This is a genomic window from Myxococcus sp. CA056 (genome assembly GCF_013336715.1).
GTDB lineage: Bacteria > Myxococcota > Myxococcia > Myxococcales > Myxococcaceae > Myxococcus > Myxococcus llanfairpwllgwyngyllgogerychwyrndrobwllllantysiliogogogochensis.
On sequence record NZ_JABUMT010000004.1, the window covers coordinates 57,161 to 172,503 of the forward strand.

Annotated in this window: 79 protein-coding genes (2 of these 79 running past the window's edge); 34 read left to right on the forward strand and 45 right to left on the reverse strand. The window is 68.9% G+C overall.

Features of this window, described 5'->3' with window-relative positions:
• From HUA76_RS18850 to HUA76_RS18865, 4 genes are all read right to left on the reverse strand, one after another.
• Nucleotides 1-985: the 5' portion of an inorganic phosphate transporter gene (locus HUA76_RS18850; protein ID WP_141643834.1), read on the reverse strand. The gene continues 41 nt to the left of window position 1, outside the view; 985 of the gene's 1,026 nt are visible here — the first part of the coding sequence; the start codon lies at nt 983-985; its stop codon lies beyond the left edge, outside the window.
• 1 nt (nt 986) lies between these two features.
• A complete protein-coding gene (locus HUA76_RS18855) occupies nt 987-1,613 on the reverse strand; it encodes a DUF47 domain-containing protein (RefSeq protein WP_174458456.1) in 627 nt (208 codons plus the stop codon).
• A gap of 236 nt (nt 1,614-1,849) precedes the next feature.
• Entirely contained in the window at nt 1,850-2,176 is a 327-nt protein-coding gene (gene trxA / locus HUA76_RS18860; protein WP_141643836.1) for a thioredoxin, read from the reverse strand.
• 123 nt (nt 2,177-2,299) lie between these two features.
• A complete protein-coding gene (locus tag HUA76_RS18865; RefSeq protein WP_174461677.1) occupies nt 2,300-3,202 on the reverse strand; it encodes a LysR family transcriptional regulator in 903 nt (300 codons plus the stop codon).
• A gap of 133 nt (nt 3,203-3,335) precedes the next feature.
• On the opposite strand from HUA76_RS18865, the gene dusA reads away from it, so the two are divergent.
• The gene (dusA, locus tag HUA76_RS18870) at nt 3,336-4,331 is read left to right on the forward strand and encodes a tRNA dihydrouridine(20/20a) synthase DusA (protein WP_141646607.1); all 996 of its coding nucleotides are present in this window, start codon (nt 3,336-3,338) and stop codon (nt 4,329-4,331) included.
• 32 nt (nt 4,332-4,363) lie between these two features.
• On the opposite strand, the gene HUA76_RS18875 is transcribed toward dusA, so the two are convergent.
• The 8 genes from HUA76_RS18875 to HUA76_RS18910 form a co-directional block, all read right to left on the reverse strand.
• Entirely contained in the window at nt 4,364-5,269 is a 906-nt protein-coding gene (locus tag HUA76_RS18875) for a Virginiamycin B lyase (RefSeq protein ID WP_174458454.1), read from the reverse strand.
• 162 nt (nt 5,270-5,431) lie between these two features.
• Nucleotides 5,432-7,384: a hypothetical protein gene (locus HUA76_RS18880; RefSeq protein ID WP_174458453.1), complete on the reverse strand. Its 1,953-nt coding sequence runs from the start codon at nt 7,382-7,384 to the stop codon at nt 5,432-5,434.
• Nucleotides 7,385-7,580: 196 nt separating this feature from the next.
• Nucleotides 7,581-8,135 carry a CGNR zinc finger domain-containing protein gene (locus HUA76_RS18885; RefSeq protein WP_174461678.1) on the reverse strand — a complete coding sequence of 185 codons (555 nt, stop codon included), beginning with the start codon at nt 8,133-8,135 and terminating at the stop codon, nt 7,581-7,583.
• Between the two features lie 9 nt (nt 8,136-8,144).
• Nucleotides 8,145-9,074: an arginase family protein gene (locus HUA76_RS18890; RefSeq protein WP_174461679.1), complete on the reverse strand. Its 930-nt coding sequence runs from the start codon at nt 9,072-9,074 to the stop codon at nt 8,145-8,147.
• 285 nt (nt 9,075-9,359) lie between these two features.
• Nucleotides 9,360-11,975 carry a hypothetical protein gene (locus HUA76_RS18895; RefSeq protein WP_174461680.1) on the reverse strand — a complete coding sequence of 872 codons (2,616 nt, stop codon included), beginning with the start codon at nt 11,973-11,975 and terminating at the stop codon, nt 9,360-9,362.
• Between the two features lie 297 nt (nt 11,976-12,272).
• Complete coding sequence (locus HUA76_RS18900; RefSeq protein WP_174461681.1) at nt 12,273-13,754, reverse strand: sensor histidine kinase KdpD; 1,482 nt, start codon at nt 13,752-13,754, stop codon at nt 12,273-12,275.
• Nucleotides 13,754-15,919, reverse strand: a complete 2,166-nt coding sequence (locus tag HUA76_RS18905) for an ATPase domain-containing protein (protein ID WP_141646602.1) — start codon at nt 15,917-15,919, stop codon at nt 13,754-13,756. Before HUA76_RS18905 ends, HUA76_RS18900 begins: the two co-directional genes overlap by 1 nt.
• Nucleotides 15,916-16,365 (reverse strand): hypothetical protein, encoded by a 450-nt coding sequence (locus tag HUA76_RS18910; RefSeq protein WP_141646601.1) that lies wholly within the window; start codon nt 16,363-16,365, stop codon nt 15,916-15,918. The genes HUA76_RS18905 and HUA76_RS18910 overlap by 4 nt, the downstream gene beginning before the upstream one ends.
• Nucleotides 16,366-16,936: 571 nt before the next feature.
• Here HUA76_RS18910 and HUA76_RS18915 point away from each other — a divergent pair.
• The 6 genes from HUA76_RS18915 (at nt 16,937) to HUA76_RS18940 (ending at nt 29,008) form a co-directional block, all read left to right on the forward strand.
• Nucleotides 16,937-17,236 carry a hypothetical protein gene (locus HUA76_RS18915; RefSeq protein WP_254614336.1) on the forward strand — a complete coding sequence of 100 codons (300 nt, stop codon included), beginning with the start codon at nt 16,937-16,939 and terminating at the stop codon, nt 17,234-17,236.
• A gap of 89 nt (nt 17,237-17,325) precedes the next feature.
• Nucleotides 17,326-21,426, forward strand: a complete 4,101-nt coding sequence (locus HUA76_RS18920) for an IPT/TIG domain-containing protein (RefSeq protein ID WP_174461682.1) — start codon at nt 17,326-17,328, stop codon at nt 21,424-21,426.
• A gap of 29 nt (nt 21,427-21,455) precedes the next feature.
• Nucleotides 21,456-22,142 (forward strand): response regulator transcription factor, encoded by a 687-nt coding sequence (locus HUA76_RS18925; RefSeq protein WP_174461683.1) that lies wholly within the window; start codon nt 21,456-21,458, stop codon nt 22,140-22,142.
• Nucleotides 22,143-22,144: 2 nt separating this feature from the next.
• On the forward strand, nt 22,145-23,542 hold the full coding sequence (locus HUA76_RS18930) for a cell wall metabolism sensor histidine kinase WalK (protein ID WP_217439918.1): 1,398 nt from the start codon (nt 22,145-22,147) through the stop codon (nt 23,540-23,542).
• 306 nt (nt 23,543-23,848) lie between these two features.
• On the forward strand, nt 23,849-25,477 hold the full coding sequence (locus tag HUA76_RS18935; RefSeq protein ID WP_174461685.1) for a hypothetical protein: 1,629 nt from the start codon (nt 23,849-23,851) through the stop codon (nt 25,475-25,477).
• Nucleotides 25,478-25,573: 96 nt separating this feature from the next.
• Nucleotides 25,574-29,008 (forward strand): HYR domain-containing protein, encoded by a 3,435-nt coding sequence (locus HUA76_RS18940; protein WP_174461686.1) that lies wholly within the window; start codon nt 25,574-25,576, stop codon nt 29,006-29,008.
• An 18-nt stretch (nt 29,009-29,026) separates the two neighbouring features.
• On the opposite strand, the gene HUA76_RS18945 is transcribed toward HUA76_RS18940, so the two are convergent.
• Complete coding sequence (locus tag HUA76_RS18945) at nt 29,027-30,793, reverse strand: NBR1-Ig-like domain-containing protein (RefSeq protein ID WP_174461687.1); 1,767 nt, start codon at nt 30,791-30,793, stop codon at nt 29,027-29,029.
• A 114-nt stretch (nt 30,794-30,907) separates the two neighbouring features.
• Nucleotides 30,908-31,882 (reverse strand): hypothetical protein, encoded by a 975-nt coding sequence (locus tag HUA76_RS18950; RefSeq protein ID WP_174461688.1) that lies wholly within the window; start codon nt 31,880-31,882, stop codon nt 30,908-30,910.
• Nucleotides 31,883-32,275: 393 nt separating this feature from the next.
• Here HUA76_RS18950 and HUA76_RS18955 point away from each other — a divergent pair, with 393 nt between their 5' ends.
• Together HUA76_RS18955 and HUA76_RS18960 are read left to right on the forward strand one after the other, a co-directional pair.
• On the forward strand, nt 32,276-32,509 hold the full coding sequence (locus HUA76_RS18955) for a hypothetical protein (protein WP_174461689.1): 234 nt from the start codon (nt 32,276-32,278) through the stop codon (nt 32,507-32,509).
• Nucleotides 32,510-32,519: 10 nt separating this feature from the next.
• A complete protein-coding gene (locus HUA76_RS18960) occupies nt 32,520-33,617 on the forward strand; it encodes a hypothetical protein (RefSeq protein ID WP_174461690.1) in 1,098 nt (365 codons plus the stop codon).
• Between the two features lie 94 nt (nt 33,618-33,711).
• Here HUA76_RS18960 and HUA76_RS18965 read toward each other — a convergent pair whose 3' ends face one another.
• From HUA76_RS18965 to HUA76_RS18985, 5 genes are all read right to left on the reverse strand, one after another.
• The gene (locus HUA76_RS18965; protein WP_174461691.1) at nt 33,712-33,981 is read right to left on the reverse strand and encodes a hypothetical protein; all 270 of its coding nucleotides are present in this window, start codon (nt 33,979-33,981) and stop codon (nt 33,712-33,714) included.
• A gap of 154 nt (nt 33,982-34,135) precedes the next feature.
• Nucleotides 34,136-34,621, reverse strand: a complete 486-nt coding sequence (locus HUA76_RS18970) for a hypothetical protein (protein ID WP_174461692.1) — start codon at nt 34,619-34,621, stop codon at nt 34,136-34,138.
• 19 nt (nt 34,622-34,640) lie between these two features.
• The gene (locus HUA76_RS18975; RefSeq protein WP_254614337.1) at nt 34,641-35,567 is read right to left on the reverse strand and encodes a tetratricopeptide repeat protein; all 927 of its coding nucleotides are present in this window, start codon (nt 35,565-35,567) and stop codon (nt 34,641-34,643) included.
• Nucleotides 35,564-37,102, reverse strand: a complete 1,539-nt coding sequence (locus tag HUA76_RS18980) for an acetyl-CoA hydrolase/transferase C-terminal domain-containing protein (RefSeq protein ID WP_174461693.1) — start codon at nt 37,100-37,102, stop codon at nt 35,564-35,566. The genes HUA76_RS18975 and HUA76_RS18980 overlap by 4 nt, the downstream gene beginning before the upstream one ends.
• Before the next feature lie 38 nt (nt 37,103-37,140).
• A complete protein-coding gene (locus HUA76_RS18985) occupies nt 37,141-38,220 on the reverse strand; it encodes a hypothetical protein (RefSeq protein ID WP_174458437.1) in 1,080 nt (359 codons plus the stop codon).
• 195 nt (nt 38,221-38,415) lie between these two features.
• On the opposite strand from HUA76_RS18985, the gene HUA76_RS18990 reads away from it, so the two are divergent.
• The gene (locus HUA76_RS18990; protein WP_174458436.1) at nt 38,416-40,620 is read left to right on the forward strand and encodes a M3 family metallopeptidase; all 2,205 of its coding nucleotides are present in this window, start codon (nt 38,416-38,418) and stop codon (nt 40,618-40,620) included.
• Nucleotides 40,621-40,703: 83 nt separating this feature from the next.
• Here the strand turns inward: HUA76_RS18990 and HUA76_RS18995 are convergent, their stop codons facing one another.
• Nucleotides 40,704-42,464, reverse strand: a complete 1,761-nt coding sequence (locus tag HUA76_RS18995) for a glycosyl hydrolase family 18 protein (protein WP_174461694.1) — start codon at nt 42,462-42,464, stop codon at nt 40,704-40,706.
• A 182-nt stretch (nt 42,465-42,646) separates the two neighbouring features.
• Between HUA76_RS18995 and HUA76_RS19000 the strand changes: the two genes are divergently transcribed.
• The 3 genes from HUA76_RS19000 (at nt 42,647) to HUA76_RS19010 (ending at nt 47,827) form a co-directional block, all read left to right on the forward strand.
• Nucleotides 42,647-44,122 (forward strand): M20 family peptidase, encoded by a 1,476-nt coding sequence (locus tag HUA76_RS19000; RefSeq protein ID WP_371823496.1) that lies wholly within the window; start codon nt 42,647-42,649, stop codon nt 44,120-44,122.
• A gap of 222 nt (nt 44,123-44,344) precedes the next feature.
• Nucleotides 44,345-46,114 carry a DUF4215 domain-containing protein gene (locus HUA76_RS19005; RefSeq protein ID WP_174458434.1) on the forward strand — a complete coding sequence of 590 codons (1,770 nt, stop codon included), beginning with the start codon at nt 44,345-44,347 and terminating at the stop codon, nt 46,112-46,114.
• Nucleotides 46,115-46,309: 195 nt separating this feature from the next.
• Nucleotides 46,310-47,827 carry a hypothetical protein gene (locus HUA76_RS19010; RefSeq protein ID WP_254614339.1) on the forward strand — a complete coding sequence of 506 codons (1,518 nt, stop codon included), beginning with the start codon at nt 46,310-46,312 and terminating at the stop codon, nt 47,825-47,827.
• Between the two features lie 24 nt (nt 47,828-47,851).
• Here the strand turns inward: HUA76_RS19010 and HUA76_RS19015 are convergent, their stop codons facing one another.
• The 3 genes from HUA76_RS19015 to HUA76_RS19025 all read right to left on the reverse strand — a co-directional run bounded on the left by HUA76_RS19015 (nt 47,852) and on the right by HUA76_RS19025 (nt 50,729).
• Nucleotides 47,852-48,568: a hypothetical protein gene (locus HUA76_RS19015; protein ID WP_174461695.1), complete on the reverse strand. Its 717-nt coding sequence runs from the start codon at nt 48,566-48,568 to the stop codon at nt 47,852-47,854.
• Nucleotides 48,569-48,760: 192 nt separating this feature from the next.
• Nucleotides 48,761-49,570 (reverse strand): SAM-dependent methyltransferase, encoded by an 810-nt coding sequence (locus tag HUA76_RS19020; protein WP_174461696.1) that lies wholly within the window; start codon nt 49,568-49,570, stop codon nt 48,761-48,763.
• Nucleotides 49,571-49,619: 49 nt separating this feature from the next.
• The gene (locus tag HUA76_RS19025; protein WP_174461697.1) at nt 49,620-50,729 is read right to left on the reverse strand and encodes a kelch repeat-containing protein; all 1,110 of its coding nucleotides are present in this window, start codon (nt 50,727-50,729) and stop codon (nt 49,620-49,622) included.
• Nucleotides 50,730-50,969: 240 nt separating this feature from the next.
• Between HUA76_RS19025 and HUA76_RS19030 the strand changes: the two genes are divergently transcribed.
• The 4 genes from HUA76_RS19030 to HUA76_RS19045 all read left to right on the forward strand — a co-directional run bounded on the left by HUA76_RS19030 (nt 50,970) and on the right by HUA76_RS19045 (nt 60,531).
• Complete coding sequence (locus tag HUA76_RS19030; RefSeq protein ID WP_254614340.1) at nt 50,970-53,207, forward strand: RCC1 repeat-containing protein; 2,238 nt, start codon at nt 50,970-50,972, stop codon at nt 53,205-53,207.
• Nucleotides 53,208-53,311: 104 nt separating this feature from the next.
• Nucleotides 53,312-53,728, forward strand: a complete 417-nt coding sequence (locus tag HUA76_RS19035; RefSeq protein ID WP_371823497.1) for a hypothetical protein — start codon at nt 53,312-53,314, stop codon at nt 53,726-53,728.
• A 129-nt stretch (nt 53,729-53,857) separates the two neighbouring features.
• Complete coding sequence (locus HUA76_RS19040; protein ID WP_174461699.1) at nt 53,858-57,148, forward strand: RCC1 repeat-containing protein; 3,291 nt, start codon at nt 53,858-53,860, stop codon at nt 57,146-57,148.
• A gap of 242 nt (nt 57,149-57,390) precedes the next feature.
• Nucleotides 57,391-60,531 (forward strand): RCC1 repeat-containing protein, encoded by a 3,141-nt coding sequence (locus tag HUA76_RS19045; protein WP_256434481.1) that lies wholly within the window; start codon nt 57,391-57,393, stop codon nt 60,529-60,531.
• 251 nt (nt 60,532-60,782) lie between these two features.
• Here HUA76_RS19045 and HUA76_RS19050 read toward each other — a convergent pair whose 3' ends face one another.
• The 3 genes from HUA76_RS19050 to HUA76_RS19060 form a co-directional block, all read right to left on the reverse strand.
• Nucleotides 60,783-62,624 carry a putative Ig domain-containing protein gene (locus tag HUA76_RS19050; protein WP_174461701.1) on the reverse strand — a complete coding sequence of 614 codons (1,842 nt, stop codon included), beginning with the start codon at nt 62,622-62,624 and terminating at the stop codon, nt 60,783-60,785.
• Nucleotides 62,625-62,632: 8 nt separating this feature from the next.
• The gene (locus tag HUA76_RS19055) at nt 62,633-63,562 is read right to left on the reverse strand and encodes a right-handed parallel beta-helix repeat-containing protein (RefSeq protein ID WP_174461702.1); all 930 of its coding nucleotides are present in this window, start codon (nt 63,560-63,562) and stop codon (nt 62,633-62,635) included.
• A gap of 252 nt (nt 63,563-63,814) precedes the next feature.
• Nucleotides 63,815-64,843 carry a kinetoplast-associated protein gene (locus HUA76_RS19060; protein WP_174461703.1) on the reverse strand — a complete coding sequence of 343 codons (1,029 nt, stop codon included), beginning with the start codon at nt 64,841-64,843 and terminating at the stop codon, nt 63,815-63,817.
• Nucleotides 64,844-65,103: 260 nt separating this feature from the next.
• Here HUA76_RS19060 and asnS point away from each other — a divergent pair, with 260 nt between their 5' ends.
• A complete protein-coding gene (asnS, locus tag HUA76_RS19065; RefSeq protein ID WP_174458424.1) occupies nt 65,104-66,504 on the forward strand; it encodes an asparagine--tRNA ligase in 1,401 nt (466 codons plus the stop codon).
• 28 nt (nt 66,505-66,532) lie between these two features.
• Here the strand turns inward: asnS and HUA76_RS19070 are convergent, their stop codons facing one another.
• Nucleotides 66,533-68,290, reverse strand: a complete 1,758-nt coding sequence (locus HUA76_RS19070; protein WP_174461704.1) for a CotH kinase family protein — start codon at nt 68,288-68,290, stop codon at nt 66,533-66,535.
• A gap of 85 nt (nt 68,291-68,375) precedes the next feature.
• The gene (locus HUA76_RS19075; RefSeq protein WP_254614341.1) at nt 68,376-69,047 is read right to left on the reverse strand and encodes an abortive infection system antitoxin AbiGi family protein; all 672 of its coding nucleotides are present in this window, start codon (nt 69,045-69,047) and stop codon (nt 68,376-68,378) included.
• A gap of 310 nt (nt 69,048-69,357) precedes the next feature.
• Here HUA76_RS19075 and HUA76_RS19080 point away from each other — a divergent pair, with 310 nt between their 5' ends.
• From HUA76_RS19080 to HUA76_RS19105, 6 genes are all read left to right on the forward strand, one after another.
• Complete coding sequence (locus HUA76_RS19080) at nt 69,358-70,239, forward strand: hypothetical protein (protein ID WP_174458423.1); 882 nt, start codon at nt 69,358-69,360, stop codon at nt 70,237-70,239.
• A 120-nt stretch (nt 70,240-70,359) separates the two neighbouring features.
• Complete coding sequence (locus tag HUA76_RS19085) at nt 70,360-73,668, forward strand: carboxypeptidase regulatory-like domain-containing protein (protein WP_174461706.1); 3,309 nt, start codon at nt 70,360-70,362, stop codon at nt 73,666-73,668.
• A 51-nt stretch (nt 73,669-73,719) separates the two neighbouring features.
• Nucleotides 73,720-74,124 carry a TonB family protein gene (locus tag HUA76_RS19090; RefSeq protein ID WP_141644162.1) on the forward strand — a complete coding sequence of 135 codons (405 nt, stop codon included), beginning with the start codon at nt 73,720-73,722 and terminating at the stop codon, nt 74,122-74,124.
• A gap of 35 nt (nt 74,125-74,159) precedes the next feature.
• Nucleotides 74,160-78,083 carry a hypothetical protein gene (locus tag HUA76_RS19095; RefSeq protein ID WP_174461707.1) on the forward strand — a complete coding sequence of 1,308 codons (3,924 nt, stop codon included), beginning with the start codon at nt 74,160-74,162 and terminating at the stop codon, nt 78,081-78,083.
• Nucleotides 78,084-78,120: 37 nt separating this feature from the next.
• Complete coding sequence (gene deoD, locus HUA76_RS19100) at nt 78,121-78,846, forward strand: purine-nucleoside phosphorylase (RefSeq protein ID WP_174461708.1); 726 nt, start codon at nt 78,121-78,123, stop codon at nt 78,844-78,846.
• Nucleotides 78,847-79,062: 216 nt separating this feature from the next.
• Complete coding sequence (locus HUA76_RS19105; RefSeq protein WP_371823498.1) at nt 79,063-80,601, forward strand: penicillin-insensitive murein endopeptidase; 1,539 nt, start codon at nt 79,063-79,065, stop codon at nt 80,599-80,601.
• 15 nt (nt 80,602-80,616) lie between these two features.
• Here HUA76_RS19105 and HUA76_RS19110 read toward each other — a convergent pair whose 3' ends face one another.
• Genes HUA76_RS19110 through HUA76_RS19120 form a run of 3 tightly spaced genes read right to left on the reverse strand, consistent with a single transcriptional unit; the run spans nt 80,617 to nt 83,683 of the window.
• The gene (locus HUA76_RS19110) at nt 80,617-82,446 is read right to left on the reverse strand and encodes a caspase family protein (protein WP_254614369.1); all 1,830 of its coding nucleotides are present in this window, start codon (nt 82,444-82,446) and stop codon (nt 80,617-80,619) included.
• Nucleotides 82,446-83,201 carry a DUF4384 domain-containing protein gene (locus tag HUA76_RS19115; protein ID WP_141644167.1) on the reverse strand — a complete coding sequence of 252 codons (756 nt, stop codon included), beginning with the start codon at nt 83,199-83,201 and terminating at the stop codon, nt 82,446-82,448. The genes HUA76_RS19110 and HUA76_RS19115 overlap by 1 nt, the downstream gene beginning before the upstream one ends.
• A complete protein-coding gene (locus HUA76_RS19120; protein ID WP_141644168.1) occupies nt 83,198-83,683 on the reverse strand; it encodes an RNA polymerase sigma factor in 486 nt (161 codons plus the stop codon). Before HUA76_RS19120 ends, HUA76_RS19115 begins: the two co-directional genes overlap by 4 nt.
• 98 nt (nt 83,684-83,781) lie before the next feature.
• On the opposite strand from HUA76_RS19120, the gene HUA76_RS19125 reads away from it, so the two are divergent.
• Nucleotides 83,782-84,660, forward strand: coding sequence for an alpha-ketoglutarate-dependent dioxygenase AlkB (locus tag HUA76_RS19125; protein WP_174461710.1), 879 nt, complete (start codon nt 83,782-83,784; stop codon nt 84,658-84,660).
• 49 nt (nt 84,661-84,709) lie between these two features.
• Here the strand turns inward: HUA76_RS19125 and HUA76_RS19130 are convergent, their stop codons facing one another.
• The 5 genes from HUA76_RS19130 to HUA76_RS19150 form a co-directional block, all read right to left on the reverse strand.
• Nucleotides 84,710-85,960, reverse strand: a complete 1,251-nt coding sequence (locus tag HUA76_RS19130) for a DEAD/DEAH box helicase (protein WP_141644170.1) — start codon at nt 85,958-85,960, stop codon at nt 84,710-84,712.
• Between the two features lie 57 nt (nt 85,961-86,017).
• Nucleotides 86,018-86,923: a VWA domain-containing protein gene (locus HUA76_RS19135; RefSeq protein WP_174461711.1), complete on the reverse strand. Its 906-nt coding sequence runs from the start codon at nt 86,921-86,923 to the stop codon at nt 86,018-86,020.
• 81 nt (nt 86,924-87,004) lie between these two features.
• On the reverse strand, nt 87,005-88,384 hold the full coding sequence (locus HUA76_RS19140) for an adenylosuccinate synthetase (RefSeq protein ID WP_174461712.1): 1,380 nt from the start codon (nt 88,382-88,384) through the stop codon (nt 87,005-87,007).
• Complete coding sequence (locus tag HUA76_RS45400; RefSeq protein WP_246137306.1) at nt 88,381-89,304, reverse strand: VWA domain-containing protein; 924 nt, start codon at nt 89,302-89,304, stop codon at nt 88,381-88,383. The genes HUA76_RS19140 and HUA76_RS45400 overlap by 4 nt, the downstream gene beginning before the upstream one ends.
• Before the next feature lie 102 nt (nt 89,305-89,406).
• Complete coding sequence (locus tag HUA76_RS19150; protein WP_174458414.1) at nt 89,407-90,426, reverse strand: hypothetical protein; 1,020 nt, start codon at nt 90,424-90,426, stop codon at nt 89,407-89,409.
• A 51-nt stretch (nt 90,427-90,477) separates the two neighbouring features.
• On the opposite strand from HUA76_RS19150, the gene HUA76_RS19155 reads away from it, so the two are divergent.
• Complete coding sequence (locus tag HUA76_RS19155; RefSeq protein ID WP_141644174.1) at nt 90,478-90,951, forward strand: putative toxin-antitoxin system toxin component, PIN family; 474 nt, start codon at nt 90,478-90,480, stop codon at nt 90,949-90,951.
• On the opposite strand, the gene HUA76_RS19160 is transcribed toward HUA76_RS19155, so the two are convergent.
• A complete protein-coding gene (locus HUA76_RS19160) occupies nt 90,927-92,471 on the reverse strand; it encodes a hypothetical protein (protein WP_141644175.1) in 1,545 nt (514 codons plus the stop codon). The two genes, HUA76_RS19155 and HUA76_RS19160, sit on opposite strands and share 25 nt — an antisense overlap.
• Nucleotides 92,468-93,460 (reverse strand): multiheme c-type cytochrome, encoded by a 993-nt coding sequence (locus HUA76_RS19165; RefSeq protein WP_371817369.1) that lies wholly within the window; start codon nt 93,458-93,460, stop codon nt 92,468-92,470. The genes HUA76_RS19160 and HUA76_RS19165 overlap by 4 nt, the downstream gene beginning before the upstream one ends.
• A gap of 80 nt (nt 93,461-93,540) precedes the next feature.
• On the opposite strand from HUA76_RS19165, the gene HUA76_RS19170 reads away from it, so the two are divergent.
• The gene (locus HUA76_RS19170; protein WP_174461713.1) at nt 93,541-94,554 is read left to right on the forward strand and encodes an NAD(P)-dependent alcohol dehydrogenase; all 1,014 of its coding nucleotides are present in this window, start codon (nt 93,541-93,543) and stop codon (nt 94,552-94,554) included.
• Nucleotides 94,555-94,635: 81 nt separating this feature from the next.
• Here the strand turns inward: HUA76_RS19170 and HUA76_RS19175 are convergent, their stop codons facing one another.
• Entirely contained in the window at nt 94,636-97,296 is a 2,661-nt protein-coding gene (locus HUA76_RS19175; RefSeq protein ID WP_174461714.1) for an RIO1 family regulatory kinase/ATPase, read from the reverse strand.
• Nucleotides 97,297-97,781: 485 nt separating this feature from the next.
• Between HUA76_RS19175 and HUA76_RS19180 the strand changes: the two genes are divergently transcribed.
• From HUA76_RS19180 to HUA76_RS19195, 4 genes are all read left to right on the forward strand, one after another.
• Nucleotides 97,782-98,504 (forward strand): EF-hand domain-containing protein, encoded by a 723-nt coding sequence (locus HUA76_RS19180; protein WP_174461715.1) that lies wholly within the window; start codon nt 97,782-97,784, stop codon nt 98,502-98,504.
• 225 nt (nt 98,505-98,729) lie between these two features.
• Nucleotides 98,730-101,507 carry a response regulator gene (locus tag HUA76_RS19185; RefSeq protein ID WP_174461716.1) on the forward strand — a complete coding sequence of 926 codons (2,778 nt, stop codon included), beginning with the start codon at nt 98,730-98,732 and terminating at the stop codon, nt 101,505-101,507.
• Nucleotides 101,508-101,580: 73 nt separating this feature from the next.
• A complete protein-coding gene (locus tag HUA76_RS19190; protein WP_174461717.1) occupies nt 101,581-102,876 on the forward strand; it encodes a DNA polymerase beta superfamily protein in 1,296 nt (431 codons plus the stop codon).
• Nucleotides 102,873-103,667 carry a DNA polymerase beta superfamily protein gene (locus HUA76_RS19195; RefSeq protein ID WP_174461718.1) on the forward strand — a complete coding sequence of 265 codons (795 nt, stop codon included), beginning with the start codon at nt 102,873-102,875 and terminating at the stop codon, nt 103,665-103,667. The genes HUA76_RS19190 and HUA76_RS19195 overlap by 4 nt, the downstream gene beginning before the upstream one ends.
• 29 nt (nt 103,668-103,696) lie before the next feature.
• Here the strand turns inward: HUA76_RS19195 and HUA76_RS19200 are convergent, their stop codons facing one another.
• From HUA76_RS19200 to HUA76_RS19215, 4 genes are all read right to left on the reverse strand, one after another.
• Nucleotides 103,697-104,566: a hypothetical protein gene (locus HUA76_RS19200; protein ID WP_371823499.1), complete on the reverse strand. Its 870-nt coding sequence runs from the start codon at nt 104,564-104,566 to the stop codon at nt 103,697-103,699.
• A 160-nt stretch (nt 104,567-104,726) separates the two neighbouring features.
• Complete coding sequence (locus HUA76_RS19205) at nt 104,727-105,182, reverse strand: hypothetical protein (RefSeq protein WP_174458407.1); 456 nt, start codon at nt 105,180-105,182, stop codon at nt 104,727-104,729.
• 100 nt (nt 105,183-105,282) lie between these two features.
• Nucleotides 105,283-108,402 (reverse strand): poly(A) polymerase, encoded by a 3,120-nt coding sequence (locus HUA76_RS19210; protein WP_174461720.1) that lies wholly within the window; start codon nt 108,400-108,402, stop codon nt 105,283-105,285.
• Between the two features lie 116 nt (nt 108,403-108,518).
• Nucleotides 108,519-109,883 (reverse strand): BamA/TamA family outer membrane protein, encoded by a 1,365-nt coding sequence (locus HUA76_RS19215; protein ID WP_141644614.1) that lies wholly within the window; start codon nt 109,881-109,883, stop codon nt 108,519-108,521.
• 171 nt (nt 109,884-110,054) lie between these two features.
• Here HUA76_RS19215 and HUA76_RS19220 point away from each other — a divergent pair, with 171 nt between their 5' ends.
• The gene (locus HUA76_RS19220; RefSeq protein ID WP_141644615.1) at nt 110,055-110,786 is read left to right on the forward strand and encodes a M90 family metallopeptidase; all 732 of its coding nucleotides are present in this window, start codon (nt 110,055-110,057) and stop codon (nt 110,784-110,786) included.
• A gap of 64 nt (nt 110,787-110,850) precedes the next feature.
• Complete coding sequence (coaA, locus tag HUA76_RS19225; protein ID WP_141644616.1) at nt 110,851-111,801, forward strand: type I pantothenate kinase; 951 nt, start codon at nt 110,851-110,853, stop codon at nt 111,799-111,801.
• Nucleotides 111,802-112,177: 376 nt separating this feature from the next.
• Here the strand turns inward: coaA and HUA76_RS19230 are convergent, their stop codons facing one another.
• Nucleotides 112,178-112,645, reverse strand: a complete 468-nt coding sequence (locus HUA76_RS19230; RefSeq protein ID WP_174461998.1) for a GNAT family N-acetyltransferase — start codon at nt 112,643-112,645, stop codon at nt 112,178-112,180.
• A 41-nt stretch (nt 112,646-112,686) separates the two neighbouring features.
• Nucleotides 112,687-114,948, reverse strand: coding sequence for a tetratricopeptide repeat protein (locus HUA76_RS19235; RefSeq protein WP_174461722.1), 2,262 nt, complete (start codon nt 114,946-114,948; stop codon nt 112,687-112,689).
• Between the two features lie 153 nt (nt 114,949-115,101).
• Here HUA76_RS19235 and HUA76_RS19240 point away from each other — a divergent pair, with 153 nt between their 5' ends.
• On the forward strand, nt 115,102-115,343 hold the start of the coding sequence (locus HUA76_RS19240) for an NAD-dependent protein deacetylase (RefSeq protein WP_141644618.1). 622 nt of this gene lie beyond the right edge of the window; the window shows 242 of its 864 coding nt (coding positions 1-242); the start codon lies at nt 115,102-115,104; its stop codon lies off the right edge, out of view.

The following is a 115,343-nucleotide window of genomic DNA, read 5'->3' on the forward strand; positions in this document are numbered from 1 at the left end:
CGAGCAGCGCCATGAGCGCGGCGGCGGGGATGGTGAACACCCAGGCCCAGATGATGCGGCCGGCCACGCCCCACTTCACCGCGCGCCAGCCGCGCGTGGAACCCACGCCGACGATGGCACCGGTGATGGTGTGGGTGGTGGACACGGGGATGCCCAGCTCCGCCAGCGCGATGATGGTGACGCCGCCACCCGTCTCCGCGCTGAAGCCGCCGATGGGCGCCAGCTTCGTGAGGCTGTGGCCCATGGTGCGGATGATGCGCCAGCCGCCGAAGAACGTGCCCAGGGCGATGGCCGCGTGACAGGAGATGATCATCCACCAGTCAATGTGGAACGGGCGGTCCTTCCAGATGGTGCCGAAGAGGACCACCGCGATGATGCCCATCACCTTCTGCGCGTCGTTGGTGCCGTGGCTGTACGAGAAGATGGCGGAGGACACGAGCTGGAGGCGGCGGAACCACCGGTCCACGTAGGTGGGCGTCTGCTTGTGCACCACCCAGGTGCTGATGAGCATCAGCGTCATGCCCAGGAACGTGCCGATGAGGGGGGAGAGCACGATGAAGGCGGCGATCTTCGCGATGCCCGCGCCCATCAGTCCCTTGAAGCCCAGCACCGGCACCGTCGCGCCAATCATTCCTCCGGCGAGCGCGTGTGACGAGGAGGAGGGCAGGCCCCACCACCACGTCAGGAGGTTCCAGGCGATGGCGCCCATCAGCGCGGCGAAGATGACCGACAGCACGGCCGAGGGGCCCGCGCCGCGCAGCATGTCGAAGTTGATGATGCCCTTGCCCATGGTGTTGGCGACATGGACACCCCCGCTGAAGGCGGCGATGAAGTTGAAGAAGGCGGCCCACGCCACGGCCAGGTTCGGTGACAACACCCGGGTGGACACCACGGTGGCGATGGAGTTCGCCGCGTCGTGGAAGCCGTTGATGAAGTCGAAGATGAGGGCGACTCCGACGATCAGGATGACGGCGGCGAGTAGCATCTCAGGAGTGCTCCAGCACCACACCCTCGATGACGTTCGCCACACCCTGACACTTGTCCGTGGCGGTCTCGATGAGGTCGTAGATCTCCTTCCACTTGATGATGGTCAGAGTGTCGACCCCGCTCTTGAAGAGCCGGCCCAGCCCGGAGCGCAGCACCTCGTCCGCCTGCGTCTCCAGCCGCTTGATTTCCTTGCAGCCGGCCAGAATCTGCTCGGGCTTCTTGATGAGCCGCAGCGCCGCCACCACCTCCTGCACCTTCTCCGAGGACAGGACCAGCAGGCGCGCCAGCTCCGTCGCATCCGGCAGGCTGCTCTGGATTTCGTAGTAGTGCAGCCGGGACGCGGCCGCGTTCGCCAGGTCCAGCACGTCGTCGATGCGCGACAGCAGCGAGTGAATCTGCGTCCGGTCGAACGGGGTGATGAACTGTTTGTGCAGGCGATTGAAGGCGGTGTGGGTGACTTCGTCGCCGTGGTGCTCCACGTCCTTGAGCGCGCGGACCCGTGCGGGCACATCGCGATAGTCGCTCAACAGTTCGTACAGCATCTTCGCGCCCTGGACTGTCGCGGCGCACTGCTTGTCGAAGTCGTCGAAGAACTCGTCCGACTTGGGCATCAGCCTTTCGAGCATGGCTACCTCCCGGTTGGGCATGCCCGGGGTGTCACCTGGTCGTGACGCTCCCGTGGCGCGCCCGTGACTACCTCACCTGGGGATAATCGCCAGCCTTCCTTTTTGACTTGCAACTGAAAGCCAGTCACCACAGAGGGCGGCCGTACTCCCGGCCGGTGCTACAGGCCGGGCGCGCCAGGGGTGGGCTGCTGTCGTCCTGGCGCCCCTCTGTCTCCAGCCATTAGCCGGGGCCTGTCTCAGAGCCAGGCGAGCAGCTCCTGCTCCAGCCGCGCCCGGGGCATCGCGCCCACGAGCTGGCGGACCACCTTGCCCTCCTTGAACACGAGCAGGCAGGGCAAGGCGCGGATGCCGTAGCGCTGCGCCGCCTCCTGGTGGGCGTCCACGTCGATTTTCGTCACCTTGAGCCGGCCCCGGTACTCGACCGCCAGCGCATCGAGGATGGGGGAGATGAACCTGCACGGGGGACACCACGCGGCGGTGAAGTCCACCAGCACGGGCCCCTTTGCTTCCAGTACTTCCCGGTCGAACTCCGCGTCTCCCAGCTCGATGACGTCCGCCGCCATGTCCTGTCCTCCTCGTGGGGCACGGCCCGCGGGGCCGCGCCTTGCGTGTGGAGGGAAGGTGTAGTGGCCCCAGGGCCCCGGAACGAGAGCCCCTGGCGGAACGCTTCGTTGCGGGAAGTGCTCCTAACGGGCGCGGCCCGGCGCGGTGGCCTCTTCCCAGGGAAGCGCGGCGCCGCGCTCACCCAGGAGCGTCAGGAAGGCGCGCACCTTGGGGGGAAGCTGCCGGCTGCTGGGGTAGACGGCGAAGATGGGGATGCCCGGTGGCGTCTCTGTCTCCAGCACGGGGACGAGCAGCCCGTTCCTCACGTCGTCGACGACGAGCGACGCGGGCAGCCGCACCACGCCCAGCCCCGCGCGAGCCGCCGCCTGTCCCGCGCGCACACTGGGCACCCGCAGCCTTCCGGTGACGGGGACACTCCTCGCGGTGCGGCCCTCTCCGAAGAACCAGACCTCGTCGGTGCCGGGCTCGGCCAGCACGACGCAGGCGTGGCCCTGGAGCTCCGCCGGGGTCTTCGGGGTGCCCTGACGGGAGAGGTAGGCGGCGCTGGCGTAGTAGCCGGTGCGCAGGCGCCCCAGCTTGCGCGCCACCAGCGACGAGTCCGCCAGCGGGCCCGTGCGCAGCGCCAGGTCGTACTCCTCCGCGATGAGGTCCACGTGGGCCTCGGCGAGGGAGACCTCCACGCGCAGGAGCGGGTGGCGCAGGAGCAGCTCGGCGATGACGGGCGTGAGCAGCTCGCCCAGCAGGGAGAGGGTGGCGATGCGCAGGGTGCCCTGGGGCGTGGTGCGGGACTCACCCAGCGCGCGGTTCACCTCGCGGGCCTCGGCGACCAGCCGCGCGCAGTGGGCGTGGTAGTCGCGCCCGGCCTCGGTGAGCCTCAAGTGGCGGGCGTTGCGCTCCAGGAGGCGCACCCCCAGGCGCTCCTCCAGGGCGGAGAGCCGGCGGCTGACGGTGGACTTGCGCAGGCCCAGTCGCGTGGAGGCGGCGGTGATGCCGCCCGCGGTCACCACCTCCGAGAAGAGGAGCATGTCATCCAGAAGGGGCGGGCTCGGCGGCACGCGGACAGCCTAACCGGGACGGTTGTCCGGCTCCTCTCCCTTCGGGCCCCCGGGCGTCACTGGGGGGTGGGCAGGGGAGGGAAAGCCGGGTAGAGGAGGTCCGATGCCTTCCCGACCCATGCCGTTGTGTGTCGCGCCGATGATGGACTGGACGGACCGCAACTGCCGGTACTTCCACCGTCAAATCAGCCAGCACACGCTGCTGTACACGGAGATGCTGACCACGGGCGCCGTGCTCCATGGCGACCGCGAGCGGCTGCTGGGCTACGAAGCGGCCGAGCATCCGGTGGCCATCCAGCTCGGTGGCTCGGAGCCGGAGGCCCTGGCCGAGTCCGCGCGCATCGCCGAGTCGTGGGGCTACGCCGAGGTGAACCTCAACGTGGGCTGCCCCAGCGACAGGGTGCAGTCCGGCCGGTTCGGCGCGTGTCTCATGGCGGAGCCGGAGCTGGTGGCGCGGCTGGTGGGCGCCATGCGCGCGGCGGTGAAAATCCCGGTGACGGTGAAGTCGCGCATCGCCATCGACGAGATGGAGGAGTGGTCCACGTTGGAGCGCTTCGTGCGCCTGGTGGCCGCCGAGGGCTGCACGCGGTTCATCGTCCATGCGCGCAAGGCGTGGCTCCAGGGCTTGAGTCCCAAGGAGAACCGGGACGTGCCGCCCTTGCGCTACGACCTGGTCCACCGGCTCAAGCAGGAGCTGCCCCACCTGGACATCAGCATCAACGGCGGCATCAAGACGCTGGATGCCGCCGCCGAGCACCTCGCGCACGTGGACGGGGTGATGATTGGCCGCGCCGTCTACGAAAACCCCTACCTGCTCGCGGACGCGGACCGTCGCTTCTTCGGCGGGCAGGAGGCTCCGCGCGAGCGGCACGAAGTCGTGGAGGCCATGCTCCCGTACATCGAGCGCAGCCGTCAGCGGGGCGCGCCGCTCAGCGCCGTCACTCGGCACATGCTCGGCTTGTTCCAGGGGCTGCCGGGGGCGCGCGCGTGGCGCAGGCACCTGAGCGAGAACGCGCACAAGCCGGGCGCGGGTCCGGAGGTCGTCGTGGCGGCGCTCGCGAAGGTGCGTCGCGAGCCGGAAGCGGTCGTCGCGGCCTGAGCGTCGCGCTGTCGGAGCGGGCGTAGCGGCCCTCAAGGGAGCGAGAAGCGCCCGATGCGTCCTGCTTCCTCGGCGAACCACAGGGCTCCATCCGGGCCGACGGTGATTCCGTGTGGCTCCGCCTTCCGCGTGGGGATGGCGTACTCCGTGACGACCCCGGAGGTCGTCATCCGCCCGAGGTGATTGCTGCCCCACTGCGTGAACCACAGGGCCCCGTCGGCCCCCGTGACGATGGCGTGGGGACGTGCTCCCGAGCGGAGCAACGGGTACTCGGTGATGTTCCCCGCCGTCGTGATTCGTCCGAGCTGGTCCGCGAGAATCTCGACGAACCAGAGCGCGCCGTCGGGGCCCCACGTGATTCCCACGGGCCCCGCCTTGGCCGTGGGCAGGTCGTAGCCGGTGACCTGTCCATCCACGGTGATGCGCCCGATGCGGTTGCCCTGATTCTCCGTGAACCAGAGCGCGCCATCCGGCCCGGCGGTGATGAACGAGGGATAACAACCGGCCTGGAGCGGGAACTCCGTGACGCCGCCGTCCGGTGTGAGCCGCCCAATCCGATGCACGGACATCTCCGTGAACCAGAGCGCACCGTCAGGTCCGGCGCAGATGCCGAACGGACCGGCTTGCGGCGTCGGCAACGTGAACTCGGTCACCTCTCCGCTCATCGTCACGCGGCCCACGCGGTTCGCCTTCTGCTCGGTGAACCAGAGCGCGCCGTCGGGCCCGGCGGTGATGATGGACGGCCCGGCTTCAGGTGTCGGCAGCGGGAAGCTCGTCACCTGGCCCTGGACGTCGACGCGTCCGACTCGGCCCGAGTGAACCTCGGTGAACCACAGCGCCCCGTCCGCTCCCTTGACGATTCCATAGGGGCCCGTGGACGCGGACGCCAGGGGGTACTCGACGAACTGACCGTGCTCGGAACCAGGGGCCTGCGCCATCGGGTGTCTCCAGGAGGAACATGAAGTGCCCGTCGGACCCTCTCCCGTGAGGTCACCCACGTCCAGTGCGCGGAGCGCCCTGTCGCGCGCGTGTTCCGCTCAAGACACAACAAAGCCCGGGCCTCCTCTCGGGGACCCGGGCCTTGGGCGAAGCGGTCAGGCTCAGCCGATGACCAGCTCGCCGGGCAGCGGCTTCTTGCCACCGTCCTGGAACAGCCCGAAGTAGCTCTCCGCCAGCTTGTACTCGTTGTACGCCGGCGAGCAGGCCATGTTGCGCACCGCCATCAGCGGGTCGTTCGGCTTGCCGTCGTAGTCGGTGAGCAGGACGTTGATGCCCATGTGCCCGCCGTTCTCCGCCTGGATGCCGGAGCGCCGCTGCATCTCCTGGATGTCGCTGGCGGTGAGGTTGAGCGTGATGGGCTTGTCGTTCTCACGGGCCGCCTTCGCCTTCGCCGAGTCACCCGTGTACGAGTACACGAGCAGCTCGCGCGCGTTGTCGTCCTTGGTGTCGAACTTCATCGCGAACTTCTCGGAGCCGGGGATGAGCTTGCCGTCCGTGCCGTACTTCTGCTCGATGGTGACGTCCGGGTGGTCGCCACCGTAGGTGATGTCGGACGTCATCGACTTCGTCCCATCCGGGTGGTGGGTGATGAGGTACTCGCCCGTGTTCGTCGTGCCGTCCGACTCGATGCTGAAGGGACCCACGTCGATGCCGACCTTGCCGCCCGTCGACTCGTAGTTGATCTTGTCGAAGCGCAGCGTGTTGGCCACGCCCGGGCCTTCCTTCTCCGGCATCCGGCCGTCCTTCGCGAAGGCGTCGTACGCCTTCTTCCCGTCCGGGTTGGACAGGTCGAACTCGGCGGTGCGCAGCTTGTACTCCTTCAGCGTGTCGGAGCGGCCCATGCTCACCGACACCGGGCCCACGCCCAGGCTCACCTTGCCGTTGTTCTCGATGAACTCCGTGGGGCCCGCCGTCATCGACAGCTTGTCGCCATCGCGGCTCACTTCGATGGACATGCCCTTGCCGGACTTCACGTCGCCGGAGATGCCCAGCTCGGCCGCGTGGTAGGACAGGCCCACGTCCAGGCCGTAGCCGGCGAACTGGCCCTGCTCCATCTTCACGGAGGTGCCGTCCGGAATCGTCTCGGCGTTGAGCGGATGCGGAGGCGCGATTTCGCCACGCTTCAGCTTCTCGTAGTCGGCCTCCTTCATCTTCACTTCGTACGTCATCGTCTTGCCGGCCTCGACGCTCCCCTCCACGGAGGCGCCCACGCCGACCTTGGCCTTGGTGAACTCCACCGTCCCGGACGCGGACACGGACGTCTCGGCGTTGATGGAGACGGTGACGTACCCGTCCTCCTTCTTCACGTCCTTCTCGAGCGTGTCGCTGAACTCGACGGACACCGGACCCGCCTGGCCCGGAATCTTCGTCTCGTACGGCTCGGTGGTGACGGGGTTGGGCGCGCCGCCGATGTCCGCCGGGTAGTCGGCGACCATCATCTTCTGCAGCTCGGGCGACACGTTCGCGTCGGCCAGGGCCTGGGTGCGCTCGAGCGAGCCCGCCTCGGTGGAGAAGATCTTCGCGGCGGACGTGCCGGGGATGGTGCCCGCCTCGCTGTAGTGAGGCTGCTCCTTCAGGTACGCCGGCATGTCCTCGTAGCTCTTGCCGTTGCTCGGGTCCAACACGCGCTCGCCCTGGCGGACGACGACGTGGCCCGACTGGCCCTCGGCACCCGGGCGCGAGTCCTTGAGGAACACCAGGTCCGAGCGGCCCTGCAGCTCCGGAGAGGACTTGCTGACGAAGTCCGCGGCCTTGTCGAGGCAGTTGACCTTGCCGTCCTTGCTGTTCTCCGAGAACAGCGACGTGGAGGGCGCGCTCTTGCCGTCCAGGTTCAGCTTGTTCTTCGCGCCAGCGGGCTCGAAGGTCGACTTGTTCTTCTGCGCCTCCGCCACCTTGCGAGCGGCCTCGGCGGCCTGCTTCGCGGCGGCCTCCGCCGCCTTACGAGCGGCTTCCGCTGCCCGACGCGCCGCCTCTTCCGCGGCCCTGCGAGCCGCTTCCGCCGCACGTCGTGCCGCCTCTGCTGCCCCACCGTCACCAATGCGCTCGGTACCCATGGTGTCTCTCCTCGAAGTCGTACGAATTTCCCAATTCTCGGGAGAAGGAGCGAGAGGTTGCGTACGGGCTGGAAGTTCGTGGGGTTTTGCGGGCCGAGCCCTGTCACGGAGTGAGAATTCGGGGCGGAACCCATACGTGGAGCGAAGCCGGGCACCGGATGTGTGCCTGGTGCTCACGCCGTGTCGTGGCGGTGGATCAGCGCTTGGGGGGGCTGGCGCGGAAGCGCTGGAGCTTGGTGCGGTTGCCGCAGACGGCCATGGAGCACCAGCGTCCGGAGCGGTTCTTGGACGTGTCGTAGAAGGCTTCCTGGCAGGCGCCCGCCGCGCAGACCTTCATCCGGGGCCAGTGGCCGTCGCGTTGGGTGGAGACGACGGCGGCGAACAGTCCGCCCAGGGCCTTCCATCCGCCCGTGCCGGCGGGACGCAGCCGTACGCCGTCGGGGCCGAAGCCGACGGTGAGCGGACTGGAGGCGGCCACGCGGTCCAACACGCGCGGCTCGGAGGCGGGCAGGGGCTCTCCGGTATGGGAGAGCAGCACGGCGCGCAGGGCCTCACGGGCCTCGATGGCGGCCTTGAAGGACTCGGGGGAGAAGGTCTCCGCTGAAGACAGGAGGCCGCGCGCGCGGCACCAGGTGGTGAGTGCGTCCGAGGTGGGCACCGCGTCGACGAGCTTCTCCACGTCCAGCGTGTTGACGAAGTCGAGCAGCAGCACGACATCCGTCGCAAGCCCGGGGCTGTGCGCATCGGCCATGGCCGGGGCCTATCGCGTCCTGGGCGTGGGCACCAGGGCCCCCAGCCCCGTGGCCAGGCTGTCCACCAGCGCGCGGGCCGCGTGGCGCTCGGGGTCCAGGCTCGGGTCGTAGATGGTGACGTCCATTCCCACCGCGAGCCCGGAGGCGACGAGGTGGGCCACCAGCTCGCCCAGCTCCTCCACGCTCAGTCCGTCGGGTTGGCGGGAGTCGACGGCGGGCATGACGTCGTCATCCATGACGTCCGCGTCCAGGTGCATCCAGAAGCCGCTCACGCCGGACGCGCGGAACCTCGCGAGGGCCTGCTCCACGCTGGCGGCGATGCCGTCCTGGCGCAACGTGTTCAGGTCCATCCAGCCCATGGCGGTGTCGCGCACATGTTCGGCGGAGACCTGCGCGCCCCAGTGCTCCAAATCCCTGACGCCGAGCACCGCCACGTCCGCGTCCCGCACCAGGGGCCCGCGTCCCTCCAGGTTGGACAGCACCGCGGGGCCACGCCCGGAGGAGAACCAGAGGTCCATGCCGGCCGCGCCGCCCAGCTCGGAGGCTTCGGGGGGCCAGAAGTCGGTGTGCCCGTCCATGAAGGCGAGGCCGTGGTGGGCGCCCGTGCGCTTCAGGCCGAGGAGGCAGCCGAGCAGGATGCTGCAATCGCCTCCGAGCACCAGCGGGAAGCGCCTGTCGCGTACGACTCCTTCCACCACGTCGGCGAGCCTCGAGCTGAACTCCGCGATTCCGCGTGGGTTGATGACCCGGGTCTCCTTGTCGCGCTGGGGCTCATAGGGACCGGGCTTCACGGTGTGCTCGACCTGGGCCTTGAGCCGGTGTCCCAGGCCCGCTTCCAGCAGGGCCTCCGGAAGCAGGTCCACCCGAGGCGTCCGCCTGTCGGGGCGACTCAGTCCAAGGCCAGAGGGCGCGGCGATGAGGGCGATGGGCGGTGGCATGGGCACTCCGCAGACGGACGTGTAACCGTCGTACCGGTTTAAGTGGTTTACATGAAGGTAGCCCCGGTGCTGGGCGGATGCAACCATCCAAATTGAATGGGTGGTTACGCGGGGCACCCGAAGAGGAAGGTGGTCACCGAGCCTCAAGCGCAAGACGTGCCGCGAGCTGCTGGAGCATCTCCGTGGAGCCACCCCGACGATGAAGTGGTGAATCAAGGGCCCCGGAGCGCCTGAGTGCGCCCGGGGCCCTCGTATTCATGGCGAAGGGGTCAGCCCGCTGGTCCGCTACGGGAGGCGAACGAAGCGCAGGCCGTACCAGGAGCCGCCGATGCGGGTGCGACCGTAGAAGCTACCGGCCTTCATCGAGTACTTGTAGTTGACCTGGGTCGGCGGGGTGCCCGGCGGCCCGGCGACGCCGCCATTCTGGACGTAGCGGATGCCCGCGTTCGCGTCGAACCACCAGGTGTTCTGGTGGCTGTAGCACTGGGGCTTCTCACCCTGGCCGGAGACCCACCGGAGCTTGTGTGCCTCGTTGATGTCGCTCACCATCTTGGTGTGCGCCGCGTACCGCGTGTTGTAGGTCCAGTCGATGGCATCCATGACGTTCCGCTCGATGGCCTTCCAGACGTTGGTGTAGACGCTTCCGATGAGCGTGTTGATGGCCCCGCTGATCCAGTCCGCGACGTTCTGGGTGGTGATGGGGCCCCCAGGGCCGGGAGGATTGAAGTTCACGGCGATGTTGGCCGCCTTCACCACCCAGTTGCCAATCTTGTAGTCAGCCAGGCTGCTGAGCTTCGGCTTGACGAGGGTGTTGAAGTACTGGGGATAGGGAACGATGTAGCTGGTATCGAGCTTCATGTTGTCCATGCCGACGACAATCTCATCGCCGTAGGACGGTCCCCAGTAGCCGATGCCCAGGAAGCGCTTCTTGCGCTGCAGCTTGGCCTTGATGTCGATTTTGTGGAACCCGACCTCGACGCCGAAGAGCTTGAACTGGAAGCCGGGTGACTGGGCCTTGAAGACGAAGCGCCTGTTGCCGGGCATGCCGACCGACTCGGAGCGACTGAAGTTCGAGCCAACCGTATAGGCGGGCATGTTGAACGCGGGCGGCGTCAGGTTGCAGCTGGGCGGAGGCGTGGAGGCGCCATCGCAGATCCACTCCTGGAGGCCGTTGCCGGAGTACGTCTGACCGCAGCCCGCGACGTTCCACAGGTTGGGGGGCTTGGCGGTGACGGACACCGCGGTGACCGAGCTCGTCCCCGGGAAGAACTTCCGACAGTACGTCAGCGGCGCGATGCTGGCGCCCGAGGTGCAATCGGAGTCCTTGAGCCAGGCTCCGCCCGCGGCCTTGTGCGCGTTGACCTTGCCGGACCAGTACGAGATTCGACCGAGTTCCGTGCCGCCCAGCGCCCGGACCCGCGAGTCATCCTCTGCCTGGGGCGCGCCCCGCTGCCGGCCGAGGAAGTCCGCGACCTGTGTGGCCCCACTCGCGGCGGAGGGCTCGTCGGCGAAGTCCGCCATGGCCAGCGTGGTGCCTCCGCCGCCGCCACCCTCGGCGTCGAAGCCGAGCAGCTTCACCGACGGCGTGCCGAAGTTTCCAACCTTGCGGATGACGCCCGGCAGGACCTGATACGCGCCGTTGGGGAGGGCGACCTCTCCCGGAATCGACTGGAAATTGGGGTCGGTGTTCATCGCATAGGCATGGGTGTTGAGCCAGGCGCGATAGGCGGGGATGGACGCCGCGTCGACCTGGAACACGCCCAGGTTGGTGAGCTGGTAGAGCTGGCCTTCGACCATCACCTGGAGCTCCTGGTCGACGAGGCGGCGCAGGGTGTCATCCTCGGCGAGGAAGGCCCTGAGGTCGTCGACGAACTCGGCGTAGTCGACGTCGACGATGGCGTCACTCGGCTGCTCTCCCGGGCGGGCATTGTCCAGATACGTCTTCGCGCTCACGAACCCGGCGGGCAGCATCTGGTCCTGACTGGGAGCCGCGGTGATGTTGTAGACCACCGTTCCCTGGCAGGTGCCCGTCGAGAAGCAGCCGAGCCGCACCTCGAACGTACCCGTGCGGTCCGCGGTGTAGGCGATGCGACTGCCGTGGTCGCTGCAGGCGTCGTCACTGCCGAAGATGTCGACATTGCCGTCGGCGTCGATGAGCTTCAGGTACGTATCACCCACCAGACCGGAGCCCGCGAGGCCGCAGGTGCCAACGTCGAGCACCTGCCCCTGCGTCAGGTGGAGGACCAGGGTGGAGTAGTTGGTGCTGGCGTTGTTCGTGTTCGAGCCCGTGAAGGTCCGTGCGCCGATGAGCGCCCCGTTCGCGTCGGGCGACAGGACCGAGTAGCTGACGGTGCCGCTGCAGGCGCCGTCCGAATAGCAGCCCATCCGGACTTCGTAGACCCCGTCGCTGGGGGCCGTGTAGGAGATGCGGCTGCCCGTGCCGCCACACGCGTCGTCGCCGGACGCGACCTCGGCGCCCCCGACGAGTGCCAGGCGCAGGAGGGTGTCTCCGGTGAAGGAGGCGCCGTCCAGGTCGCAGGTGCCGACCTCGAGCATCTGTCCGGCGTACAGTCGCACCTGGAAGCTCGGGGAGTTGGTGGTGGTGCTCGTCGTGGCGGAGGCGCTGAAGGGAGTGAGGCCGCTGCTGCCGGTGCTCCCGCCGGTGACTGAGTCCATCGCGGCATAGAAGGCGATGAAGTTGCTGGCCGTCCCGAAGTTCAGGACGCCATTCGGGAAGTTGCTGTCCACGAGCAGCGCTGGCGCCGTCCACGGGCGCGGTGGATAGACGCCATCCAGGTCGATGGAGCCGCTGGCGGCCTGGAGTTGGGAGGACGGCTCCTGTGGAACAACCGCCTCTTCGCCGCCACAGGCCAGAAGCCCGAGCGTACATGCTGCAATCAATAACGTTCTCATCCGAGTTGTCTCCGCTGGAAACCGGCGCGAACCACGGTACGGTCGTAACTGATGCAACCGTGGAACCGCTGGTTGAGCGCCAATACCCTGTTTCAGGAGACACGCCAGGGTGTCACAGGGGACGTCGCGACGGGCATGCCAGGTGTGGTGACTGTTTTGACATTCCGAATCGCCCGATATAGCGCGCGAGCCCGCGAGGCCCCGGGAATGACACTGTTTTCGCGAGACATGGCTCAGTCGATGCGCTTCGCCAGGACTGCCCCCAGGGAGTCCCTGGGCGTGACGTCACGGCGTGGCGGCCACGCCGACGTCCTCGGCGAAAGGCACCGTGAAGCGGAACGTCGCGCCGTGTCCCCACTCACTCTCCACCCAGATGCGGCCACCGTGTGCTTCGACGATTCCACTCGCGATGGCGAGCCCCAGGCCCGTCCCCTCGTACCGGGTCTCGCCGCTGCGCCAGTACCGGTCGAACAGGTGCTTGAGGTCCTCCCTCCGAATCCCCGGACCATCGTCCGCGACCGCGAACACGCACTCGTGCAGACGCGCCGCGACCCTGAGGGTGATGCTCCCGCCCTCCGCGGTGACCTTGGTGGCATTGCCGACCAGGTTGGACAGAACCTGGAGGATGCGAACGCTGTCGCAAAGAATGGGTGGGAGGCGCGGCTCGACCTCCGCGGTCATCGTCAGCCGATGTTCCTGCGCGACGCGCTCGAAGCTCGCCAGCGTCTCGTTGACCATCGCGCCCGCGTCATTCGGCTGACGCTTGATGGAGAGGTGCCCGCGCTCGATGTTCACGAAGTCGAGCAGGTCGTCGATGAGCCGCATCATGCGCTCGGCCGCGCGTTGGATCCGCTCGACCCCCAGGGGAACAGGAAGCTCGGTCCGCCGCCTCGCGGTGGCTCCCTGCTGTGTGAGCGCGCCGGCGGTCATGATGATGGTCGAGAGGGGGTTCTTCAGGTCGTGAGACACCACCCCGAGGATCTGCTCACGCTCTCTCACCGCGACCTGCGCCTGTTTGTAGAGTTGGGCATTCTCCCTGGCGAGCGCCTCGTATTTGTCACTCGAACTCTCGGCGACGAGGCGGTCTCGGTCGGCCGCGGCGCCTCGCGTCTCCGCCTGGGAACGCTCCTCCTCGGCGTTCTCGCGTCGGGTGATGTCGCGCCGCCACGCGCGGTCGCGCTCGAGCGCGATCGCGAGCTGATTGGCGATGGCATTGACGAAGATCAGGTCCTTCTTGTCGAGGGACATGGCCCCTTCGAGCTGAAGGGCACCGAAGAGTGAGTGCTGGGCCACCACGAGCGGGATGACGATGAACCGCTTCTCTTCGTTCCCTTCAAGCTTCTCCTGCCAGGGCAGCAGGGTCTCACCCGGCTGCTCACTCAGTCCGAGGGACTCGGTCGACTTCGCGCCGACGAGGTAGGCGTAGGCTGCCTCCGCGTGTTCCTTGACCGCTCGCAGCCGTTCGGAATCCTGAAGTTCGGACGGCCAGACGATCATCTTCGACCGGCCGTTCTCTGTCTCGATGAGGACCGCGCTGCGCAGGGGCAGCGACTTCGCGAGGATGCCAAGCGCCGGGTCGAAGGACTTCGCGACGCTCTCGAAGCTCGCGAAGAGCTTGCTGATTTCATACAAGTGCTCGAGCCGCCGATAGGCCTGCTCCAGGCTCGCGAACGAAGGGTCGGCGGGGGGCGGGTCCCGCGTGCGCTGCCCGCCTGTCTCTTCTCGCGAATCAGGGTGAGGCCCCTTGTTTCGCCGACCAGAGCTCATCAGCGCCTCGTGTCTTCGGGGGCGGACCAGGAAGGCGTCGGGAGCTCACTCACGGACGAACCGATTCGCAGCCCCCCCCGCGAGACCGTCATGAAATACGTGCGTCGATCATGCTCACTGCCGCGAGTCTTCACGACCGTCAGCGTAGGCGCCAGGCGGCCCGCTGCTTCCTCGTAGCGCAGCATGAGCAGGTTGTCGGCGATGGGGGAGAGCCCCTGGTCGGTGACTCGCTCCATGGAGAAGAGCGAGGCCGACTCGAGCGTGAGGACGCTGGTGATTCCGAGGGTCTTGAAGCGGACCACCAGCTTGTAGAGCACGTGACGGAACTCGTCGATGGGCGTGTGTGCGGTCAGCAGCTGCGTCGCGGCGTCGAGCACGACGCGTGAGGCCTTCAGCGCCATGATCCGGTCCGACAGCACGGTCAGGAACTGCCCCGCGCGCAGGTGCTCCCGGGAGACGTAGAGCACCTGGATGAGGCCCGCGTCGAGCTGTGCGCGCAGCGGCAATCCCAGGGCCTCGGCGCTGGCGAGCAGTTGCTCGGGCCCCTCCTCCATCGAGACATAGAGGCCCGGCTCCCCAGCCCTGGCGCCCTCCAGGAGGAACTGGATTCCGAAGGTGCTCTTGCCGACGCCCGCGCTGCCAGAGACGAGGGTGGCGCTTCGCCTGAGCAACCCGCCGCCCATCAGCCCGTCGAGCCCGGGAGTGCCAGAGCGCAGCCGGGAGGACGCCTCCAGCGCGGGGGGAGGAGCCTCCACGCGGAGCTCTTCTCCGTAACGAGGGAAGATGGAGACCCCCCCGGCGCCAATGGCCATGGCGTGTCGGCCCTTGAGGTGAGCGGTGTTGCGAAGCTTGTACACCTCGACGTAGCGCTCGCGCTCCAGGCCCTCCTCCGTGGAGCTGAGGATGATGACGCCGTCCACCACGGTCTCCTCGACGCCCCTTCGGCTGACCTGATGGGAGCCGTAGGGGATGTCGGTGGGAAAGAAGCCGACGGCCTGGGCGTTCTGGACGATGCTGCAGAGGTGGAAGACCTTCTCGCGGCTGAGCTGCGGGTCCGTCACCTTGTCCAGGAACACCGAGACGGAGTCGATGACCACGCGCCGGGCCTTCAGGGCCTTGATGCGCTCGCGAATCATCAAGAGGTGGGCCTCCACCATGATGTCGGGCTGGGGGATGAAGACGATCTCCACCATGCCGCGCTCAATCTCCCTGTCGAGCTCCCAGCCGAGGCCCTTCGCGGCGGCGCGGAGGCGCTCCTCGCTCTCCTCGAAAGAGAAGAGGATGCCTTTCTCGCCCGCGAGCGCGCCCCGGTAGATGAACTCGAGAGAGAGGACGGTCTTTCCAGTGCCCGCGACGCCGCTGAGGAGGAGGCTGGACCCCCAGGGGATGCCGGGCCCGAGAATCTCGTCGAGCTTGGTGATGTGAGTCCTGCAGCGCTCCTGCGAGTTCTCCGGAATCGACTCGCGTTTGATGGCCTCGCGGGGAGCGAACATCTCCAGTCCGCTGGAGGTGATGAGGAAGGGATGCTCGTCCCGGCTGTGGTCCGTCCCCCGCATCTTGACGATCCTGAAGAAGCGCTGCTGCTCGCCCTGGGACACGCGCTGGGAGAGGACGAGGAGGCCGTCGACGATGGAGAAGAGGGGATTGCTCTCGTAGTCGGCGGGCCCGTATTCGCCGAGGAGCAGCGCGGTGGTCTCCCAAGCCATCAGGTTCACGGCGATTTCATAGCCGAACATCCGGAGCTCCTCCTTGGAGGTCGCCAGGTCGTCAAAGGCCTTGAAGCTGTCGATGACGACGATGTCTGGCTTGACCTGCTTGAGGTTGTCCATGATGAGCGCGAGCGCCGCATCAAAGCTCCTCAGCCGCAGCATGGCGCCGAGGTCCACGAACTGAACGCCCTCCTCGAACTTCTTCGGGTCGAAGAACGAGAACTGCTGGAGGTGCCGCAGCGTCTTCGCGGTCGGCTCGGAGAGGGTGTTGAAGGCGAGGACGCGGTGGGCGGCCGAGGCGTTGTGGAAGCAGATCTGCTGGGTGAGGGTCGTCTTGCCAGACCCGGGCGGGCCGCACACGGCGGTGACGGAGCCCTTGGGCAGGCCGCCCTTGAAGAGTTCATCGAGGTTGGGGACGCCCGTCTGAAGGCGCGGGATTTCGAATCTCTTCGTCATGACGTTGTGTCCTCGCCCGCGGCGACGCGTGGGCGAACCGCCTCCGGAAGTGCGACTTTGGAGAGCTCCGCATGCAGCTCCGGCGTTAAGATTTCAGCGGTCAGGTTGCCGAGCACGGTGAGGAACTCCACGAGCACGAATCGACTGCCCTCCCTCAAACCGGAGTCGCGCCCGGCGCGGACCTGTGCCCGGAGCTCTTCGAACTGGAGCCCCCTCTGCCGTTCGACCTTGAGGGACGAGAAGAGCGGGAACTGCTCGGAGGCATTGTGCAGAACGCGTCCAGCGATGGCGCTCAGAGTCACTTCTCCCAGCGTGGTCAACGTCTGTTTCCACAGCACGGTGAGGGCCGCTTCGAAGAGCTGGAGAAAGGCCTCCGTCGACAGATTCCTGTCGGCTCGGTCGAGCCAGGCGTCGACGCAGGTCGCGTGTCGACCTTCGTCAAGCACGGTTGCCCTCACCCGCCTGAGCGCCCCGTATCTCTGCTGGAAGGGCGTCGTCCCCGTGCTGAAGGAGCAACGTGCTCAGCGTGGCGGTGGAGCGGCCCACGTGCTCACCGGTGCCAAGCGGAAGCCGGGACGCCAGGGCTGACGTGGCTTGGGTGATGCACGCCCGAAGTGCTCTGACTGCCCATCGCATTCTTTCCCGCTCTCGTCGTTTTGGACGCCCCGTCACGATGGACGGGGCCGTACGGGCTGCACACAGGCGGACGAACAGATGCGTCAGACCGACTCAGTCGCAGGGCTGGTACTTCGAGGAAATATAGGGTCGATTGTTCAATCGAGGAGCGGCTGACAGGCGGGATGTGCGCCAGTTCGTACGCCAGTCAATACCACAAGGTGGCTCGCAAGGGCTCCGCCACCCCACCTTCAGGAATATTCCGCTGCTGAGCGCCGCCGGGTCGGCACGACGGCTGGGAGCACGGGAGCGGTCCGCCGCGACACCTTCAATTACCGAGCCTCGCGGCGACAAACTCGCTGGGAGATTCGTCGACCCCATGACGCGCCCGACCGCGATGGCATGTCGCAGCGTATCCCTGCGAGCGCCGCCTCGCCGCCAGGGCGCGGGGACTCCCGGCGCATTTCGCGAGCGCTCATCTACGTCGGCTACAGGTTGAAGGCGGGCGGCATGCAACTCGTCCGCCGGGACGCGAGGACCGGGGTCGCCACCTGGGATGTCCCCATTCCCCGCTCCAAGGACGGCTCGCTCCCCTCCAGCATCCGGAAACAGGGCGACCGGCTCTATGTGCCACACTGGATGTGGCTGGATGTCTTTGACGCGAAGACAGGCAACCTGCTGGGCACCCTCGGCACCGGGTAGTCCCGGCCCTCCACACTTCCTCCATACCCTCCACGCATCCTCCTCCCACCTTGCCTGGCGCTTGGGGCGCCACAGAGGGGGAGACAGTCATGACGGATGTGAATCAAGGGTGGGATGCGGCGGTCAACCTGGACGCGTCGCTGCTGACGACGATGGCGAAGAACTTCAGCGCGGGGGCGGAGGACCCGACCATTCCCCTGAAGAATGGCTCGGTGACGCTGGGGTTGACGGAGCTGGCGCTGACGTTGGACCCGAAGGCGGGCGAGGTCGTCTTCAGTGCCCCCTGCACGGGGACGGTGGCGCGCCAGGACGTCGACGGGACGCTGAGCATCGGCATCAAGCTGGCGAGCCTCGCCATGGGCTGCGTCTATCCGGCGTCGTACCTCGCCACGAACGGCGCGGCCGACTGCCGTGCGCTCGCGGGCGGGACGTGGACCCTGGACAGTCAGGCGCTCACGCTCGAGGCCTGGGTGCGCGGCCTCTCCACCGCGCCATGGACGCTGGTATCGCTGCCCGCGGAGGGCTTCGTGCTGAGCGTGGAGGACGGCCTGCCCGTGGTGACGTGGGGCGGGCAGCGCTATCCGGCTCCGGGGACGGCGGCGGTGCTGGATGACGGCCTCTGGCACTTCGTGGCGGTGTCGGTTGCCGCGCAGGTCATCACCTTCTACGTGGACGGCCAGTCCAAGGGCACCGCGACGCTGTCCTCGCGGCAGAAGACCTCCGGCAAGGACCTGAGCTTCGGCCAGGGCTCTCAAGGAGACCTGACCCAGGTGCGGCTGTGGAACGTCGCGCGCACCGCCGCGCAGCTCCAGCAGGCCATGAACGTCACGCTGCCCTTGCCCCAGCCAGGTCTCCTGGGCGTGTGGACGTTCGAGTCGAGCCAGGTGGTCAACGCCGTCAACAAGACGCAGGGCTCGCTCCAGGGAGGTGCCATGTCCGTCACCGCCTCGAAGTCGACGTCCGAGGACGACGCGAACGCCCACAACTTCCTCTGGTTCCTCGACCCGGAGAACACCTTCACCGTCACGATGAGCCCCCCGTCGAGCGTCTCGTCCCTCATCGAGTCGGCGACGCTCTCGCTCCTCCAGTCGTCCGTCACCCAGGGCAAGTCCCTCTCCGTCACGGCGGCGCCGCCGCGCCTGCCCACCACCGCGGTGTTCTCCGTGACGGACAGCAACGACCCGGACTGCATCCTCCTCCTGATGAATGGCCACGCGCCGCCGCCGAGCTGGCCCGCGCCGGTGCCTTTCCCCACCGCGCCCGCGTTCACCACCTCCGCGCAGCAGAACGCCGCCATCCTCATCGATGACGCCTATCTCCTGGAGCAGATGCTGCCGAACATCGCCGACAAGATGGACATCCCCGAGTCGGACCTGCACGTCACGGGGAGCCCACCGGTGCTCTCGCTCATCAAGCCCACTGACGCCAGCCTCAACGGCTCCACGTTGCACCTGACCTCGCTCACGTTCAGCGTCACGAACCGCGGCATCGCCATGTCGATGAAGGGCACCGCGCATCACATGAAGGTCTCGGTGTCCGGCACCCTCACCCTCACCGTCAAGGCGAACAAGGAGGGCGTGCAGGAGCCGTACTACGACATCGCCAACCCGAAGGTGAGCATCACCCCGGACACGAGCGACCCGGTGGTGCAGACGTTCGAGGCACTGATGGGCAGCGGCCTGCCCATCATCGCGATGCTCGCGGGCGTCATCGCGGGCATCTACATGGCCGTGATGTATTTCATCCAGAACAAGGCGCAGTCGACGCTCGCCGACCTGCAGGACTTCATCGACCTGAAGGGCACGGGGCAGACGTTCGCGCTCCAGAAAATCCTGTTCGACAGCGGCGTGTACTTCTACGGGCAGCTCACGCCCGGCGGCTCCGGCGCCCAGCGTGGTGCGTCCAGTTCGGTGAAGAGGGCCGCCGCCCCCGTGGTGACGGACTTCAACCCCAAGGGGGGCGCGCCCGGCACCATGGTCACCATCACCGGTTCGGGGCTGGCGGGCGCGAGTTCGGTGAGCTTCAACCAGACGCCCGCCGACTACTTCCGCACCTGGAGCGACAAGCAGCTCGTCGCCCGCGTCGCGGAAGGAACCACCAGCGGCCCCATCCAGGTGTCCACGGCCGCGGGCAGCGCGGTGAGCACCCAGCCCTTCTCCGTGGCCCAGGCTCCGAACCTCACCGACGTCTACCCGCCCAGCGCCCAGCTCGGTGAGGACGTGAAGCTGTCGGGCACGGGGTTGCTCTCCACGCAGGCGGTCTACTTCAGCGAGGACATCCTCGCGTCGTTCTCCCCCGTGTCGGACGTGCTGCTCATCGTCACCGTGCCCGGCGGCGCCATCTCCGGCCCCATCACCGTGGTGACTCCGAGCGGCACGGCCACCCAGGAGGGCTTCACCGTGCAGGGCAGTCAGGTGCCCTCCATCTCCGCCTTCAAGCCCACCTCCGGCGCGGAGGGGACGGAAGTCACCGTGACGGGCTCGGGCTTCACCGGCGCCACGGCGGTGACATTCGGCGGGGTGCCCGCCTCCGGCTTCAACGTGCTGGATGACGGGCAGCTCACCGCGGAACTCGGACTGAGGACCCCCTCCGGCCCCGTGCGCGTCACCAACAGCCGGGGCACCGGCATCTCGAACGCGGCCTTCAACGTGCTCCCCGCGCCGCGCATCGACGGCGTCTCGCCTTCCCACGGAAAGCCGGGCACGGAGGTGACCATCACCGGCTCGGGGCTGTCGGGCACCACGGTGGTGCTCATCGGCACTCCCTCGGTGGAGGTGCCCTTCACCGTCGTGGGCGACACGAAGCTCACCGCCACATCACCCTCGGGGACCACCAGTGGCCCCGTGTCCGTGCAGTCGCCCTCCGGCATGGCCCACTCCTCCGAGGACTTCACGGTGCTGAGCGTCACCGCGCCCGCCGTCACCGACGTGTCGCCCCTCACCGGAGGGCGGGGCACCGCCGTCACCCTCACGGGCACGGGCTTCACCGGGACGACGGGCGTCAAGTTCGGCGGAGTGTCCGCGGGCGTCTTCGAGGTGACGAGCGACACGCAGCTCCTCGCCTACGTGCCCAACAGCGCCAGGAGTGGCACCGTCAGCGTCACCAACACGGTGGACACCCGCGACTCGCCGCAGACCTTCACCTGCGTGGCGGCGCCCACGGTGACGCAGCTGTCGCCCACGTCGGGCAAGGCGGGCACGCAAGTCACGCTGTCGGGGACGAACCTCACCGGCGCCACGAGCGTGCGCTTCGGCACCCACTCCACCGCGGAGGCCCCCATCACCCTCCAGGGCAGCACCCGGCTCACCACCACCGTGCCGCCCGGTGCGGTCAGCGGCAACATCCTCGTCACCACCCCCGGGGGCACCACGGCCAGCCGCTCGGCCTTCACGGTGCGCACGAGCACGAAGCCCACCGTCGCCAGCTTCTCTCCGGACTCCGGTGGAGCGGGCACGCAGGTGACGGTGACGGGCAAGGGTTTCACCGGGACGACGGGGGTGAACTTCGGCGCCACGCCGGCGCGGACCTACGAGGTGCACAGCGACACGGAGCTGGTGGCGGTGGTGGACACCGGCACGAAGACGGGGCCGCTGTCCGTCACCAACGACGCGGGCCCGGGCTCGTCCTCGATGGCCTTCACCGTCCCGCACGCGGTGTGGATCGACAGCTTCTCGCCCGCGCGCGGCGGGGTGGGCACGCAGGTGTGCATCCGGGGTGGCGGCTTCACGGACGCGCAGCGCGTCAGCTTCGGCGACTCGGCCATGCCCGCGAGCTACACGGTGCAGAGCGACACGCAGCTCACGGCGGAGGTGCCCTCGGGCGCCATCCAGGGTCCCCTCCAGGTCGTCACCGCGCAGGGAGGCGCGCGGTCGACGCAGCGCTTCTCGGTGGACTCCAGTGTGCAGCCCACCGTCACGCGCATCACCCCGATGTCCGGCCCCACCGGCACGCAGGTCACGGTGGAGGGCTCGGGCTTCACCGGGACGACGGGCGTATTCATGGACGGAGGCACTCCGGTCGACCGCTACCAGGTGGTGAGCGACACGCAGCTTGGCTTCCACGTCCCTCAGGACGCGCAGTCGGGGCCCATCACCGTCGCGAACAGCCTGGGGACGACTCCCCCCGACCCGAACTCCACGTTCGAGGTGACGCCCGCCGCGAACTCCACGCCCCAGGCCGTCGCCAGCTAGGCTGAACCCCACATCGGAGGTCGTCCGCCATGGACTCGCAAGGCACCATCCTGGTCGTGGAGGACGACGCTCCCATCGCCGCGGGCATCGTCCGCGGGCTCAAGCTCGCGGGCTTCCAGGTGTCGCTCGCCACCGACGGGCACCTGGCGCTGGAGGCCGCCCAGAAGGAGCCTCCCGCGCTGGTGGTGCTGGACCTGAACCTGCCGGGCCCGGACGGCTTCGCGCTGCTCGAGGCCTGGCACCACCGGCTCCATGTCCCCATCATCGTCCTCACCGCGAGGCAGGAGCTGGAGGCGCGGCTGCGCTCCTTCGGGCTGGGCGCGGCGGACTACCTGGCCAAGCCCTTCTGGATGGAGGAACTCATCGCCCGTATCCGCGCCAGGCTCCGCCTGCCGGACACGCCCGCCCGCCGGGTGCTGCGCTGGGCGGACGTGAGCATCGACCTGGATGCGCGCACCGTCACTCGCGAGGAGCAGGGCCTCGTGTCCTTCACCCGCACCGAGCTGGACGTGCTGCTGTACCTCGCCGAGCGCCCTGGCCGCGCCCTCACGCGAGAGCAGATCGCGGACCAGGTCCTGCCGACCAACGAGGAGCGGGACGCGCGGACGGTGGACTCCCACGTGGCCCGCATCCGCAAGAAGCTGGGCTCCGCGGGCGCGCACGTGCGCACGGCCTGGGGCATCGGCTACCGCTTCGACCTGGAGGGTGGCGCGTGAGGATGTGGCATGGACTGGTGTGGCGCACCGCCATCGCCTCGTTGCTCCTGGGGCTGCTGGCCACGATGTCGGCCGCGTATGTCGCGTTCCACAAGGCCGCGGAGCTGTCCGCGCGGAGCAGCGCGCGCCTGTTCACCGAGGCGATGCTGGAGACCCACGGCGACGCCTGCCGCGCCGCGCCCGAGGGCTGGAGCCACACCTCGCCCCAGGGCCTCCAGGTCCGCGCCTTCGACGTGGCCCGCGTCCTCTCTCGTGCTCCGCTCCCTTCGGGCGAAGGGCCGGACCCCGCGTTGGTGGAGCAGCTCGCCGCGGGTGACGCGCAGCCCATGTCGATTCACTTCCCGCGCTTCGACGGGAGCGCGTGGGGTGGAAGCCTCCTGATGCGCGTGGCCGAAGCGGGGCCGTGCAGCCTGCTGGAGTACCGGTGGCCTCCCCTGGTCAGCCGCATGAGCGAGGCACGCTGGCTCATGCTCGCGGCCTTCACCTTCACCGCCTTCCTGGCGGCGGCGTCCACCATCTCCGTCATCACCCCGCTGCTCAAGCGCTTGAGGCGGCTGCACGGCGCGGCCAGCGGCCTGGGCAGCGCGGCCTATGTCTCCACGCGCGACGCGGCGCACGACGAGCTGGCGGACCTGTCGCGCGTCCTGGATGCCGCCCAGGCGAGAGTCCAGTCGGATGCCGCGCGCATCCTCGCCCAACAGCAGGCCCTGGAGCGCTTCCTGTCCAACGTGGCGCATGACCTCAAGACGCCCATCGCCTCGCTCCAGCTCTCCCTGGAGCTCGCCACGTCCGCCCCCGCCGAGGAGCTCTCCGAGCTGCTGGTGCGCGGCATCGAGGACACCGTCTACCTCACCGCCCTGGTGGACAACCTTCGCCTGGCCTGCCAGCTGGGAGAGGGCGTGGACCCTCTGGACGGCGAGCCGCGAGCCGCGCTGGGGATGCTGGTGGAGCGCGTGGTGCGCCGGCTGTCATTGCTGGCGCGTCGCAAGCAACTCACGCTGGACGTGGCCCGCCCGGACCTCGAGCTGTGGACGCGGTGCAATCCGACGATGCTGGAGCAGGCGGTGGGCAACCTCATCCACAACGCCATCACCCATGGAACCCCGGGCGGCAACGTGGTGGCCGTGCTCGAGGAGGCGGGCCCCGAACGCTTCCGGCTCACCGTCCTGGATGACGGCCCCGGCGTGCCCGCCGAGGACCTGGGACGGCTCGGCGAGCGTCTGTTCCGCGCCAGCGGCGCCCGGGAGAGAGACCCGCGAGGCAGTGGCCTTGGGGTCGCCATCGCCCGCGAGCTGTGTCAGCGCGCCCACCTGTCATTGACCTTCACCCGCAACGAGCCGCGCGGCCTGAAGGTCGTCCTCGAAGGCGCCCGCGCCCGAGCCCGGTCCACTCCCGACTGAGCCTCGTCGACAGGGACAGGACGGAGGTGTGCGTCCTGATGGAACGCCCCAGTCACGCACTGCGTCCTCCTCATACGCGGCCTCGAACTCCCGCCCGCGCGACGCATGACTGAAGGTCGCGTGGTGCATCGCTTGCAGTGGGCCTCGGCTCCCCCCGAGAAGGCTCTGACTGGCTGATGCTCCTGAGACACCGCGACGACGGCCCCATCCGCCACACAAGGCTCGCCCGAGCAGGGGCCTGCCTCGCGCGGTCGCAGCGATTCCACGGCGTCAGGGGAACTCATCTATCAAGGAACGAGGTCTATCGTGGCTGAGTTGTGGGATCCGTCAAAGCTTGACGCGAAGATCGAGGAGAACCCGACGCTTTGGTCTTCCCTCGATGAGGAGTGGCGGGAGTTGGTTGCCCGCGCCGTGCTGTCCGACAAGGGCATGCGCAAGCTGAACCGCATCAGCGGTCGCCTCAAGCGTGGCGCGGTGGGCCAGTTCCAGAACGCCACCGCCACCGCCGCGTCGCTCGATCAAACGATTCTGGGTTGCTATTCGCTGTTGAAGTATTGGTGCGCCGAGCGCAAGCCCAACGAACAACAATTCTATCTCAATAATCAGATTTCCACCGCGCTGAGCGCTGTTTGCCCGGGAACTGAAATCACCCGGAGGCTCGCTGAACGTCTCGACGCGCAGTGGAAGGAGCGCAACATGCGCTCCAAGGTCGTCGTCATCGCGCATCGCGGGGACGGGGCCACCTTCGAGAAGGTCCGCAAGGTGTATGAGCGACAGGTGTTCGACAGTCTCTTCACCTATACGCACGAACATGAAAACAGCGAAGGCGCCGTGATCAAGGCGCTCGAAGCCTGGAGGAAGAAGAAGCTGAGCGGCGTCGAATGCGATGTCTGGTTCAGCCAGGACGCGGTCCCGATTGTCACCCACACGCAGCATATCGAGGCCCTGTTCAATCAAGAGAACAACAGGGGGCTCGTGCCTCCGCTGACGGGCGCGAAGGTCAAGGACGTGCCCTCGGGCAACCTGCCACCCAGATTCCTGACCCTCGACCGCTGGCTCCAGATCATCGAGGCCTACCTCCAAGAACATTCGATGGACCTCGACGGAAACCGACAGGTCCGCCTGGAGATCGAGATGAAGGACACGAACCTCGCCTTCGGTCCCAACACCGTCCAGAACGAAAAGGAGCAGGTGCTGGCCCGATGGCGGTCCGTCGAGCGGATCGTCAGCCGGTTCCTGAAGTCGTGCAACAGGCCCAGCATCTACCAGATTGCCCTCTTCAATGGCTCGGCGGCCCCCAAGGGGGCGTACGACAAGTCCTCGAACGAGCACAAGACCCTGCTTTCGAGCGTCGTTTATGGAGGGAGTCCCGACTCCCCCGGCACCTCCGAACTGCAGGAGGTCAGGTATGGCCTGCACTCCTCGGGGCTCCTGGAGCTGATGTACAGCGGGCAGTTCGCGGGGAAGATCCTGACGCTCGCGCCGGGTGTCGAGGCCGTCCCCCTGGATCAACCCGTCCAGCTTGATACGCTCGGAGAATGGATTGAGAACAAGCAGTCCTTGACGGTCGAGCAAGCCATCCAGTGCGCGAGGCTGCGCAAGATCCTGTGGATGTTTGATGAGATGACTGCCGGCAGATTGCCCAGGGAGCGCAAGCCGCTCCGCATCCAGGTGCTGACCGATTTTTGCGAAATCGGCGCGAAATTCATCGTCAAGAACAAGGCCACACCCATTGGGCCGCGCGGCCTGTTCGATCAGGCTTTCGATGAACAAATCCTGAGGTGTGTCTGGCGGAAGTACAACCTCGAGGGGGCGCCTCAAGAGACGAAAAGGCAGGTCTGCCAGGTCTTGAATTCGTGCGGCAACGACCAGAACAAGCTGATTGAATTCGGGATGGAATTCCTCAGGTCGACGGGCGACTGGTACCAGGCATGAATGGGTTGAGCCAGGGCCGCCACGAAACACGTATTCGTTGGAGGGCAGGGTGGGCTAAAGCGGGAGGTCGCTGCTCCACACCCCTAGGGATACTCCATGTTGAACGGTGGTTTGCTGGCGCTGTGTCTCCTGGCCGCGTCGCCGCGTCTGCTCGCGGACCTCAACCCCCAGGCGCGTGAGGACTTCTCCGGTGCATCCGTCCTCGCTTCGGTCGGAGACACCGTCTTCTTCACCCTGAACACGCAGGCGGGCCTGGAGCTATGGGCCGCCAACGCGGCTGAAGGCCGTGTGTGGCTGGTGAAGGACATTCATCCAGGGTCGAGCGGCTCCCATCCCTTCTTCCTCGCCGTGCTGGGAGAGAGGGTCGTCTTCCGAGCGGATGACGGTGTCCATGGCCTGGAACTCTGGACGTCGGACGGGACACCCGCGGGCACCCGGCTCTTGAGGGACAGCCTGCCCGGTGCCGGGGGCCTGTTGGCATTGAATGGCGCGAAGGTCTGGGGACAATCCCTCTACTTCCTGGCCAACGATGGTGTGCATGGACTCGAGCCGTGGGTGACGGACGGAACCCCGGAGGGCACCCGCCTCGTCGCCGACACGAGGGCCGGCTCGGAGGGCATCACCGACACGACCTATCACCTCGTCGAGTTTGACGGCGCGCTCTATCTGGGCGCCTACAACCAGCTCTGGCGGACCGATGGCACCGCCGCCGGCACGCGGCTCATCCATGCGGTCGACCCGTCAGTGGGCTCTCGCGTCGTCCAGCCCTTCGTCAGGGGTGGGCAGCTCTGGTTCTCCTCGGGATTCTCTGGCGGGACGACCTCGCACTTTCACGTGACGGATGGAACCCCCGAGGGCACCCGGCTCGTTGTGACCATGACCTCCAAGATGAGCCTGGACCTGGACCTGGGGAGTCGCGTGGTGTTCGGGAGCTGGACGGCGGGCAGCACGTCCTACACCCACTGGTTGAAGGTGTCGGACGGCACCTCCGAGGGGACCCTGCCCCTCGCGACCATCACGTCCTCCAGCACCCTGGTGTGGGAACACGCCTTGAATCCAAGCGGAACGGTGAGGTCCATCGTCGTCCCTGTCGACGCGGGCTATCAGCTCTGGCGCACGGATGGCACCCCAGAGGGAACGCGCCTCGCGCAGTCGCTCACCCGGAAGGGAGGGGGCGTTGGACTGCTGGGCGACGAGTCCATCTATGTCGGCGCCGATGACCTGGGGCCCGCCCTGTTCGCCTGGGATGGGACGGCCGCGCCGCGCGTGGTGCGCCGCTTCGCCGCGCTTCCCTCGACCATCCTGAGCGCACAGGTCGGCTCGCTGTTCTATTTCACGGCGAGCGACGCGCTGACGGGCGAGGAACTCTGGGTCTCGGATGGCACGGAGCAGGGCACCGTGATGGTCTCGGACCTCAGCGCGGGAGCCGACGGAACGGCGTTCGCCGCCCTTCATCCCGGAGCGGGGCAGTTGTTGTTCACCGCGACGCCGAAGGGTGGGGCGCTCTCGTTGTGGCGGACGGATGGCAGCGCGATGGGCGTGTCCCGGGTCGCCACCGGAATCACGAGCAGCGTGGTGATGACGACGGCGGGGATGGCGGCCTTCACCCTCGACGATGCAGCGGTGTGGCTCCATGTCCTCCCCGAGGGCGTGCCGGAGCGGCCGGTGACGCGGGTCTGGATGCCCCCGAACCAGGACTCATCACCCGAGAACTGGACGGTGGACGGTTCCTTCGCGTACTTCGGCACGCGGCCGGCGTACAACCGCATCGAGTTGCTGCGCACCGATGGCGTGGGCACGCAGGTGCTGCGCGGCGAGTCCTTTTCGGGAGGGAGCCCCTACGGGCGTCGAGCCCTCCTGGGGGGCACGCTCGTCTTCCTCGAGGGCCGCGCGGTCCGTGCCACCCAGGGCGCACCGGATGATGCCGTGTTCCTCTCCAGCGCCCTCGACATGGTGCAGGTGGGGGCCAGGGTGTTGATTGCCCGGGAGAGGGGCTCGTCGGGCTATGAGCTGGCCCGGAGCGATGGCACGAGCGCGGGGACCCAGGCGTTGCAGCCGCTCGTGGGGTACCCGCAGGGGCTCGTCGCGGCGGGAGCTCGCGCCTATTTCCGCCAGCCTGATTCCACCTCGGGGACCCAGCAGTTGTACCGAGCAACGGGGACGCTCGAAGCAGGAGCCCTGGTGCGGCTGGCGACCTTCGAGGCCGGTCTTCCCGTGGCCTATGGCGACAGGGTGGCCTTCGTCGCGAACGCGACCTCCCTCGCGTCGAGTGATGGAACACCGGCGGGGACAAGGCTCGTGCCTGGAACGGAGAACACGTCGCCCCGTGACCTTCAGGGTCTGGGGTCGTGGGTGTTCTTCACCGCCGTGGACGGGGCACGCGGGCGCGAGGTCTGGGTTCTGGACGGAGCCGGGGCGCGCGGCCTGGGAGACTTCGAGCCTGGGGCCGGGGACACGAAGCTGTTGGATGCCACCCTGCAAGCCGGGGAGGCCGTCCTGCTCATCCAGACGAATGCGGGCCGCTCGCTGGTGCGGACGAACGGCACTCCCTCGGGAACGCGGGTGCTGGGGTCCGTTCATGGCACGACCTGGTTGGAGACGCTCCACGGCACGGTGTACCTGGACTGTGATCCGGACGGGCAGGTGGGCGTGGAGCTCTGCTCCCTGGCCGTGAACGCGAATCAGCCCACGCTGGTCGCGGACTACGCGCCGGGCATCATGCCCTCGTCGCCATCGGCCCCCGTTTTCTTCGGCGGCGCGTTGTTCGTCGCGGCGACACACCCCGTCGTCGGGCGGGAGGCCTTCGCGCTGGACATGGACACGACGCCGCCGCACATCGCGCCGACGGTGACGGGAACCCTGGGGCAGAACGGCTTCTACGTGGGCGACGTCTCGCTCACCTGGTCCGTAGGGGACCTGGAATCCTCCGTCACCGACACGAACGGCTGCGGCAGCGCGGCGGTGACCGTGGACACGCTGGAGCGGGTGTTCACCTGCTCCGCCACCTCCGTGGGCGGAACGGCCGTCAACCGTGTGTCCATCCGACGCGACACTTCGCCGCCCCAGCTCACGTGCCCGACCCAGGTGACGGGCAAGAGCGGCATCCCCGTGGCGTTCTCCGTCACGGCTGTCGATGCGCTGGACCCGGCTCCCGTGGTGGTCAGCACGCCTCCTTCAGGGACGGTCTTCCCCGAGGGGCTCACCTCGGTCGAGGCATCGGCGACGGACCACGCGGGCCACCGTGCCTCCTGCCAGTTCTCCGTGCTCGTGTCGCCAGCGCCGGATGCGGGTCCCGTGGACGCTGGGGCGGGTGACGCCGGCTCCGGCGACGGTGGGCCGCTGGACGCGGGGCAGGGTGACGCGGGGATGGTGGACGCGGGGACCGGCGACGGTGGGCCTGGAGATGCGGGTGGGAATCCTCCGGCGGAATCGGAGTCCTGCGGTTGCGCGGGTGGGGGCGAGCAGCTCCTCTTCGGACTCGCCCTGTTGATGCTCCCCGCGCTCTCGCGCAAGAGACGTCGAGGGGTTTAGGCGCGGCCGTCGCCGTGCTCAGCGCGGTGCGGGCTGGACTTCGACGGTGAGGGACACCTCGGGGCCGAACGCCAGACCGTTGCGATGCAATCTCCAGCGATAGGTCGTCTGCCCGAGGCTCGTCGGCGCGGTGTGCGTGAAGTCGAATGTCTTCCGCTGCCCGAAGTGGATGACCTCACCTGGGGCCAGTGTGAGGTCCGCTGCTCCATCGAGCGAGGTGGCCCGGACGCCCTGGGCCGCGCTCCACGCGGTGGTGCCCGTGTTCGCTACCTGCACCGTGCCCCGGAAGGGCTGGCCCGCCTGGACGTGAAGGACTTGCGTGTCGGGAGCGGAGACCGTGGCATCCAGGACGGGCGTGTCCAGGAAGGCGCCGAGGAGCTGCTGGCGGAAGGGGAGGAAGGCGGTCGTGAGGGACGTGGACAAGGCGTAACGGGAATCCGGCCCGGGGGGTGGAAGGGGCGAGAGGAGGTCGTCGACCTGCACGAAACGTTTGAAGTCGATCGGCACGAGGCCAGGGGTTCCTCCCAGGTCGGTTCCCCGGCTGAGGTCATGGCACCCGCCGCAGGACAGCAGTTGCGCGCGCGCCACGACTTGATGCGGAGTCAGCGTGCTGCCGATTCGCTGGAGCTCCGCTTGAAGGGCGTCTGAGAAGGCGTTGGGCGTGGTGGCCTTGTTGAACTCGACGAGGAAGTTGTCCACGCTGCCGAACGACGGCATGGAGCTGCTCTGCGCGGCGTTGAAGACGTCCGGGACGGCGTAGTTGAAGCGGTTGAAGTCATCCACCGCGAGGCTCGCGACCTGCGTGATGAAGTGGTCGCGAAAGCCCACCGCGAGGGGGCTGGTGTTCAGGGGGTTGAAGAAGTCTCCCCGGGGCGTCGACTTCACGGTGACGGGGATGAAGCGCGGCGTGCAGCCCGTGGCATCACATTGATGCTTCAGCTTGAACTCGCGCAGCATCCACGGGTTGGGGGCGCCCACGCCTTGCTGCATGAATATGTTGGTGCGGACCTGTCCGGCGCCGCTGGGGTTGTCACCGTAGTGGCTGATGTGGATGACGGGAGGGATGCCCGGGGCCAGGCCCTCGAAGAAGAGCGCGTTCAGCAGGGCCTGTCGCTGGGTGAGGTCCTCGAGGGTGGAGAGCCGGGCCCACGCCTGGGCCACCGGACGGCAGCCCTCCAGCCCGAGCTCGGGGGCGGGGTTGGGGAGTACGCCTTCGAGGATGAAGCGGTTGCGTGAGCGCACCTGCGGCGCCGCGACGAACCGGGCGAAGGACATGCGGTACTCGCCGCAGTGAGCGCCGTCCACGGGGGCCAGGTCGAAGCGATTGAAGAGGCCCACGAGGATGTATCTGTCGAGCGGGACTGACTGGGCGCTCGCATCGGCTCCCTCCAGAGGTCTGCAGACATATGGGGCCCCGTTGAGGGTGTTGCCGTTGTCGCTGCAGTGGGGGCCGCCGGGCAGGTCGGGTTGCCCTGGCGCGGGGTTCTGCGTGTCCCAGAGCTGGCGGAAGAGCTGGTCCGATGTGAGGCCCGTATCGCCGGCCTGGCGGATGAGCTGGTCGAACACCCTGCGCGCGGTGATGGTGGAGACGGTGGCGTGGTCGGAGATGGCCAGCGAGCGCAGCGGGTCCAGCGTCGTCGAGGTGAGGGAAGGGCGATGGACGAGGTCGGTGGACTGGAGCCCTCCACGTTCGGAGTGCAGCGATTGCGCGAGGCCGGGAGCCGCCGGCAGCAGGAGGAGGCTCGCGGACAGGGTGCGCAGCCAGGGGATTCGTCGGGTCTGCATGGGAGGCGCTCCAGGGGTGTCTGCCCAATCAGGCGGGAAAGGGCAGACAGTAGAGCAGCACTCGAGCCGCGATGGGCCTCGCCGCGTCAGAAATACAGCGGTGAGAGAGGTTCCTCAGTAGTCTGTTGAACGGGTCCTGTTGTCGGGCAGCAGGAACTGGTTCGCGGAGGGGCCGTCCGCCCAGCGGTTGTTCGACCAGGCGTTCCCACCGGTCTTGTAGTTCGCCACGCCGGAGCCTCTGTAGACGGCCGGCGTGTAGTTCGGGTCGCCGAAATCAGGACTCCACGCCCAGCGATTTCCGGTCACGACCATGTTCGTGACCGCCACCCCCATGGGGGCGTGCAAGGCGATTCCGCCGCCCAGGCCCACCACGAAGTAGTTGTCTTGCAGGGTGATCTGGTCGTAGCCGCTGAACCCGCTCTGCGAACCGTCGGAGTACATCGCGATCAGCCCGGACTGAGTGTTGTTCCAGGCGCCGTTCCACTGCAGGCGATTGCGAGAGAAGTTCAAGTACGACTGCCCGCCCCAGGTCTGGATGCCATCCGCGTGAGCGCCAGCGCTGCCAGGGTCCACGGCAATCCACGACTCAGTGATGGTGACGTTGTTCGAGTAGACATTCTCAAACCCGCTGTGCGGGAAATAGCAGCGGTGGCAGATTGACCTCGCGGGCTGCCTGCCGTCCTTGGCTCCCACTGAATTGAAGGCGCTCAGTTCGCTGTACAGCGCCGCGCCACCGCCTCCATTTCCCGCCGGATGGTTGAGGAGGAGGCTGCCCTTGCATCCGCGCAGCACCAGCCACCCGGAGTTGACGGTGATTTGCGACGTGAGGTTCGCGCCCTCGAGGACGATGGTGCCCTGCGGGAAGGAGAAGCCGTCGATGGTCTCGCCCCCGACGCCAACGGTGCGAGAGAGCGCGCCCCAGCTTCCCAGCGCTGTCCCGGTGAAGGTCCCTCCAGGGACGTTCGTGAAGGAGGAGATGCCAATCCCCGCGGGCCCCACGTCCGATACGGTGAGCTGCGAACCATGGGTGATGACGAGTGGGATGACGTCCTCGTCTCCGGAGCCCTCACCCGGGGAGCAGGCGCGCACCCCTTTGCACTGGGGGGCATCCGGGTCGACATCGGAGGAGGCGCAGGCCGACCCGGCCACTGTTCCCGCGAGGAGCAAAAGGCGCAGACGAGGCGCCCATCGGGAGGCACACGAGCTGAACATGGGGTGTTTCACTTTCTGGTAGGGGAGTCCCGGGACTGAGTGGTCCAGCCTAGGCCGTGATTCACCCAGAAAGAGGGACCGTTTCAGTGCCCATCTCTGGGCTTCGCGCTCGTGCCGGACAGAATGGGCGCTTTATTCCGGTCGCCCTACAACTCACCGCCAACGCGGACCGTGGAGTTGCTCCCGTCAAAGCGGACACAGTCAATGGGGTGATACGGCACGTCGGTACTGGATAGGGGACCGCATCTTCAGGCCCTTGTGAGGATGCACGTGGTTGTAGTCATCGAACCGCGCGGGCAGCTGTCGGAGGACTGCCTCCTCGGTGTCCGCTACTCGCACGAGGAGGTTGCGGTGTCGCCGGCCTTCGACTCGCGCGACGAGCTCGCCTTCGCGCTCTTGCGAATCGAGGCCGCTGCGAAGAAGCTGATTCCCAAGCCGAAGCTCGCCACGCTGTTCAAGAACCTGCGCTTCGAGACGGCCGGTAGACTCCTGAGGGAATACTGAGCGCGCTCCCATGCCCAAGCCCCGTCCGTCCAAAGTCGACTCGCTGTCCGCTCGCGCCGACACGCCGGTTCCCAAGAAGCAGGCCGCGCCGGACGTGTATTCCACGGCCCAGGTGTTCGCCGATGTGCATGTCACCCCGGAAGGCACGGTGGTGGTGCTCGCGGGCACGCCCCATCCGGACTCCGACCACGGCTACGTCGCCGGCGACGACCTGTGGGACTTCGACCAAGACATCAAGTGGAACCAGCCGTGGAACGACGTCGTGTGGCTGGGCCAGATAGACGTGGACGTGGACGTGGACGAGTTGGAGGCGAACGGGCTCTCCTATGACGTCGACTTCAACCGCCTGCTCATCCACGACGGCAAGACGTGGACCCGGAGGAAGCTGCCCAAGGCGCTGCCCTATGGTTACGTGGCGCCCGTCCTGCGTGATTTGGGAGCGCCGTGGGGCCTGTCCGCCTTCGGTGTGTCCGCGCTCGCATTCAAAGGCACCGGCAAGAGCTGGAAGCTCAAGGAGGTCAGCGGCCCCGGGGGCCTGGACCTGGTGGACGGCGTGGTGCACGACGGCGTCCTCTTCGGACTCTGCTCCGAGAACGGCCTGGGGCGCCTGGTGCGCGAGGGCAAGGGGCTGCGCCTTGAACTCGTCGGAGGAGAAGAGCAATCCGGCCTGCGCGGCCTCTTCGTCCACGAGGGCACGCTCTTCGCCTTCGGCAACGACGGCGTGTGGGTGCTCAAGGACGGAGCCCTGGTTCGGCGTCATGCCACGCGCGCTCCGGTGCGGAGCCTGTGCGCCGCCCCCGAGTACGGCGTCTACCTGCACACGGACGAGCACGCCTGGTATCTGCCCCAGAAGGGCAAGGCGCAGAAGCTCGTGCTCCCCAAGGACGGCATCCACTCGCTGGCCTTCTTCAAGAACCGACTGTTCGTCAGTGTGGGCGACCAGGTGCTCCGGATGGAGAAGGACCGCGGCGTCGCCCCGAAGCTGCCCTTCCTCTCCCCCGGCGCCGCCCGCCTCGTCGTCGCTGGCGACCGGCTGTGGACGGTGTTCCCCCACCAGCTGGCGTCCTCGCGCGACGGGAAGCACTTCGAGCCCATTGCGTTTCGCTGAAACAGCAACTCCCGCGTGGCGGGGAAGTATACTTGCGCTGCTTGACGGCAGCGCAAGTGGTTGCTGTCTGGCTTTACGGGGTGGCTGCCGCGCGTCAGAGGCACTCTTCGTAATAGTTTTCGACCGCAAAGTCGGTCTGAACGCCAGTGCGCGTGGGTGTTCTGTTGCAAGTACACCGCTCGCTGCCGACCGCCGTGGTGTAGGTGGCGTCACTGTAATAAGTGATATAGTAATCGGCGATGCAGCGAACCAGTGAGTCTTCGCGTGATGTCAAATCGGACTGCATTCCTGGGTCGGCTTCGCCTGCTCCGCAGCCGAACTGAAATCCGAGGACGGTGAGACCCATCATCAACAATGAACGCATTGCTCCTCCAGAGGGATGAGGCGCTCCATGGGGTTGCGTGAGGAGCATGCCACAGTTCCTGTCTGCGGGTGCAGGCGGGGGATTCCGGTCCAGAGTCTGTGAAAGACTTTGGTTTCCCTGGAGTCGGAGCTGTGGATGGGGGTCGGCAGGCACCCTATGACGTCTGCATGAAGAGGGTGGCGTAGCTGCCGTTGCAATCCAGCGCATACAGTTGTTCGTTGCCGGTCGCGAGGATTCTGCAAGCCTTGGTCGGACTTCCCAGGCGCTTCCGCCCCGAGAAGATGTTTTTCTCGGTCACTCCCTTGGCGAAGCCCCCGAAGAGCGTCTTCCAGCCTTTCTCGGGCACGAATTGTTCCAGCTCGACTTCGTGGAGTGATTGAACTCCACGGGTCGCATGGACAATCACCGTGGCCACGAAATGCGCGAAGCTCGGAAAGTTCCCCACGTAGGCGTCGATGGAAAACGAAGCATCGCCATACATGGTGATTCCCGCCTGCCTGGCCTCCGTGAGGGTCATGTGGCTGATGTTCTGTTTTTCGGGACCCGGAAAGGCTTTGTCGATTCCAGCACCACCAGGGCTGGTGACGTCCATGTGGAGCGAGAGGAGTCTGAGCACTTCATTCCGAAGACTGTTGTCCATGGCGCCCCTCTTCTTCCATTCAGGTCGCGGCGAGCGCGTGGAGTGCCGAACGCAGCGCATCTGGCAGCGTGCTCGGGTCTCCCCGGCGAAGGGCGTCCAGTCCCGCCTGGAAGTCCGCGCGCGCGCCGTCGACCTCGCCGAGCCGGGCGCGTAGCAGGCCCCGCTCGTGAAGCAGCTCGGGGTCGATGCCCTCTCCCTGTTGCAGGGCGAGCGCGGCCGTGAGGTCCTGGATGGCCTCGGCGCTCCTTCCCAGTCTTGCGCGGACGGCGGCCCGCTGCTGGAGCAGCCAGGGGTTGTCCGCGTCCTCCGCGAGCGCGAGCGTCCAGTCCTGCTCGGCCTCGGCGTCTCGGCCAAGCGCCTCCAGGGACTCGGCGCGCTTCATGTGCAGCACGAGCGCCTTGCGGTAGCCGCCGTCCACCAGCGCATCGAAGTCCGCGACGGCCTCGACATGGCGACCCAGGCGGGCGAGGCACAGCGCTCGGTGCAGGCGTGTCGTGCGATGTCCGGGCGCCAGCTCCAGGACGCGCTCGAACCAGGGGAGGGCCTCGGCGGGAGCGCTCCCCCAGATGCCGAGCGTCATCGCAAGCTCCAGCAGGACGCGCCCCAGCTTCGGATGCGCCTCCGCGAGCGAGCGGGCCAGCGCGAGCGCCGTCGTGTACCGGCCACTCCTGCGCAGCCGGTCCAACTCGCGGAGCTTCTGTGCGACCTCGGGAGGACACGGCTCGCGTCCATTGCGCTCCCCCGCACCGGGCACGTCGGGTGCGTCGGACTCGCCCACCTCGCGCCGGTTGCGTCGCTGCTTCGCGGACTTCCCCGATGCGGCTGCGTCGCGAGTCGCACCTTCATCCTCGCGCTGCCCATGAGACGGCGTCGTCGAGCCCTCCCCGGAGGTCTTTCCAGGGAGCGGCTCCGGGGGCTGTGTCTCCTGGTCGTCCTGCTTCGTCATTCCGCCTCGGACTCCCCCGGGAAATCACGGCAGAGCGCGTCGTAGTCGCGCCACCACGCATCGAGCACCTTCATGTCGGAGGCGCGAGGCTCGTCGCCCGGTCCCGCCATGTCCAGGTACGCGTGCAACAGCGGCCTGAAGTGCGGGTGCGCGCACTGGTCGATGATGTCCGTGGCACGCCGCTTCGGCGAGCGGATGTCCATGTTGAGCGCGTAGCCGTGCTCGGTCACGACGCACTTGATGTCGTGCTCCGTGTGGTCGATGTGGCGCACGTACGGCATCACACAGCTCACCGTCCGGCCATCCTTCAGCTTCCGCACCGAAGGCGTGTGCACGATGCTGAGGTATGCATTGCGGAAGAAGTCCCCGGAGCCGCCCAGCCCGTTGACGATGCGCGAGCCGTCGATGTGCGTCGAATTCACATGCCCGTAGATGTCCACCTCGATGGGCGTGTTCATCGCGATGACGAAGAGGCGGGAGATGATTTCCGGACTGTTCGACAGCCACATCGGCCGCAGCACCAGCCGCTCCCGGCACCGCTCGAACATCTGCTGGAACCGCGCGCGCCCCTCGGCCGAGAAGGACACCGCCGTGGCGGACGCGTACTCGAACTTCGCGTCGTCCTCCACGTAGCGCAGCATTCCGTCCTGGAACACCTCGGTCCAGAATCGAATCTTCTGGAACGGTGACGCGTACAGCTCGCCGATGATGGCGTTGGCCACGTTGCCCACGCCGGACTGGATGGGCGGCAGGCGCTTGCCCCATTGGAACTGCTCGCGGCAGCGCATGAGGAACGCCACCACGTTCTGGGCAATCCGCTTGTCCGTCGCGTTCGCGGCCTTGAAGGGCACCGGGTGGTCCGGCGTCCGCGACTCCACCACCGCCACCACCTTGCTCGCGTCGATCTCCACGTAGGGATTGCCAATGCGGTCCCTCACGTTGAGCAGCGGCAGCGGCCAGCCCACGTGCGGGTGCACCGTGGGCAGGACGATGTCGTGGAACCCCGTGTAGTCCGGCACGGAGGTGTTCACCTCGAGGATGATCTTCTTCGCCTTCGCGAGCGCCTCGGCGCTGACACCCACCGACGAGGTGAGGATGACGCTGCCGTTGGGGCGGATGCGCGACACCTCCACCACCGCCACGTCGATGTCGCCGTAGAAGCCGTACATCATGTTGCGCGCGAAGGCGGACAGGTGGACGTCCGTGAAGTCCATCTCCCCCGCGTGGATGCGCCGGCGCGACGCCGACGAGGACATGTACGGCCCGCGCTTGCCGATGAAGGGCGCCATGGGGCCCTCCACGTCCTCGGAGAGCGAGGCGCCCGACAGCAGGGTGATGCGCGTCTGGGGCGCGGTCTTCGCCAGATGTGAGGCCAGCGCGGGGAAGAACGTCTTGGGCTCCCCCGACTTGGTGAAGCCGCTGATGGCCACCGTGTTCCCGTCGGTGACGTGCTTCACCGCCTCCTCGACGGGGACGACCTTGGCCAGCAGGCCGGCGTTCTGGATGCGTTCCTGCAACGTGCTCGGAGCGTTCATGGGCGGCGGGAGGATGACACACCCCCGGGCCTCGGTCCTCAGCGGAAGCCCGGAGGCCGCCGCTTGTCCGCGTCCGTCTCGGCGTCCTCGGCCTTCAGTCGGGCTCCCGGAGACAGCTCGAACACCAGGCCGAACTGCCAGAAGTTCGCGCGCTCCAGGAAGAGGATGTTGTACGAGTCCTGGCCGTACACGTAGCGCGCGAAGAGGCCGAAGCCCGCTCCCCAGTACGGCAGCGCGGCGACCTCCGCGCTCACCGTGGCGCGCCGATGCGGCGTCTCCCCGAAGGGCGCTGACAGGGCGCACTCCAGTCGGAACCGGTGCTGCTTCCAGATGCGTTCACCCAGGAGGCTCACGCCCCAGTTCCCATCGCCGTAGACGCGCCGCTGCTCCTCGGTGATGCCGCCAGGGCCAATGGTCGTGTTCAGCTCCAGGAACGAGCCGCCGCCCACGAGCCACGCGCTGTCCAGGCTCGGCTCCACCGCGAAGGCGGTGCGCGCGTGCAGCTCTCCGCGCAGGAAGTTGGTGGAGAAGCTGCCGGTCAGCTCGTTGAGCGGGAGCTCTCCTTGTGCCGGCGTGCAGTCGGGGTCCGTACCCTCCTGGTTCGCGAAGAAGCACCCCTCCTGGCCATTCGAGTAGTGGCCCACGGTGAGGTTGGCCGCGAGCGCCAGGCCCCGCCCCGGACCGTCCTTGCCTCGCGAGCCCGGGAGCACGCGCAGGTGCGCCACCTGGAGCGTGATTTTGGGGACGTAGGACGGAGGGATGACGGGATTGCTGTCCGTGTTCAGCATCCGCAGCCGGATGTACGGCGTGAGCACCGCGGTGAGGAACCACTCGCCTCCCTTGCTCCGGAAGTGCCCGTTGTGGAGCTGGGGAAAGAAGAGATTGGGGGCAATCTGCGCCTCGAACAGCAGCGGGGCGGGCGAGTCCGGGTCCCCCTGTCGGCGGATGCGGTTGGGCGAGCCGAAGACGTAGCTGCGGTCCAGGAAGAGCGGGGCAGGGGAGCTGTACTCCCACCGCCAGTCCGCCCCGGCCTCCGTCGCCACGACGAGCAGCAACGCCACCAGCGCCGGCAGCGGCGCTCGGGTCCTGGACGGGCGGGTGCCCGGTGCGTTCCCCATGAGGAGGCTCCTGCCGACGTGCGCGAGCCGGGACACCCCGGCATGGCTCCTTCCCTCTAGCCCGCTTCGAGCGGCCCCTCACCCGGCCGTCGGGGCGTCTGTCCTCGGTCGGGAAGAGGCGGCCCTCGGAACGTGTTGGGCGCCGCGATTCCGTGCTTTGGTGCACACCCCTTTTCGTCGGGAGAACCACTTTTCATGCGTAACCTCTTCTTCGCCAGTGCGGGTGTGGCCGCGCTCGTCTCCTCCGGCTGTGCGACGACGTCCCCGGAGCCCCGCCCGGAAGTCGCCGCGCCGGCCCCTTCGAGCGAGGTCGCCGCGCCGGTGGCCCCCTCGATTCCCCTGCTGGCGAAGTGGTCCGGCCCGCACGGCGGCGTGCCTCCCTTCGCCCAGGTGAAGGTGGAGGACTTCAAGCCCGCCATCGAAGCCGCCATGGACGAGTACCGCCGGGAGCTGGCCGCCATCGCGGGCAACCCCGCCGCGCCCGACTTCGAGAACACGCTGGCCGCGCTGGAGAACGCGGGCCGGACGTACGCCAACGTGGAGACGCTGTACGGCATCTGGGGCTCGTCCCTGAGCAGCCCGGAGTTCCAGGCCGTGGAGCGGGAGATGGCGCCCCGGTTCGCCGCCTTCGAGGACGAAATCACCCAGAACGAGGGCCTCTTCCGTCGCATCGAAGCCGTCTACCAGTCCCCCGACAAGGCGAAGCTGACGCCCGAGCAGCAGCGGTTGGCGTGGCTGCACCACACGCGCTTCGTGCGCTCCGGCGCGAAGCTGGACGGGGCGGCCAAGGCGCGCATGGGCGCCATCAACCAGCGCCTCGCGTCGCTCTACACGTCCTTCAGCCAGCACGTGCTCGGTGACGAGGAGGGCTACACCGTCGTCCTGGAGTCGGAGAAGGACCTGGCGGGCCTGCCGGACTCCGTGCGCGCGGGCGCCGCCGCCGCGGCCGAGGCGCGGGGCCAGAAGGGCAAGTGGATCATCACCAACACGCGCTCCTCCATGGAGCCGTTCCTGACGTACTCGTCGCGCCGCGACTTGCGCGAGAAGGTCTGGCGCAACTACGTCAACCGGGGCGACAACGGGGACGCGCGCGACAACAACGCCATCATCTCGGAGGTCCTCAAGCTGCGCGCCGAGCGCGCGAAGCTCCTGGGCTACGCCACGCACGCGCACTGGCGCCTGGAGAACGCCATGGCCCGGACGCCCGAGCGCGCCATGGAGCTGATGGAGGCGGTGTGGAAGCCCGCCGTGGCCCGCGTCCGCGAAGAGGTCGCGGACATGCAGAAGGTGGCCGACAAGGAGCGCGCGAAGCTGAAAATCGAGCCGTGGGACTACCGCTTCTACGCGGAGAAGGTCCGCAAGGCGAAGTACGACCTGGACCAGAACGAGGTGAAGCCCTACCTCCAGTTGGAGAAGCTGCGTGAGGGCATGTTCTGGGTGGCCGGCGAGCTGTTCGGCTTCGCCTTCACCCCGGTGACGGACGTGCAGGTCTACCACCCGGATGTCCGCGTCTGGGAGGTGAAGGACCAGGCGACGGGTCGCCACGTGGGCCTGTGGTACTTCGACCCGTACGCGCGGCCGGGCAAGCGCTCCGGCGCGTGGATGAACGCGTACCGCAACCAGGAGCGGTTCCGGGGCGACGTGACGACCATCGTCTCCAACAACTCCAACTTCGTGAAGGGCGCGCCCGGCGAGGCGGTGCTCATCTCCTGGGAGGACGCGAGCACGCTGTTCCACGAGTTCGGCCACGCGCTGCACGGCCTGAGCTCGTCGGTGTCCTATCCGTCGCTGTCCGGCACCAGCGTGGCGCGCGACTACGTGGAGTTCCCCTCGCAGCTCCTGGAGCACTGGCTGGCCACGCCCGAGGTGCTCAACACCTTCGCGCTGCACTACCAGACGGGCAAGCCCATCCCCCAGGCGCTGGTGTCTCGCATCGAGAAGGCCGCGACGTTCAACCAGGGCTTCGGCACGGTGGAGTACCTGTCCTCCGCGCTGGTGGACATGAAGCTGCACCTGGCTGGCGACGTGAGCATCGACGCGGATGCCTTCGAGCGCGACACGCTCAAGGCGCTGGGCATGCCCAAGGAAATCGTCATGCGCCACCGTACGCCGCAGTTCGGCCACGTCTTCGCGGGCGACGGCTACTCGGCGGGCTACTACAGCTACCTGTGGTCCGACACGCTGACGGCGGACGCGTTCGAGGGCTTCACCGAGGGCAAGGGCGCCTACGACAAGACGGTGGCGGAGAAGCTGCGCAAGAGCATCTTCTCCGTGGGCAACACCGTGGATCCGGCGGAGGGCTACCGCGCGTTCCGCGGCCGCGACGCCGGCATCAACGCGCTGATGCGCAAGCGGGGCTTCCCGGCGCCCGCCGCCGCGCAGACCAAGGCGCAGCCCTGAGCCACGTCGTCGTCACCGACGTCGGGTGACGCTCCTGGGGGCGCGAAGCACGGCCAGCCGTCGCTTCGTGCCCCCGGGCCTTTTCACGGGTCCAGGAACGCGCGCTTCACGTCCATGAGCAGCTCGTCCTGCTTGCCCGCGGGCTGCCCCCGCCGGTGTCCCTGGTTGATGGTCCAGATGATGGTGCCGCCCAGCCCCTGCGCGCGCGCCCACTGACCCTTGGCGAAGACGGACTGGCCATCCTCGTAGGAGATGTAGTTGCAGTGGCCCGGGCCATTCACGGACGGGTACGAGAGGTACGGGGACGCGGCCTTCTCGTCCCAGTGCCGCGCCTCCGCGCTGTAGTACGACGTCATGATGTTGTCGTAGCTCATCGCGTTGTCGCTCTGGCCCTCGTTGACGTCGGGCCGTCCGTCCAGCGGCGTGCGGGGCTCCGTCACGCCCTGCCAGCAGGTGCCGAAGAACCCGATGCCCACGCCCAGCCGGCCGCGCGGCACGCCCGCTTTCAGATATCCCTCCACGGAGTAGGCGACGGAGGTGGGGCGGTTCTGGGCTTCGTCCCGGAGGGGACTGGAGTGCCAGCTCTCCCAGCCGCCCCAGTGTCCGCTCATCTTGTAGGACATGATGTTGAGCTGATCCACGCGCTCGGCGAGCCGGGCCATGAACTTCTCCTCCACCTCGGGCATCCCGAAGTTGGAGTTCAGCCAGTTCACCGGCACGGTGATGATGATGTCCGGGCGGGCCGCGCGCAGCTCGTCAATCAGGGCCAGCAGCAACTCGCCATCATTGCCCGCGGGCGGCAGGTTGATGGGCTCCCAGTCCAGGTCCAGGCCGTCGTAGCCCAGCTCCTCCATCGCCTTGATGAGCTCCTTCACGAAGACGATGCGGCTCTCCCCCGTGGACGCCTGCACGAAGCCATCGTGCTCGCCGAAGCCGCCCACCATCAGCAGGGACTTCTTCCCCGCCAGCCGCGCCCCCGCCGACAGCGCCTTCGCCATGAGGGGCCCTTCGTAGACGGTGACGTCGAAGTCCGTGTGCAGCGTCCCGTCGTAGCGGGGACGCACGCGGCCCACCATGATGTGCGTCAGGCCGGAGAAGTCCACCTCCTCCGGCGGCAGCTGCGCGCGCTGATAGCCCACGTAGTAGCCCGACACCCAGCTCGACGGCGCACCGCCGGGCCTGGGCGTCACCGGGCCCACGAGCGCCGTGGGACCCTCGCCCACCTCGTTGACTGCCCGCACCGTGAAGACGTGGGGCCTGTCATTCGTGAGGTCCGGGATGCTCACACTCGCCGCGGGCGCGTCCACCGTGACGGACCGGCCCCCGGGCTCGGCGGTGACGACGTACTTCGTGAGCGCGCGGCCCCCGTAGCTCGCCGGCTGCAGCCAGCTGACGTAGGCCTGCCCGTTGCCCGCGGTCGCCCGCACCGAGCGCGGCTGGCCGGGCACCGTGGGGTTGCTGATGGCCATGCCCGGCATCGGCATCACCGGCACGGAGGGGATGGAGGAGGTGCCCTCGCCCCGGGCGTTCACCGCGGAGACCTTGAACAGATAGGCGAAGCCGTTGTTGAGGCCCATCACCGTGGCCTGGCGCTCGCCCGCGCTGACGATGGCGCCGCCGCACGCGGGCTGGCACCGCACCACGTAGTACAGGAGAGGGTGCCCACCGTCGCTCGTCGGAGGTGTCCACGTCACCAGCGCCTGGGCATCCGCGGCCTGCGCCTCCACCGCGGACGGCTCCGCCGGAAGCCCCGGGCCCTCGTCACTCTTGCCGCATCCCCCCAGCAGCGTCCCCACTCCCAACGCCAGGACGAGCTGCCACCGCGCTGCGTGTCGAGTCTTCACCTGCGCACCTCATGGACCAGTCTCCCGACTATACGGGGAAGCCTGACATTTCTTGTGCTGGAATTATCTAGCAGTACTGCATGTGATTCCCCCAGGACAAGGGCGAGGGGTTCTCTCATATTTCGAGAGGCCGGTTCGGCCGTCCTGGAGGTTCCCCATCCCGGGGTGGCGCCTTTGGTAGCGTGGCGCACCTGCCAATGAAACGACTTCTCCTGTCCATGGCCCTTGGGGTCGGTGTCCTCGCCGTCGTGCTCGTCGCCCGGACGCTCACGTTCAAGTCCCGGCAGGTGGTGCCGGAGGAGGCGACCGCGCTGACGGTGGACGCTCAGGCCCTGGCGTCGCGCCTGTCGGGGGCACTGCGGTTGAAGACGGTGGCCGCCTCCGAGGGCGTGCCCGCGGACGCCGAGGCCTTCGCGGCCCTGCATGCCTACCTGGCGGAGCACTTCCCGCGCGTCCACGCCGAGCTGAAGCGCGAGGTGGTGGGGGCGCACTCGCTGCTCTACACGTGGCAGGGCACGGACGCCTCGCTGCGGCCGATGATGCTCCTGGGGCACCTGGACGTGGTGCCGGTGACGCCCGGCACCGAGGTCGCGTGGGCCCATCCTCCGTTCGACGGGGTGGTGGCGGACGGGTTCGTCTGGGGGCGCGGCTCGCTGGACGACAAGGGGAGTGTGCTGGCGCAACTGGAGGCGGTGGAGGCGCTGCTGGCGGCGGGGGAGAAGCCCCGGCGCACGGTGCTGCTCGCGTTCGGCGCGGACGAGGAGGTGGGCGGACGGGAGGGCGCGGTGGTCATCGCGAAGCGGCTCCAGGAGCGCGGCGTCCGGCTGGAGTCCGTGCTGGACGAGGGCGGCGTCATCATGTCCGGCACGGTGCCCGGCGTGAGCGCGCCCGTGGCGCTGGTGGGGACGTCGGAGAAGGGCTTCGTCAGCGTGGTGCTGTCGGTGAAGGGCGAAGGTGGCCACTCGTCCATGCCGCCGCCCAGCACCGCCGTGGGCGTGCTGGCTCGCGCCGTGTCGAGGCTGGAGGCCGCGCCCATGCCCACGCGGCTCCAGGGGGGCAGCCGCGAGCTGTTCACCCGCGTGGGGCCGGAGATGCCCTTCGGCATGCGACTGCTCTTCGCCAACCTGTGGCTCACCGAGCCGCTCGTGGTGCGGCAGCTCACGGCCAGCCCCACCACCAACGCGGCGGTGCGCACGACGACGGCCGTCACCGTGTTCGAGGGCGGCGTGAAGGACAACGTCCTGCCGGCGAGCGCCCGCGCGGTGGTGAACTTCCGCATCCTCCCGGGCGACAGCGTCGAAGGCGTGCTCTCGCATGTCCGGGCCACGGTGGATGACTCGCGCGTGGAGGTGGGCACGCTGGACTTCCAGAGCGAGCCCTCGCCGGTGTCTCCCACCGACTCCGAATCCTGGCGCGAGTTGGAGCGCTCGCTGCGCCAGGTGTTTCCCGACGTCCTCGTGTCGCCGTACCTCAACGTGGCCGCCACCGACTCGCGGCACTTCGTGGGCTTGAGCGACAACGTCTACCGCTTCTTCCCCGCGCACCTGCGGCGCGAGGACCTGGCGCGCATCCACGGCAAGGACGAGCGCATCGCCGTGACGGCCTACGCGGACGCGGTCCGCTTCTACGCCCAGTATCTGCGCAACGCCGCGCGCTGAGACACCGCTGAGACAGGCCCCCTGGCATCAGAGCCAGGGCAATCGAGTCCGGACCGGACACGGCTGCCATGGAAGGGAATGTGGGTCTGAGACACGAAAACAGGTGATTCAGTCCGCTCTTCCTGCACATCTGCGCATTTCCTGCATTTTCACGGAGGGTGCGGGATGCCGAATGCGCAACCGCGTTGACACGCACCGCGCGCACTTCCAGCATCGGTGTCTATGGCGACCGTCCCCCCTGTTGGAACGCGGCTCGCGAGTCTCGTACTCGCCTCTCTTCTCTTCTCGATAGTTGCATCCTCCTGCGGAGGCGATGGTGGCGCTGGCAAGCCCGACGCCGGCCTCCCCGATGGGGGTGATGGTGGCCCCGTCCTCTGTGACGGCGGCACCTGTCCCGTCGACACCTGCGGCGACCGCACGCTCCAGACGGGTGAAGCGTGTGACGACGGCAACAAGGTGGCCGGCGACGGTTGCACGGCGACGTGCGCCATCGAAGACGGCTGGGTCTGCGATGTCGCGGGTCAGCCCTGCATCCGCAAGTTCGGCTGTGGCAACGGCCGCGTGGAGGCTCCCGAGGCGTGTGATGACCGCAACGTGTCGTCCAACGACGGCTGCAGCGCGACCTGCACGGTGGAGGCCGGCTGGAACTGCCCCGCGGCCGGCGGTCGCTGCCACGCCGCCCGGTGCAACGACGGCATCAAGGTGGGTGATGAGGAGTGCGAGGACGGCAACGTCGCCAACAACGACGGCTGCAACTCCGAGTGCCGCCTCGAGGAGGGCTGGAAGTGCCCCACGGTGGGCGCGGTCTGCACCCGGACGACCTGTGGCGACATGATTGTCGAGGGCACCGAGGAGTGCGACGACGGCAACAAGGACATGGGCGATGGCTGCTCGCCGCTGTGCAAGCGCGAGCCGCGCTGCACCGGTGGCACCTGCCAGGCGACGTGCGGCGACGGCATCATGCTGCCCAACGACACGTCCGAGGAGTGCGACGACGGCAACGCGCGCTCCAACGACGGCTGCTCCGCGACGTGCAAGCTCGAGGAAGGCTTCGTGTGCAGGCTCATCGAGGAGACGCCGCCGGACGTGATCTCCATCCCCGTCGTCTACCGTGACTTCCGTGGCTGGGACCTGCCGGCCTCGGGTTCGGTCCCGAAGGGCCATATCGACTTCGAGAACGCCAATGGCTCCGAGAAGGGCATCGTCAAGACGGAGCTCGTGCGGAGCTACAACGGCAAGGACTACCCCGGCGGCAAGCCCGGCCTGGCGAAGCTGACGGGCTCCACCACCACGCATGGCGAGGCCCCCTTCATGCAGTGGTACATCGACGCCGCGGGCATCAACCAGACCGTCGTGGGGACCCTGGACCTGGCCAAGCAGCCCGATGAGTCGTACGTGTTCGACGACCCGGATTTCTTCCCCGTGGACGGCAAGGGCTGGATTGCCGCGGGCTTCGAGCAGCCGCGCAATGGTGGGCACAACTTCAGCTTCACCAGCGAGGCGCGCTACTGGTTCGAGTACAAGGGCACCGAGGTGCTCACGTTCCGCGGCGACGACGACGTGTGGGTGTTCATCAACGGCAAGCTCGCGCTGGACCTGGGCGGCGTGCACGGCGCCCAGGAGGACTCGGTCAACGTGTCGAGCCAGGCCTCCGCGCTGGGCCTCACCGTGGGCGGCATCTACGAAGTCGTCGTGTACCAGGCCGAGCGCCACACCACGGCGTCCTCGTACAAGCTGACGCTCAACGACTTCGTCACCAAGCGCACCGATTGCCGCGCCACCTGCGGCAACGGCGTGCCGGACGAAGGTGAGGAGTGCGACGACGGCATCAACGCCGGTGGCTACGGGCAGTGCGCTCGCGGCTGCGTGTTCGGCCCTCGCTGCGGCGACAACAAGGTGCAGCAGGACGCTCCGGCCAACGAGGAGTGCGACGACGGCAACACCCGCAGCAACGACGGCTGCAGCGCCACCTGCAAGGTGGAGATCGGCTGAGTCGTCCGTCGTGACGAGCCGCTTCCGGGCCTGACGCCCTGGAGCGGCTCGCGCCTCACCGCCGCGCGCCAGGGTGACACCCGCCCGGCGCGCGGTGGGGGCGAGGCTCGTGTCCCGAGGCTCGGTATGCCCCCGGTTCGCTCTGGAGCGGGCCTGGGGTCGGGATGACCGCGAGGGGCTGGCCGGGGAGCAGGCATGCGCTCATTCGTCGCGGGCCGCTCTCGCGAGGCCGTCTGGTATCTTCCGCGCGACTCCATGGTGTCCCTCTCCCCGCCGCGCGTGTTGCTGCTGCTGTCCCTGCTGCTGGCTGCTCCGGCCGGCGCGGCTGGCGCGAAGAGCACGCAGCCCGGCGCCGACGAGGTGATGGGCATGCTGCGCAAGGTGGAGACGGCCCGGGTGCGCGGGACGCTGCGCGTGCTGGACAGTGAGCTGGAAGAGCAGGGCCGCGCGAGGCCCAAGGACTTGATGCCACGCGTGTACCGCGCATGGCTCGCCTTCCCGGCGGACACCTGCTGGAACGAGCTCAAGGCCCTGTCCACGTTGGAGCCGGAGAACCCCTGGCCCCATCTGGGCATGGGGCTCATCTACATCCGCTGGGGCCTCTTGTCGGAGGCGCGAGGTCCGCTGTCCGCCGCGCGCCGGGCGTCGCCCGACTTCGCTCCCGCGCTCTGGGGGGAAGGGCTGCTGCTCCAGGCGGAAGGGAAGCCCGCGGAGGCGGAGGCGCGCCTGCGCGCTTCGCTGGCGAAGCTGGATGCGCCCCAGGTGCGCACCGCGCTGGGCCTGTTGCTGGCGGCGAAGCCCGGACGGGAGGCGGAGGCGCGCGCGGAGCTGTCGCGCTCGGTGGAGGTTTGGCCGGAGCAGCCGGAGGCGCTGCGCAAGCTGGCCGCGCTGGCCCATGCGGCGAAGGACGTGCGCGCGGCGGCCCTGGCGGGAGAGAAGCTCGTCGCCCTGAAGCCCATGGACCGCGAGGCGCACCGGCTCCAGGCGGACCTGTGGCTCTCCGCCTCCGAGAAGGACAAGGCCGCGCGCTCGCTGGAGCGGTACGTGGAGCTGGGCGGCGCGGAGGCCGGGGCGCTGGCGCTGCTCGCCCGCGTCTACGCGGAGCTGTCGCGCCCGGCGGACGAGGAGAAGGCCCTGGTCCGGCTCATCGACGTGGAGCTGAAGGACCCCGAGCCGCTCTTGCGGCTGGCGGAGCTGACCGATGCTCGCGCGGACGCCACCGCCAGCGAGGGCTTCCTGGTGAAGGCGTCGGAGCGGGCGCCGGAGCGCTCCGACATCCACGTGCGCCGGGCCCGGTTGTGTTTGAAGCAGGCGCGCTGGAAGGACGCGCTGGTGTCCTACCGCGCGGCGCAGACCGCCCCCGAGCGGAAGGTGCCGGAGGCGGAAGCCGAGACGGCGGAGCTGGTGCGGCGCTTCCGTCTGCCCGCGACGCCGGCCAGGGGCGCGGCGGACAAAATCTACAACCGGGTGTCGCTGGGGTTGGTGGCGCTCTACATGGAGCGGCTCAAGGAACTGCCGGAGCTCAAGGGCAACCTCAAGCTGCGCGTCCAGGTGGATGCGTCCGGCCGGGCCACGCAGGTGTCGGTCCTCTACGACAGCATGGAGGACCCGTTCATCGCGGGCCACGCGTACTTCGCCTTCCTGGACGCGCAATATCCTCCCGGCCAGGACGAGCCCATCTTCCAGTACGTCTTCCGGCCGCCGCCGAAGTAGCGGCCGGAAGTCGTCGCCCGCGCGTCATTCCCCGTCGGACGTGCCGCTGCCGCCGTAGCCCCGGGCCTCGCCGCGCAGCTTCTCCCACTCGCCTCGGGCCTGACGCTCCTCACCCAGGCGCTGGTCCACCAGTCGCTGGGCCTCCTCCGTGTTGCGCTGGGCGTTGGCCACCGCGCTGGTGAACTCGGCCTCGGAGAGGTCCTTGGCGCGCACGTCATCGCTGTTCCTCAGCGCCTCCATTTCGGCCTGACGAAGGCGCGCGTCGGCCAGCTCCAGCTCGCGCTGGCGAAGGTCCTTGCGAGCCTTCTGGGTCTCGATGGCGCGCTGGCGCCACTCGAGCTGGGCATGGGCGGCCGCCTGCTTGCCCTCGGTGGCCTTCAGCTCCGCCTGGGCTTGCGAGATGTTGGACGCCCGGCCGGTGGCCTGCGCGGCCTCGACGGCCGTCTGGTTGGCCTTGGTGGAGAGCTTCGCGGCCTCCTCGTTGCGCTGGGCGACCTCCGCCGCGCGCTCCGCGTCCTTGACGGCCACGTCCGCGCGGGTGACTTCATCCTGGGCCTTGAGTTGCTCCGCCTGGGCGTTGCGCACGTCGCCGAGCTCCGACTCCGGGACTCGGGCCAGCCAGGACTGGTCGACCTTCTGCTGCTCCTTGCTCGCGGAGCGGGATGAGCTGCACCCTCCGAGGACAAGGGCCGTACCGAACACCACTCCCGCCAGCACCTGACGCCGTCTCGTCTGGAACATGATTCCTCCTCACCATCGCGGATCGTTGCCTGCTCGACACGGTAGGCACTCAGCGGTGGTGAGGCAGTCGGCACTGCAGTGCATCGGGCGTTCGCTTCGCGGCGCGCCGGACGGAGGCTCCGTGGGCCTCCCGGAGACGGGCCCCGGGGGGTAGGCCTCGTCCGCCGGCTTGCTTCGCGGACGAGCGCGGGCTCAGCGCTTCTCGAGGATGACCGCGTAGAACTCGATGCCGACGCCCTCGCGGTCCTCCTCGGTGATGTGGCCTACGGGCAGGCCCAGGAACTCGCGCACCGTCATCACTCCGCCGGGGCCGGGCGTCCACGGACCGCACAGGTCCAGGTACTCGCGCAGCGAGTAGAGCTGGAAGGACTCGCCCATCTTCTGGAACATGCCGACGAACTGCTCCCACTTCGGCGTGCTCAGGCCCGGGGCCTTCGTCTCGAAGGTCGCGAAGAGCTTGGAGCCGGGCGCGGCCCAGTCATACAAGTCACGGAAGAACTTCCGGTTCTCCTCCGAGGAGAGGAACACGGTGATGCCGTTGGCGCCGAAGGCCACGCGCCGCTCTCCATCCAGGAAGGCCTGGACGTCCGGGCGGCGCAGGAAGTCCCCCGCGGAGCGGATGTCACATTCCATGTAGCGCGTGCGCGGATTGTCGCCGAGCAGGTGCTTGCCGGTGGCGATGGTGAGCGGATTGATGTCGCTGTAGAGCACCTTGGCCTGCGGCAGCACGGAGTGGACGTGGTCGCTCGTCGGCAGGCCGGAGGCGAAGTCCACCCAGTGATGGAAGCCGTCCGAGGACAGGCGCTGGGCGGCGGTGCGCAGACAGCCGCGCAACATGCGCAACCACTTCCGGGTGGAAGGCACCAGCGAGAACATGAACTCCGCGGCCTGGCGGTCCGCCTCGAAGTGGTGGGTGCCTCCCAGGGTGTAGTCGTAGATTCGGGCCGCGTCGGGCACGTGGGGGTTGACGCCGGGGATGCGGGCCAGCTCCGGGTTGTCCATGCGTCTGTCTCCGTCGGGGTGGATGCGGCTGTAACGGGGTGGCGCGGCTTCAGGGCCGCCAGACTTCGGAAGTCGTCTCCAGCGAGCCATCCGGCGCCACGCGCGTGGTGCCCGCGACGAGGAACGCGCCCGCGCCCAGCGGGACGACGTGGTGTCCCGCGCGGCCCACGGCCAGCGGCATCCCAGGGCTCCAGGTGCCCGTGGCCGGATTCCACAGCTCCACGTCGGTGGCTTCCGCGTAGGTGTCCGAGCGCAGCCCTCCGGACACGGCGGCCCGTCCGTCCGGAAGCGTGGTGAGGGTGAAGCCGGAGCGGGCGAGGCCGAGCGCGCCCGTCGCCGTCCACTGCTCGGTGCGCGGGTCGAAGACCTCGGCGCTCGTGAGCGAGGTGCCCTGGTGCCAGCCGCCCACGACGAGGATGCGCCCGTCGGAGAGGGTGACGCCCTCGGCGTCGTCTCGGGCCTCTGTGAGGGGATGGGGGGCGGTCCTCCAGGCCCGTGACGAGGGCTCCCAGAGTTCGGTGCTCAGGTTCAGGGGCGGCGCCAGATGCTCGCCTTCGATGATGGCGAAGCCGAAGCCGTTGTCGCGGCCCCCGGCGATGACGACGCGCTCCCCGCTCACGCACACGGGGCCGGTGTGGAAGATGCGAACCGTCTGGCCCGCGGGCTCCCACGCCGTGGCGCCGGGGCGCAGCACTTCCGCGCGTGTGCCCCGCTCGATGTCGTTGTCATGGTCCGAGCCCAGCACCAGCACCGCGCCGTCCGGGAGCACGCGCGCGACGGGACGCGAGCGCGCGGCCCGCAGCGGCGGGCCGGGGACGAAGCGCCGGGTGTCCGGCTCCCAGTAGCGGGTGCTGTCCAGCTCCGGAGTCGGGTTGTCCCGTCCGCCGATGAGCAGCACGCGTCCGTCCGGGAGCGCCACCGCCGCATGGTCCTGCCGGGGCTCGGGCAGCGGGGAGAGTTCCAACCACTCTTCCCGCGAGGTGTCCCAGAACGCCGCGCCCGTCGACGCGCGAGGCGTGGCGCCGATGCCGTCCCGCTGCCAGCCCTGTCCGCCCGCGAGCAGCGCCCCTCCGGCGACAGCCGTCAGGCTGAACCCGTCGAGCCAGAGGCCGGAGTAGGGGACGCGTCTGCGCGCGGTGGACGGCGGGCTTCGAGTCATGGCGCCATCGTACGCCGGCCCCGCCACCTGGCGCCTCTGGCCCGGTGAGGTCTCCGGCGACCTGGACGCCGGGATGCACACGTCAGACGACCCCGAGCGCCGGGGAGGATGCCGGACGTGGGCCGGCCGGGGTGACAACCTGGGAGGGTGGACGAGCCGTGGGTGTCCCAGGCAAAGGCTTGTCTCGCGTGCATGTCTGGTGTTTCTCTGTCCATTCCAAGTCGTGTCGAGGGGGGAGACATGAGCCGTGTGCGCAGTGGTGCCGCCGTGGCTGTCTGGGGTTGTCTATTGGGAGCGCTGTGGCTGTCGGGCTGCGTCGAGCCAGGGGCAACTCCGCCTCCCGAGGACCTTGCTTCCAGCCGCGCCGCGGAGGGCTTCTCCCGTCAAGGCACGGTGATGGCGGGGCGTAATCACACGCTGACGCTGCGCGCGGATGGCACGGTGTGGGCGTGGGGTGGCAACACCTTTGGTCAGCTCGGGGATGGCACGACGACGGCGAAGTCCTCGCCCACACGGATTCGAGGGCCGCTGGGGATGAGTGCCATTGGCGTGGGGGAGCTGCACTCACTCGCGCTGAAGGCCGACGGCACCGTGTGGACGTGGGGAGACAACACCCGGGGGCAGTTGGGGGATGGAACCACCACGCGTCGGGCGTGGCCCCAGCGAGTGCCAGGACTGACGAACGTGGTGCGCATCGCGGGAGGCTTCTCGCATTCGCTGGCGCTCAAGGCGGACGGCACGGTGTGGGCGTGGGGCCTCAACGCCACGGGGCAGCTGGGTGATGGGACGACGTCCCAGCGCCTGGCTCCCACCCAGGTGCAAGGGCTCATCAACGTCGTGGCCATCGCCGCGGGCAATGCGCACTCCCTGGCCCTGACGGCGGACGGCGCCGTGTGGACATGGGGTGGAAACGCGGACGGTCAGCTCGGCACGGGGGACACGCTGAACCGCTCCCTGCCGGTGGCCGTGGCGGGACTGACAGGCGTGACGGCGCTGTCGGGCGGTGGCTCGCACTCGGTGGTGCTCAAGTCGGATGGCACCGTGTGGGCGTGGGGACAGAACACCTACGGCCAGCTCGGTGATGGGACGACGGGGCAGCGCCTGACGCCGACCCAGGTCCCCGGGCTCTGGGACGTGGAGGCGGTGGTGGGCGGAGGCCAGCACTCAGTGGCGTTGAGGGTGGATGGCTCGGTGTGGACGTGGGGGAACAACCAGCGAGGTCAGTTGGGGGATGGAAGCCTGACGCAGCGCCTGGCGCCGATGCGGGTGACGGGGGTGTCCTTGGTGAAGGGCGTCACGGCGGGCGGGGGACAGCACACGGTGGTGGTGAAGGCGGACGGCACGGTGCTGGCGTGGGGCTCCAACGCGGACGGGCAGGTGGGGGACGGGACGACGTTCCAGGCCTTCGTGCCGACGCGGACGGCGGGCTGGCGGCAGCGGACGGACGTGTCGACGGGGGATGCGCACACGGTGGTGGTGAAGGCGGACGGCACGGTGTGGGCCTGGGGGGAGAACTACCTGGGGCAGCTCGGGGCGGCGGGCCGGCCGGGCCGTGCGACGCCCGGGCAGGTGCCAGGACTGTCGGAGGTGCTGGCGGTGGCGTCTGGCCGGGACCACACGGTGGCGCTCACGCTAGAGGGGTCGGTGTGGACGTGGGGAGGAACCTTCGAGGGCCCCGGTGGGCCGGCGGCTCGCGACGGCCTGCGGACGCCCACGCGCATCACCAGCCTCTCCAACGTGGTGATGGTGGGGGCGGGGATGCACCACTCCGTGGCGCTGAAGGACGACGGCACGGTGTGGGCGTGGTCCATCAATCCCCTGTGGTTCCCGGGTGCGCCCCCGTCGAGCTTCGTGCTGGCTCCGACGCAAGTCTCGGGCCTCACGGGAGTCATCGCGGTGTCGGGGGGCGGCTACAACTTCTTCGCATTGAAGGCGGACGGCACGCTGTGGGCGTGGGGCACCAATCCACACGGCAATATCGGCGACGGGACGCTGGATGATGCCGCGCTCCCGGTGCGGGTGCTGGGACTGACGGAGGTGATGGATTTCTCCTCGGGGCTAACTCATTCCGCGGCGCTGAAGGCGGACGGCACGGTGTGGACCTGGGGTGAGAACTCCGACGGCCAGCTCGGAGACGGCACCCAGGTCAACCGGCTCTCGCCCGTCCAGGTCCAGGGGCTCACGGAAGGGATACGCCTCTCCGCCGGCTTCGCGGACTCCTTCGTGCTGAAGTCGAACGGGACGGTGGAGTCCTGGGGCTTCAATGGCTCTGGGCAACTGGGGGACGGCACGTTCGTCACGCGTTCGGTGCCCGCTCCGCTGACGGGCTTCACGGGGACGGTGTCACTGTCGGCCGGGCTGCATCACGTGGCGGCGGTGAAGGGGGACGGCTCGGTGTGGACCTGGGGTCTCAACCAGAGCGGGCAGTTGGGCACGGGGACCTTCGTCGACAGCGCCTCGCCCGTGCGCGTGTGGTGATTCGCCGCGGGAGTCGGACTCCGGCGGCGCGCCGGGGCTCGTGACAGGGATTGCAAGACTCGTTGTGGGGAGCAGGGGGACTCATGCAATGCGGTGGGAGACGTGTGTCTGGCATCCTGGCGTGGTGCAGGTTGCTGTGCGCGGTGGTGCTGGTGGGCTGCACCGAGCGCGGTGCCGGTGACAAGGCGGCGGAGTTCGCGTCCGCGAGCGCGGCGGAAGGTGTCGCGCGTCAGGGCACGGTGCTGGCGGGGCGCAATCACACGCTGGCGTTGCGCTCGGATGGGACGGTGTGGGCGTGGGGGCCCAATCACCTGGGGCAGCTGGGGGATGGGAGCACCGTCACGCAGCGGCTGGTGCCCGTGAATGTTCCCGGCCTCTCGGCGCTGTCCGTCGCCGCGGGCGCCGCTCATGCGCATGTGATTCGAGGAGACCGGGGCGTGTGGTCCTGGGGTGACAGCACTTCGGGGCAGCTTGGCACGGGCCTGTCTCCTGTTCGAGTGTCACCCGTGAGGGTCTGGTAGCGCGGCAAAGGCAGCACGAAGTCCGGGAGGGCCTCGTGCTGCTGCGAGCACCCTCCCGACCGCGCCCCTGCTTCGCGCGGGTCCTGTTTGGAAGTTCTCGTCGTCGGGCTGTCTGAAAAGGGGTGTCCCATGGAGCGTGTCGCGAGACGTGTGTCTGGAATCCCGGTGTGCTGGCTGTTGTGCGTGATGTGGCTGGCGAGTTGTGGTGAACCAGGTGCATTCGAAAATTCCGAACTCGGCACCATCCGTGCCGCCGAGGGTGCCTCGCGCCAGGGCACGGTGATGGCGGGGCGGCACCACACGTTGGCGCTGCGCTCGGATGGGACGGTGTGGTCCTGGGGCGGAAATGCCTTTGGACAGTTGGGTAATGGCACCACCCGCCCTCGTCCTGCGCCCACGCGCGTGTGGCGTCTGTTCAGCATCAGGGCCATTGGCGCCGGGGAGCTGCATTCGCTGGCGTTGAAGTCGGACGGGACGGTGTGGTCCTGGGGCTACAACAGCAGCGGCCAGCTCGGGGATGGCAGCCTCGTCTCGCGCTCGGTGCCCGCGGCCCTGCCGAACCTGACGAACGTGGTGGGCATCGCCGCTGGCTTCTCCCACTCCGTGGTCCTGAAGGCGGACGGGACGGTGTGGGCCTGGGGCAACAACGCGACGGGGCAGTTGGGAGATGGGACGACGGTGCGAAAGACCTCACCTGTGCAGGTGCAGGGTCTGACGGGCGTGGTGTCCATCGCGGCGGGCAATGCTCATTCAATGGCGCTGACGGCGGACGGCCGGGTGTGGACGTGGGGCGGAAACGCGGATGGTCAGCTCGGCACGGGAACCCTGACAGGCCGCTTGCTGCCCGCCGTCCTCCCAGGGATGACGGGCGTGACGGCGGTGACCGGTGGTGGCTCTCACTCGGTGCTGTTGAAGACGGATGGCACGGTGTGGAGCTGGGGGAGGAATGACGAGGGGCAACTGGGGCTGGGCACCTCGGCGGCGAGCCTGGTCCCCACGCAGGTGCCAGGGCTGACGGGCGTCGCCGCGGTGGTGGGTGGAGGCCAGCACACGGTGGCGCTGAAGGGGGATGGAACGGTGTGGGCGTGGGGCAGCAACCTGAGAGCGCAGCTGGGAGACGGAACGCAGACGCAAAGACTGTCACCGTTCCAGGTGCCCGGGCTCACGCAGGTCAAGGGCGTGTCGGCGGGAGGTGGGCAGCACTCGGTGGCGGTGGTGGCCACGGGCGAGGTATGGGCCTGGGGCTCCAACTCCGACGGACAGGTGGGGGATGGGACCTATCTGATGAAGCTGGCGCCCGCGCTGACGCGGGGGTTGCTGGAGCGCGTGGAGGCCTCCTCGGGAGGGCGCCATTCCCTGGCGCTCAAGGCGGATGGCACCGCGTGGGCCTGGGGCTCGAATGACCAGTCCCAGCTCGGGGATGGCACGACGCAGACTCGCTGGCTGCCAGTCCAGGTCCCCACGCTGACGCTGATGGCGGCCGTGGCCGCGGGGGCCTACCACTCGGTGGCGCTCAAGGAGAACGGCTCGGTGTGGAGCTGGGGCTCGAACAGTTGGGGAGCGCTGGGGGATGGGACGAACGTCAACCGGGCCCTGCCCGTGAAGGTGGGCACCACGCTCACCGCGTCGGCCGTGGCGGTGGGGGCCTATCATTCGCTGGCCTTGAGTGTGGACGGCTCCGTCTGGGCGTGGGGAGACAACGAGATGGGGCAGCTCGGGGACGGCAATCCCCGGTTCCTGTCCCGGACGGCGCCCGTCAAGGCGCTGGGCCTGGAAGGCGTCGTGGCGCTCTCGGCGGGCGTCGAGCACTCGCTGGCGTTGAAGGCGGATGGAACGGTCTGGACCTGGGGCCGCCAGGACACGTGCGAGGACGTCGAGGACCTGGGCCGGCTGGTCTTCGCGCCCGAGCAGGTGCTGGGGCTGACGGACGTGGTTTCGCTGGGGGCGGGTGTCTGTCATTCGCTGGCGTTGAAGGCGGATGGCACGGTGTGGGCCTGGGGAAGCAACGCGAAGGGGCAGCTGGGGGATGGGAGCTTCACGGCGCGGCTCGCTCCGGCGCGGGTGCCAGGGCTCACGGGGGTGGTGGCGCTGTCGGTGGGAGCCGAGAGTGTCCTGGCCTTGAAGGCGGATGGCACCGTGTGGGGCTGGGGTGCCAACGTCCAGGGGCAGTTGGGAGGGGGGGCTTCGGCGGCGCGTACGAGTCCGGTGCAGGTGCCCGCGCTCACGGGGGTCAGGACGGTCTCCGTGGGGGAGCAGCACTCCCTGGTGGTGAAGGAGGATGCGACGGTCTGGGCGTGGGGTGCGAATGCCGACGGGCAGATTGGCGATGGGGTCGTGGATTGGCAGTTGCTGCCGGTGCGCTCGCAGCTCGTGGCTTCACGCGGGCTGTCCACGGCGTATCAGTTCTCGCTGGGCGTCGCGCTGGACGGGAGCGTCCAGGGCACGGGGGCGAATCTGTCAGGGCAGTTGGGGGATGGGAGCGTCCTGAACCGCGCGCTGCCGGTGGCGGCGCTGGGGCTCACGGAGTGTCGAGCGATTGCCGGCGGTCAGGGGCATACCCTGGCCTTGAAGTCAGATGGGCGGCTGCTCTCCTGGGGGGAGAATCAGGAGGGTGAGCTGGGAGATGGGACGAGGGTGTCCCGGGCGCTGCCCACGTTGATTCCCTCGCCGACGGGAGTGTTGTCCATCGCGGTGGGCAGCCGGCACTCGCTGGCCTTGCTGGGAGATGGCACCGTCCAGTCCTGGGGTTCCAATGTCCAGGGGCAACTGGGTGACGGGACGACCGTGTCCCGAATCCTGCCGGTCCGCGTCCAGGGCTTGACGGGGGTGGCTGCGATTGCGGCGGGCGAGGGCTTCTCCCTGGCGCTCAAGCACGACGGCACGGTGTGGAGCTGGGGGTACAATTCGCTGGGACAGTTGGGCGATAACTCCACGGCCCGGCGGCTGTCGCCGGTGCAGACGCAAGGGCTCACGGGCGTGACGGCTGTCTCGGCTGGACGCACGCATGCGCTGGCCTTGAAGGGGGATGGGACCATCTGGGGCTGGGGGTCCAATACCTATGGCGAGCTGGGGGATGGCACACAGGTGCGCAAGCTGTTGCCCGTGCAGGTGAGCGGGGTGGCGGGGGCTGTCACCCTGGACGCGGGCGAGCACCACAGCCTCGCGGTGACGACGGGTGGCAAGGTCTGGTCCTGGGGGCGCAATCAGCAGGGCCAGCTGGGCAGCGGGGTGAAGTCCAACTGGCGGCTGTTGCCGGCACAGGTGGCGGGGCTGACGGGCGCCGTGTCCGTGGGGGCAGGGGGTGAGCACTCGCTCGCCGTGCTCGCGGACCGGAGTGTCTGGGCTTGGGGCAGCAGCAGCCATGGGCAGCTGGGCACGGGGCTCTCCAGCTTCCGTGCCGCACCCGTGCTGGTCTGGTAGCGCGAGGCGAATCTTCCGGGCGCGTGCCTCCGCCGCGCTCGGAAGGTTCACCTCTGGATAGGCACGCGACTCGCCGAAATAGTGGGTGATTCATGGGACGTGAGAAACGCATGGCGTGGTGGCTCGGACTGTCTTGCGCATTGTGGGGGCTCGCGTGTGCTGAGCGTGAGCCTGGCGAGGTCTCCGCTCAAGCCCCGCAGCTGCGCCATACACGTGCTGCGGAAGGCATTGTGCGACAGAGCATGGTCGTCGCCGGCCGCAATCACTCGCTGGCCTTGCGGTCAAATGGAACAGTGTGGGCCTGGGGTAGCAACGGTTTCGGCCAGTTGGGGAATGGCACGACCTGGAGCAACCCCAGGCCGCTCCGGGCCCGGCGACTGTCGGAGATCATGGCCATTGGTGCGGGAGAGCAGCATTCCATGGCCTTGAAGTCCGACGGAACGGTGTGGACATGGGGAGGCAACGGCTCGGGTCAGCTGGGGAATGGGGGTCTCATACACAGTCCCGTGCCTTCGCAGGTTCCGGGGTTGACGAATGTCGTGTCAATCGCGGCGGGATTCTCCCATTCCCTGGCCTTGAGGTCCGACGGGACGGTGTGGTCCTGGGGTAGCAACGCGACAGGTCAGCTAGGCGATGGGACGGCCTCGGCGCGTCAGTTGTCTCCGGTTCAAGTGCAGGGCTTGGCTGGAGCCGTATCCATTGCAGCGGGCAACTTCCACTCCCTCGCCCTGACCTCGGATGGGCGCATCTGGGCCTGGGGTGGAAACGCTGATGGGCAATTGGGAACGGGAGACACCGTGGGGCGTGCCTCTCCCACGGTGTTGCCAAGCCCGCTCAACATGACGGCGCTTTCCGGTGGAGGGTCTCATTCCGTGGCGTTGAAAGCGGATGGGACGGTGTGGAGCTGGGGAAAAAATGATGAAGGACAGTTGGGGCTGGGGACCCTGGCCTCAAGCTTGTTCCCCGTCAAGGTGCCCGGATTGGAAGCAGTGGTCTCCGTGGTCGGAGGTGGGCAGCACTCGGTGGCTTTGAAATCGGATGGCACGGTGTGGGCTTGGGGTAGCAACGCGCGGGCGCAGCTGGGGGATGGAACGCAGGCCCGACGTGTGTCCCCTGGGCGGGTGCCTGGATTGACAGAGATGAAAGGGGTGTCGGCGGGAGGCGGACAGCATTCCGTGGCGCTGAATGCCAGCGGAGAAATCTGGGCATGGGGAGCCAACACGGACGGCCAGGTGGGAGATGGCACGAACCTGATGAAGTTCGTTCCGACTCGGACAGTGAGCTGGAGTGAAAGGGTAGAGGTCGCGGGGGGCTCAACCCACTCCGTGGCGTTGAAACCCGACGGGAGCGTCTGGGCCTGGGGGAACAATGAGTATGGTCAGATGGGTGATGGTTCCGTCGTGACGCGGTGGGCTCCGGTCAAGGTTCCTTCCCTGGTCAATGTCCTGTCGGTCTCGGCGGCCTGGGGCTCCTCCTTCGCGCTCAGGTCTGACGGGACAGTCTGGGCGTGGGGAAACAACCAAGCGGGAACGCTTGGGGATGGGACTGCCGTCAATCGAGCCACGCCAGTGATGGTCCAGGGTCTTTCGGGTGTTGAAGCAGTGAGCGCTGGCTCGCATCACGTGATGGCACTGCGCGTGGATGGCAGCGTCTGGGCCTGGGGGAGTAATTACTACCGACAATTGGGTGATGGAACCGCTGTGACCCGAACATCGCCTGTCCGGGTTTTGAATCTGTCAGGAGTGGTGTCGATCTCCGCCGGACATGCTCATTCACTGGCTTTGAAGGCGGATGGAACGGTTTGGACCTGGGGGCACAATTCCGTGGACGAGCCTGATGATCCTACGGGAAATGAACTGTCTGTCCCGACTCAAGTGCACGGCCTTCCCGAAGTTGTCAGCATCTCCGCTGGAGCAATGCACTCGACAGCTTTGGGCGCTGACGGGCGGGTGTGGGCCTGGGGTAACAACGCACGTGGTCACCTGGGCGATGATACGCGCGTATCTCGAATGGAACCCATGCCGGTGCCAGGCTTGACGGGGGTGGTGGTGCTCCTGAATGGTGGAGATTCCAGCCTGGCCTTGAAATCAGATGGCTCGATATGGACATGGGGGGGCACTGAGCTCTCTGTCCTGGCGGGGCACGGGGATGGCACCGTGCTGTTGGTGCCCACGCGCCTGCTGGGACTGGCTGGCGTGCGGACCATGGCGCTGGGAAGGCAGCATTTCTTCGTTGTCACCGAGGATGGATCCTTGTGGTCATGGGGGGAGAACAGCTCGGGTCAAGTTGGTGACGGAATCGCCAACCGGAACGACATCCCATTGCCGTCGAGGTTTGAGATGACTCGAGCTGCCAGCGCGGGAGAACATCTCTCAATGGCGGTGCGGGTGGATGGTTCGGTTTGGGGATGGGGGATGGGAAGTAGTGGCGAACTGGGTGAAGGAAACGGAGGGCTGAAAGCGGAGCCTGTTCAGGTTCAGGGCGCAACAGATATCGCCACGGTGGACGCGGGCCGGGGTTTCCTGGTGGCCCTTGTGGCGGATGGCACCCTGCTGTCGTGGGGCTACAATTCCTGGGGGCAGCTCGGTGATGGCTCAACAGTGGGACGGGCACTGCCCTCCTCCATCCCGGGCATGACCCGCGTCCTCGCCGTCGCGGCCGGCGAAGTGCATACTCTGGCCCTCCGTTCCAATGGAACAGTGTGGGCCTGGGGCCTGAACTGGGGAGGCGCATTGGGGAATGGCACCCAGAACTTGAGCCTGGTGCCAGTCCAGGTTCAAGGACTGTCAAACGTCCTTGCCATCGCGGCTGGCAGCCAGTTCTCCATGGCATTGAAGAGTAATGGCACCGTGTGGACCTGGGGTACCAACAACTATGGCGAGCTGGGCGATGGAACGGCCTCGCGTCGACTGCTTCCCGCTCCTGTCCCGGGGCTGGCGGGGGTCGTGGCCATCTCGGCGGGGAACGGTCATTCCCTCGCACTGAAGTCGGATGGGACGCTGTGGAGCTGGGGGAACAACAACAGGGGACAGCTCGGAGACCAGAGCACCACGCTTCGGCGGGTGCCGGTGCAGGTGGCGGACTTGAGTGGGGTCGTAGCTTTCTCCGCTGGGCCTGGGCATAGCCTGGCAGTGAAGGCAGATGGAACGGTGTGGGGGTGGGGAAACAACGAGCACTGTCGAGTCAGTGGTTGCGAGGTTGTCCAGCACCTACAACCCACGCAGGTGCCAGGCCTCGCAGGGGTCATCCAGGTGGTGGCAGGCGAAAGACATTCCCTGGCAGTCACGGCGGACCGGCGTGTCTGGGCCTGGGGCGACGGTGCCCGCGGTCAGCTCGGCAATGGGCTCTCCTCTCGTCGGTCCGTGCCGGTCCAAATCTGGTGACGCTCCTGCGGAACAGCGGGGCCGCTCGTCAGGGGCGAGCGACCTTGTGTCGCCCTTCGCGGGACTCCTTCATCTGCGTCCGTTGGGCACGGACCTCTCCAACGTCCGCGCGGTGCCCGTGCGCGTCTAGCCGCATGAGGAGGCACCTGCGTGGATTCCGGACGGGCCTCGCGTCGCATCAGGCGCCTTCCTCCGTGACGACGCTGGCGGCTCACACAGCCAGCGTCGAGCACAGGTGGGGCGCGCCTTCCTCAGCCCGGCGTCGGAGCTTCCCGACGCCGGCGGTTCAGCACGAGCAACAGCAGCGTCAGCAGGACTCCGCCCGGCGCGCCGGACTGTCGACAGCCGCATCCGCTGTCCCCCTCCTCGATGGGCGCCTTGGCGGGCAGGACCTCCAACGTCAGGGGCGCCGCGTCGACTCCACCGAAGCGGGTGTCTCCGCTGTACGCCGCGCTCAAGGTGTACTGGCCCGGAGCAAGCGGCGCGAGCGTGTGTTTCGCCTCGCGGGAAGTCACCGTGACGACCTCCAGCACCTCCGTGCCCCGGAAGAACGTCACCGTCCCCGAGGGCTCTCCCTGTCCGCCCACGATGCTCGCGGTGACGGACACCGCCTCTCCCGCATACGCGGGGTTGGCCGAGGCCTGGAGCTGAACCGTGGCCTCCTGGAAGTCGGCGGAGCGAGCGACGGCCAAGGTGTAGCTCTGGCTCGACGAGCAGCGCCCGCCATCCGTCGCGGTCAGGGTGATGGGGAAGGTGCCGGGCTGCGTGGGCATTCCCGTGAGGACGCCGTCACGGAGCTGGAGTCCACGGGGCAGCGCCCCATCGAGCACGAACGTCGTCGTGCCCTCGCCACCCTCATGCACGAAGGGTGTCTGCGCATAGACCTGTCCCGTAGTCCCCGCGGCCAACACGGTGGGGCCCAGCGACATGGGCGGACAGGCCACCGCGAGCGTGAAGTCGCGTGACGCCGTGCACCCATTCCCATCCGTCGCCGTCACCGTGAAGGGATGGTCGCCGCCCTCCTCGGGAGTGCCCGAGAAGACGCCGCCCTCCAACCGGAAGCCCCGAGGCAGCGCACCCGACACCGTCGAGGTGACGCTCCCCATGGCCCCCAGCACGGCGAGCTCCACCGGAGCGAAGACTCCTCCCCGGGCAATCCCCGGCAGCGCCGCGTCCTCCAGCAAGACGGCTCCCGTGGGACACGTCGACGCGGAGCCTCCCGCCATCCGGTTGTTGCCGAAGGACAGGACGGTGCCCGTGCCGATGAGCCGCGTGGTGGCCAGCACATTGGCGTCCACGGCGGCGCGGGACAGCCTCAGCAGCGTCTGACTCCCACTCCCCACCGAGGCCGCATGCAGGCCCACGCCATTGTGCGTGAGCCGGGCCCGCTCCACGTTGAGCTGGACCTTGCCGCCATCGTCCGTCCGGGCCCAGATGCCGGCCTCGGCATTGTCGGACGCCGTCAGCTCATTCACCGTCGCCACACTGCCCGCGCCGAGCCAGAGCCCCTGGCGATTCCCTGAAAGGTTGCCGCGCGAGATGACTGCAGAGGCCACCCCGGACGGCGAACTCACCCGGACGCCAGCGCCCCCATTTCCCGAAACCACGACATCGGCGAGGACCAGCTGGCCACCCGCCTCGGGCGAGAAGCGGATGCCGTCCTGCTGGAAGCCATGAATCTGTACGCGCTCGACATGCAGTGCCCGCCCGCTGTTGAACGCGATACCCGTCGTTCCGCGCGTGCCCGCGCTCCCGGTCAGGGAGAGCCGACGCAGCACCACCACGTCCTGAGGGCCGGCGTTGATCGTGATTCCCGGGATGCTGGACGCGCTCACCTTGCCGGCCGGCCCGCCATCAATCGTGATGGCCTTGGTGATGACCAACGTGCCGAAGCTGCCGGCGTCAAGCACATCGATTTCCCCACCCGCGGCCGTCTTGCTGATGGCGCCAGCGAATGTCTTGCACGGCGCGGTGCGGGAACACGGATTCACGTCGTCGCCCACGCCCGACACCCAGGTGCGCGTTGCCTGGGCCAGCGCGGGAGTGGACGCGCAGAGCGCGACCACGAGGATGCAGCGCAAGTGGACCCCCATCGCGCGGCTCAATTCTGAGGCAGCGTGGTGGAGGGGGAACCATCCGTGCCGTTGCCCGCGGCGACGCGATTGTTCCCGAACGAGACGACCGGGCCGTCCAGCCCCAGGCCCGTGTTGTGGCCCACCATCGTGTCGGAGATGCGCACCTGCGCCGGGGCCTCCGCCTTGATTCCGACGCCGTTCTGCGCCACCACGGCCCGCTCCAGCGTCACCTGCGCACCGCCCACCGCCAGGACACCCTGGCCGGAGTGGCCCACCACCGTCGTGTCATTCACGGTGACGCGCGCGCCGTTCAGCACGTGGAGCCCGATGAGGCCGGACGCAATCTGGCTGTTTCCAATCACGGCCCCGCCGCTCGCCACCTGGATGCCACCCGAGGTTTCGCCGGCGGTCGTCGGCGCCCTGGCGACCGCACCGTTGACCGTCGTGTTGCGCACGACGAGTTGCACGGCGCCCGCGTCAGGCAGGATGTTGATGCCCGAGCCGGTGAACCCCTGAATCGTGCAGTTCTCCACCAGCACCTTGTCCGCCGCGAGGATGCGGATGGCGTCCAGTCCCGTGGTGCCGCCATTGATGGCGACATTTCTCAGGATGACGGTGGCGCCGGCCGCGTTCACGACCACGCCATGCGTCCCTGAATAGAGGATGCCTCCGGCGCTGGGCCCGCCGTCAATCGTGATGGACTTGGTGATGGTCAGCGTGCCGTAGCCACCCGGGTCCATGGCATCAACCTCTCCACCCGTGGCCGTCTTGCTGAGCGCCCCCATGAACGTCTTGCACGGCGCGGTGCGAGAGCAGGGGTTCACATCATCCCCCACGCCCGAGACCCACGTGCGGGTCGCCTGGGCCGAGGCGGAGGAACCCAGCAGCAGGCACAGCAGGGCGGGAAGCGCGAACAGACCGGTCGCGCGAGAACGAGCAGAGCCAGGAGAGGACATGGTGAGACACGATACCCCGCTCGTGCTCACTCCACGAACGACGCCCGCGCGTGACTCATCCCAGGACAGCCCGAGTCCATCGGCACTCAGATTCTTCAAGGTGTTTCAGCCTTTCCCATGAAAGCTGAACGCACCCAGGAAGGGGTGTTTCAGCCTTTCGCATGAAGGCTGAACGCACCTTGTCGAATTCCTTCGCACGGGACGCTCGCCAGGCCGAGCGCGGCGAGTGTCCCCGTGTGGCTCCAGCCGGGATTACTTCGTCTTGTTGTACTCGCGGCTGGCGATGACACCCTGCACTTCGGCCAGGGCGCGAGCGCCGGAGGCGGACTCGAGCGCCTTCTCGGCGATGGTCTGCACCTGGCGCTTGGCGTCCGCCAGCTCCGCCTGGAGCGACTGGATGGCCTGTGCCTGCTTGGTGTTCGTGTCCTTGAGCGAGGCAATCTCCATGCTGGCCACGCGCTGCGACGTCTCCGCGTCCTTCGTGGCGAGCGTGAGCTTCAGGTCCCACTCCGACTTCACGCGGTTGCCGACGATGGCCGCCGCCGTGTCCGCTTCCTTCTTCAGCACCGCCGGGAACTCGGAAACCTGCTTGCGCAGGTCCTCCAGCTCCTTCTCGCGCAGCTTCAGCGCGTCCTCACGCGTGGCCCAGTCCTTCTCCAGCTTCTCCTTGCGATCTCTCTCGGCCGCGGACTGCACGCGCAGCCCTTCCACGAACGCGTCCTGCTCCTTCTTGCGCAGGTTCTGGACGTCATACGCGTACTGCTCCTCCGCCCGCTGGCGCGCCATCTGCGCCGCCTCACGCTCGGTGGCCAGGTCCGTGGCCGCCTTGGCGCGCGTGTCCTCGATGTCCTTGTTCAGCCGCTCCATCTCCTCCTGCAGCTCCGCCTTGCGCTTGTCGTACTCCGCCACGAGCACGTCCACGGCGCTGGCCGCCACGTCCTTGCCGTGCAGCTCCGACAGCTCGTCCGTCTTGAGCTGGATGGCTTCGTCCAACTGCTTCATCTCCTCCACCAGCGCGATGACCTGCTCGTTGATGCCCGAAAGCGTCTTGTTGATGGTGAGCCCCGCCTCCGTGACTTTCTTCACCGCGGACTCGGCCGACAGGGTGGAGACGTCCGCCAGCACGTTCTTGGCGTGGGTGTCCCGGGCCTCCTGCTCCTTGGCGGGGACGACGGGCTTGCTGCGCGCCTTGCGAGCCAGGTCCTCGAAGGCGGCCTTGGTGGACTCCGAGGAACGGTTGCGGGCGGCGGACTTGCGGGAAGCGGACTTGCGCGTAGCCATGTGACTCTCCAGGTAGGGCACGGCCAGGCGGGCCAGGGCGGCTCGCGAATGACGTGCGGGTTTCGTGGGATTCGTGGTCCCCTTTTTGGGCGACCATGGGAGAAGAGTACCTGTGGGGTCTGACATGGTTGGCCGGGTTCCAGGCATCCGTCCGGGGCCCGGAAACAGGCGTTTGGGGGCCCGGAAAGCCACACCGGGCTTGTCCTTCGGGCCGGCGCGCGGCTAACTCGCCCCCCGAATCCGCTCAAGGGAGAGCGTCAATGCAGGTCGTCAGTGTGAAGCAGGTCCTCGCCGGCGCGGTGGAGGCAGGGACGAAGGTGGAGGTCCGTGGCTGGGTTCGCACCCGGCGCGACTCGAAGGCGGGCATCAGCTTCGTCAATGTCAGCGATGGCTCGGTGTTCGACCCCCTCCAGGTGGTCGCCCCCAATTCGCTGCCCAACTACGAGAAGGAGATCCTCCACCTCACCGCGGGCTGCTCCGTCGTGTGCCGCGGCACGCTGGTGAAGTCCCAGGGCAAGGGCCAGGCCTTCGAGGTCCAGGCCGACGAGGTCCAGGTGCTGGGCTTCGTGGACGACCCGGACACGTACCCCATTCAGCCCAAGCAGCACACGCTGGAGTTCCTGCGCGACGTGGCCCACCTGCGCGTGCGCACCAACACGTTCAGCGCCATTACCCGCGTGCGTCACCGCGCGGCGCAGGCCGTCCACCGCTTCTTCGACCAGGAGGGGTTCTTCTGGGTCAACACGCCCATCATCACCGCGAGCGACGCGGAGGGCGCCGGGCAGATGTTCCGCGTGTCCACGCTGGACACCGTCAATCCGCCCCGCACGCCGGAAGGCAAGATTGACTGGCACAAGGACTTCTTCGGCAAGGAGGCGTACCTCACCGTCTCCGGCCAGCTCAACGTGGAGGCCTACGCCATGGCCATGTCGAAGGTGTACACCTTCGGCCCCACGTTCCGCGCGGAGAACTCCAACACCACGCGCCACCTGGCCGAGTTCTGGATGATCGAACCGGAGATTGCCTTCGCGGACCTGAACGCGGACGCGGACCTGGCCGAGCGCTTCCTCAAGTTCGTCTTCAAGGCGGTGCTGGAGGACTGTGGCCCCGACTTCAAGTTCTTCGAGGAGCGCGTGCAGAAGGGCGTCACGGAGCGCCTGGAGAAGTTCATCCACTCCAGCTTCGAGCGCCTGACCTACACGGAGGCGATTGAAATCCTCAAGAAGGCGAAGAAGAAGTTCGAGTACGCGCCGGAGTGGGGCAAGGACCTCCAGACGGAGCACGAGCGCTACCTGTCCGAGGAGCACGTGGGGAGGCCCGTGGTGGTGATGAACTACCCGGAGGAGATCAAGGCCTTCTACATGCGCATCAACGAGGACGGGAAGACGGTGGCGGCCATGGACGTGCTGGCCCCGGGCATCGGCGAAATCATCGGCGGCAGCCAGCGCGAGGAGCGCCTGGACGTGCTGGACGCGCGGATGAAGCGCTTCGGCTTGGACCCGGCCCACTACCAGTGGTACCGGGATTTGCGCCGCTACGGCACGGTCCCGCACGCGGGCTTCGGCTTGGGCTTCGAGCGGCTCATCGTCTACATGTGCGGCCTGCAGAACATCCGCGACGCCATTCCCTACCCGCGCGTTCCGGGCTGGGCGCAGTTCTAGTCGGGGCGGTCCACCGGCGGGGAGGACGTCAGGGCAGTTGGGACTGGAGCGCGGGCCAGCGGGTGCGAACCCACTGGCGCACGTACTCCAGCTCCTCCTCGTAGGTGAGGAAATCCGTGCGCTGATACCAGGCGGGGAAGTTGCCCTCGCCCACGGTGCCGGGCGCGCCCAGGGCGCGGTACTCCAATTGCCACCGCGCCCAGTCTCGCCTCGCGACGGCGGACGTCTCCTTCTCGTAGCCGTCGATGAGCGCGAGCACGTTCTCCAGCTTCAGCTCGTTGCGCAGCAGCGCCCGGTAGCGCTCGCGCATGGGCCCCGCGAAGGTGGGGTCCGCGAGCAGCCGCGCGAAGATGCGGTTGTTCCCGGTGAAGGTGTTGCGCGTCGTCGGCGAGGTGCGAGTGGTGTCGAAGTTCTGGCCGAAGCTCGCATCGAGGTCCCAGGGGATGAAGCGCCAGGGGCCCTGCGTCTTCGGGTCATACGCGTGATAGGCGTTCTTCGAGTGGGAGTCCGTCCCGAGGATGAGGGAGTTGAAGATCCACCAGTCCTCGTAGTCCTTCAGGCGGGTGCGCTGCGGGAAGCTTGCGCGGAACGTGGCGTCGTCGGAGTCCGCCACGAAGGTGATGAAGGCCTCCAGGGTGTCCCAGGCGTGGGGCTGGCCCATCTCCGGCTCGCCGACCTTCTTCTCGAAGCCCTCGCGCAGTGACGCCTTGGGCTCGCCGTTCTTGCGGATGCGGGAGAAGTTGGCGTCGTTCTCCACGGCCTTGAACAGGTCCGAGTCCTTGTCCATGCCGTGCTCCGCCATCAGCCGCTTGTGGGGCAGGTCCGCCGCCGTATAGAGGCCGAGGAAGCGGTTGTTGGCATAGAGCACCGCGCTGAAGGTGCGCACGCGGATGTGCTCGGGTGACATGCGGCTCCACAGGTCGAACGCGAGCCGCGTGCGCACGTAGGAGTTGTCATTGAACGTGGTGACGAGCGCCACGCGCTTCTTCTTGAGGAAGCCGTCGCCGTGGACGGGCTCGTTGAAGAGGTCCTCGTCCGGGAACTCCAGCGTGAAGCTGCGCTTGGGGAAGGCCCCGGACGTGGCGCCCCGGTACTTGGCTTCGATGTTGTAGGTGCGGCCCCGGTAGATGAGCTGCGCGGGCTTGTCGCTGCCGGAGGTGAGGGGCGGCGTGTAGATGAGGTGGAAGACGGGCAGCCCGTACTCTTCCGTGTACTTCGTCGGGTCGACGATTTTGATGTTGCCGGGGCCTCCGTCGTTCTCCGCCACGCCGACCTTGAGGGTGCCCGTTTCATTGCTCGTGTGCTCGCGCAGGACGAGGTGCCATACGGCGGCCTGGTCCCTGCCGGGCGTCCAGCGCAGGGTGGCGGTGGCTTCATCGAAGGTGGCGCCGGGCGGAAGGTTGTCCACGCCGAAGCGCAGCCCCGTCGTGGTGCTCCCGGTGGAGCACGTCACGGTGGCCGTGACGAGCTGCCCTTCCGTCAGCCAGCGCGTCTCGCCCGCGGTGGGAGCGCAGACAATGGGCGCGGGGCCCGCATCGGGAGGACCCGCGTCCGGAAGGGGGCTCCCCGCATCGGGCACGCCCGCGTCCGGAAGCTCCTGGGGATTCGTGGGGGGCGGGTCGGGGATGGTCCCCGAAGGTCCCGTCGGCTCGTCCGGAGGGTCACCTCCAGGGCCGGGGGAGGTGCCACCCCCACAGGCCACCGTCAGACAAACGACACACGCCAGCACGCCTCGCGACAAGCTTCTTCCGGCCACTGTGTAGCTCCCCCGTGTCCACCCACCCATGTCGGAGCGGAAGAGATAGGCATCCGGAGAAGCGCTGACAGGCCCCCGCCCCGCACCGGTGTTGGCTCATGGACGCAAGGGGTGACTATCCGGCCCGGAGGCGCACGGAGTCCTCCGCGTGTTTCGCCAGCGCCGCGGCGATCTGGGGCGCCGTCCACAGCGGATCCAGACAGGGGCAGAAGTAGCCAGGGCCCGCCTTCTCACGCACGGCCCACTCGAAGAAGCCGCGAGCCGTCGGGTGCAGCTCCTCCGGGAGGAAGAGCGCCGCCACGTCGTACTCGGTGAAGCGCAAGAGGCCCGGCACGCGCCACTCCCGCTCCCAGTCGAAGCGGTAGTTGTAGGGCGCGTTGTGCTTGTCGCCCTGGATGTCCACGAAGGGCGTCATGGCCCAGAGCGGGTGTGCTCGCGAGTCCGTCGCCGCCAGCGCCTGGTCCACCTGGTGCTTCAAGGAGAGGTGCGCGGGCGAGGCGTACTGGACGTACCAGACGGGGCCGCCGCCCTGGGAGAGGATGAAGCTCTTGCTGAAGCCGATGCCATACAGGCTGCGGCGCTGGACGAGCCTGCCGAGCTGGTCGAGCGGAATCTCGCTGAAGCAGACGGCTCGGTGCCGGTCCGCGACCTGGGGTTCCTTGCGCGCCAGCCCGAAGCCCTGGGCGCCCGGGATGAGCGTCCGCGTGCCCAGGATGTTCATCATGTTCTGGTAGGCGTCATGGAATGGCGGTCCGGGCTTCGTGAAATGCACCACGAAGTCAGACATGTCGCGCCACTGTGAGTTCGCCTGATAGCCCAGCATCGTCCAATCCCCGGAGGCAATGTCCCGGAGCGAGGTGGGCGATGCAACCGGACTGCATTCGCGACCCCGCTGCCTGCCCGCCCTGCCGACGACGGGCCCGGTGCTCGGTGGCGTCAGGAGTCGACGCGAAGGGGCACCGCGAGCGCTGTCTCCGCTGGTCCGTCGGGGTGTTGGTTGATGGGCGACATCACAATCGTTGTCGAGCGGAGTGGGCCTTCCGCGCGGGGGGGAGCGAGCGATGCGCCACGATGGACGATTGTCACCAGTCGAGCTGATGCGGCGTCTGACCCTGTCACTCGAGCGAATCGCCGCCCATGGGCTCACGAGCGGCGCCATCCAGGGGGCCTCGGAGGGACTCCAGGCGGAGCTGCCAGGGCTCGACGGACAGCTTCGTCAGCTCATCCAAGACGCCGTGGCCCTGCTTGCTCGGGAGGTCGAGGTCGCGGCCGAGCGTCCTCGCGGTTCGTGGTCTCGCTCGCTCGTGGAGAGCGCGGTGCAGGGGGTGGTGGCGGAGCTGCGGCGCTCGATGCCCGGGGCGGATGCGTTGTCCCATGACCTCCTGGAGCGGGTGAATGGATGGTTGGACCACTCGGCCAAGGCGGCGGACCAGCGTCAGCGGGAGCTGCGCCAGCCCGGCGCGCGGGCCCGGACGCTGGCCACGGGCGCGGTGCGAGGCGCGGTGCTGGAGCTGGAGCACGAGATGCCCGTGCTGGCGCCCATCGCCTCGGAGGTGGCGTCCCAGGCGGGGCGCGGGCTCGTCGAGGGACTGAGCACGGCCCTGGATGCGCGGACCGAGCGGCTCGACGAGGTGCTGGAGCAGGTGGGGCGGCGGTTCATCCACGCCGTGGTGGGGCAGTTGGAGCTGGAGCTGAAAGAGCACCGCGAGCGCTCCGACGTGGATGTGGGCGTCGTCGTCGCGACGATGGCCGAGCGCACGGCGACCGCGACGGTGCGGGGCGCCTCCGAGGAGCTGCGACGCCAGCTCCGTACGACGCGAGACGAGCTGGGGAATCCTTCGCTGCGAAGCGCCAGCCGAGAGGTGACGCTGGGCGTGTTCTCCGCGTTGTCGGAGCGGCTGCGCATGCCCCTTGCCGTCGCGATGGGAGCGGGCGGCGCGCTCATGCTCACCGCGTTCACCCTCGCCAGGCGACGCTGAGCGGCGCGTGGCCCGGGTGCTTCGACGGAAAAAGCCCGAGGCCGACGAACTGCAGCGCGAGGTGGGGGAATGCGGATAGGCTGACCGGACGACACGAGGTCCTCCGGGGTGGGCTCGCGCATGAGGCGATGGTTTGGAATCGGCGCGGGGCTGCTGCTCCTGACACTCTTCCTGGGGCGTCTGTTGCTTGGCGGGACGAGCGTGGATGGGCGCGACACCGGAAAGCCTTCCTCCTCTGGCCTCGGAACGGAGGGCCGGGGATTGTCATGGCGCGCGCTGCTCGCGGCGCCCGTCGAGGCGCCCCGAGGTGAGTTGAGGGTGCGTGGCGTCGTGCTCGGACCCGATGGGCCTGTCGAGGGCGCGGTCGTGGTGGCCACCGAAGCAAAGCCAGACATGCCGTTGCTCAAACAGCCTTGCGACTGTGGCGAGCCCTGTGAGCTGCTGTTGCTGAGCACCCTGTGCCGGACGGAGGGGCTGCTGGACTGGTTGGAATCCGGCGCGGGAGAGACGCCTCCCCTGGCGCGCACCACGACGGACGCGGAGGGGCACTTCACGCTCGCGGGCCTGGAAGCGGGACGGTACGCGGTGTGGGCCGAGGGGCCGCGAGGCGTGGGGTTGAGCGAGGACGTCGCCGCGGGCGGCGAGGAGGTCGAAGTGCGGTTGGGCGGCGAGCCTCCGCTGTCGGGCCAGGTGCGGGACGAGTTCGCGCAGCCGGTGGAGGGCGTCCGCGTCACCGCCATCCTCGTGGCACACAACCGTGCCTTCGAGGTGTCCACGACGTTGGATGGGCGCTTCCAGTTCGCGTCGTTGCCCTTCGGGGACTACAACGTCCTCTTCTCCAAGGAGGGGCTGCTCCCGCAGCGCGTGCAGCTCCGGGGAACCGGCATGCAGCGGCTGGACGTGATGATGCCCCGCGCACGTCGGCTCTCGGGGCGTGTCGTCATGGGAGACGTGCCCATCCCTGGCGCGAGTGTGAGGTGCGGGAACCCATACTGGACGCGCGACGTCGTCACCGACGACCAGGGGCGCTTCACCTTCGAGGCACTGCGGCCTGACCAATATTCGTTCTCCGCCACGCACGGCGAAGCGGTGGCCGAGGAGCGCGTCGGCCTGGCGCCTGGGGGCGACTATCCCGAGGTCGTGCTGGCGCTCGGCAATGCCCTGCTCCTTCCCGGCGAGGTGCGCGACTCCAGGGGCGCGCCCATCGTCGGGGCGAGCATCTCCGCCTGGTTGATGGGGACGCCCGCCGTTCCCCTGGAAAAGCGTGGGACCACGGACGCTCGCGGGGCCTTCACGTTGGGGCCGCTGCTGCACGGCATCTACGCCATCAATGTCGAGGCACCGGGCTTCCTCGACCATAACGGCGAGGTGCGGCTGGGAGCGGACACCGTGCCGTTCGCCATCGTGTTGCGCGACGCTGTCACGGTGGAGGGAACGGTGGTGGATGCCGAAGGCCGTCCCCTGGCGGGAGCCAGCCTCGCCTTGAGGTCCGCACGCGACCTGAGTGGCCCGTTCGATGCGTCGGTCATGGCGAGGGATGACCTCGAGTTGGAGAGCAGCGCGAAGACCGAGGAGGACGGCTCGTTCCTGCTCACTTCCGCCGAGGCAGGGGAGCATGGACTGGTCGTCACCCATGACGCGCATCGGCCGACGTGGCTTCCGGTGACGTCACCTCGGAAGGGGCTCCGGGTGGTGCTCACGCCGGGCGCCACGGTGAGCGGCGAGGTGCTGAGCGAGACGGGCGCTCCGGTGCGCTCCGCCCAGGTGGACGTGGTGCCGGTGGTGTCGGAGGTGGCGGGCGCTCACGACAAGAGGGCGTTCACGGATGCGAGGGGCCGCTTCGCGCTCCAGGGCATCGAGGAGGGGCGGCACCACCTGGTGGTCACCCAGAAGGAGTCGGAGACGCTGCGCCAGTTGACCACGCCAATCGAGGTGCGGGGGCTTCAGGCCGTGTATGCGCGCCTCCAGTTCCTCGCGGGACTGTCCCTCTCGGGCGTCGTCGAGGACGGGGATGGCCGTCCCGTCGATGGAGCCCAGGTGCGTGCGCAGCCGGCGGGGAAGGCCGTGGTGGTGCGACCTCAAAGCGACGGCTCCAGCCGCATCCTGTCGCACCCGGGACCGTCGACGGGCAAGACCGACGAAGGAGGGCGCTTCACGCTGAGCCACCTCGTTCCGGGCGCGTACTCGCTCACGGTGCGAGGCAGTGGCTATTCACTGGATGCGACCCGGACGCAGGGGGCCTCGACGACCAGGGGCCAGACCTCCGTGCCCGTCGAGGCGGGCGACGCCGAGGTGCGCCTGGTGATGCGCCGGGACGTGGGCATCCGGGGGCGGTTGGTTCGTGAGGATGGCACTCCCGTCACCCGGTTCCAGTTGTGGGACGGCACCGTCACGAACGCTCGGGGCGAGTTCTTTCGGGGTCCCCTCACCGGGGGGAAGCTGACGCTCCACTTCTCCGCCCCCGGCTTCGCGAAGCTGTCGCTCACGGTGGAGGTCGTGGAGGGGCAGTCCCTGGACCTGGGAGCGGTGGTCCTCCACCAGGGACGGCCGCTGCGGGGGCGCGTGACGGACGCGGCGACGGGAAGGCCCGTGGCGGGAGCGCTGGTGGACGTGGGCGACGTCCCCGAGGATGCCGAGGGCTGGGAGCGGCAGGCTCGGCCCAACGAGGAGGCGGGAGCGGCGAGGACGCGGCAGGATGGCACCTTCACCTTGCCGCATGTCATGGAGCGACCGTATGCGCTCGTCGTGACGCACGCTTCGTATTCACAGAAGCGCCTGTTGCTCGGCGCGGGGCAGGACGAAGTCGCCGTGGCGCTCGATACGGGGGCCACGCTGCGCGGCACCGTGAGCGGCTTGAAGACAGGCGATGCCACGGTGGTCCTCTCGGGCGCGGCGAGTGGCTTCCGGAGGGAGGTGCGGGTCGTCTCCGGTCGCTTCGAGCAAGGAAGTGTCCCTCCCGGCACCTATCTCGTGGCTGTCCAGCCCCATGTCCACGAAGAGGAGGAGCCCGCGTCGCGCCCCGTGTTCATGGCGCGGCACGTCCAGGTCCCTGCTACCGGCACGGTGACAGTGGACTTCGAGGCGCGTCGGGACGGGGTGATGCTCCACCTGCGGGTCGAGGGGGCCTGCGAGGACTCCGTGGCCATCCTCGTGCCAGGGTCGGTGCCCGCTCCGAGCACTCCGGGGGAATTGGTGCTTCTTCAGTCCATGTACTCGCGGGAGCCGGCGAGGGAGGGCGGTGGCTGGACGTTCCGCTCGCAGCCGGAGGGGGCCTATACGGCCTTCGTCTTTCGAAAGGACGCGCAGCATCCCTTCAGTGTCGTGCGCGAGGAGTTGACGCTTCCGGGGACGGGGGAGGTGTCGCTCGAATTGCCGCCCTCATGGACGCTGCTGCCGGAGAAGCTGTTGATGAAGATGGAGTGGAACTGACGGCGTGAGGCCCCTTCGCGGCGCGGTCCGTGGCGACTACCATTGCGCGCCATGCTCCGCCTCCGTCCGCTGTCTGTCGTGGCCCTGCTCACGCTGGTCGTCGCGCCGCTGGCGCTCGCCGCCGGTGGGACCCCCCAGCTCCAGGCCTTCTTCCAGCCCGAGCTGACGAGCGCCGCGTATCAGCAGCGCGCCTACTCCCAGGTCGCCGGCAAGTGGAAGCAGCCCGCGCGCAAGGGGCTGCCCGCCGTGGGACGCAGGACGGTGGTCCAGGCGGTGATTGGCCGGGATGGCAAGCTCGTCACCGCGGTCGTCTCCCAGGAGTCGGGCTCCAAGGTCTGGGATGCCGCCGCGCTGTCCGCCGTGCAGAAGGCCGCGCCGTTCGCGCCGCTGCCCAAGGACTACGCCCTGGCCACGCTCGACGCGCACTTTCATGTCGCGTGGGTCGCCGCACCTTGAACACCTCGCCGCGCTCGTTCGTCTCGGTGCCACCGATGAAACGCTCGTCCCTGTCGTTCGCGCCCCTGCTCCTCCTCGCGCTCGCCCTGGCCGCGTCGCCCGTCGAGGCCGCGCGCAAGCCTCGAAGCATCCAGAGCGCGACGAGCGTCGAGAAAATCTGGTCCGAGTCCCAGCACGTCTATGTGAAGGGAGACGTCGGCGTCTCCGAGGAACAGCTCGAGGAACTGGAGGCCTGGCTCGCGACGAACGCGCCCCACTGGACGGTAGTGTTCCTCTGGAGCGCGGCGGGGGAGCGCTTCGTCGACGCCGAGGGCACGACCTTCACGGGTATCGACGCCGCGTTGCATGCCCTGGGCAAGGGGTTGTCCAATCGCACCCGCTTCGGCGCGCTGAAGCATCCGAAGACGCAGGAGCCGGACGGCGCCGTGTTCGTGCTGTCCCTGGCGGAGCGGAACCTGTCGTATTTCGGCTCGGAGGCGCAGGACCGGCGCAAGGCGGGCGAGGCCCAGTGGAAGGGCGACCTGGATGCTCCGGCCATCGAGGCCATGCGCAACGGTGGTCGCATCATCGACGCGGCGAAGAACACCGTGACGCTCGTCGACTCGCGGGTGGCCTCCGCCATCGACCAGGAGGTGGCCGAGCGCAACCGGCTCATCGAGTCCCTGCGGGGCCGGCTCCTGGCGATGCAGGAGGAGGTGCCGCGCCTCTCCGCGCAGCGGCTCGCGGCCTTCGGGACGGCGCTTCCCTCGGGGCTGACCGCGGCCGCCGTGGACCTTCCTGGCGCGGAGCAGCAGGTCCTCCAGGCCCTCGCGCTGCTGACGCCTCTGGAGAAGGCCGACCTCGCGAAGGCGACGGCGGTTCATGACGGACTGCGGACGCGTCTGGACGGGCTGCGCGTGGCGATGGAGACGCACCGTGCCGCGTCCGAGCGACTCAAATCGCTGGAGTCCGCGCAGGTGACGCTGTCCGCGCATCCGTTGGCCGCGTTCGCGTCCGAGCGGCTCACGCTGCTGCGCACGGAGACGGAGACGGCGCGCGGCGCGGTGCGCGACATGACGCTCGCTCATGGCGGCGCGCTCACGTCGGCCGAGGCGGCACGCGCGAAGGTCTCCGAGACGCTGGATGCAGCGGGGCGGGATGGGCAGCGGCTCACGGAGCTGGCGGGGTTGCTGGAGCGCCTCGCGACGAGGCCGGAGGTCGAAGACTTCCAGGAATCGCTCACCTCGGCCCGGCTGGCACTGGGGCAGGCTCGCGAGGCGTTCGAGGCGCGCGCCCCCACGCACGGCGAGCTGCTGCGAGCGAGTGAGGACTCCTACCGCACGGCAGTCGCGGCGGCGGACGAGGCGGAGCAGGCCCGGAGGACGCGCAACCGGGGCGGGGCGGCGGGTGGCGCGGGCCTGCTCCTCGCGGGTGTCTGGGCGCGTCGTCGCCGCAACGCGAGTCGGCGCAAGGCCACCGAGCTGCATGCCCGCTGGCGCACGGCCATCGACGAGAAGACCCACGCGCTCTTCGGTCTCCTGGAGCGCACGCACCTGTGCGCCGGCAAGTCTCGCGAGGACATCGAAAAGCGCTTCGCGGGGGTCACCCGGGAGCGCGGGCAGCAGCTCGCCTCCGATGTGGACGAACTCTTCCTGCTCGCCACCGCCGCCGCGCGCGTGCTGCATCGGGCCGAGGAACTGCTCGAGGGCTCGGGTATGACGAAGGCCCTGGGAGCGCATCTGGGGACGGCCCGCTACGAGCAGGTCACCCGCTTGCTGCTCGACGAGCCCATCGTCTTCCACCCCGACGAAGGCGTGGAGGACGTGCTGCGCGGACCGCGCACCGAGGCGCAGCGGCTCATCGGCGACCTGAAGAGCTATCAGCCCTTCTCGCTCTCCTTCGAGGCCTTGCTGGAGGCGTTCAACACCCATGCCGAGCGGGCCCTTGTGCTGGTGGACTCGCTGGAGAAGGCTCCGACGACTTCGGTGGACTCCGTGAAGGTGCTGGAGTCCTTCTCGGCCGAGCTGAAGACGACCGCCTCCGGGGACGCGGTGCTTCGCGTGAAGGACGTCATCGGTCACGTCACGCCGTGCCTGGACGCACTCGCGAAGCAAGCGAGGTCCCTGTTGGGCATGGACCCGCTCGCCGCGCTGGAGGGGCCGCTCGCGCAGGGCGCGCGACGGATGGATGATGCACTGGCGCTCGTCACCGTGTTGGACGTGGCCGCGCGCGAGGTGCTCCCGGTGGTGACGCAGGCGGGAAAGGCGCTGGGGGGCGCGGGCCTGTCGCGCCGGTGGTTGGATGACGCGCTCGCGGCCCTGGGACATACGGCGGAGGAGACCGCGAAGGCGCTGGTGGACCAGCCGGTGAAGGAGTCCGTCGAGGTGCTGGGGCAGTCCTTCTCGGCGCTGGCCACGCGAGCGACGGAAGCGGACGAGTTGGTGGCGCTCTTGGCCCGGGCGCGAGATTCCCTGGCGCGCGTGGAGAAGGAAACGGCGAAGGCCCGCGCGGAGCTGGGGCAGTCGATGGACAAGCCCGCCTCGGCGATGCTTCGCGAGAAGGACGCGGACCCGACGGACCGGCATGCCTCTGGTGCCCACTCCTTGACGGAGGCGCGAGCGGCCCTCGGTGAGGGACAGCTGGATGCGGCGCTCACGGCGCTCACGGCCACCCTGACGCGCGTGGGCGAAGTGGAGGCGCTCATCGCCGGCAGCCACGAGGCCCGGAAGAACTTCGCGGCCCGGCGGGATGCGTGCCGTGCGGAGGCCCGGCGTCTCGAGGTGCGCGTGGCGGATGGCACCGTGCTGCTCGAGGCGCTGACGCGTGGCTATCGCCCCTCCGCGTTGCGGCTGCGGCCGGAGGACCCGATGCATCCGGAGGCCAATGGCACGGTGCAGGACAACCTCGCCGAGGTGGCCCTTCATCGAGGTGAGGCGGCGAAGCGCCTGGCGGAGTCGGAGCTGGCGTATGCGGAGGCCCGATTGCTGGCCACCGCCGCGTTGCTGACGGAGGTGGAGGCGCGCCATGCCCGGGTCCACGCCCGGCTCGATGAAGTCGAGGAGAAGTCGCGGAGACTCCAGTCCACCGAGGAGGGCAATGCCCGCACGCTGCTCGTGGCCCAGGGCCTCATCACGGCCTGTGACACTGATGCCTCCGATGCCCGCACGATGCAGCCCACGCGCACGGCCCGCGATGCAGCCCGGCAGCTCCTCCTGGCGGCGGTGACCGCGGCGGAGACGCGCCCCGCGGACCCCTTCGACGCCGCCGAGCGGCTCGCCTCCGCCTGCCTGTCACTGGAGCAGGTGCGGCAGACCGCCGCCTCGGACCGGGCCCACCACGCCCAGGCCGAGGAGAGCCTGGCCTCGGCGGACCGCGCCCTGTCCTTCGCGGACCAGTGGATTCGTCAGGCCGCCAACGACGGCATCACCGACAGCCGCGCGACGACGGTCGCCATCAACGCCCTGGTGACGCTGCGTCGCGAGCTCGACACGACGATGAAGGACTTCGCGAAGCCCCATGGAGACTGGGTGGCCTTCGACCGGGTGGCGGACCGCATCGCCTCCGAGGCCGCGCGCAAGTCGGCGGACCTGCGCGGAGAGCTGCGCGCCGCCGAGGAGGCCTCCGACGCCATCCGGTCCGCCGCCAGCCTCGTGCAGAGCGCCGCGACCTGGCGGGGCAGGGCGGGAGGCTCCCAGCTCGACTCGGCGCGCCGCGCGCTCGACAAGGGGCTGTATCAGGAGGCACTGCGGTCGGCGGACTCGGCGACGCGCGAGGCTCGTGACGCCATCGAGGAGGCCGAGCGCGAGGAGGAGCGGCGCCGCGAGGAGGCCCGTGAGCAGGCGCGGGCTCGCGAGTCGTCCTCGTCCAGCTCGTTCTCGTCGAGTTCGTCCTCTTCGAGCAGCGACTCGGGCTTCTCCAGTTCTTCCTACAGCAGCGGTTCTTCTGGGAGCGGCTCGGGGTTCGGCAGTTCGAGTTGGTAATCGCGGGCAGGCGCACGGAGCGTTATGGTGCGCCCCCATGGCAACCCCTCATATCTCCGCCGCACCCGGCGACTTCGCCGACGTGGTGCTGATGCCCGGCGACCCCCTCCGGGCCCGCTATATCTCCGAGCGCTTCCTGGAGGACGCCCGGGGCGTCACCTCCGTGCGCAACATGTTCGGCTTCACCGGCACCTATCAGGGCCGCAGGATTTCGGTGATGGGACACGGCATGGGCGTGCCGTCCATCTCCATCTACGCCACCGAGCTCATCAAGGAATATGGCGCCCGTGTCCTCATCCGCGTGGGGAGCTGCGGCGCGCTCCGCCCGGACGTGAAGCTGCGGGACGTCATCGTCGCCACCGGGGCCGGCACGGACTCGAAGGTGAACCGGATGCGGCTCATGGACCATGACTTCGCGGCCGTGCCGGACTTCCAGCTCGCCCGGTGGGCGATGGAGGCGGCGGAGCGACGGAGCAAGGCCGTGCGCGCGGGCACCGTCTTCACGTCCGACCTGTTCTACCACCCGCAAGAGCAGCTCACCGCCACGCTGGTGCGCATGGGCGTGCTGGCCATCGAGATGGAGGTTGCTGGCTTGTACGGCGTAGCAGCCGAGTTCGGTGCGCGCGCCCTGGCCCTGCTCACCGTGTCGGACCACCTCCAGACAGGTGAGGCCCTTTCCCCGCAAGACCGGCAGACCTCGTTCGACGAGATGATTGAGCTGGCGCTCGACGTCGCACTCAAGGTGCCGGCGCAGGCGCCCTGACGCGGACATTCTCGCGCGGGAAGTGTGGCCCTGGCCACGCAGAGAGCGCCCCCCGGGGCAGGGGGGCGCCAAAAAATCAGGGCGGGGCTTTGTGCTCGAACGATTCTCGGGCCATCCTCCGGCCCGGTGCGTTACCCCCTCTGGCTCCTATTGGTTTGCGCCGGCTGTGCCGCGCGCGTGGCTCCCCCCTCTGGCGGCGAGGCTGCCCTTGCGTCCGTGCGTTCGGAAGGACTGACGCCTGCGCGAGAGCAGGTGCCTCCGGCACCGGTTGAAGCCGTGCCGATTGTCTCGGCGGAGGGGGCGACTTCCGGGGCCGCCGCTGTCGTGGCCCAGGCTTCCGACGAGAGCTGCGCGCTGTCGGCGGAGGACCTGGAGGACGAGGCGGCGGAGGCCGGCGAGGGTGAAGGCGACGACGGCGAGGGAGAGACGCCGGTGGTGGGCGGCGAGGTGCCGACGGGGCCGCTGTACTCGGCGGAGGTGTCCGATGAGGACCTGACGCGGCGCTGGAAGGAAGACATCGCGTCGCTCGGCTCCATGGCGGTGGGTTTCGCGCACAGCGGCCGGCTGGTGAACTCCGTGCAGTTCCCCCGGGGCGACGACTGGATTGTCGTGTCGCCGGAGATTGCGTGGGGCACGCAGGAGAGCATCGACTACCTGGTGTCGGCCATTCGCGAGGTGCGCTCGAAGTACCCGGAAGCGCCGCCCATCCGCGTCAACGGCATCAGCAACAAGGAGGGCGGCTACAAGCGTCCTCACAAGAGCCACCAGAATGGCCGGGACGTGGACGTCGGCTTCTATTACCCGACGGTGGACCCCATCCGTGAGCGCGAGCGCGAGAAGTACATCAACGTGCCGCTCAACTGGGCGTTCATCCGCGCGGTCGTCACCAAGACGGACATCCAGCTCATCCTCGTGGACAAGCGCGTGCAGAAGGTCCTGTATGACCATGCGCTCGCGGTGGGCGAGGACAAGGCGTGGTTGGACTCGCTGTTCAGCCCGGTGGGCATCATCCGGCACGCGCGTCGGCATCGGGACCACTTCCACCTGCGCTTCCACAACCCGAGGGCGCAGGAGCTGGGGCGCCGGGTGCAGCCGCTCCTGTCGTTGCAGCCCGAGCACAACGTGACGGTGCACCGCGTGCGCTCCGGTGACACGTTGGGCGGCATCGCGCTGAAGTACGGGTCGACGGTGTCGATGATTCGCAAGGCGAACCGCATGCGGAACAACTTCCTGCGTGCTGGCCAGCGGTTGTCGGTGCCTCTGCGGGGACCGTGCACGAACTGCCCCGTGCCGCCGCCCTTCGTGCTGCCGCCCCGGCAACTGCCGCCCGAGCCGAAGGCCCCCGCGATGGCCGTCGCCACGAGTGCCGCGCCCGCCATGGATGCAGCGCTCGCGACGAACTGCGCGAAGCCCACGCCCGTCGCCGAGACGGCGAAGCCGGCTGCCGCGCCTGTCGCCGAGACGGCGAAGCCTGCCGCCGCGCCCGTTGCCGAGGCGGTGAAGCCGGCCGCCGCGCCTGTTGCCGAGACGGTGAAGCCGGCTGCCGCGCCTGTCGTCGAGGTGGTGAAGCCCGCCGCCGCGCCTGTTGCCGGAGCGGTGCAGACCACCATCCCAGTCGCTGCGTCGGCGCAGGCGGCCTCATTGCCAGTGGCCGGGTCGGTGCCGTCCGCTTCGGCTACGCCAGTGCCCGCGTCGCCGGCCTCCGTGCACGGTGCCTCGGAGGGCTCGTCCGCCGGTATCTCCCACGGACGCTGAACGTCGAGCGCTTCGCTAGAAGCGCGTCCTCACCCCCAGGTCCAGTGCGGGCAGGAACTTCACCTCGGTGAAGTCGTCCATCCGGAGGACGGCCACGGGCAGTCGTCCTCCGATGAGCAGCGCGAGCTGGGGCATGACGAAGACCGCGATGGACCCCACGGGCGCGACAGCGGGTCCAACGGTCCACAGCGTGTCACCCGACCGGCTCTGCACGACAAGCTGCATGCTGGCCTCGACGCCGCCGGTGAACTCCACGATGCGGGCCTGCTTCTTCCACGCATAGCCCACGCCCAGCCCCGTGATGAACTCCCGGTCATCCTGGTGCGGCCCCTGGCCCAGCTCCAGCGAGAAGGTCATTCCGCTCGACTCCGTCCGGGACAGTTCCAGTCGGAACGACACCAAGGCCCCGTCCGGATCGATCACCGTCTGGCGCGCTCCCACCGTCAGGCTCAGCGCACGGCTCCCAGGAGGATTCTGGAATCGTGACATGGGCAGGGGTGGAGGCGGCAGTGCCTGTTCGAACACCGGCTTCTCGGCCGCGGGCTCCCGCGCGCCGACCGCCAGGGGCTCCGAAGTCGGAGGCTCCGGGGACTCCACCGAGACCGTGCCTGCCTCGGCCGCGGCCCGGCGCGTGGCGGCTTCCTCCCAGGGACGAGGTTCCTCAGGCGCCGTCTTGGAGGTCTTCGCACCGGGCGCCTGCCCAGGCTTCACCGGAGCCGCCGACCCCGGCCAGTTCCACTCCTCGGGTGACGAGGAGGAGACGGCCGTCCGCGCCACCGGCTCCGAGCCTCCCTTCCTGCCACCGACGAGAGGAGCGGGAGCCACGAGCTGAAGGTCTTCCCACCGCACCTTCTGAACCTGTCCCGACGGCGCGCGCACCGTGCCCTGGTGCTGCTTGCCCGCGCGCCATGCCCGCAGCTCGTACTCCCCGGGAGGCACCGCGAGCCGGGGCACCGCGCCCGGCCCCAGCTCGGCGAGCACCTGTCCCCGCCCGGGACGCAGCAACAACGCACGCTCGAAGTCGGAGGGCAGCTCCAGGGCCGTGCCCGGGCTGGGGAGCTGGGTGAGGATCAGCTCGCCCTTGCCCGTCAGCCGGTAGTCATAGGCGGGATGCTGCGCGCCCGTCAGCACGTCCGCGGTGGCGGAGACCGTATGCGCATAGGCGTACTGATACGCCTCCGCCAGCGTCACCAGCCCATCGCCGGAGGCATCCGCCGCCCCGCGCAGCCCGGACACCAGATGGTGCGTGAAGAGCGAACCGCCGACCTCGCGAGACTCCAGCGCCAGCTCGTCCTCCGCGCTGGAGGTGAGCAGCGCATGCCCCGTGCTGTGCACCTCGTCCGTCAAGCGCAGCTCGAAGGAGGGGCCGGGTCTTCCGCCCTTGAAGCGCAGCAGCGCGCCGCTTCGGCAACTGTCGACGATGGCCAGCCGCACATCCGCGTGCGTCGCGTCCAGCCACCGGCGCAGCTCCGCATACAGCAGTCGCTCCGTGCCCAGCTCCAGGGCCACGCCATCCGAGTGCCCGGAGAAATAGAAGAGCAGCACCACCCGCGTGTCCGGCGTGACGCGCAGCGAGTCGACCTTCCGCGCGGCGGCGTCCAGCGCGGCGCGTACCGTGGCGAGGTTCTCGCCCTGCAGGACGATGAGGTCCGAGGGTGGCACGTCTCCCAGCTCGGAGAGGACTCCGGCGAGCTTGACCGCGTCGGCCTCGGCGTAGCGCAACGGAGGCCGCTCTCCACTGCCGACGTTGTGGCCGACCAGCACCGCGATGCGCCGGGTCCCCGCCTGGGCGGGCAGGGCGGCGCAACACACGAAGGCGAGGGCGAAGCAGCGGATGAAGGTCATCACGGCTGGGTCTTCTCGAAGAGGAAGGAGGCCTGTGCTCCGGCGGGAACCGGCAACCTCGTGCGGTCTCGGATGACGTCAGCCCCCCCGGCCGAGATTTCACGCAGTGCGGGAGCCACGGACTCGATGGACAGCGGCTTGCGAGAGAACAGGGCGAACAGTCGCTCGGGGCCCGGGGCGCTGTCGAGCACCACGCTCCCCGGAATCTCCAGCGGCAGCCCCCTCGAGGGCAGCAGGCCGCTCTCGGTTCCCCCGAACGGGAAGTAGGTGCTCACCTGTCCCGCGCCATCCACGGAGACGACGAGGACGTAGGGCAGCCCCAATCCCTCGACGACGAAGCGCACCTGGTCGCCCGCGGCCAGCGCCTCGCCTTCCTCCACCTTCCACGTGCGCTCGCCGCGGTGCGCGAAGAGCTGGAGCACCGCGCCTCCCTTGAGGGCGAGCTCGGGCTCCTCGGCAGAGGGGATGGCGACGAGCGCGAGCAGGAGCAGCACCGCCGACGAGAGGGCCAGGGCGGGAGCCCACCATCGCCAGCGGTGTCCCCACGGCGACACGCGGGTGGGGAGCCGGTCGGCGCGGGGCAGCACATAGGCGGTGAAGTGGCGGCGCAGCGACGCCAGTTCGTCCGCGCGGGTGCGACACGTGAGGCAGGTGTCCAGGTGGGCCTGGGTGGCACTGCGCTCCTGGGGGGAGAGCGCATCCATCGCGAGGGCATCCAGCTTGAGGCTGGAGACGTGGGAGGGGGCGGTGTTCATGAGGGGGGCCTCCCGGCGAGCGTGTGTGCGTGCCGGTGGAAGTCTGCGAGCCGGTTGACGACGGTGCGACGGGAGATGCCGAGCACCTGGGCGACCTCGTCCTGGGTCATCCCATCGGCGAGGTGCAGCCAGGCGACCTCGGCCGCCTTGGGGGGCGCGGTGGTGATGAGGCGGCGAGCGAGGTCCCGGTCCTCCAGGAGTCGCTCGGCGTCGACGCCTGGTGCCTCGGGAAGCTCTCCGACGGGCACGGCGCGGCGGCGGCGGTCCCGGGCCTGGTTGAGGCAGTAGTTGGTGGCCACGCGGTAGATCCACGCGAGGGCGTGGTGGGCATCCGGGGCGCGGGCCAACTGACGGTGCAGGCGAAGGAAGGTCTCCTGGGCCGCGTCGGCGGCCGCGGCGTCGTCGCCCAGAATCTGGCGGCAGCGGGCATACAGGGCGGGCCCGTAGGTGCGGTAAAGCGCATGGAGGCGGTCTTCGGACATGGTGGTTTCGCGTTCCGGCCTCCCTACCAACACCCGGGGTGTCCGGATTGCGCAACAGGCGCTCCGGACAGAGCGGGTGTGGTAGCACGGGGCCGCCCATGGCCCTTCCCCCCCGCCGTGGCCCCTCGCTGGCCCAGAAGGCCCGCCAGCGCACTCCGGGTCACCACTACAACGCGAGCTTCCTGTCCGACGCGGACCGGATGGACATCCTCAACTGGCTCGGTGGGCTCCACCCGCTCTGGGAGGAGCGTTACTCCAAGCACTTCCCGCCCCCGACTGGGCAGCAGCAGCGGCGCCTGCTGCGGCCGGTGTACTGGCTGGGAAACTGGCAGTTCGCGTGCCTGGACTACTACCGCCCCCCCAAGGGCCTCTTGAACCGGTGCGTCAAGGCGGAGCCCTTTCCGGCGGTGCTCCAGCGGCAGGTGGACAAGGTGGAGGCGCTGGCGCGGCGCATGTTCCGGGGGCCGGACATGCCCAAGGGCTGGCACCTCAACACCTGTCTGGTGAACTTCTACGGCAGTCGCCTGGAGGATGACCGCTGGGTGGACACGGCGCGGGTGGGCGAGCACAAGGACTTCGAGCCGGGGCCGGTGGCCTCGCTGTCCTTCGGAGAGCGGGCGCTCATCCAGTTCGTCACGTCCTCGCGGCCCGGTGAGCGCGACGCGGTGGTGCTGGAGCAGTGGCTGGATGACGGCTCGCTGGAGCTGTTCGGCGGGACGCGGTGGAAGGAAGAGACGTTCCACCGGGTGCAGCGGGTGGACACGCGCGAGGGGCATGACCTGGCGCCGAAGCTGCCGGACTTCCGCACGCGGCGCATCAACCTGACGTTCCGCTACGTGCCGGATGCGCACGTGATGCCCTTCGCGAAGCTGTCCGACGAGGCGCGCGAGGACGTGCGCGGCTACATGGCGCGGCTCGCCAAAGGCAGCGCCTTCTTCCGCGCGGAGCTGGAGCGCGAGCGCCCCGCTTCCCCCTGACGCGAACCCCCGTCGCCGGGGGTGGGTGGCCCTGGAGCCCTCGGCCTGGTCAGCGCTTGCGATGCGTGCGGGCGTGTCGGCCTTCGGGCCGCCGCTGCTCGCGCTTGGGCGCCTCCGATTCCTGCTGCGCCGGGCCCGGGTTCTTCTGTGAGGCGAGGAACTGGGCCCACGCCTCCTGGAACACGGGGTCCTCGCGAGGCACCGGCACTCGGGGAATCTGTCCGCGCATGACGCGCTCAATCTGCGCGACGACTTCCTTGTCCTTGGGGATGGCGAACGTGGAGGCCACGCCGCTGGCCTGCGCGCGCGCGGTGCGACCGATGCGGTGCACGTAGTCCTCGGGTGAATGGGGCAGGTCGTAGTTGATGACCTGTCCCACGTCCTCCACATCCAGGCCGCGCGCGGCGATGTCCGTGGCGACGAGGCACCGGTACGTCCCCTTGCGGAAGCCCTCCATCGCCTGGCGACGCTGGTTCTGCGTCCGGTCCGCGTGCAGCACCGCGCTCTTGTGGCCCGCGCGCTGGAGGATGCGCATCACCTTGTCCGCGCGCTCCTTCGTCTTCGTGAAGACGAGCGCCGTCGTCGAATCCTCCGCCAGCAGCGTGAGCAGCAGCGAGGACTTCTCCTCGGCCTTGACGATGTAGAGCCGCTGCTCGGCCCGCTCGGCGGGAGTGCCGCTGCGAGTCACCTCCACGCGCACGGGACGGTACAGCCGCTCGCGGGCGAACTCGGTGACGTCCGGCCCCAGCGTCGCGGAGAACAGCAGCGTCTGCCGACGGCGGGGCAGGGCCTCGAAGATGCGCTCGAGTTGAGGGAAGAAGCCCATGTCGAGCATCCGGTCGGCCTCGTCGAGCACCAGGGCCTCCAGCTTGCTGAAGTCCACCATGCCGTTCTCCAGCAGGTCCACCAGGCGGCCAGGCGTGGCGAGCACGAAGGTGGGCTGGGCCTTGAGGGCCTCCACCTGGGCGCCCATGTCCTCGCCGCCGATGACCACGGCGTGCGTCAGGCCACGGGCCTCGGCGAAGACCTGCACGGGCTCGGCGATCTGCTGGATGAGCTCGCGGGTGGGTGCGAGCACCAGGCCGAGCGTGCCCGACTTGCTGTGGAAGCGCTCCACGAGGGGCAGCACATAGGCGGCCGTCTTGCCCGTGCCGGTGGCCGCGCAGCCGATGATGTCCTTGCCCGAGAGGGCAGGGGGAATCGCCTGGGATTGGATGGGGGTGGGCTGCGTGAAGCGCACCCGGCGCAGGGCGCCGAGGGTGGCCTTGGACAGTCCGAGCCGTTCGAAGGATTCACTCACGGCTTCGGGGTATCACGGCGCGAGGCTCCGTGGGAAAGAGCCTCGACCGACACTGTCCTACGTCGTGGCTCGCAGCTTCTGGGCCCAGGGCTCCAGCGCCCGCAGGATGCCCTTCACCCGCTCGGGGGGCTTGCCGGAGTCCCGAAGGCGCTTGGCGATGGCGTCGAGGTGGGGGACGGCGCGCTCGGTGAGGGCCACCAGCGCGGCGGCCACGTCGCAGGTGTCCACCGCGTCATCCATGCAGATGACCCTGTCGCCCATGACGATGCGCCAGAAGTCCTCGCAGTAGCCCCTCCGCCGCTGGTCCGGGATGAGGAAGAACGGGTGGAACGTCCGCTCCAGCCGCTCGACGGCCTGGAAGATGGGCATGTCCTTGTCGAGCGTGTCTCCGATGAGGGACTTCACCTGGGTCAGGGACACGTTCTCCAAGGCCGGCTCGTCGCCCGTCATGAAGAAGTAGCCCTTCTTCCCGCGCTTCTCGAAGCAGTCCATCGCGGTGTGCTCGGCGGCGAAGTACATGCCCAGCTCGTACGACTCGCCGGGGTTCGAGCCACCGCCGCGCTCCAGGAACATCCAGGTGAGCCACTGGTCCAACTGATTCTCGGAGGACTCGAACTGGCCGACCTGGAGCGGGGCGCGGTCGAAGAACGCGTCACCCACCGCCATGAAGAGCACCTGCGGGTCGGGGATGCCCGCCTCCATCAGGTCCTTCATGAACGAGGGGAACGTCTGGCGCGCGAGGCTCTCGGGGATGTTGCCCATGGAGCCCGTCACGTCGAGCGCCATGACGACGGCGAGCGAGTTCGGGTGGGCCGCGCTGTCGCGGCTCTCGCGGAACTTCACCCCCAAGGGGTCCATCTGGGGATGGCAGGCGCGCTGCTTGAACACTTCCTGAGGCGGCAGCTCGCTGCGAGCCCGCGTCATCGCCTCATGCGCCTTGTGGCTGTAGCTCCCGTAACCCATGACTGAAAGACCCCCTCGGTGGAGACACCGCGAATGCACCTCGCGATGTGCCCGGACGCTAGCCCGGAGGCCCTGTCGTCGTCAGCCCCGGGAGCGCTTGTCCCGGGCCCTGGGGCCCTGTGACGTCACGGAGACGCGCACGCCCAGGGTCGCCTCCACCCAGGTGACGAAGCGCTGCGTCCGGGTGTCGGCGCTCTCTCCCAGCGACAGCGTCGTCCGCTCGGGTGTGCAGCGGGCGAGCGCCCCGGTGAGTCGTGCCTGCCATGCGAGGTCCTGGGCCGCGCCGGGACGCAGCGCCGTGACGCGCCCGGCCTCGTCGCGCACCACGAGCGCCTCGTCTTCCGCGGTGCCGGGAGGTGCGTGGTACGCGGAGCACACGGGCCAGTGCGGGCCAAGCCTGTCCACATGCGTCACCGCGAGCGAGTCCACACCGCCGCAGACCTGGAGCGCATAGCGTCCGAGGACCGCGTCGAACCCGCCCACGCGGAAGCCGCCCTGCCAGCCGTCGGCGGTGTTGTGCGGCTCGGGCACCAAGGCCGCGAGCGATGCTTCCTCGGTGGGCAAGGGGCCCTCGCCGTGGCGTGTGGCGTAGGCGCGAATCACGCCGAGTCGATGCACGTCCCCGTCGAAGCCCTGCTCGCGCAGCAGGGCCAGGGCCGGCTCGAAGGTGCAGGTGCTCCAGGTGGTGTGCGGATGGAAGCCGCGCCACTCATCCAGCAGGACGCCCTGCGCGCCCTCGAAGACAGTGTGGCCCTCGCGCAGCCGGGGGCCGAGCCAGCCATCGCCCACCACGCGCTGCTCGGGATGGATGACGCGCACGGCCTCCACCCAGCGCGAGGGGATGTCGGAGTCCTCCAGCAGTCCCAGCTCGGGCGCGGAGTCGGGATGGCCCATGGCGGCGCGTCGCACCTCGGCCAGCTCCGCGCGAAGTCGCTCCTGCGCGGCGCGGGCCTTCCTGGTGAGGACGTCGGGTCGACACAAGTCTCCGGCGAGGACGGCGGCCTCCGGATGCGCGAGCGCATCGCGCATCGTCTCGCCCACGCCCACGCCGCAGGTGCCATGCCTCCGCGCGCCCCGGCCCAACTCGCGCAGCCGTCCGGCCGCTTGATGGAACGGGGTGATGACGCGGGCGCGCTCGCTCACCGTCACGCGCGACAGGGCGTCCGGGACACCGCGCTCCGTGAGGTACTGCGCTTCCACGTGGAGGGCCAGCGGATGGAAGACGGTGGAGTGCGCCAGGTGCGTGGCCACGCCAGGGACAAACGTGCCCGCGCCGAGCTGGGAGAAGGTGTGGTGCCTTCCGTCATCGGTGACGACGTTGTGGCCCGCCTGGGCGCCTCCGTTGAAGCGCACGACCAGTTGGGCGCCGTGGCGCCGCACCAGCCAGTCCGTGAGCGTGCCCTTGCCCGCGTCGCCGAAGCCGAGGTCGACGACGACGTGGGCCGCGCGGGGCGCCTTCATCGCTCGTCGCGAGGGATGCGGCGGTGGCCGGAGTTGGCGTCGTTGGTGGGCAGCGGCTCATCCTCCAGGCGAGGCTGTGGCGTGCCATCGCGCCCCAGCGTCGCGGCGAAGGACGTGAGCGCGCGGATGACGGCGCCGCGTCGGGGTCGCTCCAGTCCGCCTTTCTCCAGATGTCGGGCCAGCGCGTCCAGGTCTGGGATTGCGCCCTCGCACAGGCCCACGAGACTGGCCGCCACATCCACTGTGTCGGTGGGGTCCTCCATGCAGATGACGCGGTCTCCGAGCAGCTCCCGCCAGTCTCGCTCGCAGTTGCGGCGTCGGGCCAGGTCCGGGATGAGGAAGAACGGCTCGAAGCCGACCTGGAGCTCCTCCACCACCTGTCGCACGGGCAGGTCCTCGTCGAGCGTGTCGCCGATGAGGGACCTCACCTGCTTGCGGGAGACGTACCCGTAGGGGCGCTCGTCGCCCGTCATGAAGAAGTAGCCCCGGTGCTTGCGCTTGCGCCAGCAGTCCAGGTCCGTGTGGCGCGCGGCGAAGTACATGCCCAGCTCATAGGACTCGGTGCCGGGCGTTCCGCCGCCGCCTTCCAGGTAGCTGGACGTCAGCCACTGGTCCATCTGCCGCTCGGAGGACTCGAACTGGCCCACCTGGAGCGGAGCGTGGTCGCTGTTCGCGTCGCCCACCGCCATGAAGAGGACCTGAGGGTCCGGGATGCCCACGTCCATCAGGGACTTCATGAAATCAGGCAGACGGCGCCGGGCGAGCAGCTCCGGGATGGAGCCCATGGAGCCCGTGACGTCGAGGGCGAAGACGATGCCCAGGGACTTGGAATGCGCCTCGCTGTCGCGACTCTCCCGCCACTTCACGCCGTGCGGGTCCATCAGCGGGTGACAGCGCTCCTGTCGGAAGACGCGCTGCACGGGTATCTCCTCACGGGCCCGTGTGAATGCCGCATGTGCCGCGTGGCTGTAGCTCCCGTAACCCATGGCTCGACTCTCCTTCCTCGCACGGCCAGGCCGCGCTCAACGCCACCCAGGCAGGGTGAAGGGAACGTAACTCGGCGGACCGAAGGCCTCCTGCGCGGCGGCGGAGACCTGCTCCTTCACGCTCCACGCATCGACGTCCAGGCCACTCCGCCCCGAATGCTGCGCGCGCAGCAGCTCCGCCAGGGGCGCTGGCACGCGGGACGGCACCGCGCCCGTCGCCGGGTCTCCACCGAGGACCCAGGTGATGGAGCGCGCGCACATCGCCACGTCCGTCTCCGGAGTGGGCACGCCTCCATTCCACAGCGCGTCGGGATAGAAGTCCCGGTGCGAGGCGCTGGTGGAGGGCAGGGACTGGAACGAGCGGTGCCGCACGGCGCTGGACCAGCCAACCAGCATCAGCCCGTGGTCCCTGGGGTGGAGGAGCAGGTGGGGCGGGAGCACCGCGCCGTGGACGTAGCCCGCGCGATGCACGAAGCCCAGCAGCTCCAGCGCGCGCTTCCACATCCAGACCGCGGCGCGTGGGTCGACGCCATCGGAGTACACCTCACGCGCCTCCGAGAAGGTGTGCTGGAAGCCACTCGTCCACCGGTACACCAGCGCCGCGCGAGCGATGCCCTCCGGGTCCTTCGCGGTGCCTCGCGCCACGGGCTGGGGGAGCAGGCGGGTGAAGTACTCGGCGCCCTGGGCGTCGGTGCGCTGCAGGTCCTCCAGCACCTCGTACTCGCGGGCGAGCAAGTCCTTGTCGTCGAGCGCGCGGGCCACCTTGAGCACCACCAGTTCGGTGATGCGGGAGTCGCGGCGCGCGAGGAACACGTCACTGCCGTCGCCTCGGCCCAGGCGCCCGAGCAGCACGTAGCGCGTGTTCGCCACCGTGACGCGGGGTCGGTCCGGAGCGAAGGGAGGGTCGTCCGCGGGGCGAGCGGGCTTGGGCCAGACAGCCGCGCCCTTCGCGGACACCATGGCACCGCAGTAGTCGCAGGTGAGGATGCCATTCGGTGAGGACGGGGGTGGAAGCTTCGCGCCGCAGCCAGGACACTTCAAAAGCTGTAGTTCCATCCACCCCTCACACAGTGCCGGGCAAGCATACCGCAGCCTCCAGGAACCCGAATGTCCCCATTGACGCCTCCGCTCCCCGTGGTGCTCGACACCAACGTCGTCCTGGACCTGTACGTCTTCGAGGACCCCGCGCTGCGCGTGCTCCAGACGGCGCTGGAGGCGGGCGCGCTGGAGGCGTGGGCGGAGGACGCGACGCTGGCGGAGCTGGGCTTCGTGTTGGCGTCGCGCCACTTCCTGCCGGGGCGAGACCTGGAGGGCCGGAGGACGGCCCTGGAACGCTACCGGGCTCGCGTGAAGGTGCTCCCGCCGGACGCGTCAGGGCCTTCGCTGGAGCTGCCTCGTTGCAAGGACCGCGACGACCAGAAGTTCCTCCTCCTGGCCGCCCGGGCGGGGGCCGCGTGGCTGGTGAGCAAGGACAAGCGCGTGTTGTCGATGTCGGACCGACAGGGGATGCCCTTCGTCATCCTCACCCCCCGGCAGGCCGTGGCGCGACTGGAGGCTCAGGCGTTGGTGGCGGGCCGGTAGCGAAGCACGCGCACCGATTCGAGGCCGATGATGAAGGTGGTGATGGCGCTCAGCTTCGCCTTGCCCCCGGACTCGCTCCAGTCGAGCACGTGCACGAAGACGGGCTCTCCGCCATCCTCCGCGTTCCGGTTTCCGAAGACGAGCACCGTGTCGGCCTTCTCGCCCGAGTAGGTGACGAGCGTCTGGCGGAAGGAGATCCACGACTCGCGGCTGCCGTTCTCCTCGCTGAGGCCGCGCAGGAACGCGGTGGGCTGGGCGAGCGAGCCCTGGACGTACTCGCCACCGGTGAGCTGGTGCTTGAGCTGCTCGCTCCGGGTGCTCAGCTCGGGCTCCCGGTCACCCATGCAGCCCATGCACTGTTCATCGCAGCCGCAGATCTCCTCGGGCTCGGAGAGCGTCCGGCCCTTGCGGTCCGCTTCACACTGCTTGACGCAGGCGGCGAGCGCGCGGGACTCGGCCTTGTGGGTGCTGGCGATCTTCGCGCGCATCTGGGCCTGGGTGGCGTCGGACTCGAAGAAGGACGCGTCCGCCAGGTGCAGCAGGCCGGCGACCCGCACGAGTCCAGGGTCATCCATGGAGGACAGCGCTGAACTGGCGGCGGCCTTCTGCGGGCGCAGCAGCGCGGGCCTCACGCGAACCCACTTCGAGCGGGCCTCGGACTTGTCGCCGTCCAGGTTCAGGCTGGCGCGGTCGAACAGCGCCGCCGCGGCCTTCGCGCGAGCCAACTCCGCCTTGTAGGAGTCCTTCACCTTCACCTGGGCCAGCCACTTCGTGGGGGTGCGCTCCGTCTGGTAGAAGACCTCCTGCTGCTTCTCGGTGTTCTTCTGGATGAAGAGGTCCTCGGTCTTGTAGCGAGGCGCCCACTCCAGCTTCGCCTGCGTGTCGTTGCGCGCGGCGGCCATCTTCCGCTCGTACGCGTAGGCGCGCACCTGTTCGAAGGCGGCCGTCTCCATCTCCGCCTTGTAGGGGTCCTCGCCCTCCACGTAGACGCGCAGGTCGCTCAGGCAGGTGTCGTCGTACGACGCGCCGGGATAGGTGGACACGAGGGTGAGCCGCACGCCCTGGACCTTGCCGGGCACGGGCAGGGGGATTTCCTGCCAGCCGAGCACGTCCTTCAGCTCCACCTCCACGGCGGTGCCCGTCGTCTGCGGCCCCGTCTCGCCCTGGACGAGCGGCTCCAGCTTCACACCCTTGGGACGGGCGTTGGCCCGGTAGAGCTTGTCCGTCTTCTGGTAGCCATTGCGCAGGAAGACGCGGAAGGACTTCGCGCGCGTCAGCTCCGGGCCCCACCACTCGATGGCCTCGCCCTCGCCGCGTCCCTTGGCGCCCTCCACCCAGGCGGTGGCCGGGTCATCGTCGGCGACGTAGAGGGGGAGGTAGTTCTGGGCGTGTTTGTTCCAGCCGTTCTCCAGGAAGGAGGACGCCGTCACGCGGCGGGGATGCAGGCGGTGGGCGGTGCCCGCGTCGGGCTCCAGGAGGACCGGCGGCGCGGCGGCGAGGATGAGCGACAGGAGAATCATGGCTTGCGCTCCAGGGGTGTGCGGGTCGAGGGAAGGGGCGCGGCCCACAGCACCAGCTGTGAGAGCCCCGGGGGATAGAGTCCCGAGTCTTCCTGCTCTCGGGACACCAGGTGGTAGACGACGCGGGCATAACGCGCGCCCGCGGGCATGCGGATGCGGCGAGGCGGGCCCGGAACCAGCCGGGTGTCCTCGACGGCGCCCAGGTGCGGTAGCGGCTCCGGTGGCCAGGAGCGCACTTCGATTCGACGGCCCAGCGTGGCCACGGTGCGCGAGGACTCGAAGAGGGGTTGGTCCGAGACCTCCACGCTGACCCAGCGCATGACGTCACCGGAGGGGAAGGCGTGGCCCACATCGCGCGTGGAGAGCAGGAGCGCGCCGTCCACCGCCTCCACGACGAGCGCGGCCTTGAGGGACTCCGTGCGACGGGTGCCGCCCAGTCCGTGGTCGCCGCGAGGCATGTGGCAGTTCGTGCAGTGGCGCGTGTCCCCCGTCTGTTTGCGCCACCGGGTCCATTCGCCCACGGTGTCCTGTTGCCACTGGGTGTCGGAAAGCCGGACGCGCTGGCCATCGCCCTGGAGCACCGGGAAGCCGAACTGGTGACAGCCCGCGCAGGGCATCGCGGGGGCGGCCTTCGCGTCACCGAGGGGGGCGTGACAGCCCGCGCAGGTGACGCCGTGCTCCTCGGGAGGGCTGCCCGTGGGAAGCGCGCCGCGCTCGAGGTTCCGCGCGAGCGGGGCGTGACACTGGACACACCAGGCGGGCCGGTCCTCGGTGATGGCGACCTGGAAGACGTCGTCCGTGCGCGCGGTGGCGTGGCCGCTGCGCTTCCAGGCCTCGACCTGGGGGGCGTGGCACTCCGCGCAGCGCTGGACGCTCCAGTCGGGGAGCCCGTGCGGCGCGGGGCCAACCTCCATGCGCGCGGTGCCCTGGGGGAAGCGAGGGCCGGGCGCGGAGGCGAGCAGTGCGCAGATGAGGAGGAGGGCGTGCACGATGAGGCGGGGAGTGTAGGCGCCCTCCGTGTGCGAGCGCGACTCCCACTCTGGGGCGTGGGCGCGGTAGAACCCGACCCATGCGGGCCTATGAAATTCGAGGCGGATTCGGGTTGGACAAGCTGGTGCTGGGCGAGCGGCCGGACCCCGAGCCGGGCCCGTTCCAGGTGCGGGTGCGGGTGAAGGCGACGAGCCTCAACTACCGCGACCTGATGATGGTGGAAGGTCGCTACAACCCGAGGCAGAAGCTGCCGCTGATTCCCAACTCGGACGGCGCGGGTGTGGTGGACGCGGTGGGGCAGGGTGTCACGCGCGTGAAGGCGGGAGACCGGGTGATGGGCCTGTTCTCGCAGGCGTGGCCCGCGGGTGAGCCGACGCGCACGGCGCAGCAGCACACGCTAGGGGGGCCGCTGGACGGCGCGCTGGGCGACACGATGGTGCTGCACGAGGACGGGGTGATGCTCACGCCCGCGTACCTGTCGGACGAGGAGGCGGCGACGCTGCCGTGCGCGGCGCTCACGGCGTGGAGCGCGCTGGTGACCTATGGCGCGTTGAAGGCAGGAGACGTGGTGTTGCTCCAGGGCACCGGCGGCGTCTCCATCTTCGCGCTGCAGATAGCGAAGCTGCTGGGCGCGCGCGTCATCATCACTTCCAGTCGCGACGACAAGTTGGAGCGAGCGCGCGCGCTGGGAGCGCACGACCTCATCAACTACGTGACGACGCCGGACTGGGACAAGGCGGCGCGGGCGCTCACCGGGAACGCGGGCGTGGACCACGTCGTGGAGGTGGGTGGGGCCGGGACGTTCGAGAAGTCACTGCGCGCGGTGCGGCCCGGGGGCACGGTGTCCGTCATCGGCGTGCTGAGCGGTGGCTCGGGCGCCGTGCCGCTGACGTCCATCCTGATGCAGAACCTTCGCGTGCAGGGAATCCTGGTGGGGCATCGCCAGGGCTTCGAGGCGCTGGTGCGTGCCTTCTCGCAGCACTCGGTCCGTCCCGTGGTGGACCGCGTCTTCGCCTTCGACGAGGCGGTGGCGGCGTTCCATCACCTCAAGAGCGGCGCCCACTTCGGGAAGGTGGTCGTTCGCGTCGGGTGAGCGGGTGCTGCTCTGTATCGCAGGAGTGGAGACGGGCCCGGTGACGTGAAGTGCTCACCGGGCCTGGGTCCTACGGGGTGGTCAGGAACCCGTTTCCGTCGGGCCCGAGTCCGAAGGGTTGTTGTTGCGAGCGACGTAGCTCACCTGGGGACCGCCGCGAGGAGCACGGGAGCCGCCGCCCCGGTTCGGAGCGGAGCGTTGCTGCCGGGGGCCGGGCCCATTCTGCCGAGGCTCTCGCAGCGTGTTGCCGCCGGGATTGGCATCAGGTGCGTTCGTCTCGGGGCGGGCCTCCACGACAGGCAGTGAGGCCCTGCCGTTGCCCCGATTGCCACCTCGCTGCTCGTTCCGGGCAGGTCGCTGCCGCGACTCGGGGAAGGGGCTTTCGGCGCCAGCCTGGACCTCGTTGCCGTGACGGCCGTTTGGCGCGGAGGATTGCTCACGAGGCGTGCCGTTGCGGGCGTCCCCCTGGGGGGCGCGTGGGCCGCTGCGTGAGTCTCCCTGGGTGGACCGGGGGCCTCCGTCGCGCTGCTCGCCCTGCGCGGAACGTGAGGAGCCACGGCGCTGCTCTCCCGAAGCCGGGCGGGTGTTGTCCACTCCGGACTGTTCTCTCGGGGCCCGGTGGTGTTCGCCTGGGGCGGAGTGCTGCTCGCTGGAGCGGGTGCGCGGGCTGCCGTTGCGCGATTCATCCGCGGTGCGGGAGCCGTTGCCGTTCCGTTGCTCGCCATCGAAAGCGCGAGGCGTTCCGTTGCGTGATTCCGCCGAGCCGCGAGAGCCGCCATTGCGCGACTCGTCCGAGGCACGAGGGTGGCCGCCGCGCGGAGCGTCCGAAGCCCGAGTGTTCCCGTTGCGCGAGTCATCCGAGAAGCGAGGTTCTGCGTTGCGCGACTCGTCCGAGGCACGCGGGGTTCCGCTGCGTGAGTCCCCCGACGCGCGAGCCGCCCGACCGTTGCGGGGCTCTCCTTGAGCGTCACGGGGACCGCCGTTGCGCGGATCACTCGCGCCTCGCGGACCACCGCTGCGCTGCTCGTCCTGAGGCGAGAGCGTGCTTCCGCTGCGCTGCTCACCCGGCGCGGAGCGCGTGCTTCCGTGGCGCTGCTCGTCCTGAGGCGATAACGTGCTTCCGTTGCGCTGCTCACCCGGCGCGGAGCGCGTGTTTCCGCGGCGCTGCTCGACCTGAGGCGATAACGTGCTTCCGTTGCGCTGCTCACCCGGCGCGGAGCGCGGGCTCCCGTTGCGCTGCTCATCCGGCGCGGAGCGGGGGCTTCCGTTGCGCTGTTCAACCTGAGGCGAGCGGGGGCTTCCGTTGCGCTGCTCATCCGGCGCGGAGCGGGGGCTTCCGTTGCGCTGTTCAACCTGCGGCGAGCGTGGGCTTCCGTTGCGCTGCTCGAACTGGAGAGCGCGCGGGCTCCCGTTGTGCTGTTCGACCTGAGCCGAGCGAGGGCTGCTGTTGCGCTGTTCACCCGGCACGGAGCGCGGGCTCCCGTTGCGCTGTTCGACCTGAGGCGAGCGGGGGCTCCCATTGCGCTGCTCGACCTGAGGCGAGCGAGGGCTCCCATTGCGCTGTTCGACCTGAGGCGCGCGAGTGCTCCCATTGCGCTGCTCGACCTGAGGCGCGCGTGAACTCCCATTGCGTTGCTCAGCGGGCGCCGAGCGCGGTCCACCTGAGTGCTGACCACCCTGCGGCGGGCGCGCGGCATTTCGCTGATCGCCAGCGCCACCCGTTCGCGGCGCCGACGCGGGAGCATTCGGGCGATTGCCTCCGGAACGCGGCGGCGATCGACCGGGCCCGCGGCGTCCGCCTCGCGGCGCTGGGGCCGCGGGAGGCTTGCTCCGCTCACCACCACCCTGCCGGAGCACCAATGCCTCCAGCGCGCGCAGCTCCGCCTCTTCGGCCTCCTCGGGCGTCATGGGCGCCTCTGGGGGCGCTTCCACCGGCTGCGCATGGACGGGGCGGCTCGCTCCCCGGCCCGCGCCACCATTGCGACGCGGCCCCTCGCGGAAGCTGCCGGAGGGAACGAACGAGGGCGTGAGCTCACGCCGCGTGTACGCGCTCCAGATTTCGCTCGTGTCGCCCCCGGCGCCGTGCAACCAGGGCGCGATGCCCGCGAGGAACTCGCGCACGTTGTCCAGGTCGCGCCGGAAGTAGAACTCCGCGCGGTTGTTGCGCGCGGCGGCGATGGTCTGCGGAAAGTCGATGATGGTGGGCCCCAGGTAGCCCATCAGGATGTTGTAGGGCGACAGGTCCCCATGGATGAGGTCGGCGCACAGCATGCTGACCACCTGGGCCCGCAGGTCCACGTACATCGCCTGCGCTTCCTCGGGCGTCGCCGGAGGAGCCTCCACCAGCCGGGGCGCGGGTTGTCCCTGCGCGTCGAGCACCAGCTCCATCAGCAGGATGCCCTCGTAGAACATCACCGGCGTCGGCACGCGCACGCCCTGGGCGTGCAACTTGTAGAGCGAGTCGGCCTCGGCGCTCTTCCATGCCTCCTCGGAAGCGGCCTGCCCGAAGCGGCTGCCCTTCTCCATGGCGCGGCGCGTCCGGGAGTTGCGCACCTCGCGCCCTTCCCGATAGCCCACGTTGTTGCGGAAGTTCCGCTCGTGGCGCTGCTTGTACAACTTGGCTGCGACCACCTGCCCGGAGTGCTGAACCAGCCACACCTCCGCTTCCTTACCGGTCTTCAACTGGCCGATGACGGCCTCGATGATTCCGTCGGCGAGGAGGGTCTCTAGCGAGTCATTCATTCAGAGGCGGAAGTCCTGATGGGGCTCGGGCGGGTGTCTCGAAACGCGCGCGGTGCGGCCCTACTCGCAGCGCGCGGTGGCATGTGAACATCTGGCGGGGCCCTCTTTCTACCGCGTTGTCGCCGCGAGCAGTCAGGAGGGCCGACGCTCGGCCTGCTAACAGTTTGTCTGCCAGGGTTCCAGGGTATCAAGGGGACGCCAGAGCGGGTGGGTCATGTCGGACCTTGTCCTCGAGGCCTCTCCGGCAGCCCGTTCTGAGCAGGAGCGGCCTGGGTGCCGAGCGACCTGGTGGCACGCCGGTCGCTCGGAGAGAGGGCAGGGGCAACAACCCCGCGGAGCCCTCCAGATTCCGGAGGCCGGGCATGCGGGCCAGGCGGAACGGGCCGTCGGGAGGGGAGGGCAGGCTGGGGCTTACCTGCACGCAGGGGGCTGCCGACCCGCACCGGGAGAGCGCTACGATGCGCGCCGCCCAGGAGGAGTCACCCATGGCGACGAAGAAACGCAAGACCAGTGCTGCGAAGAAGTCATCCCGGCGCGCCTCCACCCCGAAGAAGGCCGCGACTCGCAAGAGCGCGACACGGAAGGCTCCCGCCAAGAAGAGCGCGACTCGCACGAGTGCCGCGAAGAAGGGCGCGGCTCGCAAGAGCGCGGCGAAGAAGAGCGCGACTCGAAAGAGCGCCGCGAAGAAGGGCACGGCGCGCACGAGTGCCGCGAAGAAGATCGCGACTCGAAAGAGCGCCGCGAAGAAGGGCACGGCGCGCACGAGTGCCGCGAAGACGACGACGTCCGTGCCCTCGAGCGGAGGCAGGACCTCGACGTCCCCATCGCCCCGGCGCGCGGTCTCCCGGAAGGCGCCCGCGTCGCCGTCCGTCGAGGTCACCTCGGTTGCCTGGGACGAGCGCCCCGCCACGGGCTCGCCCTTCGTCGAGGAGGTGGAGACCTCATCCGCCGGCATCCAGCCCCTGGCGCCCGTCCACGCGGCGGTGGACGAGCTGACCAGCTCCGGCAACGAGCTGCTCGACATCTTCCAGCGCTACGACCGCAACCGCACCGGCTCGATTGAGCGCACCGAGTTCGCGCGGCTGCTGGAAGCGCTCGGGCAGAACGTCACGGACGAGGAGCTGGAGATCGCCGTCGACATCGTCGACACGGACCGCACGGGGAAGATCTCCTGGAGCCAGTTCAAGGTGTGGTGGACCAGCCGCTAGCAGGCAACGAAGCACGTCCGCCGCGCGGGGCCCTCTCCGGGGCGGAAGGTGACTGGCGAGTGCGCGGTCACCAGCCGGGTTCAACCCGGAGAGGACCCAGGCCCACGGGGAGAGGCTCCCAACGAGCCCTCTTTTTGGGAATGGTGGGGTCCATCATCTGTTCGAGCGCCCCTAAATAGTGACGGGGGACCGAGCTGACCTACACTCGCGACGGGAGGGGGAACGGTGACCGACCTGGCGTCCAGAGCACATTCCACCGTCTTCGAGCACGCGCGCGACGCGGTGCTCGTGCTCGACGCCACGCACCTCATCCAGGAGGTCAACCGCGCGGCGGAGCGCATCTTCGGCCCCCGCGCGGAGCTGGTGGGCATGGCGGTGACGCGGCTGTTGTCGGGCTGGCGTCCCCCGGACACGCGAGGCTCGCCGGACACGCCCCATGAGACGGAGCTCGCCGGGCAGCGTCCGGGTGGCACGGGGCCCGCGTACTACCTGCGCGTGCAGACGCTGACCCAGGTGGACGCGCAAGGCGCCCCGCTCGGCTGGGTGCTCCAGCTCCAGGACATGCGCGGAAGCCTGGAGGTGGAAGCGTCCATCCGCCAGCAGAAGGAGTTCTTCGAGGCGGTGGTGCGCAACAGCCCGGTGGCCATCGTCACCATCACCCGCCAGTTCATCGTGCTCTCGTGGAACCCCGCCGCCGAGCGCCTCTTCGGGTACACGCCGCAGGAGGCGCTGGGCAAACACATCTTCGACCTCGTTGCCACGGAGGAGACCGTCCTCCCCGACGCGAAGAAGGCGCAGCGCGATGTCACGCAGCGAGGCCGCGTGCACTCCGTCACCCGGCGGCTGCGCAAGGACCACACCATCGTCGACGTGGAGTTGCTCGCGCTGCCGGTGTCGGTGGGCGGACGGCAGTTGGGCTTCATCGCCATCTACCACGACATCACCGACCTCCAGCGCGCGCGCCAGGCAGCCGAGTCCGCCAACCAGGCCAAGAGCCTGTTCCTGGCGACGATGAGCCACGAGATTCGCACGCCGATGAACGCTATCATCGGCATGACGGGGCTGATGCTGGACACGCACCTGACGGTGGAGCAGCGGGAGTTCATCTCCACCATCCGTCAGAGCAGCGAGGCGTTGCTCACGCTGCTCAACGACGTGCTGGACTTCTCCAAGATTGAAGCGGGCCGCTTCGAGACGGACCCGCACCCCTTCGACCTGCGGCAGTGCGTGGAGTCGGTGCTGGACCTGCTCGCGGTGCGCGCCAGCGAGAAGGGGTTGGACCTGGGCGCGGATATCTCGCCGCAGGTGCCGCAGGTGGTGATGGGCGATGCCTCGCGGCTGCGTCAGGTGCTGCTCAACCTCGTGGGCAACGCGCTCAAGTTCACCGAGTCCGGAGGCGCCGTCGTCTCCGTGGATGGCGCGCGCCGCAAGGAAGCTCCGGACTCTCCGTGGGAGCTCACCTTCTCAGTGCAGGACACGGGGCCCGGCATCACCGAGGAGAAGCAGAAGGGACTCTTCCAGCCCTTCAATCAGCTGGACGTCTCGGTGACGCGCAAGTTCGGTGGCACGGGCCTGGGGCTCGCCATCTCCAAGCGCCTGGTGGAGGCGATGGGGGGACGCATCTGGGTGGAGAGCGAGGGCGTGCCGGGCAAGGGCGCCACGTTCCATTTCTCCCTCACCGTGCAGGCCGCGCCGCAGACGACCGCCGGGTACCTGCGCGCGGACCAGCCGCTGTTGCAAGGCCGGCGCGTGCTCATCGTCGACGACAACGCCATCAACCGGCGGCTCCTCGGACGGCAGCTCCAGACCTGGGGCGCGGTGCCGGTGGAGGCGGGCTCGGGGATGGAGGCGCTCGCGAAGCTCCAGCCAGGCGCGGGCTTCGACGTCGTGCTCATCGACCATCAGATGCCGGGGTTGGACGGGCCTTCGCTCGCCGCGCGCATCCGTGAGCGCGAGGACCTGCGGGCGCTGCCTTTGTTGCTGCTCACTTCGCCCGGTCGTCGCGCGGTGCCGCCGCCGGGCCTCTTCACAGGGGTGCTGTCCCGCCCGATGAAAGCCTCCCAGCTCCATGACACGTTGATGTCCTGCTTCTCCCAGGACGTGGCCCGGGCTCGCGCGGAGTCCGCCGCCACGGGGGCGCCCATCCCCAGGGACCGTCCGGGAGACCGCGTGCCCCTGCGCATCCTGTTGGCGGAGGACAACCCCACCAATCAGCGGCTGGCCAGCCTGATGTTGGATCGACTGGGCTATCCGGTGCAGGCCGCGTCCAATGGTCGCGAGGCGCTCCAGTGGGCCATGCGTCAGCGCTTCGACGTGGTGCTCATGGACCTGCAGATGCCGGAGATGGATGGGCTGGAGGCCACGCGTCGGCTGCGTCAGGAGCTGCCGCCCAACGTGCAGCCATGGGTCATCGCGATGACGGCCAACGCGATGGACTCCGACCGCGAGCAGTGTTTCGAGGCGGGGATGGATGACTTCCTTGCCAAGCCCATCCGCGTGGAGGCGCTGACCGCCGCGCTGGTGCGCTGTCAGACGCCGCGGCCGCAGGGCGGCACGCGCTCCAGACCCGAGCGTGGCGCGCTCGTGGACGCGCCGCTCGACGAGGACATCGTGCCGGTGGCGGCGCGCATTCCCGGCCTGCAGCCCGCCGCGCTGGCGCGGTTGTGGCGGGAGCTGGGCACCCAGGCGGGGAACATCCTCCCGGAGCTCATCGACACCGCGCTGCTCAGCATGCCGGCCCTGCTCGAAGACGCGTACACGGCGTTGCGGCATGGGCTGCTGGATGATGTCAGCCGCGCGGCGCACACCCTCAAGTCCAACGCGGCGTGGTTCGGCGCCTCGGGGCTGGAGGCGCAGTGCCGGGACATCGAATTGCGCGCGGACGCGGGCGAGGTCGCCGACATGGCGGAGCGCCTGGACCGCTGCCGGGCGGAGCTGGAGACGGCTCGCAGGCTGCTGTCCCGGCTGCGTGAGAGCATCGGGACGACGGTGCCCCGGAGCTGAGCCGACGGGGTGGTCAGCCCCTCGGGCTTCGCGCCGTCCCTGGCCGACCGCGACTTCCACTTCGAGGTGAACGATGAGCGACTCTCCAACGGACCCTCCCCACTCGGGGACTTCTCGCATCCGGGGGCTGGAGCAGGTGGACCGGCTGTCGGTGCCCTTGCCGCACGGCACCGAGGTGACGACGCGCGTGGAGCGCCTGGCCTCGGGCGGGCGCCGCATTCCGCAGGGTGTGGTGGGGCGCGTGGTGCGCGCCCGGGATGGCGGGCTCGACATCCAGATTGTCGGCGTGGGCGAGGTCTGGTTCACGCGTGAGGAGCTGGTGCCTCGTCGTCCGGGGCAGGTCCAGTTCGCGCGGCGTCGCGAGGCGGCGTGGCAGTCCCTGGTGCCCTGCGTGGTGCTGGAGACGCGCGTGGGCAGCCATGCGTGGGGACTGGCGAACGCCCAGTCCGACGTGGACGTGCGTGGCGTCTTCGCGCTGCCGCTCTCGTGGACCTTCGGCCTGGTCGAAGCGCCCATGGACCTGGTGAGCGCCGATGGCAGCAGCACCTACTGGGAGACGCGCAAGACGGTGGAGCAGGCGCTGCGGGCGGACCCGAACACGCTGGAGACGCTGTTCGTGCCGGGAGCCCGGGCGCTGGACGAACTGGGCGAGTGGTTCCTCGCGGAGCGTGAGGCGTTCGCCTCGCAGGCCATCTTCGGCAGCTTCGGGCGCTACGCCATGAGTCAGCTGGACAAGCTCACGCGCAGCCAGCGGCTGGCCGAGCACCGGGACCTGTTGCTGGAGTGGCTGTGCGAGGAGCCCGCGCCGAACCTGGACGAGGTGGCGCGGCGCCTGTCCGAGGTGTCTCCGCGTGAAGCGCCCACGCAGCAGGACGCGCTGCTGGCGGCGAAGACGTACGTGAAGCAGCTCTACCGCTCGCTGTGGGACCAGGGGTTGTTGACGGCGAACGACTTCGCGGCGCTCACGGCCTATGCCCGGGGTGGGGGGCAGCGTCCTCCCTCCGCGCGGGAGCTGCGGCCGAAGAACGCGTACAACCTGCTGCGGTTGATCTCCACGGCCACGGGCTGGCTGCGCCATGGCGAGCCCGTCTTCGAGGCGACGGGCGCACTGAAGGCACGGCTGCTGGACATCAAGGCGGGGAGCGTGCCGCTCGATGACGTGCTGCGGGACGCGGAGGCGATGGCGCCGGAGCTGGAGGCGGCGCGACGGGAGAGTCGACTGCCGGAGCATCCCGACTACGCGCGCGCGGACCGACTGTTGCGACGCGTGGGGGCCGAGGTGGCGCGACGCTGGGTGTTGAAGACACCGGGACCGCTGGGGCGCGAGGCGCCCGAGGCCCCGGAGACGGAGTGGAGGGATTCGGAATGAAGGGCGCCATGACGGAGCACGAGCGGAAGGTGGCGGACGGCGTGCTCGACGAGGAGTCCGCGAAGCGAGAGCACCTGGTGGTGTCCTTGTCGGGTGCGCATGCGTATGGCTTTCCCTCGCCGGACAGTGATTTGGACCTGAAGTCCATCCACATCGCGCCCACGGCGCTTTTGCTGGGCCTGCAACCCCGGCAGCTCAACGCCGAGCGGCTCCAGGTGGTGGACGGAGTGGAGGTGGACTACTCGTCCAACGAACTCCAGCCCGTGCTCCAGGGACTCTTGCAGGGCAATGGCAACTACCTGGAGCGCCTGCTGGGGGCCATTCCCGTGCGGGTCTCCCCGGAGCTGGAGGCCCTTCAGCCGCTGGTGCGCGGCGTGTTGTCGCGTCGGGTGCACCGGCACTACCGGGGCTTCGCCTACGGTCAGCTCCGGGAGTGGGAGAAGAGCGGCTTTCGCTCCGCGAAGAAGCTCCTCTACGTGTTGCGCACCACGCTCACCGGGACGCACGCGCTGCGCACCGGCGAGGTGGAGACGGATGTCACCGAGCTGCTGGATTCCCACGGCTTCGCGGAGGCGCACGAACTGGTGGAGCAGAAGCGACGCGGGGAGAAGTCCGAACTGCCCGAATCGCTCAGCGCGAAGTGGCGCGCCGACGTGGCCCGCTCCTTCGAAGTGCTCGATGCCGCCCTGGAGGCTTCCGTGTTGCCGGAGGAGCCCTCCCAGGCGGCGGTGGACGCGCTGGAGGCGTGGATGCTGGACCTGCGACGCAGGCGGTTCGTGGCCGTGTCGTGAGGCACGGGCCACGCGCCGCGCCGTGGGCCTCAGGGGTCGGTGGGTGACAGCCGCGACAGGGAGCGGTTCTTGACCTTGAGCCAGGCCTGTTGCTTGAACAGGTAGGTCGAGCAGAGCTGGCGCCACGTCCACACGTCCGGCAGCTTCCACCACGCCGCGGGCGGCTGGATGCCCTTGTCCCGCAGGTTGCCGATGCCCCGGTAGCCGACGCCGTCGAGCCCGAAGGCGCAGTTGGACTCGAGGACCAGGACCTTGTCCGTCGCGGGGTGGTGGTCCACGACGAGGAGCGTGTGGCCGGAGCGCCACTGGTTTCGCCAGCCCTGGATGAGTGTCCACGGGTGGGGTGGCACGTCCGCTGACGGAGGCGGGATGGCCATGCCGCTCTCGACGGCGGAGGTGACGGGGGAAAAGTTATCCTCCGCGGAGGCAATCATCATCTGTCGGTGACGGCGGGAGTCCCAGGCGAAGGCCGCGCCGTGCGCATCGGCGAAGGCCTTCACGGTGAGGGCCTCCACGAAGGTGCAGCAGTTGTTGAACCGGGGAGGCCCCAGGGGGACGCGAATGCCTGGCAGCGTCCACGGGTAGTAGGCCTTGTCCGGGTCGTAGCGGTAGTCGCGCAGCCCGCCGAGGAGCGCGACGAGCCGGTCCTCGGCCACGGCCAGTGGCTCGTCGTCGAAAGGCAGCCTTACGGCCGGAGGCGGCTTCTCCTGCTGGACGACGGTCGCGTAGCGCTGGGTCCGCCAACGCACGCAAATCCAGGTGTCCAGCGCGCCCAACGTCGGGACTTCCAGGCGCACGTAGTCCGTGTCGGGCGTCGGAAAACCGAGGCGCTCGTCCAGGACGAAGTAGGTGCCTGGCTCGACGTAGCCCTCGAACTGCGCGTTTGTGTCTGGCTCCACGAAGCCGCGAAGTCGGATGGGAAGCTTCGCGACACGATAGGTTTCCGCCAAGACAGGACCCCCCGGAGAAGATGACCTGATGTGAAGTCTAACTCACTCCGGGAGTTGTTCGCAGGACGTGGCGGGGGAGGTGCCGGGCGGGTGCCCCGACTGGTCCGCGCTAGGAGCAGCAGTCCCTGGGGCAGTTGCTGTACTCAGACACTTCGCAATAGCCGTCGCCGCACACGTGGATGAAGTTTTCATCCTGGGGCGGAGGGGTGATTGCCTTGGGCGTGAGACACACGGGGCCGCAGTCCACCGGGCAGTTCTCGCCCGCGCCGCAGACACCATCGCCACAGTACGGCGAATATCCACAGTCGGTGGGACACGTCGATTGATTCTCGCCCACTTCACAGATGCCATTGCCGCAAGAGGCCGGGCAGTCCGAAGGACAGGTGACGCGCTCGTTCCCATCGCATTCGCGATCGCCGCACTGGTGGCCAAGGCCCGCCTCGGCGGACTGCTGCTCGAGCTTTGCGACCGCCGAGTCGTCGGCTTCCGTCGCGATGCCGCCGCACGCCAGCAGGACCAGTGAGGCCACCACGGTGGCCGTCACACCACTCCAACGCTTGCTCATACAGCCTCCTGGAAAAGGAGGCGCGGAGCCTGGTCGTTGCTCTCATGGAAAGGTCTGGCCTTTCCAATTCGTGACATGAGGTCGCGGCTGGTGCAACGCGTTACGAGGCCTGTGAGTCCAATCCGCCCCTGTTGTTTCCCCGTAGAAACTCCACCTGGAGCACGGTGCCTTCGGGACGGTGCGCCCACTCCAGGAAGGATGCGCGGAAGGACTCCACGGCCTCGACCAGCGGGCTGCCCGCCTTCCAGGCCAGCGCGCCCGCATCTTGCGCATCCCGGGTGCTCAGGCCGATGACGAAAGAGCCCTTCGCGGGTGTGGCCTGAAGCGGGCGTACGGAGAGCCGCCGGTCTCCCTCCAGCCGGTACACCAGGGCCGTGAGATGGCCGAGGACCCAGCCCACGGCGACTTCGTGGTCCTCCACGGAGCGTGCTTCGACGGACAGGCGCAGCCGCGTGGGCAGGTCCTGGGCGGTGTCGACAGGTTGGAACAACGCCTCCCACGCGAGAGTCGTACCCGCCGCGCGGGCTTCCGCCACGAGCGCTCGAGCGCGCATCCACTCATCGCGGAGGACGCGGAACGTGGAGCGCGACACATTGCGCGCCGTATTCCGCGCGGGTGCGGCCGGGGCGATGACGGGCAGCAGGTCTCGCTTGCCATCCGGACGATAGCGCGCCAGCTCCGGCGTGAGGGCCACGGGCTGTGGCCAGGGCCAGGTGGCGAAGGTCCCGAAGAAGTGGGCGAGCAGCTCCGCGTCGGTCTTCACCGTGCCCGGCGCCGCCCTCGTGAAGGCCCACGTCGCGAGCACCGTCCACGACAGCCCGCCGAGATAGCCGAGCGCATGCGAGTAGACGCCCCGGGCCTTGGCCCACGTCTTCACCGCGCGAAGCAGGGTCCGGAAGCGCTCGCGCTGTCCTTCGTCCTCGCCCAGTGTTTCCAGCACGCCTTGCATGTCCGCGAGTCCCAGGACGGAGCGGAGTCCCGCAACATCCAGCTCCTCTCCATGGAGCGACAGCAGCGTCGAGGGCTCGCAAGGAGCCACGCCTTCGGGACGGCTGGCGTAGGACACCTCGAAGCTCACGCCTCCCAGTGACAGCTTCACCAGGGGAATGGCGGCATCGGCCACGAATCGCGCGGAGCCCGATGCGGAGGGCGGCTGCTTCTCCAGCTCTCGAAGCAGTGCATGCGCGAAATCCTCACGGGAGAGGGTGGCGGGGCCAATGGCCACCGCGTCCACGTCGCTGTCCGGTCCATCCGTGCCGAGCAGCGATGAGCCATAGGGATGCAGCGTGGTGCCCACGCGTTCGCAGAGCTCCTTGAGGCCTTTCACCGCCTGGAGTCTGGACGCACGTGACGCATCGGTCGCTTGGGCGCACAGGGTCGCGAGCACCGCGCGCAGCGGGGTGTCTTCCTGCCCGGCCGCCGCCTGCGACTCCGCCGGCCCTGGTTTCCGGGACGGGGCGGATGCTCCCAGGGGAATTCGCCGCACGACTTCGAACGGGGTGTCGCCCTTGCGACGGATGATGCAGACCTCGTTCACGCGGAAGCTCACCGGACGCCAGCCTCGGGCCCACGAGGAGATCGTCCGTTCGAGTTCCACGTCCCCCGTGCGTGGAAGCTGTCCCACGGAGAGGTGCGGTGTGAATCCGTGGGTTGGGGGCGCGCACTCGGGCACGGCCGCCACGAGCTTCGCGTGCAGAGCCGCCAGCGCGTCTTCGGGCTGGGTGTCTGGCCGGAGCCAGGCCGTCGCATTGGCCCGGTGCTCGAAGTGGGCGAAAGAGGAGAGCGTCACGTCGAAGGGCTCGATGTCTCGGAGCGTCTCCGCGAGCACCGCCTCGGCGGTGTCGAAGTCCTCTTCCGGGAGGAAGGGGTAGAGCAGCGTGACGTGTGGCATCCACCGCTCGAACTTCGCGTCGTGCTTCTTGCGCAAGGCCTGGATGGGCGGCCACGCGGCCTCGGGTGGAATGAGCACCACGGCCGTGTGATGGACCCGTCGCTCCGCTCCCGGGAGGGTGCTGGGCCGCGAGGAAACCTCACGCGCCAGGACACAGCGGACTCCGAAGTGGTCGGAGGCGAAGAGCGCGTCTCCCAAAGGAGTCGGAGGCCCGGCCAGCGGGGCCTCGCCGAAGAGGCCAACGGCCTCCGGAACGAGTCGACCCGATGGAGACTTCACCAGCACGCGGTCCGGTCGTTGGAGTCGACCGGAGACGGTGGTGAGCGCGGCCAGCGGATTGAGCAGGGGGTTGTAGGTCTCCCCGGTCTCCGAGGGCCGCAAGGTGGGCCACGCATCCACGAAGCCCGCCCGTGTGAAGGTGTCCGCCTCCTGCTCTCCTTCTCCGAAGTTGAAGTCACCGGCCAGCACGATGTCCGGTGCACCGCCTTCAGCCGATGCCGTCAGCTCACGAGCCCAGTCGACGAGCGCCTGGACTTGCACGCCTCGCGCGGCGGCGCCTGACGCATCCCGGTTGCTCGTGAGGTGAGGCGTGGCGACCCACAGCGAAGTGCCCGCCACCCGCAGCTCGCCGGCGATGATGCGCTTGTCCCGGGAGAAGACGCGCTGCCACACCGAGGCGAAAGGCACGCGCGACAGGAGCACCTGGCCATAGGTCTCCACCGTGTTCGCCTCCGGGCCGTCCGACACCCAGTAGTGCTCACGTACCCACGGCTCATCGAGCAGGGCCTGCAGGAAGGAGGTGGTGACTTCCTGGAGGGCGATGACGTCCGCATCCGTCTCGCGCAACAGGTTCATCGTCGCCGGAGTCCTGCGTTCGGTCTCCAGCTTCTCCGCGTCATACAAGTCGAAGAGGACGTTGAACGTGACGACGGTGAGCACGTCCGGTGTCGCTGCCACCTCGTTCGGGGAGGGCGACACCTTCCTCCATTCCTCCGCGCGCGTGTCGTAGCGATAGGAGGGGAGGGGTGTGAAGCCAGGAGCCGCGCTCGCGCGACGCGGTGCGGGCGCGGGCTCCTCGGTAGGGGACGCGGTGTGACTCAGCCGGTCGATGCGTTCCTTGCGGTCCCACATCACCTCGCGGCCACGCTTGAAGTACCAGACGCGGTGCCACGGAATCTCACCGTCTGGGACGAAGGCCTCGAAGGGCATCTCCTCCAGGGCCTCGCCGTGCGCGTCGTAGCCGATGACGAACTCGCGAGCCTCCAGGCGAGGGTCCCACCGGATGCGGTGATACACCTCGCGGCTCGTCGTGAAGCGTTCCTGGGACATGGCGAGCACTCACAAGAGAAGGGGAGACTTCCGCCGACTACATCTGAGGCTTCGGAGAGAGGCCAGCGGACGCGTCGCACCTGACGCCACGCCGCCGGCCCGGCTGACAGTCTGCTTCAGGTCGGACTCACCCCCGCCACCAGATAGAAGCGGAACTCCCCGGAGTTGACTCCGTAGGCGGCGTCCACTCCCACCAGGGGCAGCACGAGGTTGCGCAGATAGAGCCGCAACCCCGCGCCCAGGCCCTGCGCCAGGGTGGCGCCCTTCAGTCCGCTCTGGCTGTCGGGCAGGTAGCCGCGCACCACTCGCCCATTCACGTCCCGCAGCTCGCCGTCCGAGGGCAGCTCCCTCCACGCCATCAGCCCCGTGTCGGAGAAGCCCACGCCCCGGAAGGACAGGGAGCGGATGGTGAAGAGGGGGAAGTGATACTCGGCGGTGAAGGACAGCCGGGTGTCGCCTCGGAACTGACGGTGGACGAAGCCCCGCAGGCCGTTGCCTCCCATCACCAGTTCCTGGTGGAAGGGCAGGTCCACGCCCGCGGCGGCTTCACCGCGCAGCACCAGGTTGTGCTCTTCGAACAGGCGCAGGCCATGGCGGTACAACAACCCGAAGCGCCGGTAGCGGAAGTCGCTCCACACGCCGGGGTTGGACACCTCGTAGGAGGCCTCCAGGTTGAGGCCCTCCATCACCGCGTGGAGGTTCTGCCGGGTGTCGATCCCCACCATCAGGCGCAGGGAGGTATCTCGCTGCGAGGGTCCGATGGAGAACGCGGGCGTGGTGACCTCCTTCTCCGGGTCCGGGGACTTCGCGTCGATGCTCATCAGCCGGTACTTCACGGCGGCGCGCACGCGCTCGAAGAGCATCACCCCCAGCTCGCTCGAGATGGACGCCGAGTTGAGCCGCGTGCGCCGAACGACGACCGGGTCCTCCTGGCCCGCTCCTGGCTGGTACTCGTCCATGCGGTCGCTGCGAAGCTGGCCCTCCAGGCTGAACCGCAGCTGCGGCAACCCAAAGAGGTTCGGGTCCAGGTAGCCGGCGAAGATGCCGCTCTCCGCCGTGCTCACCTGCGCGGCCGTCGCGAACTTCTTGGCCCGGCCCCAGAGGTTGTTCTCCGCGTACAGCAGGCCGCCGCCGATGTTGTCCGAGGACAGCGCGAACGTGGGTGCCACCACCCAGGACGCCTTGTCCTCCACCTCCAGGATGAGGCGCACACGGTTGGGGGCCGTGGGCTCCAGGCTCACCTTCACCTCCTGGAACAGGCCGGTGGCGACCAGCCGCCGCTCCACCTTGTCCAGCTCCTCGAAGGTGATTTCGTCGCCGGTGTCGATGCGCGAAAAGGAGCGCACCGTCTCCGGCAGCGTCTTCTCGGGGCCGCGCACCACGACCTCGTCCACCACCTGCCCCGGACCCTGCGCGTCCGCCTGCCCCGACAACAGGGCGATTCCCAGCGCCGCGCACCACTTCACCACACGTCTGCTCATGACTCGTCGCACGTCCCGTGACTGCATCGGGGCCGCCGGCCTGGACCCATAGGGGCCCACCCTACCGCCCCCCGTGCCTCGTGGGGCCACGGACTGTGGGCAAGGAACTTCCGCGAAACATTTGCTATGCCTGACCCCAGGAAGCCCTGGGACCCCCGGGGCGCCGACCCGATGACCGGTATTTTTCGTCAGCTGCGGCGCCGACGTCTCATGCGTCGGCCCTTTCCTCCCGACTGGCTCGGCTACCTCGACGCGCGAGTGCCCTTCTTCGCCACGCTGTCTCCCGCGCTGCGCGACGACTTCCTCGCCAAGCTGAAGGTCTTCGCCTGGGAGAAGGAGTTCATCGGGGCCGGGGGACTGGAAATCACCGACGAGATTCGCGTCGTCGTGTCCGCCACCGCCGTGCAGCTCGTGGTGCACCTGGACCTGGCCTATTACGACCGGCTGCGCGAAGTCATCGTCTACCCCGATGCCTTCCTGCTGCCAGACCGCACCGGTGTGGTGCTGGGCGAGGCCAAGAACTGGGGCTCCGTCATCCTCTCCTGGGCCGCGGTGCTCGGGGGCCTGCGCAATCCGGACGACGGCCACGACACCGCCACGCACGAGTTCGCCCACGTCCTGGACCGGGCGGATGGGGCCTTCGACGGGACGCCGAAGCTGCGCAGCTATTCGCACTACCGGACCTGGGCCTCGGTGATGAGCGAGCACTACCATGGGCTCCAGGAGGGACGCCCCCGGGAGCGCCAGGTGTTGGATGACTACGGCGCCGTCAACGAGGCGGAGTTCTTCGCGGTGGCGACCGAGAACTTCTTCGAGCGCCCCACGCGGATGCGCGAGAAGACGCCGGATTTGTATGAAGAGCTGAAGCGTTTCTACGGCTGGGACCCTGCCTCGGGCACCTGAGTCCGCGCGCGGCCTGCCCCGCTGTGGTAGGCGCGATATCCAGCACCCGCAGGAGAGACTCGCAATGTCCGCACCCGCTGCGCCCTCGGTGTCCATGTTCGTCGAGCTGGAGCGCGAAGCCTGGCGGGCGCTGCGCGCGTCCACGCCGCTGACGCTCACGACGGAGGACCTGGACGGTCTGCGGGGGCTGGGTGAGCACCTGGACCTGGAGGAGGTCTCCGACGTCTACCTGCCCCTGTCCCGGCTGCTCAATCTCCAGGTGGCCGCGGCCCAGCGGCTGTGGATGGAGCAGCAGGCGTTCCTGGGGGGCTCCACCAGCAAGGTGCCGTTCATCATTGCCATCGCCGGCAGCGTGGCGGTGGGCAAGAGCACCACGGCCCGCATCCTCCAGGCCCTGCTTGGCCGGTGGCCGGACCATCCTCGCGTGGAGTTGGTCACCACGGACGGCTTCCTCTTTCCCAACCGCGTCCTCACCGAGCGTGGGCTGATGAAGCGCAAGGGCTTTCCGGAGAGCTATGACCGGCGCGCGCTGGTGCGCCTGCTCGCGGAGCTGAAGGCGGGACGTCCAGAGGTGTCGGCGCCGGTCTACTCGCACCTCGTCTACGACGTGGTGCCCGACGAGGCGAAGGTCATCCGCCAGCCCGACATCCTCATCCTGGAAGGGCTCAACGTGCTCCAGTCCGGCGCCACCGGACAGCGGGTGCCGCACACCTTCCTGTCGGACTTCTTCGACTTCTCCATCTACGTGGATGCGAGCGAGCAGGACATCCGCCGCTGGTATGTCGACCGCTTCCTGCGGCTCCAGCAGACGGCGTTTCGCGACGAGCGCAGCTACTTCCGCCGCTTCTCCGACCTGACGAAGGACGAGGCGGTGACGATGGCCGAGTCCGTGTGGGGCGACATCAATGGCCCCAACCTGGCGCAGAACATCGCGCCCACTCGCTCGCGCGCCCGGCTCATCCTGCTCAAGGGACCGGACCACAAGGTGAAGCGCGTGCGGTTGCGCAAGCTGTAGTCCGCCCGTGTCAGCGCGCGGTGGAGGGACCGCGGTTGGCGAGCGGTTGTACCCGGGGTGTATGTCTGGGACATTTCAGCGACACATTGGGAGTCACCGCATGCCCCTCCCTTCGATTCACCGTACGGTCCGCTCAGTGATGGTGCTTGCGCTGTCCCTTCTGTCCGGTCCGAGTCTCGCGGCGGACGCGGGCTCCGACGGGCGTCCGGCGGGCTTCGAGTGCCCGGTGCGAGTGGACGGCACCGAACACCTCTTTCGGGTCGCTGACGCGGAGCCTCCAGCAACGGCATCCCCTTGAGCTCCAGGGGGCGCGAAAACCACGGCGCCTGTCACACGTAGCGTGAGGCGCTCCAGTCGCGCGTGAACGAGGCGTTGCTCAGCGTCGGGGGCGGCGGACCATCTCGACGTGGGGGATGCCGTCCTCGTCGTAGATGTCACCCTCGGCGACGAAGCCGAGGCTTGTGTAGAAGGCCCGCAGGTAGTCCTGCGCGGAGATGCGGATGTCCGCGTCGGGGTAGAGGGCTTCGAGCCGGGTGATGCCTCGCGCCGTCAGCTCTCTTCCCAGTCCACGCCCTCGCGCCCTGGGTGACGTCACCACGCGGCCCAGACTGGATGCGCCGGGGAACTTCACGTCGGGTGGGAGGATGCGCAGATAGGCGGCCAGGAAGGACTGAGGGCCCGCGTCCTTGAAGGCGAGGAGGTGGAGGGCGCTCCGGTCCAGCCCGTCCACGTCCAGGTAGAGCGACTTCTGCTCCACGATGAACACCTCCTGGCGCAGGGCGAGCACGTCATACAGCTCGTCCAACGTCAGCTCCGAGAACGCCTTCCATTGCCAGTTCGGCATGCGGAAGGCGTCTACCACGGATGCTCGCTCCTTGCGGAGGTTCAGGCGGTGCGGGACTCAGCTCTGGTGTCGTGGGGAATCTCCGACAGCAACACGTTGAGTGCATCCACCTCTTGCCGCACGTGGTCCGGCCGGGACTGGACGATGTCGATGGCGCGCTGGAGCGCGTGCCTCGCGGCGTCGAGCGCCTGGTGCTCGACGTGGAGCCTCGACAGGTCCGTGAGCAGGGGCACCAGATACGGGTGTTTTTCACCGGCGGTCTGCTCGAGTCGACCCACCGACTCCTGAAGCAGGGGATAGGCGACCGGGTGCTGGTGTTCTCCCAGGACGACGGCCGCATGGTGCAGGGTGAGGGCTGCGGCCAGGCGGTCCCGCTCCTCGTCCGTCACCTCCACGGGCGGGGCGGCCTCATGGCCCTGACCCTCCAGCGTGTTCTCCAGGTTCGAAAGTAGCTCTCTGCCCAGCTCGGCCGTGAGCGCTTCGCCATCGATGAACAGCGTCAGCGCGGACGTGTCTTCGACAGGGCGGTGACCAGGGAAGCCCGCCACGCGTTCGATGCGCTCGGACGGAGGCGGGTGGGTGTCGTACGCGTCCACGGGGCACGCGAAGAGCTGCGCATGCATGAACGCCTGGAACTCGAGCGGCGTGTCCCGGGCCACCACGTCGATGGTGTGGAACAGGTCCTTCGTGGGCCTTCCCGTGGCGCGCAGCCCCACCGTCACGCTCATGCCGCGCTTGAACGCGTCACTGCCTTCCACCGCCTTCGTCAGCGCGCGAGCGAAGGTGTCGCCGCCATAGGCGAGCGCGGACACCCGGTCCGCGAGCAGCTCCCTGCGGCGTCCGTGCCCGGCGGTGATGCGCAGGTGGACGAAGAAGTACGTGCGCAGGAACCACCACACCGGATTGATGGCGGCCCAGCCCGCCGCCTGGATGGCGTGGAGCATGCGGACCATCTGGATCTGGATGCGACCGATGATGGGAGTCAGCCGCGTCTCGCCATGGGAGAAGTGGCCATACTCGTGCGCGAGGATGGACTTGAGCTCGGAGACCGTGAGCAGTCGCACGACGCCCAGCCCCAGTTGGAGGACTCGCTCACCACGTCCCAGCAGCACCCTCAGCCGTCCTCCTCGCTCGCTCACGCCGATTCCCGTGCCCGCGTCGATGAGGACGCGGTCCACCTTGCGCGACTTCGCGACGTCCGCCACTTCCTCCAGCGCGGCGAAGAGGCGCGGGGCCTCCTCGCGTTTCAGCGCGCGGCCTTCGTCTGGCTGGGCGTCGCGGAAGAACAAGCCCCGGAAGATGCCGATGATTCCACCGAGGCAGGCAATCACCACGATGAACAGGAGCTTCACCGGGATGACGGGCATCATGGCCATGGCGAGGAGCAGTCCTCCGAACACGGCCAGGGTCAGCACCACCATCATCGGCCCGGCGACGTAGAACAGCAGGGACGAGAACCAGAGCACCGCGATGTAGATCCGGTCCACCAGTCGCTCGCTCGCGGTCTGCTCCTCGCGCAGCAGGTGCAGGTCGCTCGCCTGGAGCCGGCCCATCTGCGCCGAGGACAACGCTCGGCCCGCGAGCCAGGAGAGCAGCAGCCCCAACCCCAGGAACAGCGCCATCCCGAGGGGAATCCCCACCAGCAGCCACCCCCTGCGCCGGTCCTCGAACCGCTCCTCGACGACCCGCAGCAGTCCCTGGGTGGCGCCCAGTTCACGGGCTCGCCGGGCCGCTTCCCGCGCGGCCTCGTTGTCTCCCCGGGTCTCCAGAATCACGGCGAGCAGCGCATGTCCCTCGCCATTCCAGGGCGCGAGCGCCGTCAGTCGCCGTGCATGGGCCAGCGCACCCTCGACCTCGCCCGCCTCGAGGGAGCGAATCCCCGCGTCGAAGAGCGACTCCGGGTCGTGAGCGTTCACGCCGTGCTCCGACGACATCCCCAGGCGCGCTTCCTCCATGGCCGACAGGTGCCGTCGGACGGCGTCGAGCTGACCTTCGACCTCCTCGCGATGCCTCGGGTCGATGCCGCGCGCGAGGGCCTGACTCAGCGCCGTCTCGGCCTCGGCGAAATGGCCCCGCTTGAGGCGCAGCCGCCCGTGGAGCCAGTGCGTCGCGGGATGCTTGGGTGCATCCGCGAGCAAGCGGTGGAAGTTGCGCAACGCCTCTTCCGGCTGGTCGTTCCGCAAGGCCGCGTCAGCCTGCTCATACGCGGCCTGAAGCCCGGGGGCGCCGTGGAAAGGGGGCTGCTCGGTCGCCGAGGCCGGAGCCTGGGAGGCGAAGAACAGGACAAGAACCAACGCGTACATGTACTTCCTCGGAACTGGCCCCTGATGCCCACTCTAACACGGGCGCCGAGCAGAGGCCCGACCGCCGGCCTGGCCCGCGAGGTGGGCGTCGCGGTGGGGGCCCGACAGGGAGTCTGGGCAAGCCGCCGGGGAGGCCATTATACCTAGGCCGCCATGACCCCTCTGTCGCAGACGTCGCCCGTTCCCGGGGCCGCCCAGGATGTGGACGCCCTGGTCTCGTTGCTGCGCGGACGGCGCACCGTGGTGCTCACCGGCGCGGGTTGCAGCACCGAGTCAGGCATCCCGGACTATCGCGGGCCGGGCACGCGGGCCCGGGCGCGCAATCCCATCCAGCACCGGGAGTTCCTCCAGCGCCCCGAGGTGCGGGCCCGCTACTGGGCCCGGAGTCTGCTCGG

Excerpts from the sequence above, each read along its gene's own strand:
- HUA76_RS18960 (WP_174461690.1), top strand. The coding sequence starts at position 32,520 with ATGCCCAAGCCCCGTCCGTCCAAAGTCGACTCGCTGTCCGCTCGCGCC.
- HUA76_RS19125 (WP_174461710.1), top strand. The coding sequence starts at position 83,782 with ATGGCCCTTCCCCCCCGCCGTGGCCCCTCGCTGGCCCAGAAGGCCCGC.
- HUA76_RS19190 (WP_174461717.1), top strand. The coding sequence starts at position 101,581 with ATGAGCGACTCTCCAACGGACCCTCCCCACTCGGGGACTTCTCGCATC.
- HUA76_RS19005 (WP_174458434.1), top strand. The coding sequence starts at position 44,345 with ATGGCGACCGTCCCCCCTGTTGGAACGCGGCTCGCGAGTCTCGTACTC.
- HUA76_RS18925 (WP_174461683.1), top strand. The coding sequence starts at position 21,456 with ATGGACTCGCAAGGCACCATCCTGGTCGTGGAGGACGACGCTCCCATC.
- HUA76_RS19215 (WP_141644614.1), bottom strand. The coding sequence starts at position 109,883 with ATGAGCAGACGTGTGGTGAAGTGGTGCGCGGCGCTGGGAATCGCCCTG.
- HUA76_RS19115 (WP_141644167.1), bottom strand. The coding sequence starts at position 83,201 with ATGAACACCGCCCCCTCCCACGTCTCCAGCCTCAAGCTGGATGCCCTC.
- HUA76_RS19025 (WP_174461697.1), bottom strand. The coding sequence starts at position 50,729 with ATGACTCGAAGCCCGCCGTCCACCGCGCGCAGACGCGTCCCCTACTCC.
- HUA76_RS18900 (WP_174461681.1), bottom strand. The coding sequence starts at position 13,754 with ATGAGCTCTGGTCGGCGAAACAAGGGGCCTCACCCTGATTCGCGAGAA.
- HUA76_RS18905 (WP_141646602.1), bottom strand. The coding sequence starts at position 15,919 with ATGACGAAGAGATTCGAAATCCCGCGCCTTCAGACGGGCGTCCCCAAC.
- deoD (WP_174461708.1), top strand. The coding sequence starts at position 78,121 with ATGGCAACCCCTCATATCTCCGCCGCACCCGGCGACTTCGCCGACGTG.
- HUA76_RS18970 (WP_174461692.1), bottom strand. The coding sequence starts at position 34,621 with ATGGACAACAGTCTTCGGAATGAAGTGCTCAGACTCCTCTCGCTCCAC.
- HUA76_RS19205 (WP_174458407.1), bottom strand. The coding sequence starts at position 105,182 with ATGAGCAAGCGTTGGAGTGGTGTGACGGCCACCGTGGTGGCCTCACTG.
- HUA76_RS19090 (WP_141644162.1), top strand. The coding sequence starts at position 73,720 with ATGCTCCGCCTCCGTCCGCTGTCTGTCGTGGCCCTGCTCACGCTGGTC.
- HUA76_RS19050 (WP_174461701.1), bottom strand. The coding sequence starts at position 62,624 with ATGGGGGTCCACTTGCGCTGCATCCTCGTGGTCGCGCTCTGCGCGTCC.
- HUA76_RS19110 (WP_254614369.1), bottom strand. The coding sequence starts at position 82,446 with ATGACCTTCATCCGCTGCTTCGCCCTCGCCTTCGTGTGTTGCGCCGCC.
- HUA76_RS18985 (WP_174458437.1), bottom strand. The coding sequence starts at position 38,220 with ATGGGGAACGCACCGGGCACCCGCCCGTCCAGGACCCGAGCGCCGCTG.
- HUA76_RS18855 (WP_174458456.1), bottom strand. The coding sequence starts at position 1,613 with ATGCTCGAAAGGCTGATGCCCAAGTCGGACGAGTTCTTCGACGACTTC.
- HUA76_RS19120 (WP_141644168.1), bottom strand. The coding sequence starts at position 83,683 with ATGTCCGAAGACCGCCTCCATGCGCTTTACCGCACCTACGGGCCCGCC.
- HUA76_RS19210 (WP_174461720.1), bottom strand. The coding sequence starts at position 108,402 with ATGTCCCAGGAACGCTTCACGACGAGCCGCGAGGTGTATCACCGCATC.
- HUA76_RS19010 (WP_254614339.1), top strand. The coding sequence starts at position 46,310 with ATGCGCTCATTCGTCGCGGGCCGCTCTCGCGAGGCCGTCTGGTATCTT.
- HUA76_RS18980 (WP_174461693.1), bottom strand. The coding sequence starts at position 37,102 with ATGAACGCTCCGAGCACGTTGCAGGAACGCATCCAGAACGCCGGCCTG.
- HUA76_RS19085 (WP_174461706.1), top strand. The coding sequence starts at position 70,360 with ATGAGGCGATGGTTTGGAATCGGCGCGGGGCTGCTGCTCCTGACACTC.
- HUA76_RS19140 (WP_174461712.1), bottom strand. The coding sequence starts at position 88,384 with ATGAAGGCGCCCCGCGCGGCCCACGTCGTCGTCGACCTCGGCTTCGGC.
- HUA76_RS19055 (WP_174461702.1), bottom strand. The coding sequence starts at position 63,562 with ATGTCCTCTCCTGGCTCTGCTCGTTCTCGCGCGACCGGTCTGTTCGCG.
- HUA76_RS18975 (WP_254614337.1), bottom strand. The coding sequence starts at position 35,567 with ATGACGAAGCAGGACGACCAGGAGACACAGCCCCCGGAGCCGCTCCCT.
- HUA76_RS18920 (WP_174461682.1), top strand. The coding sequence starts at position 17,326 with ATGACGGATGTGAATCAAGGGTGGGATGCGGCGGTCAACCTGGACGCG.
- HUA76_RS19095 (WP_174461707.1), top strand. The coding sequence starts at position 74,160 with ATGAAACGCTCGTCCCTGTCGTTCGCGCCCCTGCTCCTCCTCGCGCTC.
- HUA76_RS18965 (WP_174461691.1), bottom strand. The coding sequence starts at position 33,981 with ATGCGTTCATTGTTGATGATGGGTCTCACCGTCCTCGGATTTCAGTTC.
- HUA76_RS18865 (WP_174461677.1), bottom strand. The coding sequence starts at position 3,202 with ATGCTCCTCTTCTCGGAGGTGGTGACCGCGGGCGGCATCACCGCCGCC.
- asnS (WP_174458424.1), top strand. The coding sequence starts at position 65,104 with ATGCAGGTCGTCAGTGTGAAGCAGGTCCTCGCCGGCGCGGTGGAGGCA.
- HUA76_RS18890 (WP_174461679.1), bottom strand. The coding sequence starts at position 9,074 with ATGCCACCGCCCATCGCCCTCATCGCCGCGCCCTCTGGCCTTGGACTG.
- HUA76_RS18885 (WP_174461678.1), bottom strand. The coding sequence starts at position 8,135 with ATGGCCGATGCGCACAGCCCCGGGCTTGCGACGGATGTCGTGCTGCTG.
- HUA76_RS18875 (WP_174458454.1), bottom strand. The coding sequence starts at position 5,269 with ATGGCGCAGGCCCCTGGTTCCGAGCACGGTCAGTTCGTCGAGTACCCC.
- HUA76_RS19170 (WP_174461713.1), top strand. The coding sequence starts at position 93,541 with ATGCGGGCCTATGAAATTCGAGGCGGATTCGGGTTGGACAAGCTGGTG.
- trxA (WP_141643836.1), bottom strand. The coding sequence starts at position 2,176 with ATGGCGGCGGACGTCATCGAGCTGGGAGACGCGGAGTTCGACCGGGAA.
- HUA76_RS19195 (WP_174461718.1), top strand. The coding sequence starts at position 102,873 with ATGAAGGGCGCCATGACGGAGCACGAGCGGAAGGTGGCGGACGGCGTG.
- HUA76_RS19160 (WP_141644175.1), bottom strand. The coding sequence starts at position 92,471 with ATGATTCTCCTGTCGCTCATCCTCGCCGCCGCGCCGCCGGTCCTCCTG.
- HUA76_RS19175 (WP_174461714.1), bottom strand. The coding sequence starts at position 97,296 with ATGAATGACTCGCTAGAGACCCTCCTCGCCGACGGAATCATCGAGGCC.
- HUA76_RS19030 (WP_254614340.1), top strand. The coding sequence starts at position 50,970 with ATGAGCCGTGTGCGCAGTGGTGCCGCCGTGGCTGTCTGGGGTTGTCTA.
- HUA76_RS19015 (WP_174461695.1), bottom strand. The coding sequence starts at position 48,568 with ATGTTCCAGACGAGACGGCGTCAGGTGCTGGCGGGAGTGGTGTTCGGT.
- HUA76_RS18915 (WP_254614336.1), top strand. The coding sequence starts at position 16,937 with ATGTCGCAGCGTATCCCTGCGAGCGCCGCCTCGCCGCCAGGGCGCGGG.
- HUA76_RS19040 (WP_174461699.1), top strand. The coding sequence starts at position 53,858 with ATGGAGCGTGTCGCGAGACGTGTGTCTGGAATCCCGGTGTGCTGGCTG.
- HUA76_RS19070 (WP_174461704.1), bottom strand. The coding sequence starts at position 68,290 with ATGGGTGGGTGGACACGGGGGAGCTACACAGTGGCCGGAAGAAGCTTG.
- HUA76_RS19155 (WP_141644174.1), top strand. The coding sequence starts at position 90,478 with ATGTCCCCATTGACGCCTCCGCTCCCCGTGGTGCTCGACACCAACGTC.
- HUA76_RS19135 (WP_174461711.1), bottom strand. The coding sequence starts at position 86,923 with ATGGGTTACGGGAGCTACAGCCACAAGGCGCATGAGGCGATGACGCGG.
- HUA76_RS18940 (WP_174461686.1), top strand. The coding sequence starts at position 25,574 with ATGTTGAACGGTGGTTTGCTGGCGCTGTGTCTCCTGGCCGCGTCGCCG.
- HUA76_RS19020 (WP_174461696.1), bottom strand. The coding sequence starts at position 49,570 with ATGGACAACCCGGAGCTGGCCCGCATCCCCGGCGTCAACCCCCACGTG.
- HUA76_RS19180 (WP_174461715.1), top strand. The coding sequence starts at position 97,782 with ATGGCGACGAAGAAACGCAAGACCAGTGCTGCGAAGAAGTCATCCCGG.
- HUA76_RS19230 (WP_174461998.1), bottom strand. The coding sequence starts at position 112,645 with ATGCCGAACTGGCAATGGAAGGCGTTCTCGGAGCTGACGTTGGACGAG.
- HUA76_RS19045 (WP_256434481.1), top strand. The coding sequence starts at position 57,391 with ATGGTCGTCGCCGGCCGCAATCACTCGCTGGCCTTGCGGTCAAATGGA.
- HUA76_RS19235 (WP_174461722.1), bottom strand. The coding sequence starts at position 114,948 with ATGTACGCGTTGGTTCTTGTCCTGTTCTTCGCCTCCCAGGCTCCGGCC.
- HUA76_RS18990 (WP_174458436.1), top strand. The coding sequence starts at position 38,416 with ATGCGTAACCTCTTCTTCGCCAGTGCGGGTGTGGCCGCGCTCGTCTCC.
- HUA76_RS19220 (WP_141644615.1), top strand. The coding sequence starts at position 110,055 with ATGACCGGTATTTTTCGTCAGCTGCGGCGCCGACGTCTCATGCGTCGG.
- HUA76_RS19080 (WP_174458423.1), top strand. The coding sequence starts at position 69,358 with ATGCGGCGTCTGACCCTGTCACTCGAGCGAATCGCCGCCCATGGGCTC.
- coaA (WP_141644616.1), top strand. The coding sequence starts at position 110,851 with ATGTCCGCACCCGCTGCGCCCTCGGTGTCCATGTTCGTCGAGCTGGAG.
- HUA76_RS18880 (WP_174458453.1), bottom strand. The coding sequence starts at position 7,384 with ATGGGTACCGAGCGCATTGGTGACGGTGGGGCAGCAGAGGCGGCACGA.
- HUA76_RS19075 (WP_254614341.1), bottom strand. The coding sequence starts at position 69,047 with ATGTCTGACTTCGTGGTGCATTTCACGAAGCCCGGACCGCCATTCCAT.
- HUA76_RS19150 (WP_174458414.1), bottom strand. The coding sequence starts at position 90,426 with ATGGAACTACAGCTTTTGAAGTGTCCTGGCTGCGGCGCGAAGCTTCCA.
- HUA76_RS18945 (WP_174461687.1), bottom strand. The coding sequence starts at position 30,793 with ATGCAGACCCGACGAATCCCCTGGCTGCGCACCCTGTCCGCGAGCCTC.
- dusA (WP_141646607.1), top strand. The coding sequence starts at position 3,336 with ATGCCTTCCCGACCCATGCCGTTGTGTGTCGCGCCGATGATGGACTGG.
- HUA76_RS19060 (WP_174461703.1), bottom strand. The coding sequence starts at position 64,843 with ATGGCTACGCGCAAGTCCGCTTCCCGCAAGTCCGCCGCCCGCAACCGT.
- HUA76_RS18930 (WP_217439918.1), top strand. The coding sequence starts at position 22,145 with ATGTGGCATGGACTGGTGTGGCGCACCGCCATCGCCTCGTTGCTCCTG.